Origin of the sequence: Nucisporomicrobium flavum (genome assembly GCF_016464385.1) — a bacterium.
Taxonomy (GTDB): domain Bacteria; phylum Actinomycetota; class Actinomycetes; order Mycobacteriales; family Micromonosporaceae; genus Actinoplanes; species Actinoplanes flavus_A.
On record NZ_JADMLH010000019.1, the window covers coordinates 1 to 114071 of the forward strand.

A 114071-nucleotide genomic window follows, 5' to 3' on the forward strand; every position below is an offset into this window, starting at 1 on the left:
GGCACGGCGCGGGGCGGGGCGGCGCGGGGCGGGGCGGCGCGGGGCGGCGCGGGGCGGGGCGGCGCGGGGCGGCGCGGGGCCGGGTGGGCGACGCGGGCCGAGCGTGCATGCGCGGCACGGCGCAGGCACGGCGGAACAGCCCGGCCGCGGCTGACACTGCCAAGCGCCGACCGCGCACCGGGGCAGCGGTGCCCACGGAGCCCCGAAGACCCCGGAGCCGGGGCCTCGGGGACCGCTCAGACGAGCCGGCGGTCCGCTGCCCAGCGGGAGAGCTCGTACCGGTTGGACATCTGCAACTTCCGCAGCACGTTCGACACGTGCGTCTCGACCGTCTTGATCGAGATGAAGAGCTCCTTGGCGATCTCCTTGTACGCGTACCCCCGGGCCAGCAGCCGCAGGACCTCGCGCTCGCGGTTGGTGAGCTGGTCGAGTTCCGGGTCGGCGACCGGGACGTCCGGGCGGGCCGCGAAGGCGTCGAGCACGAAGCCGGCGAGCCGGGGGCTGAAGACCGCGTCGCCGTCGGCCACGCGCTTGATCGCGGCGGCCAGCTCGTCCGGGGAGATGGTCTTGGTGACGTAGCCGCGGGCGCCGGCACGGATCAGGCCGATCACGTCCTCCGCGGCGTCGGACACCGACAGGGCCAGGAACTTGACCTGGGGGTGGCTGCGGCGCATGGCCTCCAGAACGGCGCGGCCGCCTCCGTCGGGCATGTGGACGTCGAGGAGCACCACGTCGGGCATGGTGGCGGCGATGCGGGAGACCGCTTCGGCGACGGAGCTGGCCTCCCCCACCACGTCGACGTGCGCGCCCAGCTCGGCGCGTACGCCGGCGCGGAACATGGCGTGGTCGTCCACGAGGAAGACGGTGAGGCGTCGGCCCTCGTCTGCGGTGGGTTCGGTCATCGTGCGTTCTCCTTTCCGGCGGTGACGCTCTCGCGCGAGGCGGGCAGCGTCAGGCGCACCTCGGTGCCGTCCCCCGGTGAACTGCGGATCACGGCCTTGCCGCCGTGCCGCTGCATGCGCCCGATGATCGAACCACGGACGCCGTGCCGGGTCTCGGCCACGGCGGTGAGGTCGAAGCCGGCGCCGCGGTCGCGGACGAAGACGCTGAGCTCCTCGTCCTCCACCTCGGCGTAGAGCGAGACGGTCTGGACGCCCGCGTGCCGGGCCGCGTTGACCAGGGCTTCCCGGGCGGCCGCGACGAGGGCGGCGACCCGTTCATCACACTGCGTGTCGCCCACGACGACGGTCTCGACGGAGATCGCGTACGTGTCCTCGACCTCGGCGGCGGCCTGCTCCAGCGCCGCCCCGAACCGCTCGGTCGGCGACGCGGCCGGCTTGTAGAGCCAGTTGCGCAGCGAGCGCTCCTGCCCCCGGGCGAGCCGCTGGACCTCCTTGATGTCGGTCGAGTTGCGCTGGATGAGGGCGAGCGTGTGCAGCACCTGGTCGTGGATCATGGCGGCCACCTCGGCGCGCTCCTGCTCGCGGATGCGGCCCTCGCGCTCGTTGCGCAGCTGGCTGAACGTCCGCCAGAGCAGCGGAGCCACCACCACGCCGACGCCGAGCAGGCCGACGAGGGCGAAAATCACCCCGTTGAGCACGATGACGAGGTTGTTCTTGGGGCCGTACACGGCGAAGACGCCGATGACGCCGACCGCGACCAGGACGCCGCCGCCGATGAAGCGGAACAGGAAGGAGCGGCGGTCGCTCTCCGCGACGACGGCGGCGAGCCAGGGCGCCTGGTTGTCGCCCCAGTGGCCGCGCCGGGTGGGGTCGGACTGGTGCCAGATCACGCCGGCGCCCACCGCAATGACGGCGACCAGCCAGCCGGCGGTGCCGGCCACGCCCTTGTCGTCGCCGAACAGCAGTCCCTCGAGCAGGATCACGCCGAGGCCGATCGCGCCGAACGGCAGCAGGAGCACCAGGTCGCGGCGGGGTTTCGGCTCTCCGGTGGGCACCTGCTGCGGCAGCACCGCCCAGAACACGGCATAGAGCAGAAGACCAAGACCGTTGAAGCCCAGGAGTACGACCAGAGCGACGCGCACCGCGGTCACGGGAATGCTGAGGTGACGCGCGATCCCGGAAGCGACCCCGGCGATGACACGGTGGTCGCGCGGCCGGTACAGGCGGCGCGTCGGCGAGGGTGCTGCGGTGGCGGTGATCGCTGTCCTCCTTCGTCACGCCGTACTCGTGGACCGGTTCGATCGTCACACGCCGCGGTGAGCGGGGGCTACGGGGAATGACCCCCAGGTATCCGTGTCCCCGATCTCAGGGTGGCATCAGGGTCGGCGCCTGAGGCGGGCCGGGTGCCCGTACCGCCAGTATCGAAGCCATGACCGACGAAGCTGCCCAGTCCCGCGGAGCTGCCGGGTCGTCGCAGGACGTTCCGGCACCTTCGGCCGTCCCGCCGGCGCCCCCGCAGGCGCCGGCCTCGGGCGAGGTCCCGCCGGCGTACGAGCCGCCCGCACCGGGCGCTCCGCCGGCCGACGACCCGCCGCCGCCCCCGCCGGGCGCCACCACACCCCCATCCGAAACCCCCTCGGGCAGCACGCCGCCCCCCGCTGGAAGCATGCCGCCTCCGCCGGGCAGCCCGCCGCCGTGGTTCGGCGCGCCCGACGGGCCCACGTTCTCCCGCGACAAGCTCATCCGCCCGGCCCGCGGCCGGTACATCGCCGGCGTCTGCGGCGCGATCGGCCGCGCCACCAACACCGACCCGGTGCTCTGGCGGGTGCTGCTGGCCGTCCTCGGCTTCTTCGGCGGCGTCGGGGTGCTGATCTACCTCGCCGGGTGGCTGCTGATCCCCGCCGAGGGTGACACGGCCTCCCCGATCGAGTCCCTGCTCGGCCGGGGCCGCTCGACCATGGCGCCGCTGTCCGTGGTGCTGCTCGGTGCCGCCGCGGCCCTGACGTTCGCCTTCATCGTCCGCGACGGCTTCCGCGCGACGCTGCTCGCCGCCGCGGTGCTGGTCGTCGGCGCGCTGGCCCTCAAGAAGTCGAACCGGGCCGGCGGTCCCGTGACCGCTGGGCCCGCTCCGGCCGACCCGTGGGCCGCCACCGCGACGTTTCCCGCTGCAGCACCGGCGCAGCCGGCCACGACGGCGCCGGCCCCCGCGGAGGCGCCGGCTGAGGAGCCCGCGACCGCGTTCACCGAGACGGCCGCCGCAGAACCGGCCGGCGAACCGGTGACCGCCCCGCTGCCGCCGATGCCCCCCATGCCCCCGATGCCGCCCTTCCCGACAAACACGTCCGCGCCACTGCCGCCGATTCCGCCGTCGTTCGCCCGGCCGACCGAGGGCTACCGGCCGCCGTTCGCGCCGCACGGGCCGTGGGCACAGGGGGCCGCGCAGCCGCCGTACGCTCCTCCGGCACCGCCGTCACCACCCAAGGCGCCGAAGCCGCCCCGCGAGCGTTCCAAGCTGGGCCGCATCACGTTCTCCCTGCTGGTGGTCGTGATGGGCGTCCTTGCGCTGTTCGACTCCGCCGGCGCGGACGTTCCGGTGTCGGGGTACTTCGCCGCCGCGCTGGCCACCATCGCGCTCGGGCTGGTCGTCGGCGCGTGGTTCGGCCGGGCCCGCGGGCTCATCTTCCTGGCCGTGCTCGCGACCTTCGGGCTGGCCGTCTCCAGCGGCGTCGAGCGCTTCGGCGGCGAGTTCGCCAACAGCTCGTACCGGCCGCAGAGCCTCGCCGCCGTGGCCGACCGCTACGACTTCTCGGTGGGCAACGCGACGCTGGACCTGCGCTCGGTCAATTTCGCCGGGCACGACCAGGCGGTCACCGTGGCGATGAAGTTCGGGCAGGTCAGGGTGCTCCTGCCGGCGAACGTCGACACCACGACCTCGCTGACCATGAACGACGGGCGGGCGCTGCTGTACGGCCGCGAGCTGACCGGCAACCTGAACGTGCAGGCGGTCTCCGATCTCGGCCCCGACGGCGAGGGCGGCGGCACGCTACGGCTGACCGTCGAGATGAACACGGGCAACGTGGAGGTGACCCGATGAGGCCGCACCGTACCGACGGCATCTCACTGAGCTTCGGCCTGATCTTCCTGCTGGTGGCGGCCTGGTGGGCGGTCGCTCAGGTGGTCACCGTACGGCTCCCCGCGCTGGGCTGGCTCGTCGCCGGCGTACTGATCCTCTTCGGCGCCCTGGGCCTGCTCGGCGCGATCCGGTCCGGCCGGCGCACCGAGGTCCCGGCGCCGGTGGCGGCGGAGGCCGAGGTGGAGGTGCCGGGCGACCTGCCGCCCGAGATGCACGCCGACATCGTCCGGGAGCTGCTGGAGAACCCGGCGGAGCGGGTCGACCTGCCGCCGGCGCCGCCGGCAGCCGCCGAGAAGCCCGACGCGTCGCGGCACCACGGGCAGCCGCGGCACCACGGGCACCAGGACTGAGCGACACAGCGCCGTCCGTCGGTCACACCAGCGGGTGGGACCGGCGGGCGGCGCAATATGCTCTTGCGCATGACGCCGTTTCCCTCCGTGTCCACCGCCCCCGTGACCGGCGTCGGCCCGCGCGCCGCACGCAGCCTCACGGCCGAGTTCGCCCGCCACAACGCGGCGACGACGGCCCTGGTGGTCGGCGCCGACCACTCCTCGGCCGTGGTGGCCGCGGCGGTCGAGGCGCTGCTGCCCGGCGACACGCTGACCCTGGTCGCGGGCGAGCGCAGCACCGCCGAGCTGCTGCGGGACCACATCACCGGCCTCGGCAGCTGGATCGCCGACCGGGTCCGGATCGTCGAGTCGCTGGCCGAGGCGGAGCCCGCCGACGTGGTGGTGCTCGGCGAGCCGCTGACCGGCACCGCCGAGGAGACCCGCGCGACGCTCGACGGCCTCAGCAAGTACCTGGCGGACGGCGCGGTCGTCTCGGTGGCCACGCCGGCGGTGCCCGGGCGTACGGGCGGGGCGGCCGCCGAGCTGTTCCGGCAGAGCGCCCTGTTCGGGGTGGGTTCCGACCTCGTCGCCCGCAACCAGCCTCCGCTGCGGATCCACCGGCTCCGGTTCAGCCCGGCGGACACCGCGAAGGCGGCCACGCTGGCCCCGGCGTACCGTCCCTCGAGCGTGCCGGTGACCCGCAGCATGCACATCGACTCGAACGGCGTCGCGGCGGCCGGCATCGCCCTCGGCCTGGCCGCGCTGGCCCGCTCGGCGCGCCCCAAGTCCCGGCTCTGGCTGCTGCCTGCCCTGCTGGCGGCGCCGGTGGCGGCATTCTTCCGGGACCCCGAGCGGGACGTGCCCACCGACCCGAACGCGGTCGTGGCGGCCAGCGACGGCCGGGTGCTCTCGGTCGAGCGGCTCACCGACGAGCGCCTGGGCGAGGGCGAGTTCCTGCGCATCGCGGTGTTCCTGTCGGTCCTCGACGTGCACGTCAACCGGATGCCGGTGGCCGGCCGGGTGACGGACTACTTCGTCATCGACGGCGGCTACGCGAACGCCATGACGGCGGCGGCGGAGCACAACGTGGCGGCGTACACGATCCTCGACACCGACCACGGCACGGTCGCGGTCGCCCAGCGGACCGGCCTGATCGCCCGCCGGATCGTGCAGCGCACGCCGGTCGGCTCGCTGGTCGCCCGCGGCGAGCGGATGGGCCTGATCCGCTTCGGTTCCCGCACCGACGTCTACCTCCCCGCCGACAAGGCCGACGCCACGGTCACGGTCGGCGAGACGGTCCGCGGCGGCACCTCGGTCATCGCGCGCTGGAAGTGAACGCGAAAGTGCCCACCCAGCGAGGCTGGGTGGGCACTTCTCGTCGATCGGGTCAGACGCCCCGGGTGCGCAGCCACATGACCGGGCCGCTGACCAGGTAGGTCCCGACGATCAGCACGAACGTGAGCCGGGCGTCGACCAGGGCACCCACGATCGGCAGGAGCCACAGCCACGGCGGCAACTTCACAATCCGGGCGAGCTTCGCGTACGGGAAGCTGGACACCATCGCGAACGCCAGCACGGCCACGCCGCCCAGCACCGCGATCCCCGGAAGCGGGAGCCCGATCAGCACGGTCACGGCGAGCACCGCCGCGGCCATGGTCGTGGGGACACCGGCGAAGAACTTGCCGTCCTTCGGCGAGACGTTGAAGCGGGCGAGCCGGATGGCCGCGCAGCCGGCGACGAGCATGCAGGCCACCGCGGCGGCCGCGGTGGGAACCGTGTGGGCCAGGGACGCGTACACGACGACCGGCGCGGCCAGGCCGAACGAGCACATGTCGGCCAGGGAGTCCATCTGGGCCCCGAACGGGCTGGACACCCCGAGCCGGCGCGCGAGGGCGCCGTCGAGCCCGTCGAACGCCACGCAGGCGATGAGGCAGGCCGCGGCGAACCGGGGCTCGCCCTGCATGGCCAGGAAGATGGCGAGCAGGCCCAGGGCCAGGCTCGCGAGGGTGCAGCCGTTGACGACGGCGAAGCTGATCCGGCGGCGTACGGTGCGCTCACCGGGGAGCAGGGCTCCGGAATCGGCCTCGACGACGACCGGCTGGGCCATGGCGACGGGGCCATGGCTGCCGGAGGTGGCCACTGTACGGCCACGCCCGGCGTACGGAGCGAGCTCCGTGCCGGTGTAGATCACCTCGGCCCGGGTGGCCGTGGCAGCGCGTCCGGCATCACCGGAACGGCGCCCCACTCGCACCAGCAGGGCCTGCCGGGCGAGACTTCCGCCGCGGCGCAGCCGGCCTGCCCAACGACGTCCGGCGGGACGGGGACTATCCGTCGTACGACGCCGGCGCCAAGGGGTTCTCGGCACGTGCTCCTCCATCTGGGGGTCGGTTAGCCCGCCGGCATCGGCCGTCGCGGGGTGCTGCCCATCGCCCGTACGTCTACGGACCGTAATTTAGGCGGGTTACACGATCGCACAGCCGGGCTCTCTTGGCGAGAGAGGAAATCGACCGTCGTGTGTAACAACGTCATGTGGAGTTTTCATCCTCCGTGGGGGCGAGGAGGCACGCTCACTACCTGGCCCTGTGACGAGTCTAACCGAGGTCGCGCAACCCGATCACCGATGACCACTTTCCTCCGCGTGCCGCCGGCCCCTCCCCGGCGACCGTCCGCAGCGCCGCGGCGGCAACATCGGTCAGTGGTAGCTCACGCACCGTGACCTTGTCGAACCACCCCACCGCCGCCGTCGAGCCGCCCGCTTCCTCCATCACCACTGGTTCTGTCGGCCGGTCGACGAAAACCCTGAACAGCACGCGCACGACGTGCCAATCCACCGGTACGCCCTCCGGGCCCAGCGCGGCGGGGTCGTGGCGGTGCGACGTACCGATCAGACCGGTCACCCGTCCGTGCTGCCCGGTCTCCTCGGCCAGCTCCCGGGCGAGCGCCACCTCGGGCAGCTCACCGTGATCGGTCCCCCCGCCGGGGAGGTGCCACATTCCGGCGCCCGGATAGCCCGGGGCGATCTCGGTCAGCAGAATTCGCCCATCCGGGTCGGTCACCACCCCGTACGCCCCGAAGCGCTGATTGGTGCGCACCGGCGGCTCGTCCGGATCGGCGGGCACGTCGGAGGGGGCCACGGGCAGCCCCAGCACGCCGGCGGTGAACGGCATCACCGGCACCTCGCCCGGCGTCACCCACGCGACGCGGTCCGTCGTACCGGAGGCCTCATCACGCAGGTCCCCGCCCACGACCTCGACGTCGTAGATGATCCGATCGGTGTGCTCCCACGTATCCGTCCCCGGAAGGCGGAAGACGTCGGAGGTGACGGAGTGCAGGCCGATGATGCGTACCCGGAGGCCGGTCTCCTCGGCGAACTCCCGCACGACGGTGTCGTCCGGGTCCTCACCCTGCTCGACACCGCCGCCGGGCAGCGTCCACAGGCCGGGGAACGCGGACAGGGCCGAGTTGTGGGCGAGCAGGACGCTGCCGGCGGCATCACGGCACAGGCCGTACGCGCCGATTCGTCTGACCTTCACACCGGCAAGGCTAGCCACCTCACATCAGGCCGGCCGCCTTGAGTGCCTCGGCGGTGACCTCGGTGACCTGGTCGTCCGGCAGCTCGCCGACCTCCCTGAGCGCCATCCAGCAGGCCTCGGACGTCGACCCGCCCACGTCCCCGACGGTCACGTCCGTCGGCGACTCGACGAAGACCCGGTAGAAGGCGCGTACGCCGTGCCAGTCGATCGGGTAGCCCTCGGGGCCGAGCGAGGCCGCGTCCCGATGGCTGGCGACGCCGAGAAGCTCCAGGAGGCGCCCCTGCTGGCCGGTCTCCTCGACCAGCTCGCGAATCAGGGCGGTGCCGGGCTGCTCGCCGTAGTCCGTGCCGCCGCCGGGCAGGTGCCAGCGCCCCTCCCCCGGATACCCCGGAGCGATGCGGGTCATCAGCAGACGATCAAAAGGATCGGTCGCAATCGCGTACGCGGCGAAGCGCTGCGCGCGGTGCAGCCCATCCGGTCCGGCGTACGCGTAGAACGACGGGAAGTCGGGCACTTCCTCGGGCCGCAGGTCCGCGGAGGCGGCCGGAAGCCCCAGGGCGGCGGCCGTGAACGGACGCAGCTTCAGCTCCTGAGCTTCCTCGAGGGTGTGCCACCGAGCCATGTCGGTCGGCTGCCCGACGCGGTCGATGAGGTTCCCGCCGCGGACGGACACCTCGTAGATCAGGCGGTCGGTGTGGATCGTGACGCCACGGTGCGGCAACGACCTCATGTCGGCCAGGACGTCGCGAAGGCCGGTGACGGCGACGGACAGGCCGGTCTCGGCGGCGGTCTCCCGTACGACGGTGTGGTTGGGATCCTCACCGTGGTCGACGGCGCCGCCGGGCAACGACCAGACGCCGGGCGTACCCGACCGGGTCGAGGCACGGACGAGAAGGACGCGACCTTCGGGGTCGGTCGCGACGGCATATGCCGCGATCCTGCGAAGCGGCTCCAGTGCGGGGGTCACGGGCGGCATCTTGCCCGGTTTATGTTAACTCCAGGAAACGTCTGTCGGATTCCTGACAGGGCGATAGCCCTCAGTAATCGCAGATCAGGGCGGTTCTGCGCACCGATCGCAGCAAGTATGTAACACACAGCAATGTGTCGTAACCCACCCGGTTGGGGTGCAGGGGACGGGCCGCCCTGACGGGACGAATCCGGCCGGGCGACGGAGTGGCTGCGGCCCGGACCGACCGCCGACGACCGCCGTTCACCGCCGCCGCTTTCCCGCCGACCGCGGCCCTCGTCGCCGCCCTCTTGTCGCCGCCCCTCTGTCGCCGCCCTCTTGTCGCCGCCCCTCTGTCGCCGCCCTCTTGTCGCCGCCCCTCTGTCGCCGCCGCTCCCCGCTGACGCCCCCGTTCGCCGTCGGCCCCGTCGCCGGCCGGGCCCGCCGCCGATCGCCATCGCTCACCGCAGACCGTCCGGGTGGCTTTCCGGGGCGGGTTTCGCGCGGTGCAGTGTCCGTACCCGGGGACGAATCAGGGTCGCTCTCCGGGCAGTCACCGAGGTCGGCGAGGCACCCCGGGGACGACCCTTGAGGCATGACTCAACCGACTGTCGCCCCGTACAAGCAACTTCGCCGCCCGCTCGACGACCGGATCGTGGCCGGGGTCTGCAGCGGCATCGGCCGGTACCTGTCCGTCGACCCGGTGCTGATCCGGGTCGGGTTCGCCGTCCTCACGGTGATGACCTGGGGGGTCGGGCTGCTCGCCTACCCGATCGCATGGTTCCTGATGCCGGAGGAGCCGGCGCCGGCCGGACCCGCCTGGCGCGACCCGGCCGACCCGTCGTGGGGTCAGCCTGCCGGGTACCCGGCCGGGCCGGCGTGGACGCAGCCCGCCGCCGGCCAGCCGGGCCCGACGAGCACGCCGCCGGCAGCCTGACACCTGCCAGGCGGTGTCCCGCCGGGAGGGTGGACGATGAGCGCCGCGCACGGGCGAAACCGGCCGGGCCGGCTGCGGAAAGCGGCCGATACGCCACGGTGAGCAGGCACGACGCGTGCGTGGTGGTCACGGTGGGCCCGGCACGACCGGCCGGCGTGGGACGGCGCCAGCCGCAGACCCGGCACGGCCTGGCCCGCACGGCCTGGCCGGCCCGGCCCGGCACGGCACGGCACGGCACGGCCAGCGCAGCGCAAGCCCGCACACCCAGCGCGAACCGCCCGGCACGACCCGCCCGGCGTAACGCGGCGCAAGCCCGCAGACCCAGCGCGGCCCGGCCAGCGCAGCCCGGCGCAAACCGCGGGCTCGACGCGACTCGGCGCAGCGCGAGCGGCGGCGCAAGCCCGCGGCGGATCGCAATCCTGGCGCGGCGGAACCGGAGCGCCGCCGAGGCGCGGCCGGGGCTCAGCCTGAGCGGGCCGGTGCGGCCGGGGCTCAGCCTGAGCGGGCCGGTGCGGCCGGGGCTCAGCCTGAGCGGGCCGGTACGGCCGGGGCTCAGCCTGAGCGGGCCGGTGGGGTTACTCCCACTCGATCGTGCCCGGGGGCTTGCTGGTTACGTCGAGGACGACTCGGTTGATTTCTCGGACCTCGTTGGTGATGCGGGTGGAGATTGTGGCGATCACGTCGTACGGGAGGCGGGACCAGTCGGCCGTCATGGCGTCTTCGCTGGAGACCGGGCGGAGGACGATCGGGTGGCCGTAGGTGCGGCCGTCGCCCTGGACGCCGACGCTGCGGACGTCCGCGAGGAGGACCACCGGGAACTGCCAGACGTCGCGGTCGAGGCCCGCCGCGGTGAGTTCTTCGCGGGCGATGAGGTCGGCTGCGCGGAGGATGTCGAGGCGTTCGCGGTCGACCGCGCCGATGATGCGGATGGCGAGGCCCGGGCCCGGGAACGGGTGGCGCTGGACGATCTCCTCGGGGAGGCCGAGCTCGGCGCCGAGGGCGCGTACCTCGTCCTTGAAGAGGGTGCGGAGCGGCTCGATCAGGGCGAACTGCAGGTCGTCCGGGAGGCCGCCGACGTTGTGGTGCGACTTGATGTTGGCAGTGCCCGTGCCACCGCCCGACTCGACCACATCCGGGTAGAGGGTGCCCTGGACGAGGAACTCGATGTGGCGCTCGGCGTCGAGCTCGCGGGCCGCCGCCTCGAAGGTACGGATGAACTCCCGGCCGATGATCTTGCGCTTCTGCTCGGGGTCGGTGACGCCGGCGAGGTGGCCTAGGAACTGGTCGGAGGCGTCGACCACCTTGAGCCGGATGCCGGTCGCCGCGACGTAGTCCTTCTCGACCTGCTCGGCCTCGCCCGCGCGCAGCAGGCCGTGGTCGACGAAGATGCAGGTCAGCTGGTCGCCGACCGCCTTGTGGACGAGCGCCGCCGCGACGGCCGAGTCGACGCCGCCGGACAGGCCGCAGATCACCTGCTTGTCGCCGACCTGCTCGCGGATCGCGGCGACCTGGTCCTCGATGATGTTCGTCGGGGTCCAGGTGGGCTCGATGCCCGCGATGTCGTACAGGAAGCGCTGCAGCATCTCCTGGCCCTGCTGGGTGTGCGCCACCTCGGGGTGGAACTGCACGCCGGCGCGGCGGGTGCCGAGGTCCTCGAACGCGGCGACGGGCGCGCCGGCCGAGGAGGCGGTCACCGAGAAGCCGGACGGCGCCTCCGTCACCGAGTCGCCGTGCGACATCCAGACGGGCAGGTCCGCGGGCAGTTCGCGCAGCAGCGTCCCGGCCTGGGAGGCGGGGGCGAGAAGGGTGCGCCCGTACTCCCGGGATCCGGTGTGCGCGACGGTGCCGCCGAGCGCCTGGGCCATGGCCTGGAAGCCGTAGCAGATGCCGAACACCGGCACGTCGTTGGCGAACAGCGACGGGTCGAGCACCGGGGCGCCGGGCTCGTACACACTGGACGGTCCGCCGGACAGGATGATCGCGGCCGGCTTCTTGGCGAGCATCTCCGCGACCGGCATCGAGTGCGGCACGATCTCGGAGTAGACCCGCGCCTCGCGGACCCGGCGGGCGATCAGCTGGGCGTACTGGGCGCCGAAGTCGACGACAAGGACCGGACGCGGTGTGCTCATGGCCCGCGAGTTTACCGGCGGGAGGGACGGCCCTCCCGGCCCGGGGCGGCAGCTGTGGACAACCGCACCGGAACCGGCGAGGGGACGTCAGCGGTACCAGGTGCGGGCGGGAGCGTACGAGACGTTGCCTGCACGGTCGTAGGCGCGGATCTGGACCTTGAGTTTGCTGCCGAACTTCCACGTCTGTACGGCGAAGGTGTGCGTGCTGCCCGCGTACCGTTGAATGATCTTGCCGTTGACCAGCAGTTCCATGCTCCGGATGCCGTTGCGGTCCGTGGCCTGGGCGCCCACGTAGCGGGTCTTGCGAATGTGGCGGGTGCCGCTGGCCGGGCCCGAGGTGATCCGGACCGCCGGTCCCCAGTTGTCGACGAGGACCTTGCGGGTGGCGGTCGCCACGTTGCCGCCACGGTCGTACGCGCGCAGCATGAGCGTCATCGTCCCGCCGCGGATCGCCGGCCGCCACGCGAGCGTGTACGGCGCCACCCGGTCGACGTTGACGACCACGCCGCCGGCGAGCAGTTCGACCTTGGCGATGCCGATGTCGTCGGTGGCCTTGGCGCTCACCTTGACCGTGCCGCGGACGAGAGCCGAGGCGGACGGCGACACGAACGACGTGGCCGGAGCGACCGCGTCGTCGGCGACCGGCAGCGACGCGAGGGCCGCCGCGGCGTTGACGCGGCCCGAGGAGGAGGCGACCCAGCCGCCCGTGATCTTGTCCGCCGACGTGGTGAGGGCGGACCGGATCGTCGCGGCGGTCGGGGTGGGCGTGGTCGAGGCCAGCAGCGCCGCGACGCCGGCCGCGAACGGCGTGGCGGACGACGTACCGCAGAACTGGGTGACGATGCCGTTCATGGACTGGGCCGGGTTGCAGCCCGGCGCCGCGAGATCCACCCAGCTGCTGCCGTAGTTCGACCACGAGTAGCGGGTGTCGGTGCTGGTGGAGGCGCCGACCGCGATCACCGACGGGATGGCCGCCGGGTAGTGCAGAGCGGAGCTGCCGTCGTTGCCCGCGGCCGCGAGGACGAGGACGCCCTTGCTACTGGCGTACGCGACGGCGTCCCGCAGCACCTGACTGTCCGAGTCGCCGCCCAGCGACAGGTTGATGATGTCGGCGCCCTTGTCCGCGGCCCAGCGGATCCCCTCGGCGATGTCGCTGTACGAGCCGACGCCGGACGAGTTGAGCACCTTCACCGGCAGGATCTTGCAGAACCAGCAGATGCCCGCGATCCCCACGCCGTTGTCGCCCGAGCCGGCGATGACGTCGGCGGTCGACGTGCCGTGTCCCTGGTCGTCGGTGGCGTTGCTGTCGTCGTTGACGAAGTCGTACCCGGGCAGGATCCGCCCGGAGAGGTCGGGGAGCGCCTTGACGCCGGTGTCGACCACGGCGACGACCACGCCGCCGCGGCCCCGGGTGGTGTCCCAGGCGTCGTCGACGCGGGTCCGGGTGACGCCCCACTGGGCGCCGTACGCGGGGTCGTTCGGGGTGGTGGCGATGGTGGCGAGGTGGTCCTGCTCGACGTACGCGACGGCGGGATCGGCGCGCAGCACGTCGGCGGCCTCGGTGGCCTGGCCGGCGGGTACGTCCACCGCGACCGCGCCGGTCAGCGGTTCGGCGGCGACGACGTCGACGCTCTTCTCCAGGTCCGCGACGACGCCGGCGCTGTCCCCGGCGCGCAGCCCCACGACGAGCGAGACCGGTTCGGCGTCGGCGGGAGAGGGAGCGGCGAGCACCGGCGAGGGGGCCAGCGCGATGCCACCGGCGATCAGACCGGCCGTCAGTGCACGCAGAATCATGCCTCCACGCTGGGCCGGGCGGGTGCCGGAACCCGGACCGTACGGGGAGCTATCGGGTAGCAGAAAGCCCCTGCCGGGAGCGCTCGGCAGGGGCTTTCGGTGCTGTTCAGGTCAGCGCTTGTACGTCCTCGTCGGCGCGGACTTGACGTTGCCGGCGTTGTCGGTCGCCCGGATCTGCACCTTCATGCCCGAGGCGTAGCTCGACGCCTTGAAGCTGAAGTTGTACGGCGACGTGGTGTCCGTGGCCTTCACCGAGCCGTTGATCAGCATCTCGACCCGCCGGACGCCGTTCGTGTCCGAGGCGGTGGCGGCCAGCTTCACCGTGCCGGAGACCGTGGCGCCGCTCGCCGGGCCGCTGGTGATCGTCACCGTCGGCGCGACGTTGTCCGCGATGATCGAGCGGGTGAAGATCGTACGGTTGCCGGCCTTGTCGTAGACCTTGATCTCGAGCTTGACCTTGCCGTTCTTGCCGGCCGTGTCGTACGTGAACTCGTACGGCGCGGTGCGGTCCTGGGCCTTGTAGACGCCGTCGGCGAACAGGTCGACGTTGCGCACGCCGGACCAGTTGTCGGCGATGCCGGTGGTCTTGACCGGGATCTTGCCGTGCACGCGCCAGCCCTCGCCCGGGGTAGACACGCCGGTGATGGTCGGTGCGGTGGTGTCGGTGCTGACGTTCAGCGCCTTGGCGGCGTCGAGCATGCCGTACTTGGCCCAGCCGTTGTCGGCGCCGATCGAGCGGGCCGAGGTGAGCAGCGACCGCTGCAGCGACCAGGCGGTGTAGTCGGGGTGCATGGTCTTGATGAGGCCGGCCGCGCCGGAGACCATCGGCGCCGCGAACGACGTGCCGGGCTCGCCGGTGTGGTAGTTCTCGTACCGGTCCATGCCGGTGACGATGCCCGGGGCCGCCATGTCGACCCAGCTGTCGCCGGACTTGTTGTAGCTGGAGAAGCTCGCCCGCTCGTCGGAGTTGCGGTCGGTGGCGCCGACGGCGACCACGTCCGGGTACGCCGCGGGGTACTGCTTGGTGGTCGCGTACTGCGTGTTGCCGGCGTTACCGGCGGCGGCGACGACGAGCACGCCCTTGAGGTTCGCGTACGAGACGGCGTCGGCGAGCACCTTGGTGTTCTCGGTGCCGCCCAGCGACATGTTGATGATCTTCGCGCCGTTGCTGGTCGCGTACACGATGCCCTTGGCGATGTTGCTGTCGTAGCCGGAGCCGTTCTTGTCCAGCACCTTGACCGGGAGGATCATGCAGCTCCAGCAGCCGCCTGCCATGCCCTTGCCGTTGTTGCCGCGGGCCGCGATGAGCGACGCGACAGTGGTGCCGTGACCGAAGTCGTCAGCGGTGTTGGTGTTGTTGCTGACGTAGTTGTAGCCGGCCAGCACCGCGCCGGACAGGTCGCCGACCTTTGCGACGCCGGTGTCCAGCACGGCGATCTTGACGGCGCTGCCCGTCGTCGTCTCCCAGGCCGCGGGAAGGTTCACCTGGTCGACCTCGGGCTGCAGCCCCGTCCCCTCGGTCCCCACGTACATCGGGTCGTTCGGGTGGACGTCGTACGCCTTGCGGACGCGGTCGACCTCGACGTACGCGACGTTCGGGTCGCTCTTGAGCGCCTCGACGACCCGCGACCGGCGCGCCTGCGAAACCTCGAGGGTCTGCGCGCGCAGCTCGGACATCGCCTGCTGCGCCGGACCCGAGGCGTCCACGGCACGGGCACCCATCGCCGAGACGGTACGCATGGGGGCGGCGGCGTCCGCGCCCTTCTTCAGGCCGACGACGAGCCGCACCGGCGCCGACGGCGTCTCGTCGGCCAGGGCCCAGGTCGAGATGCCGGCGGTAGCCGCGACGACCGTGGCCGCCAGTGCTCCGACGACGACGCGCCGTGAGACAAGCTTCATGTAGGACGTGCCTCCCCGTGTTCGACCGCCGCTTGAGCGAATCGCGGCGGTCAGCGTACGGCCGATCTTGTGTTTTTCAATGCCCCGTTCCACAACGCGAGATTTCATCCCATTGAGCAGGTTGTTGGTGTCGCTTACTGTTCCACCATGCGGAACAACAAGATCCTGTGGACGGCGGCCGCGGTCGTGGTCGTCCTCCTGGCCGGCGTGGGGATCGCCTTCGCGCTGCGTGCCGACTCGGACGGATCGGACATCACCGCAGCTCCGGCCCCCGCCGCGTCGTCCACGGCACCGGCGCCGTCGAGCGCTCCCCCGCCGCCCGGAGCCGACATCACCGGCCCGCTGGACCTGCTCCTGATCGGCGTCGACACCCGCGTCAGCATCCCGGACTGGCAGCCGCATGCCGACGCCATCATGCTGCTGCACGTCGACGAGGGACTCAAGAGCGGATATCTGTACTCGCTGCCGCGGGACCTCCGCGTCGACATCCCCGCGTACGCGAAGAACGGCTACGGCGGCGGGCGGCACAAGCTGACCGAGGCGATGTCGTACGGCTCGGAGCTCGCCGGGACGGACAAGGCGAACGTCTTCAACGGGTACGAGCTGCTGAGCCGGACGATCGCCGGGTACACCGGCATCAAGAAGTTCGACGCGGGCGCCATCCTGACGTTCAACGGCCTCAGCAAGCTGACCGACGCCCTCGGCGGCGTCACCATGACCATCGACCAGAAGGTCGTCTCGCACCACCGCAAGCCGGACGGCACCGCACGTCCCCTGCGCGCGGGCGGCGGCGACTACGTCGGCCCGCAGGCGACCTACCTCCCCGGGACGCGCACGCTCGTCGGCTGGCAGGCCATCGACTACGCCCGCCAGCGCTACGGGCTGCCGAACGGCGACTACGACCGGCAGCGCCACCAGCGGCAGCTCGTCAAGGCCCTGCTCACCAAGGCGGAGACCGCCGGCCTGGCGACCGACCAGGCCAAGCTCCGGTCGGTGCTGGGCGCGCTGGGGGACACGCTGGTGACGTCGGGGAGCCGGACACCGCTGGAGTACGCGTACGCGCTGCGGGACCTGAAGCCGTCCGGGCTGACGTTGGTGTCGCTGCCGGGGAGTTCGGTGTTCTCCGGAGGCGGCTACATCGGCGAGCAGTTGACGTCGACGGGGCGCGGCTTCGTGCGGGCGGTGGCGGCCGGGAACCCGCAGGCGTACCTGGCAAAGCACCCGGAGCTGCGCGCCAAGTAGGGCCGGGCGGGACGGCCGCGGCGCGGAAGCAGCGCGGCGGGACGGCCGCGGCGCGGGAGCGACCCGGCGGGACGGCTGCGGAGCGGGAGCGACCCGGCGGCCGGCGGCGGGTGGGTCGTCAGGGCCGCGGCGGGGCGGTCGTTCCGAACAACCAGGCCTCGAAGAAGTCGCCCAGGTCCTTGCCCGCGGCCGCCTCGGCGTCGCTGATGAAGGCGACCGTGGTCGCGTTGCCGTCGCTGTGGGACTGGGGCCAGGACCGCAGCAGCTTGAAGAACGCGGCGTCGCCGATCGTCGTGCGGAGGGCGTGCACAGTCATGGCGCCGCGCTGGTAGACGGCTTCGCCGAAGAGGCGCTCGGGGCCCGGGTCGCCGGTCGGGACCTTCCAGTCGAAGCCCTGGTAGACGCGGTCGAACGCCTGCTGGGCGGTCTGTTCGCCCTCGTGCTCCTGCCAGAGCCATTCGGCGTACGTGGCGAAGCCCTCGTTGAGCCAGATGTCCTGCCAGCGGTCGAGGCTGACGCTGTCGCCGTACCACTGGTGGGCCAGTTCGTGGGCGACGACCGTGGCGTTGGGCCGGGTGCGGAAGAAGACGTTGCCGTAGACCGGCCGTGACTGGGTCTCCAGCGCGTAGCCGACCCGGTTGTCGTCGATGACCACCCCGCCGTACGCGTCGAACGGGTACGGGCCGAACTGGGTGGCGAGGAAGTCGGCGACCTCCGTGGTGCGAGCCATGGCCTTGGCCGCCGGGCCGTCCGCGGGCAGGGACTCGGGGATGGCCGTCACGACCGGTTTGCCGTCGTGGGTGGAGGTCTGCACCCTGTACTGGCCGATGACGACCGTGGCGAGGTAGCTGGCCATCGGCTTCGACTCGGTCCACGTCCAGGTGGTCCAGCCGTCGGCGGTGGTGCGCCGGCCGGGCACGCCGTTGCCGATCGCCTCGACGCCCTCGGGCACGGTCATGGCCAGCGCGAACGTCGCCTTGTCGGAGGGGTGGTCGTTCACGGGGAACCAGGTGCTGGCCGACTCCGGCTGGCCCAGGGCGAACCCGCCGTCGGCCGTACGCAGCCAGCCGCCCACGCCGAGCGCCTCGTTGCTGAGCGGCTCGGGCTCGCCGCCGTACTCGACGACGACGGTGAACCGCTGCCCGCCGACGATGCCGGCCGCCGGGGTCACGATCAGTTCGTTCTTCTCCGCCTTCGCGGTGGCGGGCCGCCCGTCGATCGTCACCTTGCCGACGGTGAGGCCGGCGAGGTCGAGGTGGAAGCTGGAGAGGTCCTGCGTCGCCCCGGCCGTGATCGTGGCGGTGCCCTCGAGCCGCCCCTTGGCGGGGTCGTAGCGCAGCTTCAGGTCGTATCCCACGACGTCATAGCCGCCGTTGCCGTACGTCGGGAAGTAGGGATCCCCGGCCCCCTCGGCCCCCGGCGCAAAACTCGGCGCGACAGACGGCGACGCGGAGGCGGCCGGCTGGGGATCATCATCGCCCGTGCAGCCGGCCACGGCGACCAGCACGGCGACGACCACCGCCGCGATCCGAACCCGCATGCCCATTCCCCCATCGCCTGGACTGCGACTCTACGTCCGCGCCGGGCCCAGGCCGCCGGTTATCCACAGGGCGGGGTTTGCCCACTTACGCACAATGAAGGCCGAGGGCCAGCGGATGCTGGGCCCCCGGCCGGCCTCGGCGGGAGCGACGATCTGCGCCACCCACCGAGCTACGACATGGAGCTCTTGACCTTGATCTTGATCTACCGGTCGAGAACGAGCGACACCTTCTGGAACTCCTTGACGTCGCTGTAGCCGCACTTGGCCATCGCGCGCTTGAGGCCGCCGAAGAGGTTGAGCTGGCCGTCCGGGCGGTCCGCGGGGCCGTAGAGGATCTCCTCGAGGGTGCCGTCCGGCTCGCCCGCGATGCAGAAGCCGCCGCGGGGCAGGCTCGGGTGGCTGGCGGCCGAGTGCCACCAGGCGCCGCCGGCCGGGGCGCCCTCGGCGAGGGACAGCGGCTCGCCCAGCATGACCGCGTCGGCGCCGCAGCCGATCGCCTTGGCGATGTCGCCGGAGGTCTGGATGCCGCCGTCTGCGATGAGGTGCACGTAGCGGCCGCCGGTCTCGTCGAGGTAGTCCCGGCGGGCCGCCGCCGCATCGGCGATCGCGGTCGCCATCGGTACGCGGATGCCGAGAACCGTGTCCGTTGTGGACCACTCGTCGGCGCCGATGCCGACGATGACGCCGGCCGCCCCCGTGCGCATGAGGTGCAGCGCGGTCTTGTAGTCGGTGCAGCCGCCGACGATGACCGGCAGGTCGAGGTCGGCGATGAACTCCTTGAGGTTCAGCGGCTCGTCCGTGGTGGAGACGTGCTCGGCGCTGACCAGCGTGCCCTGGATGACGAGCAGGTCGACGCCCGCGTCGAGGATCACCGGGGCGAGCGCGAGGGTGTGCTGCGGCGAGACGCGGACGGCGACCGTGACGCCGCCCTCGCGGATCGCGCGGACCCGCTCGGCGATCAGTTCCGGCCGGATCGGCTCGGCGTAGACCTCCTGGAGGCGCTTCGTGGCGTCGGCCTCCTCGTCGAGCGAGGCCAGCTCCTCAAGGATCTTGGTGGGGTCCTCGTAGCGCGTCCAGAGCCCCTCGGCGTTGAGCACGCCCAGGCCGCCGAGGCGGCCCAGGGCGATCGCCGAGGCGGGGCTCATGGTCGCGTCCGACGGGTGCGCGACGCAGGGAATCCTGAACGGGTACGCGTCCACCTTCCAGTCCGTGGACACGTCGTCCACGTCCCGGGTACGGCGGCTCGGGACGATCGCGATGTCGTCCAGGTGGTACCCGCGCTGGGCCGTCTTGCCCAGACCGATCTCCACAACGTCACGCATGATTCAAGCCCCTTAGCGGGAGTGGTAGTTCGGAGCCTCGACCGTCATCTGGATGTCGTGCGGGTGGCTCTCCTTGAGACCTGCCGCGGTAATCCTGATGAGCTGACCCTTTTCCTGCAAGTCCGGGATCGTCTCGGCGCCCACGTAGCCCATCGCCGCGCGCAGGCCACCGATCAGCTGGTGCGCGACGCGCGACAGCGGACCACGGTAGGGCACCTGGCCCTCGACGCCCTCGGGGACCAGCTTGTCCTCGTTGACGTCCTGCTGGAAGTAGCGGTCCTTCGAATACGACTTCGCCTGGCCTCGGGACTGCATGGCGCCGAGCGACCCCATGCCGCGGTACTGCTTGAACTGCTTGCCGTTGATGAAGATCAGGTCGCCGGGGCTCTCCTCGGAGCCGGCCAGCAGCCCGCCCAGCATGACGGTGTCGGCACCCGCGACGATCGCCTTCGCGATGTCGCCGGAATACTGGATGCCGCCGTCGGCGATCACCGGGACGCCGGCGGGCCGGCACGCCCGGGCCGCCTCCATGACGGCGGTGATCTGCGGTACGCCCACGCCGGCGACGATCCGCGTGGTGCAGATGGCGCCCGGGCCCACCCCGACCTTGACCGCGTCGGCGCCGGCCTCGACCAGCGCCTTGGCTCCCGCGTACGTCGCGATGTTGCCGCCCACGATGTCCGTGGTGGTGTCCTTCTTGAGGCGCGCGACCATCTCCAGCACCGCGCGCTGGTGACCGTGCGCGGTGTCGACGATGACCACGTCCACGCCGGCGTCGATCAGGGCACGGGCCCGCTTGTACGCGTCGTCGCCCACCCCGACCGCGGCGGCGACCCGCAGCCGGCCCTGGGCGTCCTTGGCGGCGTTCGGATACTGCTCGCTCTTGGTGAAGTCCTTGACCGTGATCAGGCCGCGCAGGCGTCCCGAGTCGTCGACGAGCGGCAGCTTCTCGACCTTGTGCCGCTGCAGCAGCGCGAGCGCCTCCTCCTTGCCGACGCCGACCTCGGCGGTGATCAGCGGCGCCTTCGTCATGACGTCGCGCACCTTGATGCTGTCGTCGGTGACGAACCGCATGTCACGGTTGGTGACGATGCCCACGAGCACGCCGTCACCGTCGATCACCGGCACGCCGGAGATGCGGTAGCGCCCGCACAACTGGTCGACGTCGCGCAGGGTGTCGTCCGGGCTGCAGGTGACCGGGTTCGTGATCATCCCCGACTCGGAGCGCTTCACCAGGTCGACCTGGGACGCCTGGTCCTCGAGGGAGAGGTTGCGGTGCAGCACGCCGATGCCGCCCTGCCGGGCCATCGCGATCGCCATCCGCGCCTCGGTGACGGTGTCCATCGCACTGGACAGCAGCGGGATGGAGAGTTCGACGTTGCGGGTCATCCTGGTGATCGTGTTGACCCGGCTCGGCACGACGTCCGATTCGCCGGGCTGCAGGAGAACATCGTCGAACGTCAGACCGAGAGGAACCGTGCGCGCGGACTCAGTTTCCACAGATCATCCCTAGAGAAGAGGCGGAGTGTTACATCCTACTCATCGGCCAGGGCGTGCCCGAGGGGGCGGACAGCACGTGCGGGCCAGCACACAGTGCCGCTTGATGGGTACGGTAGACGCGTGCAAGAAGAGCCGATCGACCCGTTCAACGGTGACCCCGCCGACCCGGCCGCGGGACTCGACGACCTCACGGAGGACGCCGAGCAGGATCCGCTGACCGAGGCCGAGCGGCAGGACGTCCTCGAGGACCTGTCCGACCTGGAGATCTACCAGGCCTTGCTGAGCCCCACGGGGATCCGCGGGCTGGTCATAGAGTGCGAGGACTGCCACGAGCCGCACTACTTCGACTGGGATCTGCTGCGGGGCAACCTGCGGCATCTGCTGTCGAACGGCCGGCCGAGGGTGCACGAGCCGGCGTTCGACCCGGACCCCGACCACTACGTCACGTGGGAGTACGCCCGCGGGTATGCGGACGGTGTGCACGACACGCTGACGGAGGGTACGGACGACGACGCGTCGTCATCGTCGTCCTGACAGTCGTCGTACAGCTCACGGGCCGCCCCTGGAGGGCGGCCCGTTCGCTTCGAAGGGCTCGGCTGACGCCGGTCACGACCCACCCCGGCCGTGACAGGGGTCAGGCGACGAGACCGGCGCGGAAGCCCGCGGCCACCGCGTGCGCCCGGTCGCGGGCGCCCAGCTTGCGGAAGAGCCGGCGGGCGTGGGTCTTGACCGTGTCCTCGGACACGAACAGTTCCCGCCCGATCTCCGCGTTGCTCTTGCCGTCGGCCATGCCGCGCAGCACCTGCAGCTCCCGCTCGGTGAGGGTCAGGCGCCGACCGGCCGGAGCGGCCTCGCCGACCCGGCCGTCGTTGCCGGGCCACACCAGCGGCCGGCCCGTGACCGGGTCGATGTCGGGCCCGTCGCCACGCTGGGCGGGAACCATCGGGGAGTTCGGCAGCATCGCCGGGATACCCGCGGCGTTCGGGGTTCCGGCCATCGCCAGGCCGTCACGGTGCAGGCCACGCGCGGCGGCCGAGTTGTTGTTGCGCCCCGCCTGACCGACCGCGGCCGGCTGGGCGTTCGCTCCGTTGATCGGCATGCCCTGGGGGCGTACCGGGAGCAGCAGGAGCAGCAGTGCCTTGGCGACGACACTGACCAGGTCGTGCTCGACGCCGCGGATGACGCCGCGGGCGCCGGCGGCGACCGTGGCGGCGGCGACCCGGGGGTCTTCCGCGCCGAAGAGGACGACCTGCGCCTGCGGGGCGCGGGCGAGGACGCGCCGGGTGAAACCGACGCTGTCGGGACGGGTCACGGCGGTGTCGGCCAGAACGACCTCGGCCGGCCGCTCAGCCAGACGGATCATGGCCTCGGTCTCGCTGACCGCTGTCCGCACGACACCGGTCATCCCGAGCCGGGCCGCGGTCGACGCGACGGTCTGGGCCGCCAGTGGGGTACGGACGCACACGAGGACGGTACGCACAGTGATCCTCCTTCTCTCTCAGAGGAGATCACGCGAGGGCCGCAGCATTACGCGCTTTAGATGGAAAAAATGGGAAACATCGGAACGGTTTTCGGCACCGGTGAGATACGGCCGACGAAGACATCGACAACTCGTGTGTGATCCGGCGTTCGCCGGGGTACACGGGCGACAGGCCTGAGCCAGGCCCCTCATGAGAACACTCCGCGGTGCCGCGCGGGAGGAGGGTGTTGATGTCGAACGTTCGCAGACTGCCCGGGCCCATCGCCGACCTTTGGGATTGGCAGCGACTCGGCCTGTGCAGAGGGCGGGACAGCGCTCAGTTCTTCCACCCCGACGGCGAGCGCGGATCGTCCCGCAACCGCCGCGAGGCGAAGGCCAAGGCGATGTGCGGCGCCTGCCCGGTCCGGGCCGAATGCGCCGCCCATGCTCTGGCGGTCCGTGAGCCGTACGGCGTCTGGGGAGGCTTCAGCGAAGCGGAGCGGCTGCGGCTGCTCGCAGTCGGCTGGGAGGACCTTGCCGATCGCCATCACGGACGGGTCGACCTTGCCCGGCTCGAGGCCCGCCTCGGCCGGCCCCACAAGTCCACGGTGCCGGCACAGCGGCAGGCACCGGCAGCCTGACGCCGCCACAGACGCGGCACGACAACACACCTGACGGCGCGGCCTCCTGCGGGAAGCCGCGCCGGCGTCGTCGGCGGCTTGTCAGTCGCATCGGTGAACATGCAAGCCACCGTATGAGCGAACTTGCCCTTGACGTCGGACGAAGAGTGCGTCTTCCGCGTGACACGATTCCACCGCCCGGGGACCGTGGTCATAGCCGCCCGCGGATGCCATCCCGCGTTTGCCGGACAGCCGCGGTGGTGCCGGTCGGCCGGTTCGGATCCCTCTTCGTGACCTGCGCGGCCGTTGGCTCGAGACGGTACGACCGCAGCATGCGGCGGGCGTCGAGGGTCGGTGAGCGGCTGACGGCGGGTCAGGCGGGAAGCTGGACGAAAGCAGTCAGCTAGCACAGGGTTACGGAACGCGCAAGCCGCACGGCGCGGACATCGTGACGGGGTCGGGGTGGGTTGCGCTGTGCGGAAGGGCTGTCACGGCCCTGTTGGGGGGCGGGCGCGGCTCGCGGGCCGGCCGACGGGCAGGGCTTTCGCCGGAAGTCGCGCGCGGCGCGGGGCGAGCGCGCGGGGCGGGCGAGCGCGCGCCACGGGGCAAGCGCGCGGCGCGGGGCAAGCGCGCGCCACGGGGCAAGCGCGCGCCACGGGGCAAGCGCGCGGCGCGAGCGGCGCGTGCGCGGCAAGCGGCGCGTGCGGCGCAGGCACGGCGAAGCGCAAGCGGCCCGTGCGGCGCAGGCAGCGAGCAGCGCCAGTGCGGCGCAATCGGCGAGCGGCGCCAGCAGTCGGCGCGGCGCCAGCTAAGAGGCGGCGCAGGCGGCAAGCGCGGCGGAAACGGCAAGCGCGGCCCACGCCAAGGCGCGGCCCAAGCGGCGAGCGCGCCGCACGCAGCAGACGCCGCCGGAACCGGTCGAGGGTGGCAGGCTCAGCGCCGCTGGCCGGACACGTTCATCGGCTAGATCGGTGCGCGGCCGAACGCGAGCGCCCGGCGCCGAGGGGGCGGCGCGACCACGGCAGGCGCGAAAGCACCCGTGCGAGCACGGCAGCCGCTAAAGCAGCCCGTGCGAGCACGGCAGCCGCTAAAGCAGCCCGTGCGAGCACGGCGGGCGGGAAGGCGTCCCGCGCGAGCCCCCAGCGCGCGGCCGCTCGGCCGGCAGGCCCCACCACCGGCGACGGCCGGGAGGGAGGGCGGTGGTCAGTCGATGGAGATGCGGATCGAGTGCCAGCCTGTGGCGCCGTTCGGGGGTGGCGGGGCCGGGGTGCTGGGCTGGGTCTCGCCCTCGCTGTCGGTGGCCCGGACCTGGATGGTGTGGTCGCCCGGCGTGGCCTGCCATTCGTACGACCACTGGACCCACGTGTCGGCGGAGACAGCTGGTGCGAGCTTGGCCTTCTGCCACGGGTTCGCGTCGACCTGGATCTCGACGCGGGTGATGCCGCGGTGCTGGGCCCACGCGACGCCGCCGATCATCACGGGGCCCTGTTTGCGCTTGGCGCCGTTGCGGGGCGTGTCGATGCGGGACTCGGTCTTGATGGGACCCAGGGCCGACCAGCCGCGTGGGACCCAGTAGGCGTCGAAGTCGGCGAAGCGGGTCAGCTCGATCTCCGTGATCCATTTGCAGGCGGAGACGTAGCCGTACAGGCCGGGGACCACCATGCGGACCGGGAAGCCGTGGCCGACCGGGAGGGGTTCGCCGTTCATGCCGATCGCGAGCAGCGCGTCGCGGCCGTCGCGGAGGACGGAGGTGGGCGTGCCGCAGGTCCAGCCGTCGGCCGAGCGGGACACCGTCTGGTCGGCGTCGGGCAGGGGCTGGGCTTCCTCCAGCAGGTCCTTGACGGGGACGCCGAGCCACAACGCGTTTCCTATGAGGTCGCCGCCGACCTCGTTGGAGACGCAGGCGAGCGTGACGTAGCGGGACACCATGGGCCGCTGCAGCAGCTGCTCCCACGTCAGCGTGATGGGGTTGCGAACCATGCCGTGGATGCGCAGTTCCCACGTCGACGGGTCGATCTGCGGCGGGTACAGCGCGGTGTCGATGCGGTAGAAGTCCTTGTTCGAGGTCACGTACGCGGTGACGCCCGGGACCTGGGCACCCGCCGGAACCGTCGGTGCGGTCGCCACGGGCGGGGGTAGCACGACGGCGTTGCGGGCGGCGGTGACCGCGCGCCGGGACGTGAGGAAGCGGCCGCCGACGCCGCCCACCACCGCGATGCCCGCCGTGACGCCGAGGCCGATGAGGAAGCGGCGGCGGCTGTCGTCCGGGAACGGGGTGGAGGGACGGGTCTCCGCGATGGCGCCGCCCTCGCCGCCGACCGTCACGAGCGAGCGGGTCTCGGCCGGGGAGGCCGCGACGGCGAGCGTGACCAGGTAACGCAGCGCCACCATCGCGGCGACGCCGGCCGCGATGGACGGCAGGGCGGCGACGATCCCGGCGTCGTGGCGGGTCAGGGCCGCGGCCGTGCCGACGCCGGTGAACAGCACGACGCCGGCCAGGGCGAGGCTCCACGACCGGAGCGCGACGACGCCGACCGCTGCGGCGTAGAGCGCGAGCAGGATCATCGTGCCGGCGATGAGGGCGGTCTTGTCGTGCGTGCCGAAGACCGCGATGGCGGCGTCCTTGACGGTGCCCGGCACGGTGTCGACGACCACGCCGCCGACCGCGAGCAGCGGCGAGGAGAGCGGCCCGGTGACGACGGCGACGATCTCCGCGATGCCGAGCGCAACCGCCGCGGCCGCGATCCCGGCCAGCCCGGCCCGAACGGAAAGCTTCACGCCCCCAATCCTGCCCCGGCAGCGCGGGAACGCCTCTTACAAAGTCATGACGGTGGGGCCAGGGGCGGCAGCGCCGCCACGAGCGCGTCGAGCAGGGCCAGATCGCACCGCTCCGTCCGGGGCTCCGGCAGCTTCGGCACCCCCTCGACCGGCAGCTCCCAGATCACCCGTCCGGGCGACAAGCTCTCCAGCGCCGCGTACCACTGCTGCAGCGGCTCCCTCAGCTGCACGTGAGCGGCGAAATTGCGCCGGCGGCGGGTGTCGTCACCATCGCGACGGCGCTGCAGGGTGGCCGTGTCGGGCAGACCTACGAGTACGGCGTCAGCAAACCCCAGCCGCCCGGTCCGGAAGGCCTCCCGCGTGACGACGAGCTCGCGGTCGAAGCGGGACCGGGGTGCGAGCCCGAGCGCCGCCATCCCCCACGCGTAGTGCAGCTTCACAGGGTCGGTGTCGCAGTACGCGATCCCGTCGGCGCGTTCGTGCTCGAGTGCGGTCTCCCAGCGCTGGATGCCCGCCCGAACCCAGTGCCGGGCGAGCGCCATGGCGTCGACCGGTTCGCGGCCCGTCGGGGTGTGTTCGGGGACGTATCTGCCGACGTACCGGCGGCACCAGGAGGTCTTGCCGGCCGCGCTGGGCCCCTCCACGACGACGATCATCGGCGCACCTTTCCCCCGGAGCTTGCATCACACACGAGAAGGGCGCGCCGCGGAAGCGACGCGCCCTTGCCGGAACGGTACGGATCAGAAGCCCGGGCCGTGCTGGTGGCCGTGGCCGCCGTGGCTGTGGCCGTGGCCACCGCCCGCGTGGGCCTCCGGCTCGGCCGGCTTCTCGACCACGAGGCTCTCCGTGGTCAGCAGCAGCGCGGCGATCGACACAGCGTTGGAGACCGCGTTGCGGGTCACCTTGACCGGGTCGATGATGCCGGCGGCGGCGAGGTCGACGTACTCGTCGGTGGCCGCGTTGAGGCCGTGGCCCCAGCCGAGCTCGGCCACCTTGCCCACCACGACGTAGCCGTCGTGGCCGGCGTTCTGCGCGATCCAGCGCAGCGGCTCGACGAGCGCCTTGCGGACGATCGAGACGCCGATGGCCTCTTCGCCGGTGAGGCCGAGGTCGCCGTCGAGCGCGGACACGATCTGCGCCAGGGCGGCGCCGCCGCCGGGCACCGTGCCCTCCTCGACCGCGGCCTTGGTCGCCGCGATGGCGTCCTCGATGCGGTGCTTGCGCTCCTTCATCTCGACCTCGGTCGCGGCGCCGGCCTGGATGACGGCGATGCCGCCGGAGAGCTTGGCCAGCCGCTCGGAGAGCTTCTCGCGGTCCCAGTCGGAGTCCGAGGCCTCGATCTCCTTGCGGATCTGCGAGACGCGGTCCTCGATCTCGGACTTCTTGCCGCCGCCGTCGACGATGGTCGTGTTCTCCTTGTCGACCACGACGCGGCGCGCGGTGCCGAGCATGTCGACGGTGACCTGGTCGAGCTTGTAGCCGAGCTCGGGGGCGATGAGCTCGCCGCCCGTGGCGATGGCCATGTCCTGCAGCATCGCCTTGCGCCGGTCCCCGAAGCCGGGGGCCTTGACCGCGGCGACCTTGAAGGTCTTGCGCAGCGCGTTCACCACGAGGGTGGACAGGGCCTGGCCCTCGACGTCCTCGGCGATGATGAGCAGCGGCTTGCTGGTCTGCAGCACCTTCTCCAGCAGCGGGAGGAGCTCCTCGACGCTGGAGATCTTCTGGGTCGTGATGAGGATGTACGCGTCCTCGAGCACGGCCTCCTGCGCCTCGGCGTCGGTCACGAAGTTCGGGGAGATGAAGCCCTTGTCGAACTGCAGACCCTCGGTGACGACGAGCTCGGTGCTGAGCGCGGAGCCCTCTTCGACGGTGATGACGCCGTCGCGGCCGACCCGGTCCATCGCCTCGGCGATGAGCTCGCCGATCGTGGCGTCCTGGGCGGAGATGGTGGCGACGTTGGCGACCGACTTGTGGTCGGACACCTCGACCGCCTTGCCGAGCAGCGCCTTGGAGATGGCCTCGGCGGCCAGGTCCATGCCGCGCTTGAGCGCGATGGGGTTGGCGCCGGCGGTCACGTTGCGCAGGCCTTCGCGCACGAGGGCCTGGGCGAGCACGGTCGCGGTGGTGGTCCCGTCGCCGGCGACGTCGTTGGTCTTCGTCGCCACCTCCTTGACCAGCTGCGCGCCGAGGTTCTCGTACGGGTCCTTGAGGTCGATCTCCTTGGCGATGGTGACGCCGTCGTTGGTGATCGTGGGCGCGCCGAACTTCTTGTCCAGGACGACGTTGCGGCCGCGCGGGCCGAGGGTGACCTTGACCGTGTCGGCGAGCGTGTTGACGCCGTGCTCCAGCAGGTGCCGGGCGTCGTCAGAGAAACTGAGGATCTTCGCCATGTGTAGGTCCCTTCACGCACCACCGCCCTGACCCGAGGTGTGTCGGGCCAGGGCGGCAAGCACTGTCAGTAGGTCACTTCTCGATGACCGCGAGGACGTCGCGGGCGGAGAGCACCAGGTACTCCTCGCCGGCGTACTTGACCTCGGTGCCGCCGTACTTCGAGTAGAGGACCGTCTCGCCGACCTTGACGTCAACCGGGATGCGGTTGCCCTTGTCGTCGATGCGGCCCGGGCCCACAGCGAGGACGGTGCCCTCCTGCGGCTTCTCCTTGGCGGTGTCGGGGATCACGATGCCCGACGCCGTGGTCGTCTCAGCCTCGTTCGCCTGGACCACGATCCGGTCCTCGAGCGGCTTGATCGCAACCTTGGTCGCGGTAGTCACGGGCATACCCTCCTGGGTACAGGTTTCGCCGGCCTGCATCGGCCGATCTGATGCCTCATGCCACCGGGCGGGGCCGTCGTCGCGGGTGCCGGTCCGCCTGGCGCAAGCACGCGCCCCGGAGCGGGCCGCGCGCTGGCACCCTCGGGTTGAGAGTGCTAACCGGAGATTATGCCGGAACTAGCACTCCGTCAAGGAGAGTGCCAACACGGCAGAATGACCCGTCGTGGACCTGGAACTGCTCGCTGCCCTGCGTACCCCGGAAGGGTCGGCCGCCCTGGCCGCCGCGGCCGAGGTGGCCGGCGGTGATCCCCTCGCAGCGGCCTCGGCCCTGCGCTCGCGTGGCGTGCCCGCCCCGCTCGCCGCCGCCGCGCTGACCCAGACCGACCTGCGCAGACGTGCGGTGGGCAAGTTCGGCGCCGGCGCGGCGGCGATGTTCTTCACCCGGGCCGGCTTCGAGCAGGCGACCCGCGCGGTGGTCGCCGATCGCCGCGCCGCGCGGCTGCGCGCCGCGGGCGTCGCCAGCCTCGCCGATCTGGGGTGCGGGCTGGGCTCGGACGCCCTCGCCGCGGCCCGTCAGGGCATCCGGGTGTACGCGGTCGACGCGGACCCGTTGACCGCCGCGGTGGCCCGCGCCAACGCCGAGGCGGCCGGCCTCGCGGACCTCGTGACCGTGGAGTGCGCCGACGCGACGAGCGTCCGCGTGGAGCGGTTCGACGCGGTGTTCGCCGACCCGGCTCGCCGCCGCGCGGGGCGGGGACGGCTCATGGACCCCCAGGCATGGTCGCCGCCGTGGGACTTCATCGCCGCCCTGCCGCAACGGGTACCCCGGACCGTGCTGAAGCTCGCGCCCGGCATCGACCACGCGCTGCTGCCGCCGGGCGCCGAGGGTGAGTGGGTCAGCGTCGACGGCGACCTGGTCGAGGCGGCGTTCTGGTGCGGGCCGCTCGCCGAATTTGCTCGCCGGGCGAGCTTGGTGCCGTCGGGCGGGATGCTGCACGGCTCGGGCGTCGAGGCGGCGCCGGTGGGGCCGGTCGGGCGTTTCCTGTACGACCCGGATCCGGCCGTCGTCCGCTCGCACCTCGTCGCCGAGTTCGCGGCCGTGGTCGGCGGGCGCCTGGCGGACCCGGACATCGCGTACGTCCACACCGACGCGCCCGTGGACACCGCGTACGCGCGCCGCTTGGAGATCACCGACGTGATGCCGTTCTCGCTCAAGCGGCTGCGGGCCCTGCTGCGCGAGCGTGGCGTGGGCCGGCTCGAGATCCGCAAGCGGGGTTCCGCGCTGGAGCCCGAGCAGCTCCGCCGGGATCTCCGGCTCAACGGGAGCGCCGCGGCGTCTCTGGTGCTGACGCGGGTGGCTGGCGCGCCGACCGTCCTGCTGTGCCGTTAACCTCCGTGATCGTGGCTAAGAAGGCGGCCGGGACCCCGGCGACCGTACTGCTGTCGGCGCAGAAGGTGGCGCACGAGCTGCACCCGTACGACGTCTCGCCGGACGCGCCGAACTACGGGGCGCTGGTGGCCGAGGCGCTGGGCGTACCCCCGGAGTCGCTCTTCAAGACCCTGATCGCCGAGGTGGACGGCGCGCTGACCGTGGCCGTCGTACCGGTGACCGGGGAGCTGGATCTGAAGGCCCTGGCCGGTGCTGCCGGCGGCAAGCGGGCCGCGCTCGCCGACCGGGCGGCGGCGGAGCGCAGCAGCGGCTATGTCCGCGGCGGCATCAGCCCGCTCGGGCAGCGCAAGCGGCTCCCGACGGTGATCGACGACTCGGCGACCGGGCTGGACCGGATGTACGTCTCGGCGGGCCGCCGGGGCCTGCAGGTCTCGCTGGCGCCGACCGATCTGATCCGGCTGACGGACGCCACAACGGCTCGAATTCGGACATAGCTAGCGATACTTCCTGGCTCCCCGTGATCGTTACGCCACCGTTACGGGCAAAACGGATCTTTCTCCGGAGAACCGCCGATTTCGGGTCCAGATGTGACCTAGCGTCGCGGTGTGGAGCAACTTCCGCGACCGGCTCCCCGGGTCCGCGTGATCGCTGGACCGAGCCGGTCGTGCTGCACCGCGCGACGGGAAAGCGTTGCCCGACACACAAGAACCGCACCCGAGCGGCAATCCCCGTTACGCGCGCCAGGGAATCCGAGGCAAGATCCGGATTGATCCGAGAGGACACGAGGAATGCGTAAGGGAATGTTCGCTCTTGCCGCGGCGGGTCTGCTGGCCACCGGCAGCATGGCCGCCTGCGGCGGCGACAGTGGTGACGATGCCGGCAACAGCGGCACGAGCGGGTCGTCGATCGGCAAGGTGGGCGTGATCCTGCCCGACACCGCCAGCTCGCAGCGGTGGGGTTCGGACGACCCGAAGTTCCTGAAGGCGGCGTTCGACGCGGCCGGCGTCCAGGTCGACATCCAGAACGCGCAGGGCGACAAGAGCCAGTTCCAGACCATCGCCGACGGCATGATCTCCAGCGGCGTCAAGGTGCTCATGATCGTCAACCTGGACTCCGGTACCGGCAAGGCCGTGCTGGACAAGGCCAAGAGCGCCGGTGTCGCCACGATCGACTACGACCGGCTCACCCTCAACGGTGGCGCCCAGTACTACGTCAGCTTCGACAACGTCGCGGTCGGCAAGCTGCAGGGCGAGGGCCTGGTCAAGTGCCTGACCGACATGAAGGCGACCAAGCCGGTGGTGGCCGAGCTCAACGGCTCCCCCACCGACAACAACGCCACCCTGTTCAAGGAGGGCTACGACTCGGTCCTCAAGCCCAAGTACGACTCGGGCGACTACGTGAAGGGTCCGGACCAGTCCGTACCCGACTGGGACAACGCGCAGGCCGGCACGATCTTCGAGCAGATGCTGACCCAGAAGAAGGACATCAAGGGCGTGCTCGCGGCCAACGACGGCCTCGGCAACGCGGTCGTCTCGGTGCTCAAGAAGAACAAGCTGAACGGCAAGGTGCCGGTCACCGGCCAGGACGCCACCGTCCAGGGTCTGCAGAACATCCTCGCCGGCGACCAGTGCATGACGGTCTACAAGGCGATCAAGCAGGAGGCCGACGCCGCCGCCGACCTCGCCATCTCGCTCGCCAAGGGTGAGAAGAAGTCGGTCACCCAGAGCATCAAGGACCCGGAGTCGGGCCAGGACGTGCCCTCGGTGCTGCTCACCCCGAAGGCCATCTACAAGGAGAACGTCAAGGACGTCGTGGCGGACGGCTTCGTGACGAAGGATCAGCTGTGCACCGGCGACTTCGCCAAGCTCTGCACGGACAACGGGGTCAGCTGACCGCGGTAGGACGCTGAATCACCGGAGCCGCCCACGCCTGGCCGGGCGTGGGCGGCGCCGCATCGAGAAGGAGTATTCGTGGCCGCGACACCTCTTCTGGAGCTGCGCGGGATCGACAAGAGTTTCGGTCCCGTCCAGGTCCTGCACGACGTCGGACTCAGCGTCTACCCCGGCGAGGTCACCGCGCTCGTCGGCGACAACGGCGCCGGCAAGTCGACCCTGGTCAAGTGCGTCAGCGGGATCTACACCATGGACGCCGGCACGGTCACGTTCGACGGCAACCAGGTGGCGATCCACACCCCGCGCGACGCCGCGTCGCTGGGCATCGAGGTCGTCTACCAGGACCTCGCGCTCTGCGACAACCTCGACATCGTCCAGAACATGTTCCTCGGACGGGAGAAGGTACGCGGCATCGTCCTCGACGAGCCGACCATGGAACAGATGGCCGGCGACACCCTCGCCAGCCTCTCGGTGCGTACGGTGAAATCCCTGCGGCAGCTCGTGGCCAGCCTCTCCGGCGGCCAGCGGCAGACCGTGGCGATCGCCAAGGCCGTGCTCTGGAACAGCCGCGTGGTGATCCTCGACGAGCCCACCGCCGCCCTCGGCGTGGCCCAGACCGCCCAGGTCCTCGAGCTGGTCCGCCGCCTCGCCGACAACGGTCTCGGCGTGGTGCTCATCTCGCACAACATGAACGACGTGTTCGCCGTCTCCGACCGCATCGCCGCGCTCTACCTCGGCCGGATGGCGGCCCAGGTCAAGACCAGCGACGTCACGCACGCCCAGGTGGTCGAGCTGATCACGGCCGGCCGCAGCGGGAACCTCGGCCTGCCGCCCGAGAAGCCGGCCGCCGCCGGCTTCGCCGACCTCACGCCCCCGGGAGCCGACCTATGACAACCATGACCACGTCCAGTGGCCCGGTCCAGGTGGCCAAGCCGACGGTGGCCAGCCACCTGCACGACTACTGGGGCCGGGTACGCGGCGGCGACATCGGCAGCCTGCCCGCCATCCTGGGCCTCATCGTGCTCTGCCTGATCTTCGGCACCGCCCGCCCGACCTTCTTCAGCGCGGTCAACTTCGCCAACCTCTTCTCCCAGGGCGCGGCGGTCATCTTCATCGCGATGGGCCTGGTGTTCGTCCTGCTGCTGGGCGAGATCGACCTCTCGGCCGGCTTCGCCAGCGGCGTCTGCGGCGCGGTCATGGCGATCCTGCTCACCGACCACGGCTGGGACTGGTACAGCGCCATCCCGGTCTCCCTGGTGACCGGCCTGGTCATCGGCTTCGTGCTGGGTTTCCTGGTGTCGAAGGTCGGGATCCCGTCGTTCGTGGTCACGCTCGCCGCGTTCCTCGCCTTCCAGGGCATCCTCCTGGTGCTGCTCAGCGGCGGCAAGAACATCTCGATCCGTGACAAGTTCGTCCTTTCGCTCGCCAACGACAACATGTCGGTGGGGCTGAGCTGGGTGCTGGCGATCATCGCGATCGTCGGGTACGCCGCCGTGCAGTTCATGCGGCTGCGAGGGCGGGCCGCGCGCGGGCTGGTGACCGACCCGATGGGTATCGTGCTGGCACGGATCGCGGCGCTGGCCGTACTGCTGCTGGCGGCGGTCGCCGTGCTGACCCAGGAGCGCAGCATCAACCCGTTGATCATTTCGGTGAAGGGCGTACCGATCGTCGCCCCGATCATCGCGGTGGTGCTGATCGTCTGGACGTTCGTGCTGGGACGCACCACGTACGGCCGGCACGTCTACGCGGTCGGCGGCAACAAGGAGGCCGCGCGCCGGGCCGGCATCCCGGTCGACCGGATCCGCATCTCGGTGTTCGTGATCGGCTCGTTCATGGCCTCGATCGGCGGCATCGTCGCCGCCAGCCGGGCCAACTCGGTCGACCCGAACTCCGGCGGCAGCAACGTCCTGCTGTACGCGGTCGGTGCCGCGGTCATCGGCGGCACCAGCCTCTTCGGCGGCAAGGGCCGGGTGCTGGACGCGATCATCGGCGGCGCGGTCATCGCCGTGATCGACAACGGCATGGGCCTGATGGGGTACAGCGCCGGCACGAAGTTCGTGGTCACCGGCCTGATCCTGCTGCTCGCCGCCAGCGTCGACGCGCTCTCCCGCCGCAGGGCGGCCGCCACCGGAAACCGATGAGGGCGGGACCGAGCCAGGAAGAGGTACGCCGGCACAACCTGGGCACGTTGCTCCGTTATGTTCACGTTCATGGGGCTACGTCCCGCGCCGAACTCACCACCCGGCTCGGCCTCAACCGCAGCACCATCGGAGCGCTGACGGCGGACCTCACCGCCGCCGGGCTGGTCTCCGAGAAGACCCAACGCGACACCGGCCGGGCCGGGCGACCCTCACTGGTCGTCCGGCCCGAGTCGTCCAAGGTCTACGCGTACGCGCTCAACATCGAGGTCGACCGGCTGCGCGCGGCCCGGGTCGGGCTCGGCGGCATGATCCTGGACCGGCGGGAGGCGCCCCGGCCCCGCGGCATGCAGGTGGTCGACGCCGTCAAGCCGCTCGCCGGCTTCATCCACGAGCTGAACGACGTGCCGGACGGCTCCCGCTGCGTCGGCGTCGGACTCGCCATCGCCGGCATGGTGCGCCGCGCGGACGGCATGGTCCGCCTCGCGCCCACGATCGGCTGGAAGGACGAACCCGTCGGGGAAGCCCTCGTCGAGGAGATCGGCGACGTCGGCCCGGTGACCGTCGGCAACATCGCCGACGTGTCCGCGCTGGTCGAGCACAGCCGCGGCGCGGCGGCCGGGCGGGACAACGTCATCTACCTGTACGGCGACGTCGGCGTCGGCGCGGGCATCATCGCGGGCGGCCGGCCCATCACCGGCCACGGCGGCTACGGCGGCGAGGTGGGCCACATGGTGGTCAACCCGCGGGGCCGGCCGTGCAGCTGCGGTTCGCGTGGCTGCTGGGAGACCGAGATCGGCGAGTACCCGCTGCTCAGACTGGCCGGCCGGGGTGACCGCAGCGGCCGCGAAGCGGTGCTCGGCGTGGTCGAGGCGGCGATGCGCGGCGACTGGGTGGCCCAGCAGGCGGTCCGGCACGTCGGCGAATGGCTCGGCCTGGGCGTCGGCAACCTGGTCAACATCTTCAACCCGGAAGCGGTGATCTTCGGCGGTACGCTGCGCGACCTGTACCTGGTGGCGGCGGCGCAGATCCGCTCCAAGCTCACCGAGGTGGCGCTGCCGGCCTGCCGCGAGGACATCCGGCTGCGCACGCCCGAGCTGGGCCGGGACGCGGCGCTCATCGGGGCGGCGGAGCTCGCTTTCGAACGGCTGCTGGCGGATCCGCTGTTGTAAGGTGCGGCCGTGAGCATGCGTGCGTCCGACGAGGATCGGCAGCGGGTGATGGCCGCGCTCGAACGGCACACCGGCGCCGGCCGGCTGACGCTTGACGAGTTCACCGAACGGGTCGGGGTGGTGGCCGACGCCCGCACGCTGGACGAGCTCGCCGCCGTGGTCAGCGACCTGCCCGCGGAGCAGGCGGAAGAACGGCAGCAGCGCGAGTTCCTGCTGCTGCTCGCGGTCGCGATCGTCACGCTGGTTCTGCTGGGCGCGTTCTTGGCGCTGCGCTAGTCGTACCGACCGGTGGCGTGCCGTGCCACGACGCCCACAGGGCCGCGTACGAGCCACCCGCCGCGACCAGCTCGTCGTGCGAACCCAGCTCGGTGATCCGCCCGTCCTCCACCACCGCCACCCGGTCGGCGTCGTGGGCGGAGAACAGCCGGTGCGCGATCGCGACGACCGTACGCCCCTTCAGCACCGCCGCCAGCGACTGCTCCAGGTCCCGGGCGGCCCGCGGGTCCAGCATCGCCGTCGCCTCGTCGAGCACCAGCGTGTGCGGGTCGGCCAGCACCAGCCGGGCCAGCGCCACCTGCTGCGCCTGGGCGGCGGACAGGCTCACCCCGCCCGTGCCGACCACCGTGTCCAGCCCGTCGGGCAGCTGGTCCGCCCACTTCAGGGCGTGCACGGCGGCCAGCGCCTGCCGGACGTCGGCCGCGGAGGAGCCCGGCCGGACCATGGCGATGTTGTCGCGCAGCGTACCGATGAAGACGTGGTGTTCCTGGCTGACCAGGGCGACCTCGGAGCGCAGCCGGTCCAGGGGCAGCCCGGCCAGCGCGACCCCGCCGACGGTGATCGACCCGCGCCCGGGCGCGTGCACCCCGGCCAGCAGCCGGCCCAGCGTGGACTTGCCGGCGCCGGACGGCCCCACGATCGCCAGCCGCTCCCCCGGTGCGATGGTCAGCGAGATGCCGTGCAGCACCTCGCGCCCCGGCACGTACGAGAACCGCACGTCCCGGGCGACGATCGCCGCGCCGTCCGGGGTCTGCGACGTGGGCGCCCCCGTGCTGAACGAGACGCCGAGCAGCCGGGCGAGCGACGCGGCCCCCACCTGCAGCTCGTCGAGCCAGCCGAGGAACCGGTCGATGGGGTCGACGAGCATCTGCGCGTACAGCACGGCGGCGGTGACCTGGCCGAGCCCGACCCAGCCCTCCAGATAGAACCAGCCACCCAGCAGCAGCGTGCCGACCACGGGCAGCACATAGCCGACCTCGATCGACGGCATCCAGACCGTCCTGAGATACAGCGTGTACCGCTCGGCGGCCCAGGAGTTACGCAGGTCGTCGTCCGTACGCCCGATCCGCTGCCGCTGCCGGCGCAGGGCGTCCACGGTGCGCGCCCCCTCGACGGTCTCCGCGAGACCGTCGGTGACCTGCGAGTAAGCGGCGTTCTGCCGCAGGTAGCCGGCGGACGCGCGGCGCAGGTACCACCGCGTGGACCAGGTCAGCAGCGGCACGGCGAACAGCAGCGGGAGCGCGAGCAGCGGGCTGACCAGGATGAGAGCGCTCACCGCGAGGCAAGCCGTGATCAGGGCGATCAGCGTCTCGGGCACGGCGAACCGCAGGCACCTCGACAGCGCGTCGACGTCCCGCGACGTACGGGTCAGCAGGTCACCGGTGCCCGCCTTCTCCACCGTGGAGAGCGGAATCGTCAGCACCCGGTCGACGAACTCCTCCCGCAACTCGGCCAGCACCCGCTCCCCGAGCCGCGCCGACGCCAGGTACGCGAACCGCACCAGCACCGCCTGCGTGACGACGAAGACGGCGATGGTGATCGCGATGCGGTCGACCGTACCCACGCCCGCACCGTGCTGAATCGATTCGACAAGATCGCCGAACAGCCGCGGGCCGACCAGGCCCGCGATCGCGGCGACCGCATGCAGGACGACGGCGGTCAGCAGGGCGCGCGGATGCCGGCGGAACAGATCGCGGGCGTACCGGCGCACCTGGCGGTCATCCGCCACCGGGAGCGCGTTGCTCACTCGCGCAGCACCGTCCTCGCATAGGCGAAGCTGCTGTCCAGCAGCTCGCGATGGGTTCCCTCGGCGACCACGGTCCCGTCCTCGACGTAGACGACGTGGTCGGCGCGGTCCAGCACCAGCGGGCTGGTGGAGCAGACGACGGTGGTGCGACCGGCGCGGGCCGTCGCGAGCCGGTCGGCGATGCGGGCCTCGGTGTGCGCGTCCACCGCGCTGGTCGGCTCGACCAGCACGAGGATCTCCGGGTCGGCGACGAGCGCACGGACCAGCCGGAGCCGCTGCTGCTGACCACCGGAGAAGCTGCGGCCGCGCTCGGCGACCTCACTGTCCAGGCCGTCCGGCAGGGCCGCCACGACATCGGTCGCCGACGCGGCCTCCAGCGCCACCGCGACCCTGCCGGTCGCCTCCGGGTCCAGGTCGTCGCGCAGCGACCCCGAGAACAGCCGGGCGTCGTTGTCGGCCACGACGATCCGCGCCCGCACGGCCGCGGGGTCCAGGTCCTTCAGCGGTACGCCGCCCAGCGTCGTCCCCGCGCCCGAGGCGGTGTAGCGGCCGAGCCTGTCCGCGACGGCCACGGCGTCGGCGGGCACCGCGGCGGCGATGGCCGTGACCAGCCCCGGCCGCACGACCACACCGGACACCGGGTCGACCAGCTCACCGCGCTCGGGCATCGGCAGGGGCCGGGCGGGACCGGGGAGATCCGTACGCACCCGCAGCATCGACACGACCCGGCGGCTGGACACGTGCCCGCGGATCAGCTTGTCGATCGTCTCCGTGAGCTGGCGCAGCGGCGAGACGAGGAACGCCGCGTACCCGTAGAAGGAGACGAGCTGACCGACCGTGATCTTCCCGGAGATCGCGAACCGGGCACCGAGCCACGTGACCAGCACCAGGAACGTCCCCGGCAGCAGCACCTGCGCCGCATGGAGCAGCGCCTCCACCCGGGCGACGCGGACGCCCGCGGCGCGCAGCGTCTGGGACTCGGCGCGGTACCGCTGGGACATGACCGGCTCGCCGCCGACGCCCCGCAGCACCCGCAGGCCGCCGACCATGTCCGTGGCCCGGCCGGTGAGCCGCCCCTGCTGTTCCCGGTAGGCCTGCTGCCGGTGGTGCAGCGGCCGGATGAGCACGCTGACCACGGCCATCAGCAGCGGGATGCCCAGCACCACGACCAGGCCCAGCGGCACCGACGTGACCAGCAGGATCGTGGTGACGGTGACGACGGCGACGACCGAGCCGACCCCGCGCGCGGTGATGTCGACGGCGTTGCCGATGTGCGTGATGTCGGCCGTACCGATGGCGACGACCTCGCCCGCGTCCAGCCGCCGCGGCAGGGCCACCCCGAGCCACCCCGCCTGCCGGACGGCGACCTGCACCGTACGGTAGGCCGACGCCAGCCAGTTGTAGACGGCCCGGCGGTGGCGCAGCAGGCCGGCGCCGGCCTGCACGAGGCCCACGACGAACAGGACCATGCTCCAGATCAGCAGCTGGCCGCCGTCGTGGTGGGCCAGGCCGGCGTCGATGGCCTTGCCGATCACCGCGGGGGTGAAGGCCTGGCAGACCATCCACACGACGGCGAAGAAGACGGCGGCGCTGACGGATACCCACGCCTGCCGGACGAGCCACCCCAGGTAGCGGGTGGCGGACCGGTCGTCGGGGGAGCCCGGATCGGGTGGGGGCAGTTCACGCATCGCCCCTCGACGTTACGTAACGCTGCCGTCACGATCCAGAGTGTTATCTATCGACCGGAGTGAAATCCCACACGTGTGGCGAACGGGCCACCAGGTGTTGCGGCGGCGCGGGCAGCTCACCGGGGGTGTTCCGCCACTTGGAGATGACCACGATGCGCTGATCGGTGGAGGAGAAGACCTCGCTGGACACGTGGGAGGGCAGCACCTCCAGCTTGGGCAGTTCCCGGTCGCAGACCCAGCTGAGCAGCTCGTCGAAGCCGCCGCGCGAGGCGCGTACCTCCCACATCCGTGCGATCATGCGAGCTTCCTACCCCGCCACAGCGACCGAGGTCAATGACATCGCCGAATCCGCCGGCAGGTCCAGCCGGCTCGGGGCCACGCCGGCCGCGACCAGGTGCGAGCCCAGCGCCGCCACCATCGCGCCGTTGTCGGTGCACAGCTGCGGGCGCGGTACGCGTACCCGGATGCCCAGCTTGGCCGCACGCTCCTCGGCCAGCACCCGGAGCCGCGAGTTGGCGGCCACCCCGCCGCCGATGATCAGCGTCTCGACGCCGTGCTCCCGGCACGCGTCCAGCGCCTTCGCGGTCAGCACGTCGCAGACCGCCTCCTGGAACCCGGCGGCGACGTCGGCCACCGGCACCGGCTCACCGCTGCGCTCGCGGGCCTCCACCCAGCGCGCCACGGCGGTCTTCAACCCGGAGAACGAGAAGTCGAAGCGGTGGCGCAGCAGATCCTTCGGGGCGGTGAGGCCGCGGGGGAAGGCGATCGCACCCGGGTCGCCGTCACGCGCCGTACGGTCGATCACCGGCCCGCCGGGGAACCCCATGCCGAGCAGCCGGGCCACCTTGTCGAACGCCTCGCCGGCCGCGTCGTCGATCGTCGCGCCGAGCGGGGTCACGCCGGCGGTCAGATCGTCGACCAGCAGCAACGACGAGTGGCCGCCGGACACGAGCATCGCCACGGCGGGCTCCGGCAGCGGCCCGTGCTCCAGGGTGTCCACCGCGACGTGCGCCGCGAGGTGGTTCACCCCGTAGATCGGCTTGTCGGCTGCCAGCGCGTACCCCTTGGCGGCGGCGACCCCGACCAGGAGCGCGCCCGCGAGACCCGGGCCGGCCGTCACGGCGATCGCGTCGACGTCGGCGAGCGTGACGCCCGCCTCGTCGAGCGCCCGCTGCATGGTCGGGACGATCGCCTCCAGGTGGGCGCGGCTGGCGACCTCCGGCACGACCCCGCCGAACCGCGCATGCTGGTCGACGCTCGAAGCCAGCGCGTCGGCCAGCAGCGTGTGCCCGCGCACGATGCCGACGCCGGTCTCGTCGCAGGAGGTCTCGATCCCGAGGACCAGAGGCTCGTCAGGCATCGCGCATCATCACCAAGGCGTCCGTGTTGCTGGGCTGGTAGTAGCCGCGCCGGATCCCGACGGGCTCGAAATCGTACGTCGCGTACAGGTGCTGGGCCGGCGCGTTGTCCACAGCCACCTCCAGCAGCACCTTCCGGCCGCCGGCCCGCTCGAGCAACGTCTCCAGCAGCCGGCGCCCGATCCCCCGCTTCTGCGCGTCCCGCCGCACCGCGATGTTCTGCACCCACGACTCGGTGTCATCGGTCACGGAGAGACCCGCGTAGCCGAGCACCCCGCCGTCCTCCTCGGCGACCACGTAGAAATGCCGCTGGGCCAGCTCGTTCCAGAACATGGCCGCCGACCACTTCTCGGCGCCGAACAGGTCCTCCTCGAGAGGCAGCACCTCGGCGATGTGCCACCACCGGAACCGCACGATCTCCATCAGGGCAGCACGGGCTTCCGCTCGGTGGCCGCGACGGCATCGGGCCGGCGCAGATACAGCGGGGTCAGCGGGGCCGCGGCCGCCTTCGCCCGGATGTCGTCCGCCGCCAGCGCGATCAGCGCCTCCCCGGACGGATACAGCACCCGGTCGTCGATCGGCACGCCGAACACCTCGCTGTACTTCACAGCGCCCTCGCCCACGGCCCGGTCCGCGTCGACCCGCACGTCGGCGGGCTTCGCCACGTCCGGTGCTGTCACCCGTACACCGTCGAGATAGGTGGCGAAGTACACCTCCCGGCGCCGGGCGTCGGTCGCCACCAGCACCCGCCCGGGACCGGCGGCCCGGCCGATCGCATCCAGCGAGCAGATCCCGTACGCGGGAATGCCCAGCGCCTGCCCCATGCTCGCCGCCGTGGCCAGGCCCACCCGCAAGCCGGTGAAAGGTCCGGGGCCGGTGCCGGCCACGATCGCGCCGAGCTCCGCCGGACGCACCCCGGCGTCGGCAAGCACCCGCCCGATCTGCGGCGCGAGCAGCTCGCCGTGCGCCCGCGGGTCGACGGTCCGCCGTTCCCCCAGCCCTTTGAGACCGCCGTCGGTGACCTCGGCCAGCGCGGCGGTGACCGCGGGGGTCGCGGTGTCAAGAGCGAGAACGAGCACCACCAAACACTAGCCGCCGCGCAGTGAGGCGCTGCGAACCCTTCCCGCCCGATTGACCGCCGCCGACTCCCGACCGCCGCCGACTCCCGACCGCCGCCGACTCCCGACCGGCACCGACTCCCGACCGGCACCGACTCCCAGCCGTCACCGACTCCCGGCCGCCGCCGGCCGGCGGCTCGCTGGCGCGGGCTGACGTCAGGCGCGCGGGTCCCAGTCGATCAGCGGGCGGCCGGCGTCCGCGAGGGCCTTGTTGGTGGCGCTGAACATGCGGGCGCCGAGGAAGTCCTTGCCTCCGTTGAGCGGGCTCGGATGACCGGATTCGATCACCACGTGCGCCGGGTTGGTCACCAGGGCGGCCTTCTTGCGGGCGTACGAGCCCCAGAGCAGGAAGACCACCCGCTCGGCCCGCGCGTTCAGCGCCCGGATCGTGGCGTCGGTGAAGACCTCCCAGCCCCTGTTCTTGTGCGAGGCGGCAGCTCCCGCGCGGACGGTCAGCACCGCGTTGAGCAGCAGCACCCCCTGCCGCGCCCACCCGGTCAGGTCGCCGCTCGCCGGCGGGGCGACGCCGACGTCCGAGGCCAGCTCCTTGTAGACGTTACGCAGCGACGGCGGCACCCGGACGCCGTCGCGGACGCTGAAGCTCAGCCCGTGCGCCTGCCCCGGCCCGTGGTACGGGTCCTGCCCCAGCAGCAGCACCCGGGTCCGTTCCGGCGGGCACAGCCGGTACGCCGCGAACAGGTCCTCGACCGGCGGGTACACGGTGTGCCGGGCGTACTCGTCCGCCACGAACGCACCCAGCGCCTCCGTGGCAGCCGGGTCGAGGAGCGGGGTGAGCTCGGCGCGCCATTCCGGCGGGAGCAGCTCAAGCAGGTTCACAGGCGTCACAGTTTCTCGAGGCGGTCGGCCCAGTCGCCGCCGTACGGCAGCAGGTCCAGCACGCGGGTGTCGTCGTCGAGGCGGTCGATGCGGACCGCCAGGTATTCGTCGTTCAGCTGCTCGACAAGCCCGGCGCCCCACTCGACGACGGTGACCGCCTCCTCGGCGGACGCGTCCAGGTCGAGGTCGTCGATCTCGGCGCGCGGGTCGGCGGCGTCCCCCAGCCGGTACGCGTCCGCGTGCACCAGCGGCACCGTGCCACCCCGCGCCGGGTCGGGCCGGTGCACCCGGGCGATGACGAACGTCGGCGAGGTGATGTCGCCGAGCACCCCCAGCCCCCCGCCGATGCCCTGCACCAGCGCGGTCTTGCCGGCGCCGAGCGGGCCGGTGAGCAGCAACAGGTCGCCGGCGCGCAGCAGCCCGGCGAGGCGCCGGCCGAAGTCGCGCGTGTCGTCCACGGTGGCGAGCCGGATCCCGGTGGTCGTCACGAGACCTTCTTCAGGAAGGCGATCAGGGCCTCGTTGACCTCGTCGGCCTTCTCCAGCATCACCACGTGCCCGGTGTTCTCCACCTTCAGCAGCTCGGCCTCCGGGAGGTGCCGGAGGATCTCCTCCGAGTGGGTCACCGGCGTGAGGTAGTCCTTCGTGCCGACCACGACCAGCACCGGCACGCCCCGCAGCGCGGACAGCGCCGGGAAGCGGTTGTGCGTGTACAGCGTGCGCAGATACCGGGTGAGCGTCTCGACCGACGTCCGGGAGTTCATGTGCTCCACGAACGTGACCAACGACGGGCTGGGCCGGGCGTCGCCGAAGCCGTACCGGCGGGTGAGCAGCCAGGCGAGGTCCGACGAGGCGACCCGCGCCCGGTCGATCGAGGCACCGCCGATCCGGGCGGCGCCGCCCCACAGCGGGAAGAACGGCGCGCTGGCCCGGGCGACCAGGGACTGCACGCCGATCCTGGTTTTGTCGACCAGCCCGGCGGAGGTCGACATGAGCACCACGCCGGTGACCCGGTTGCCGAACCACTCCGGATACTGCTCGGCGAACGCCATGATCGTCATGCCGCCCATCGAGTGCCCGACCAGGATGATCTCGCCCTCGGGCACGGTCTCGTCCAGCACGGCGGCGAGCGACTTCCCGAGCGCGGCCAGGTCGTAGTCGCCGGACTCGAGGCGCCCGGACCGGCCGTGACCGGGCTGGTCGTAGAAGACGAGCCGGTATTCGCCCAGCTCCGTCAGCGCCTGCCGCTGGAAGTAGAACGTGCCCATGTCCAGTGCGAACCCGTGCACGAACACGACCGTCGGCTTGCCGGGCCGCTCCGGCTCCACGATCTCGACGTGCAGGTCGGTGCCGTCCGCGGCGGTCACGGTGAGCTCGCTGTCGTACGGCTGGTCGCCGAAGCCCTCGTCGGCGTACGGATCGCCGGGCGCGGCCTGTGACCGGCGCACCAGAGCCCGCTCGACGGCGAACGCGGTGGCCAGCCCGGCAGCGGCGACACCGATGACGGCGCCGGCGATGCCGACCTGCTTGGCCCGCCGGTGCGGACCCGACAGGACCGCCCGCGACGAGGACCGCCCGTGCGCCTTACCGTGACTCATCCGCCCTCCCCGGCGTTCCATCAGACCTGCCCGGAACCGTCGGCTCCTCGGGAGCCCGGATCGTCGCTCCCCCCGGAGCCCGGGACCGAACCGTCGTAGACCCGGGGGATCCGGGAGCCTCCGAACCGCGTCACGATCTCGTAGTTGATCGTCCCGATCGCGTCGGCCCAGTCGGTGGCCGTCGGCTCGCCGTGATCGCCCGGGCCGAAGAGCGTCGCCACGTCGCCGGCCGCCACCGGGTCGTCGCCGCAGTCCAGCACGAACTGGTCCATGCAGACCCGGCCGGCGATCGTCCGCACGGCGTCACCGAGCAGCACCGGCCCGACGTTGGACGCGTGCCGCGGCACCCCGTCGCCGTAGCCGAGCGGCACCAGCGCCAGCGTCGCCTCGCGTGACGTGTGGTACGCGTGCCCGTACGAGACGCCCTGGCCGGCCGGGACGCGCTTGGTCTGGGTGATCCGGGCGCGGGCGGTCATCGCCGGGCGCAGGCGGACCGGCGGCGGACCGGGCAACGGGCAGAGACCGTAGATGGCCACGCCGGGACGCACCAGGTCGTAGTGCGCGTCGGGCCGGGTGAGGGTGGCCGCCGAGTTGGCGATGTGCCGGTAGCGCGGCTCGATGCCGTAACGCTCGGCGGTGGCCAGCCCTTCGGCGAAGACGGCGAGCTGATGGTCGATCGTCTCGTGACCGGGGGCGTCCGCGTACACGAAGTGGCTCCAGATGCCGACCACCTCGAGCTCGCCGTCGGCCTGGGCCTTGGCCGCGGCCTCGAGCAACGCCGGCCAGTCGGCCGGGGTGGCGCCGCCGCGGGCCAGCCCGGTGTCGAGCTTGAGGTGCGCGCGCACCGGACGCTGGGCACGGCGGGCGGCGGTGACCAGCTCGCCGAGCTGGCCGAGGCTGCCCGCGTTGAGGTCCACGCCGGCCTCGGCACCCTCGTGCAGCGGCATCCCGGGCGCGTTCAGCCAGGCCAGCACGGGAACGGTCAGCCCGGCCCGGCGCAGCGTCAGGGCCTCGTCGAGGGTGGCCACCCCCAGCCACGTCGCGCCACCGGCGAGCGCCGCGCGGGCGGCCGGCAGCATGCCGTGCCCGTACCCGTCCGCCTTGACGACCGCCATGATCTCAGCGGTCGTGCCGGCGCGCAGCGTCGCCACATTGTCCCGGATCGCGTCCAGATCGATCCGGACCTCGGCCTGCCACATGCCCCTCAGCCTACTGACCGCCTGTGACAGAACCGCCGTCACAGCAGGTCGGCGAGGACGGGCCGCAGCGCCGCGGCGACGTCCGCCGACGTCGCCGGACCGTCGAGGCCGGCGCGGCGCCCGGCGAGGCCGTGCACGTACGCGGCAGCCACGGCCGCCCGTTCCGCCGGCAGCCCCGCGGCGAGCAACGAACCCAGCAGCCCCGCCAGCACGTCACCGGAACCGGCTGTCGCGAGGTGGGCGCTCCCCGTCGGATTGGCCCACACCTCGCCGCTCGGGGTCGCCACGATGGTCCGGTCGCCCTTGAGCAGCACGACCGCGTTGATCCACGCGGCCAGGCGGCAGGCGGCCCCGGCCCGGTCCGCGCCGGGCGCCTCACCCGCGAGCCGGGCGAATTCGCGGTCGTGCGGCGTGATCACCAGGGGCGCGTCGCGTCGCAGGTCGGCCGCGTGCTGCCCGTCGACGAGCAGGGTCAGCGCGTCGGCGTCCAGCAGGACGGGCAGCGAGGTGGCGAGGACGCTGCGGAGTTCCGTACGGGCGTCGTCGCTGGTCCCGAGCCCGGACCCGCACACCCACGCCTGCACCCGTCCAGCGTCGGCCACGCGTTTGACCGCAACCACCGACGGGTGCTGGCGGACGACCTCCTGATCGGCGGTGCCCGCGTAGCGGACCATGCCGGTGGGCCCGGCGAGCGCCCCGGAGACCGACAGCAGCGCGGCGCCCGGGTACGTGGCCGAGCCCGTGGCCACCCCGACCACACCGCGCGTGTACTTGTCGGAGGCGACGTTCGGGCGCGGCCACCACGAGGCGACGTCGGCCGCGTCGGGCACGCGTACCGCCGGAGAAGGGTGCAGCGTCGCGCCCAGCCCGATGTCCACCAGGTCGACGTAACCCGCCAGGGCCGCGGCGGGACCGAGCACATGCGCCGGCTTGAGGCACCCGAAGGTGACCGTGACATCGGCGTGCACCGCGTCGCCGGGCACGTCTCCGGTGTCGACCGCGACGCCGCTGGGCACATCCACGGCCACGACAGGGGTACGCGCGCCCGCACGGTTGCGCACCTGCGGCAGCGCGCCGACCAGCGCGGCCGCCGCGGGCCGCAACCCGCCGCTCGCGCCGATGCCCACGATGCCGTCCACCACCAGGTCGGCGCGGGCGGGCAGGTCGACGACCGTACGCCCGCCGGCCCGCCGCAGCGCGTCCAGACCCGCCGCGTGCACGTGGTCGGGTTGCATCACAATCGCCTGCACTCCCGCCCCGCGCGCGGCCAGGCGGGCACCCGCGTAGAGCGCGTCACCACCGTTGTCGCCGCTGCCGACCAGCAGGACGACCGTCGCGCCGTACACCCCGCCGGTCTCCTGCAGCAGCAGCGCGCACCGACGGGCCAGACCGGCGGCGGCGCGCTGCATCAGGGTGCCGTCCGGCAGAGCCGCCATCAGCGCCTTCTCGGCCGACCGTACGTCGCTCACCCGCCATGCCTGCCGCATTCGCAATCCCGCCTTTGCGTGATTTCAGGCCTCGGCGACGACCATGGCCGAGGCGATGCCGCCGTCGTGGGACAGCGACAGGTGCCACCGGTGGATGCCACGCTCGGCGGCCACCGCGGCGACCGTACCGGAGACGGTCAGCCAGGGACGCCCGTCCGGATCCGAGACGATCTCGCAGTCGTGCCAGCGCAGCCCGGCAGGCGCGCCGAGAGCCTTCGCGACGGCCTCCTTCGCGGCGAACCGGGCGGCCAGCGACTCCGCCGAGCGCGGGTTTCCGGACGTCGTCATCCGCTCCCCGTCGGTGAAGAGCCGGTCGCCCAGCAGCGGCGTCCGGTCCAGCGCACGGGCGAACCGCTCGACCAGCACCACGTCGATCCCGACAGAGACGATCACACGCCCAACCCTAGCGAAACCCGTTGTCCACAGCCCGGCGTCATCCACAGGCCGGCCCGTTGTCCACAGGCCGGGTCTTTCATCCACAGGCCGGTCCCGCCGACGGCCGGGTTTCCCTAACGTCGTCGCCCCGAGTCCTTCACCTTCCGGAGGTTGCCCATGACGCCCGATCTCGAGATCGACGCCGAGGCCGCACGCCGCTGGGCCGCGGCGCTGCACGACGCGGGCGGCCGCCTGCATGCCGGCCCGATGCCGCCGGCCCCGGGCCCACGATGGTCCAGCACCGATGCGGGTACGGCCGCAGTCGCAGCGGCGCGCCGCTTCCTGATGGCGCTGACCGACGACATCATCGCCACGGGCCGAGCTGTCGTCACGACGGTCGACGACTACGAGACCACCGACGATCGCGCCGCAGCCCGGCTCCGGCGGATCAAATGACAACGCTCGGGGCGACCGACCGGGGTCCGGGCTCGGTGGGGCTCGCCTCCGCAGCCCACGGGCCGGAGGCGGGTGCGCATACGGCGACCGACCCGGGTCCGGGATCAGCGGGGCTCACCCACACCGCCCATGGGCCGGGCTCGGCTGCGCTCGCGGCGACCAATCCCGGTGGGTGGCGGGATGCGGCCGGTGATTGGCGGGCCTGGGCAGCGACGGCGGGTCGCTGGGTGGCGGAGCTGCGCACCTGCGCGGCCGGCCTGCGCACTGCCTGGAGGGGCGCCGCCGCGGACGCCCTCGCCGCCCGGATCGGCGGCCTGCTGCGCCGGCTCGACCTGTTCCGGCTCGGCTGCTGGGCCGCTGATCAGGCCCTCAGCGAGTTCGCCGCCGCGATAGCGCGGGCGAAGCCGGGCAGCGACGTTGCGGCCGCCACCGGCGCCGACCAGGCGACAGCCCGGATCCTGGACGGGCTGTTCGAGACGGCCGCGTGCCCACCGGGCGGCGATCCGCCCGCCTGCACCGCCGGTCCCGCCGAGGTGGCCCGCTGGTGGGCCGCCCTGTCCCCGGCCCAGCAAGAGTGGATGTGCGCGGCTCGGCCCGGCTGGGTCGGCTCTTTGGACGGCGTGCCGGCCGCCGCCCGTGACCGCGCCAACCGCCTGGTGATCGACGGCCTGCCGCTCGAGGGCGCACTGCCCGGCCGGCTCGCCGACGGGGACGGCCCGCGGGCGTACCTGCTCGAGGTCGATCCGGCGGGCGACGGGCGGGCGGTGGTCGCGCTCGGCGACCCGGACCGGGCCACCGGCATCGTCACGCAGGTGCCGGGCATGACCGCCGACCTCGCGTCGTACGGCGGCGAACTGGCCCGCGCCGAGCGGATCGCGGTCCGGGCGGCCGAGCTGGCACCCGAGCGGTCGACAAGCGCGATCATGTGGCTCGGCTACGACGCTCCGGACTTCCTCGGCGAGGCGGCCGGCCGGTCCTCCGCGAACTCGGGCGCCCCGGCGTTACGCCGGTTCCAGGCCGGCCTGCGCGCCAGCCACGAGGGCAGGCCGGCCCGGCAGACCGTCGTCGGGCACAGTTACGGCTCGCTCGTGGTCGGCACCGCCGCGGCCGAGCCCGGCTTCGACGCCGACAGCCTCGTCTTCGTCGGCTCCCCGGGCGTCGGCGTGGATTCCGCCAAGGACCTGCACGCACCGCCCGGTGAGGTGTGGGCGTCCACCTCGCGCTCCGACGTCATCCAGTACGCGGCCGTCTCGCCGAGGAGCATCGTGGAGGACCTCGTCGCCAGTCAGGCCCGGCCGGCCGGGGCGTTGCTCGCCTTCGGCCGGCCGGAGAACGACCTGTACTTCGGCACCAACCCGGCCGACCCGTCGTTCGGGGCCCGCCGCTTCGTCAGCAGTCCCGGGGGCGGGCACCTCGGCTACTGGGACGAGGGCGGACCGGCACTCGACGCGCTCGCCGGCATCGCGTTGGGGAGGGGCGATGTCACTCCACGGTGACGGACTTGGCCAGGTTGCGCGGCTGGTCGACGTCGTGGCCCCGGGCCGCCGCGATCTCGCACGCCAGGATCTGCAGCGGCACGGTGGTCATCAGCGGCGCCAGCAGGGTGGGCGTACGCGGCACGGGGATCAGGTGATCGGCGTACGCGGCCACGGCGTCGTCGCCCTCCTCGGCGATGACGATCGTGCGGGCGCCCCGGGCGCGGACCTCCTGGATGTTCGAGACGACCTTGTCGCGCAGCACGCCACGGCCGGCCGGCGAAGGTACGACGCAGACGACCGGCGTGCCCTCGTCGATGAGCGCGATCGGGCCGTGCTTCAGCTCGCCGGCCGCGAAGCCCTCGGCGTGCATGTACGCGAGCTCCTTGAGCTTCAACGCGCCCTCGAGCGCCACCGGGAAGCCGACGTGGCGGCCGATGAACAGCACCGTCGACGCCGTCTTGAGGTCCCGTGCGAGCGCACGCACGTCCTCCATCTGGTTGAGCAGCGTCCGCAGGTCGTCCGGGGTGCGCTGGAGGCGGGACACCACGGCGGCGACCTCGTCGGCGTACATGACGCCGCGGATCTGCGCGAGGTGCAGGCCGATCAGGTAGCAGGCGACCAGCTGGGTGAGGAACGCCTTGGTCGAGGCCACCGCGATCTCCGGCCCGCCGTGGGTGTAGAGCACCGCGTCGGACTCGCGCGGGATCGTGGAGCCGTTGGTGTTGCAGATGGCGAGCACGCGCGCCTTCTGCTCCTTGGCGTGCCGCAGCGCCATCAGCGTGTCCATCGTCTCGCCGGACTGGCTGATCGCGATCACCAGCGTCGACCGGTCCAGCACCGGGTCGCGGTAGCGGAACTCGCTGGCGAGCTCCACCTCGCACGGGATGCGGGTCCAGTGCTCGATGGCGTATTTGGCGACCATGCCGGAGTGGTACGCCGTACCGCACGCGATGATGAAGACCTTGTCGACGTCGCGCAGGTCCTGGTCGGTCAGGCGCACCTCGTCGAGGACGATCTCGCCGCGCTCGGAGAGACGGCCGAGCAGGGTGTCCGCGATGGCCTGCGGCTGCTCCGCGATCTCCTTGAGCATGAAGTAGTCGTAGCCGCCCTTCTCCGCGGCCGAGGCGTCCCAGTCGATGTGGAACTCCTTGCCCGTGGCGGACGCGCCGGCGAAGTCGGTGATCTCGATGGCGCCCGGCGTGATCAGCACGACCTGGTCCTGCCCGAGCTCGATCGCCTCGCGGGTGTGCTCGATGAACGCGGACACGTCGCTGGCGAGGAAATTCTCCCCGTCTCCCCGCCCGACGACCAGCGGCGAGTTGCGGCGGGCGGCCACCACGGCGTCCGGCACGTCGACGTCGATCGCCAGCAGCGTGAAGGCGCCCTCGAGCCGCCGTACGGCCCAGCGCATGCCCTCGGCGAGCAGCTGCGGGCCCTCGACGTCGCCGGCCTCCCGCAGCGCGCGGATCTCGGCGGCGAGCAGGTGCGCCGCGCACTCGGTGTCGGTGTCGCTGACGAACTCGACGCCGGTGGCCTCGAGCTCGGCGCGCAGCCGGGAGAAGTTCTCGATGATGCCGTTGTGGATCACCGCCACCCGCCCGTCCCCGGACAGGTGCGGGTGCGCGTTGCGGTCCGTCGGCCCGCCGTGGGTGGCCCACCGCGTGTGCCCGATGGCGGTCGAGCCGGTGGCGATCCCGTCGCCCACCCGCTCCGCCAGCGCCTTCTCGAGGTTGGCCAGCTTGCCCGCCCGCTTCTCCGTCAGGACGGCGGCGCCGTCGATGACCGCGACACCGGCGGAGTCATAGCCGCGGTACTCCAACCGGCGGAGCCCGTCCAGAACGATCTGCAGTGCCGGCCGATTGCCGACGTATCCCACGATCCCACACATGTGGGGCAGCGTAGCGGACTATCGCTCACGACTGCTGCGCAAGAAGCATACTTTCGCGCATCGTACGTGAGCGAAAGGGCCGTTCGGCCGGGTGGAGGCCACCTCCCGGCCAGGTCACGGGCGTATGCGACACGACCGGGTGATCCGTCTCTGGCGGCGAAGGCGTACCGTCGGGCCGACGCCTCCCCGGGAGACACCATTGAGTTACCCACCGCCACCGGACCCCACGCGCCCGCTCCCGCCCGAGGAGCCCGCCTCGGGGCAGCCCTGGTCCGCGCAGTCGGGCGACCCGCTCGCGGCGCAGCCCCCGCAGCCGCCGGCCACCCCGCAGTTCCAGCCCGGGTACGCGCCCCTGCCCACGGCCGACAGCCAGACAAGCGCCCCGCCGGACGGCTACCCGCCGACGTCGCAGTTCCCGGCCGTGCAGGACGCCTATCCCCCACCGCCGGGCAGCTACGGCACCCAGCCGCCGGGAGGCTACGACTCGTCCCAGCCCAGCTACGGCACGCCGTCCCAGCCCGGTTACGGCACGCCGCCGCCGGCCGGCTACGGGCCGCCTCAGCCCGGTTACGGCAGCGAGCAGCCGAGTTACGGTCCGCCCGGGTACGGACCACCGCCGGGATACGGCGCCCCGCCGCCCCGGCCGCCGAAGCGCAGCAACACGCCGCTGGTGGCCGTACTGATCGCGGTCACGCTCCTGCTCTGTGCGGGCGGCGTGACCTCCGCGGTGCTGCTGGTCAACCGGGCCACCGACAAGGCCAAGGAGGCCATCGACTCGCTGCCCACCGCGGTGCCGACCGAGGACGTGCCGGACCTTCCCGACGACCTCCCCACCGATCTGCCGACGCTGCCCACCCTCCCGACGGACCTGCCGACCGGCATCCCGAACGCCCCGGGCAAGGGCGCCGCGATGAAGGTCGAGTACGAGATCACCGGCGACGGGCCGGTCGAGATCGTCTACATGGAGGAGCTGGGCAAGGATCCCAAGCGGGTCCGCAACGCCTCCCTGCCGTGGCGCAAGAAGGTGACGCTGCACGGCGCGGCGCTGATCTCCGTCGTGGCGGTGCGTGGCAGCACCACGGAGGGCACGATCTCCTGCCGGGCCACGGTCGACGGGAAAGAGGTCGCCCAGAAGACCAGGACGGGCACCTTCATCACGACCAGCTGCAGCAAGGTGTTCTTCTAGCGGAGCCACGTAGGCTGGCGGGCGTGACGTCGTCGATCTCGGCGGACCCGCTCGTCGGCCGCATGCGCCCGTTCGGCACCACCATCTTCACCGAGATGTCCGCGCTGGCCGCGCGGACCGGCTCGGTGAACCTGGGGCAGGGCTTCCCCGACACCGACGGCCCGCCGGAGATGCTCGCCGCCGCCGCGGAGGCCCTGCGCTCCGGCGCCAACCAGTACCCTCCGCTGCCCGGCATCCCGGCGCTGCGCCGAGCGATCGCCGCCCACGAGGAACGCTTCTGGGGGCTGGGCCGCGACCCGGACACCGAGGTCGTGGTCACCGCCGGCGCCACCGAGGCCGTCGCCGCCGCGATCCTCGCGCTGTGTGAGGCCGGGGACGAGGTGGTGTGCTTCGAGCCGTACTACGACTCGTACGCGGCGTCCATCGCCCTCGCCGGCGCGGTCCGACGCCCGGTGACGCTGCGGCCGGGTTCCGACGGGCGCTACGGCCTCGACGAGGGCGAGCTGCGCGCCGCGTTCGGGCCGCGGACCCGCATGGTCCTGCTGAACTCGCCGCACAATCCCACCGGCAAGGTCTTCACCACGGACGAACTCGCGCTCATCGCGCGGCTCTGCCAGGAGCATGACGTGTACGCCGTGACCGACGAGGTCTACGAGCATCTCGTGTTCACCGACGCCGCCACGCCGCACGTACCGCTGGCGTCCCTGCCGGGCATGCGGGAGCGCACCTTGCGCATCTCGTCGGCCGGCAAGACGTTCTCGTGCACGGGCTGGAAGGTCGGCTGGGCGACCGGCCCCGCGCACCTCGTCTCGGCGGTGACGCGGGTGAAGCAGTTCCTCACGTTCGTCAACGCGGGCCCGTTGCAGCCGGCCGTCGCCGTGGCGCTCGCCCTGCCGGACTCGTACTTCGCGACGTTCCGCGACGGGCTCCAGGCACGCCGGGACCGGCTGGTGTCGGGGCTGACCGCTGCCGGCTTCGCCGTCCTGCCGTCGGAGGGCACGTACTTCGTCACCGCCGACATCACGCCGCTGGGCGGGACGGACGGGGTCGCGTTCTGCCGTACGCTCCCGGAGCGCTGCGGCGTGGTGGCCGTGCCGACGCAGGTCTTCTACGACCACCAGGAGTACGGGCGCCACCTCATCCGCTTCGCCTTCTGCAAGCGCGAGGACGTCATCGACGAGGCCGCCCGCCGCCTGAGCACCCTGGCCTGAGGGAAAGCGGGCCCGGCCCGGCGCGCCGAAGCGGAAGCGCCCCGGCCTAGACCGCCGAAGCGGAAGCGGCCCGGCCCGGCGCGCCGAAGCGCCCCGGCCCGGCAGGCCGGGGCGCACACCTCGATCAGGCGGGGCTGGCCGCCCGCACCTCGTCGGCGACGCGCTCAGCGACCGTACGGGCCTGCTCCTCGGTCTCGGCCTCGACCATGACCCGGACCAGGTGTTCCGTGCCGGACGGGCGCAGCAGCACCCGGCCCGTCTCGCCCAGCTCGTTCTCGGCCAGCGCCACCGCCGCCTGGACGGTCGGGGCCTGCGCGCCCGCCTCGCGGTCCTTCACCGGCACGTTGATCAGCACCTGCGGGAGCTTGTGCACCACCGCGGCCAGGTCGGCCAGGGACTTGCCGGTGGCGGCGATCGTGGCCATCAGGTGCAGGCCGGTGAGGACGCCGTCGCCGGTCGTGGCGTACGCCGGCATCACGATGTGGCCGCTCTGCTCGCCCCCGAGGGCGTAGCGGTTGGCGGCGAGCTCCTCCAGCACGTACCGGTCGCCGACCTTGGTCTCGACCAGCCGGATGCCGGCCTGCTTCATCGCGAGCCGCAGGCCCAGGTTGCTCATCACCGTCGCCACCAGCGTGCCGTCGGTGAGCGTGCCCGCGTCCCGCATGGCCAGGGCCAGGATCGCCATGATCTGGTCGCCGTCGACGACGTCGCCGGCGGCGGTGACCGCCAGGCACCGGTCCGCGTCACCGTCGTGGGCCAGCCCGAGATCGGCGCCCTCGCGGAGGACCGTCTCGCGGACCGCCTCGAGGTGGGTGGAACCGCAGTTGTCGTTGATGTTGAGCCCGTCCGGCTCGGCGTGGATGGCGATGACCTCCGCGCCGGCCTGCTCGTACGCGGACGGGCCGACGTCGCTGGCCGCGCCGTTCGCACAGTCGACGACCACCTTGATGCCGGTGAGGCTGTGCGGTGTCGAGCCCACGAGGTGCTTCACGTAGTGCTCGGCGCCGTCGAGGAGGTCGTGGACGCGGCCGACGCCGGCGCCGGTGGGCCGCCCGACCAGCCCGTGCCCGTCGGCGACCGCCGCCTCGATCCGCTGTTCGAGCTCGTCGGGAAGTTTGAGGCCGCCGGGGGCGAACAGCTTGATGCCGTTGTCGGGCATCGGGTTGTGCGAGGCCGACAGCATGACGCCGAGGTCTGCCTGTGCCTGCCCCACGAGGTACGCCACGGCCGGCGTGGGCAGCACACCGACCCGTACGACGTTGGCCCCGGCACTGGTCAGCCCCGCGACGACCGCGGCCTCCAGCATCTCGCCGCTGGCCCGCGGGTCACGGCCCACGATGGCGAGCGGCTGATGGCTCCGATCGCTCTCGATGAGGACCCGGGCGGCCGCTACCGCGACCGAGAGGGCCAGTTCCGGCGTGAGGAGGTCGCCGTTGGCGAGCCCGCGTACGCCGTCCGTGCCGAAGAGTCGCCCCATGGAGCCGTTCCTTTCGCCGGTCCTGTCCCTGTCCAGTAAAGGCGGACCGGTGCGTTGTTCGGGGAAGGAAACGGGAAACGGCCGGGCGCGCCTCCAGCGAAGGGGCGCACCCGGCCGTCCCGGTCAGACGTGGTGCAAGGCGAGCGCTGCGATCAGCGCTTCGAGTACTGCGGAGCCTTACGGGCCTTCTTGAGGCCGTACTTCTTGCTTTCCTTGACCCGCGCGTCACGGGTGAGGAAGCCGGCCTTCTTGAGCGCCGGGCGGTCGTCGCCGTCGTTCGCGATGAGCGCGCGGGCGATGCCGAGGCGCAGGGCGCCGGCCTGGCCGGTGATGCCGCCGCCGCGGAGGTTGGCGATCACGTCGAACTGCTCGGCCTTCTCGGCGGTGCTCAGCGGCTCGCGGATGAGCTGCTGGTGCACCTTGCTCGGGAAGTAGGCCTCGAGGTCGCGGCCGTTGCAGGTGATCTTGCCGGTGCCGGGGATGAGACGCACCCGGACGATGGCCTCCTTGCGGCGGCCCACGGTCTGGATCGGACGGTCACCCGGGCGCGGCGCGCGCACGGCCGGCGCGGGCGCCTCGACGACCACCACGGTCTCCGCGGGGGTCTCCTCCGCGGGCGCCTCGACGGTCTCGACGACCTCGGGCTCGACGATGTCGGACATGCTGTTTCCTTCGCCCGCGCTCACTGCGCGATCTGCTTGATTTCGAACGGCACCGGCTGCTGAGCGGCGTGCGGGTGCTCGGCGCCGGGGTAGACCTTCAGCTTCTTGAGGATCTGGCGGGCGAGCTTGTTGTGCGGGAGCATGCCCTTGACGGCCAGCTCCACCGCGTGCTCGGGCCGCTTGGTGAGCAGCTCCTCGTAGCCGACCTGCTTGAGGCCACCCGGGTAGCCCGAGTGCCGGTAGGCGACCTTGGTCTGCCGCTTGTTGCCGGTCAGCGCGACCTTGCCCGCGTTGATGATCACCACGAAGTCGCCGGTGTCGACGTGCGGGGCGAACGTCGGCTTGTGCTTCCCACGCAGGAGGGTGGCGGCGTGGGTGGCCAGGCGGCCCAGAACGACGTCAGAAGCGTCGATAATGTGCCACTGACGCTCGATCTCACCCGGCTTCGGGCTGTACGTACGCACAGAATTACCTTGTCTCGTCGTCGGTCTGGGGGCGCGCGCTGGTCGTGAGAGCACGAACCTCAAGCGTACCCGAGAGGGAACGCTCGCAGCTGTCGCACAACAGCAGGCAACAATACCCGCCAGCGCGGCGCACGGTCAAAACGGGCTGCGTATGGAACGTCAGTGGCCCGTCAAGGCCGACGGACCGCACAACTTACCGGGCCCAGGATAGGCCGTGACCCATGGCACGCCGACAGCGGGTGACGTGATTCCACCCACGATGGGGACCCGCGGGCATGAATGCCTCTTAGCAGGCTCGAAACATACGGGACGCAGGGCCGAAATTCCCCACCGGCACGCTTCGGTCATGGCAAGCGGTGCGGCCCCGGCGACGCGGCCCGGACGGACGTCCGGAGACGCGCGCCACCGCACGGCCGGCCCAGGTGCGGCCCCGGCGAGCAGGCTCGGACGGAACTCCGGCGACGCTCACCGCCGCACCGGACAGGAACCACCGCCAGGGTTGAGGACGGACCTGGCGGTGCCCGCCGGAACGGGTGACCGCTCCGGCGAAGAAGAGTCGCGGCGTGCGCCGGCCGGAGGTACGGCGGAGAACGTAGGCGTGACATGGGAGCGGGTCGACGCTGAGGACGGCGTGCTCCGGGCGTGCCCTTCGGTGGACCGGCCGGCCACGCCGCGGCTCGAACAACCGTCCGACAACCTGCGCACGGGCGTCGGATGACGGAACGCACGGGGGGCACGCGCAAATCCGTGATCGCGGCGTCGGCGCTCACGGAGCCGACGGCGTCGCTGGCCGGGTACACGATCGGGGTGACCTCGGACCGGCGCCGCGACGAGCTGGCCGGCCTGCTGGAGCACCGCGGCGCCCGGGTCGTGATCGCACCGGCCCTGCGCATCGTGCCGATCGCGGACGACGCGGAGCTGCGCGCCGCGACCCGCCACTGTCTGGCGACGCCACCCGACATCGTGCTGGTCAACACCGGCATCGGGATGCGGGGCTGGATGGAGGCCGCCGAGGGCTGGGGGCTGGCGGAGGCGCTGCGGGGGGTCCTCTCGGGCGCCTACCTGGTGGCCAGGGGGCCCAAAGCGAGGGCGGCGGTCCGCTCCGCAGGCCTGCAGGACCAGTGGTCCCCCGAGGGTGAGGGCTACGAGGAGGTCGTCGACCACCTGACCGCCCGCGGCCTGGCCGGGCTGACCGTGGCGACGCAGCTGCACGGCGAGAGCCAGCCGGAGTACACCGAGGCGCTGCAGGCTGCCGGTGCACGGGTGATCGAGGTGCCGGTGTACCGCTGGGCGCCACCGATCGACCCCGCGCCGCTGCATCGCCTGGTGGATCTCATCGCGGGCCGGCTCGTGGACGCGGTCACGTTCACCTCGGCACCCGCCGTCGCGGCCCTGCTGCGCGCCGCCGGCCCCAGCACCGAGCCGCTGCTGGAGGCGCTGCGCCACCACGTGCTCGCGGCGTGCGTCGGGCCGGTGACCGCGGCTCCGCTGCGCAGGCACGACGTTCCGGTGGTCGCGCCCGCGAGGGCACGCCTGGGCGCACTGGTACGCACCATCGTCGACGAGCTGCCGAAGCGGGCGATGAGCCTCGAGGTGGCCGGCCATACGCTGACGTTGCGGGGCCACGCGGCGATCGTGGACGGCAACCTGAAACCCCTGGCCCCCGCGCCGATGGCGGTGCTGCGAGCGCTCGCCGCCGCGCCGGGGCGGGTGCTGTCCCGGGCGGCGCTGCTGCGGACGCTCCCGCGCGGCGCGGACGAGCACGCGGTGGAGATGGCCGTGGCGCGGCTCCGGGCCGGCCTGGGCGCCCCGGGCGTGATCCAGACCGTGGTGAAGCGCGGGTACCGCCTGCCCACCTGACCCCGCCCGCGGGGGCGGCCTCAGGTGGGCGGACGTCCGCTATCCGACCGGGGTCGGAAAGCCGCGTTCCTGCTCGGCCACCAGCGTGCGCATGGCATGCTCGACGACGCCGACCAGCACCTGCTTGACGGAGTCGCGGTTCCGGGCGTCGCACATGATCAGCGGCACCTGCGGCGCGATGGCCAGCGCCTCGCGTACCTCCTCCGGCTCGTACCGCGGCGCGCCGTCGAAGCAGTTCAGCGCGACGAGGTACGGCAGGTGACGGTTCTCGAAATAGTCGAGCGGCGCGAAGGCGTCGGAGATCCGACGGGTGTCCACCAGGACCGCGGCACCCACGGCTCCCCGGATCAGCTCGTCCCACATGAACCAGAAACGGGTCTGGCCCGGGGTACCGAACAGGTACAGGATCAGGTCGTCGGCCATGGTGATGCGACCGAAGTCCATCGCCACCGTGGTCGTCTCCTTGCCCGGCACCTTGGACGCGTCGTCGATGCCCTGTCCCGCCGAGGTCATCACGGCCTCGGTGGTCAGCGGCTCGATCTCGGAGACCGCGCCCACGAGCGTGGTCTTTCCCACGCCGAAGCCACCAGCGACGACGATCTTCGCGGAGGTGATCTCCTTGGGTTGCGCCCCCGCCCGCTCAGAGCTTGCGAAGTCCACTCAACACCCTTTCCAGCAGATCCATCCGCTCCGTGAACCCTTCCTTGGGAGCGGCGCTGTGCAGCGACAGCATCCCGTCGGCGACCATGTCGGCGACGAGTACCCGGGCGACACCCAGCGGGAGCCGGCTGTAGGCCGCGATCTCGGCCAGCGACTGCGCCCGTGGCTCGCACAGCACGGCTATGCGGTACTTGTCGTGCCCGGCGAACCGGGCTTCCTGAACGGCGGCCTGGCTGGCGACCAGGACCGCCTCGATGGGAATGTCCCGGCGCGGCTCCGTCCGGCCGCGGGTGACCGCATACGGTCGGACCAGGTTGCCGCGGGGGTCGTGCGGCTGTCCCATCGAACGGTCACCTCCTTCGCGAGCTGGACGTAGGGACGTGCGGGATCCTTGCTAGACCTGGTGGGCGACGGCCTCACGCGGCGCCGGCACCAGGGCGGCGCCGACCCGCTCGACGAGCAGCGCCATCTCGTAGCCGACCTGGCCCACGTCACAGCTGCGGGCGGCCAGGACGGCCATCGACGATCCGTCGCTGATGGACATCAGGAAGAGGTATCCGCTGTCCATCTCGATGATCGTCTGTTGCACCGCGCCCGCGTTGAACATGCGGGAGGCGCCGTCGGTCAGGCTGACCACGCCGGAGGTGATCGCGGCGAGCTGGTCGGCACGGTCCGCGGGCAGATCCCGCGACGAGGCCAGCAGCAGGCCGTCGGCGGAGACCGCGACCACGTGCGCGATCCCGGCCACGCTGTCGGCGAAGTTGCTGAGCAGCCAGCCCATGTCCTGCATGGTGGGGGGCCTGGTCACTGTCCGTTCTCCTTCGGAGCAGGGGCGCCCTCGGCAGCTTCCTCACTGCCGGCTGTACGCCCTCGTTGCACGCCTCGGTGGTACGCGGAGAGGAGCCCGCGCACCTCATCCGGGCTGCGCCGTTTCTGGTTTCGGGGAGCGGTCTGCACGCCGCCGGGCACGAGCTGTGCCTGGGGCGTCCGCTTGGGCAGCCCGGAGCGGGTGGTGTCGCTGACGGTGGGTGCCGCCGCCGCCATCGCCCGCTGCCATCCTTCGTCGGCCGCGGTGCGCCAGGCGTCCTCGGCCGACCTGCGAGGCCGGGGTACTGACTGGTTACCGCCGTCCGGACCGGCGTCAGCCGGCCGCGAACCATTCTGCCCCGCCGTGTCGGAACCGGCGGCGACCGGAGCCGGGGACGCCGGAGCGGCGGGGACCGCGGGCGACACCGGGGCGGGCGGAGCCGTGACGGGCCGGGCGGCCGGGGCGGTCGTCCGGGGTGCCGCGCTCGCGGTCTGCGGTGCGGCGGTCGTGGTCGTGGTGCCGGCCGGGGACGACTGGTTCGGCGGCGGCGCGTAGCCCGCGGTCGGCATGCCCCACTCCTCCGTGATCGGCCCGTCGTGACCCTTGAACCAGCTCTGTTGCATCTGCAGGAAGATCGGCGCCGCTTCCGGCCGCTCCTCCTGCTGCGCCGCGGGAGGCGGGGGCGGTGGCGGCATCGCGGCGAGCGCGGCGCCCCAGCCGTTGGGCTCGGGACTCACGGGCCGGTGCGGTGCCGTCGGGGTCACCGGCCGCGACACCTGGGTGTCGGCCGCCGAGCCCTGCATCGTCGGGTACGCCATCGTCGGCGAGCCGGCCACCCCCGAGTCGTACGCCGAGGTCCCCGCCGGCACCGGGTCGACCGGCTGCGTCACCCGGGTGGGCAGCGGCGGACGCTCGTCGGCGCCGCGCTTGGGCAGCGCGGGCCGGTTCGGGGTCGGGAAGCCGTCCCCCTGCTGCGGCCGCTGCGACGGCTGCACCGGAAGCTGAGGGTGGCTCGGGATGTCGGGCTGCCGCGGCGGCGCGGAGATCGTCGGCGGAGCGCTCCGGTCCGCGGCGGGGAAGCTGTCGGAGCGGTGCTGCCACGGCTCGGGCGCGATCGCCGGCAGGGTGGCTGTCGCCGCGCTGCCCCGGCCCAGCGGCATCGGGTCGTTCCAGCCGCCGGGCGTCGGCTCGAGCTGTCGGTTGCCGCGCGAGGGCGGGTCCAGCGGCCGGTTGTTCGGCAGCACCACGATGTGGTTCGGCAGGATCACCTGGGCGACCGTGCCGCCCTCGATGTTGGCGCGCAGCTCGACGCGGATGCCGTACCGGTTGGCGAGCCGGCTCACGACGGCGAGACCCATCAGGCGGAACGCGGCCACGTCGACGTCGGGCGTCTCGGCGAGGCGCCGGTTCAGGCTGTCCATCTGTTCCTCGGACATCCCGAGCCCGCGGTCCTCGACCTGGATCACCACGTAGTCGCGGATCCGGCGGCCGTCCGCCACCACCACGGTGTTCGGCGGCGAGAAGCGGGTCGCGTTGTCGAGCAGCTCGGCGACGAGGCGTACCACGTCGTTGACGGCGACGGCGCTGATCGCGATGTCGGTGTCGACCGTGCCGAACTCGATGCGGTTGTACAGCTCGACCTCGGACTGAGCGGCGCGCAGCGCGTCGACCACCAGGGCGTCCTCGCGGCGCGGGGCGCTGGAGTCGGCGCCGGCGAGGACCAGCAGGTTCTCGTCGTTGCGGCGCATCCGGGTGGCGAGGTGGTCCAGCTCGAAGAGCTGGGCGAGCCGCTTGGGGTCCTCCTCGCCGCGCTCGATCTGGTCGAGCTCGCCGATCATCCGGTCGACCAGGCTCTGCGAGCGCCGGGCCAGGTTGAGGAACATCGCCGAGACGCTGGTCCGCAGGGCGGCCTGCTCGGCGGCGATGCGGACCGCCTCGCGGTGGACCACGTTGAACGCCTGCGCCACCTGGCCGACCTCGTCGCGGTTGCTGAGCCGGATCGGGTCGCGCACCTGGCGCACGATGTCGTCGGCGCCGCCCTCGCCCAGGTTGCGGACGTCGCGCAGCCGGGCGACGGCGTCGGGCAGGTCGCGGTTGGCCACCGCCAGGGCGCCCTCCCGCAGCCGGCGGAGGGAGAGGTTGAGCGAGCGGGCGAGCAGCACGGCCAGGGCCACAGCGATGATCAGCGTGAGCAGCACCAGGGCGGCCTCGATGGCGGCCTGCCGGGTCACCGAGGCGCTCTCGTCGCTCGCCTGCCGCAACGCCTGGCTCTCGAGCCGTTGCTCGGCCCAGCGCATCAGGTCGACCACCGAGCCCATCGACTGGGTGATGTCCTGCGGCGGCACCGCGCTGCCCCGGGTGAGGCGCAGCGCGACCTGGTCGGCCAGGTTCACCGCGTCGCCGGTGACGGTGTTCTCGACGAGCGCCTGCTGCTCGGGGGTGGCCACCAGGGCGAAGCCCTCGAGCGCCTCCTGCTGGCTGGTCTGCGTCGCGGTGAAGACGGACAGCTGCTCGTCGCTGACGTCGCCGGCGATGCGGGCGGCGTACGCGACCGCTTCCTGCTCCGCCGTGCCCGCCTTGGCCCGGGAGAACGCCGAGACCGCGCGGAGGCTGTCGGCGACCTTGCCGGCGCCGGCGTACTGGCTGAGCACCTCGCCGTACCCGACGAGGTCGGTGATGACGACGCCGTAGCGCAGCACGGCCTCGGACACGGCGATCTGGTCGCGGTCCGTGATCTTCTTGCGGGTCGCGTCCATCGTGCGCAGGTGGTCGTCGATCCGGGCGAGCCGGTCCTCCACGGCCGGCGGCGGCTCGTCGAGCGCCCGCCGGTCCGTCGTGTACCTCTGGATCCGCTGATCACTCTGGGCGATGACGGCGTTGTAACCGTCCGGCTTCGAGCCGGGGGTCGCGAGGTACTCGGCGGCCGCCATCCGCTCCTTGTGCAGGTACTGCGTCAGCTCCGACACGTCGGTGGAGAGCCGGGTCAGGTCCTCCACCTGGCTCGCGTCGAGGGCGCGGCCGCCGACGTCGATCAGCCGTACGGTGGCCAGGGCGAGCACGGCCAGCAGCGGCACGAAGAGGATCATGGCCAGCTTCGAGCGGATGCGGGCGTCCCGCAGCCGCGGCAACCGGCCGCGGCGCTCGCGGGTTCCAGCGCCGCCATCCCTGCCGCCGTCGTCACTGCCTGCGGCAGGATCGGCGGCGGAGCCCGCGGGATAGGTCGAGGCCTGGGTCGAAGAACCGGTGCTCACGACATCTCCTCGCTGATCTTCCCCGCATCTCTTCGCCCGCCCGATCGCCGGCGCCCGGGCCCAGCCGTTGGCTGCGGCAAGGCTGGTGCCGCACGCGGCACGGCCGCGATTTCATCAGAGTCGGCAACCCTTTGGGAAGCCCGAGACATCCCGGAAACAGGGCTCACGCGCACCCGGCGATCACCCGAAGGGGTCGACAATCGACGGTGAGTAGGCGTTGACGTGGGCGAATGTAACCGTAACGACGGTCTGTGTCGACACAGTGACGCATGTCCATCAAGATTCCAACCACTATGTGGGATGCCTGTCCCGCGCCCCTGTCGAGGGCACGGCTTGACCACGACTCTTCACGTTGGCAAGGTTTGGCGCGATTGGACGGACGGACTGTCCGTGTTCACGCGGTCCACTCCGGACAACGTTGCGTTCTGCGGGACACCTCATGTCCCGGCACCGCCCTCGAGGAGGCACCCCCAGTGAGGCTCCCCCGTCGCCTGACGGCGTCCGTCGCCGCATCGGCGCTCGTCGTCACCGCCCTCGCGGCCTGCGACTCCGACAGCGAGGCGAGCGGCAAGACCGACGTCGTGATCGGCGCCGACCTGGCCTCCGGCTCCGCCGTGGACGCCGCGTACGCCCGCGCCCTGCAGTTGCGCGTCGAGCAGGTGAACGCGTCCGGACAGCTCGGCAACTACAACCTCGTCCTGCGCATCCAGGACAACAAAGCCGACCCCACGTCCTCGCTGCGCAACATCAGCACCATGGGCGACGACGCGTCGGTGGCCGCGATCGTCTCCGGTGTCTGCAGCGAGTGCGCAGTGGCCGCAGCGAAGACGATCAACGACAAGCGGGTGCCGACCATCGCGCTCGCGCCCGCCGACGAGATCAGCACGCCGGTGGAGAGCCGGCGCTACCTGTTCAAGCTCGGCCCGAACGCAGCCGACAGCGCGGCGGCGCTCACCGCGGAGCTCGTGCGTACGAACACCAAGTCGGTGGCACTGCTCTACTCCGACGACCTGTACGGCAAGGGCGGCCGCAGCCACATGGTCAAGGACCTCGCCAAGGCGAACATCGAGGTGACGAACCAGCTGCCGGTGAAGCCGACCGCCACGGACGTCACCCAGACGGTGGGCACGCTGACCGACACCGAGCCGGACGCGCTGGTGGTCTGGACCGGTGCGGACCAGGCGACGCTCGCCGCCACCAGCGCCAAGGTGGCCAAGTACAAGGGCCGGGTGTACTTCGACGCGGCCGCCGCGGGGGACCTGTTCCTCCCGCAGGAGGCCGCCGCGGCGACGAACAACACGACGATGGTGTTCACCCAGATCCTCGCGATCGACGACGTGATCGCCACGACGCCGGCCAAGGCCGCCCGCAAGCAGTGGTTCCGCGACTACACCTCGCGCTATGGCAGCTACTCGGGCGCCGCGTCGTTCGGCGCCGACGCGATCTCGCTCATCGCCGACGCCGTGGCCAAGGCCGGCACGAACCGGCAGCGGATCCGCGACATCCTGGAGACCTCGCAGACCGACGGCCTCTCCGGCCCGATCCGCCTGACGCCCGACAACCACTCCGGCCTGATGCCGCAGGCGCTCACGCTCCTGGTCGCCCGCAGCGGTCGCTGGCGTCTGCTCAGCTGAGGCTCCGTCGCAGACACGAAAGGCGCCGGTCCGTGCGGGACCGGCGCCTTTTCGGGTACGCGGGTCAGCGCGCCGAGGTCGTCGCCCGCACCCACGGGAGCGCGAGCCGCTCCACCAGCACGAGCACGTAGTACAGCACGATACTGATCACGGCCAGGAGAGTGATCGCGGCGAACGCCGTCGCGGTGTCACCCTGGCCGCTGGTCTGCACGATGATCATGCCGAGGCCGGTCTCGCCGTACTGCATCTCGCCGACCACGACGCCGATCACCGCGAGCGGCATCCCGACCTTGAGGCCGACGAAGATCTGCGGCAGCGCGGCGGGCAGCCGCACCCGCAGGAACGTCTGCAGCCGCGAGGCGTCCATCGACCGGACCAGCTCCGCGAGATCCGCCGGGGTGCTGGTCAGCCCGGTCGCCGTGGACAGCACGATCGGGAAGAAGCAGACCATGAACGCCATCGCGAGGATCGGGGTCTGCCCGTACCCGAACCAGATCAGCATGAGCGGCGCGAGCGCCACCTTCGGCACGGCGTTGAAGGCGACCAGCAGCGGCGAGAACATCCGCTCGACCGGCCGCCACGCCGCGATCGCCAGGCCGATCAGCGCGCCCACCAGCACGGACAGGGCGAAGCCGAGGACCGTCGAGTACGTCGTGTGCCAGGCCTCGGTCAGCAGGACCTGGCGGTAGCGGTTGAAGCCGTCGAGCACCTCGGGCGGCGCGGGCAGCACCACCACGTTCATGTCGAAGGCGACGGTGACGATCCACCAGGCGGCGATCGCCACCACGAGGCCGAGGAGCGGCCACAGCACGGCCGAGACGGTACGCCGCGGCGCCGGTCCCGCCGGATCCGCCGCCGCCGGGGCGGAAGCGGTCGCCAGGTCAGTCATGTCTCATCGTTTCCTCGCAAGGCGTCGCGGGGCACCCGGCCGGGCGCCCCGCGACGGCAGCCGGATAAGGCGTGAGGCAAGAGGGCGAACGAGTTGTCCAGCTCGGGGGTGAGCCCGGCCGGGATCTGACCGGAGCCCTGCAGGATCGCGATGCTGCGCGCGACCCGCTGGTTGTCCAGCGCGCCGACGGGCACGCCGGAGGCCTCGGAGCGCACGAACGGCGCCATCAGCGTCAGCTCGGCCGCGGCGGACTTGGGGTCGGCCGTCGCGACGTACTTCTTGAGGATGGTGCCGGCCTCCTCCGGGTTGGTGATCGAGTCCTGCAGACCCTTGAGCAGGGCGCCGGTGAACTTCTTCACCTTCTCCGGGTTGTCCTTGGCGTACTGGCTGGAGGTGATCAGCACGTTGCCGTAGAGGTCCTGCAGGTAGTCGCTGTACGGCAGCAGCACCGCGGTCTTGCCCTTGGCGATGTTCTCGATGGTGGGCTTACCGACCACGAACTGCCCGATGCCGTCCACCTGGTGCTGCGCCAGCGTGCCGAAGAGCGTCTGCGGGTTGCCGTTCTGGAACTTGACCTTGGTCGCGTCCACGTTGGCCAGCTTCGCGTACGTGGGGAACAGGTTCCGCACGACGGAGCCGGGGGTGTCCGCGAGGGTCTTGCCCTCCAGGTCCTTGGGCGCGCTGATCCCGTAGCCCTCCAGCGACATGATCGCCGCCATCGTGCGCTGCTGGACCGCCGCGACCGCGGTGAAGCCGGTCAGCTTGGGCGCGCCGCCGGCGCCACCCGCGGCGAGCAGGCCGCCGGTGAGGTCGATCGGCGTGAACTGGGCCTGGCCGCCGACGATCGACTTCACGTTCTCGCCGGAACCGTTGCCGGGCTTGATCTCGACGTCGAAGCCGGCGTCCTTGAAGTAGCCCTTCTCCTTCGCCACGTATGCGTAACTGTCGCGGCCGAAGTTGCCGAACGACGTCAGATAGGTGACCTTCTCCAGCGTCTGCGAACCGCCGGAAGCGCTCTTGTCGTCCGCGTCGTCGCTGCAACCGGCTGCGGCGGCGAGCGTCGTGGCCAGCGCGGCGGCCACGAGCGTACGGGTGAATGTCCTTCTGTGCACCGGATTCCTTCCCAACCGAGGGGGTGTTGAGGCGGTCGGCGCCGCCGGCGGAGGGTGCCGTGACGCCGCGTGGTGTTGTGGTGAACTCGCCGCGTAAGCGTAGGGGACCTGAAGCTGATCATCGATGACAGGTATGTCTCAGAAACCCTTGTGGACAGGCTGGTCGCTCGGACGGCTACAGTGGGCGGCGCATCGATCCGACTCCATCGGGAGCACACGCAGATGATCCGGCTCAGCGGCGTTTCCCGGACGTTCGCGGGACGTTCCGGCACCGTGGAAGCGCTCCGGGAGATCGAACTGGACGTCGCCGAGGGTGAGTTCGTCGCGGTGCTCGGCCGCTCTGGCTGCGGAAAGTCCACTTTGCTGCGCATGATCGCCGGGCTGCTCCCGGCGACCTCGGGCGAGGTACGGGTTTCAGGCGACCGGGTGACGAAGCCGCGGCGTGACATCGCGATGATGTTCCAGAAACCGGCGCTGCTCCCGTGGCGGACCGTCCTCGACAACGTGCTGCTGCCGGTGCAGATCTTCGGCTGGCGCAAGGCGGCCCACCGCGAGCGCGCGCACGAGCTGCTGGCGATGACGGGCCTGTCCGGTTTCGAGAAGCGGCTCCCGCACGAGCTCTCCGGCGGCATGCAGCAGCGGGTCGCGCTGTGCCGCTCGCTGATCGCCAACCCGCGCGTGATGCTCATGGACGAGCCGTTCTCCGCGCTGGACGCCCTGACCCGCGAGGAGCTGTCCGGCGAGCTGCAGCGTGTGCACATGGAGCTGAACACGACCATCGTCTTCGTCACCCATTCGATCGACGAGGCGGTGCTGCTGGCCGACCGGGTCGTGGTGCTCAGCCCGCGCCCGGGCCGGATCCGCGAGGTGCTCGAAGTCAAGATCCCGCGGCCCCGCACGCTGGGCCGCGGCGCGCACCTCGAGGACGTCGCCCGGTGCAGCGCCGAACTGCACGAACTGCTCATGGCTTAGGACACCCGCATGCGCGTCAGCCTGTTCACCGAGCCGCACCGCGGCGCCACGTACGACGACCAGCTCCGGCTGGCGCGGCACGCGGAGGACGCCGGTTTCGAGGGCTACTTCCGAGCCGACCACTACCAGTCGATGGGTGCGGACCCGGGCCTGCCCGGCCCCACCGACGCCTGGCTCACCCTGGCCGGCCTCGCCCGCGAGACGTCCCGCATCCGGCTCGGGACGCTGGTCAACTCGGCCACGTTCCGGCTCCCCGGCCCGCTGGCCATCATGGTGGCGCAGGTCGACGCGATGAGCGGCGGCCGGATCGAGCTGGGCATGGGCGCGGGCTGGCTGGAGCGCGAACACACCTCGTACGGCATCCCGTTCCCGCCGCTGGGCGAGCGCTTCGACCGGCTGGCCGAGCAGCTCGCGATCGTGACCGGGCTGTGGGCCACGCCGGACGGCGCGACGTTCTCGTTCGACGGCAAGCACTACCGCCTGCTCGACGCGCCCGCGCTGCCCAAGCCGGTGCAGCGCCCCGGCCCACCGGTGATCGTGGGCGGCCGGGGACCGAAGCGGACGCCGGAGCTGGCCGCCCGCTTCGCGGACGAGTTCAACATGCCGTTCAAGTCGGTCGCCGAGACGACGGAAGCCTTCGATCGGGTACGCCGGGCCTGCGAGACGTACGCGCGCCCCGCCGACCGTCCCCTGACGCTGTCCGCGGGCATCGTGGTGGCCCTGGGCCGCACCGACGAGGAAGCCCGCCGCCGCGCCGCGCCCCTGCACGTGCCGAGCGCCCTGCCGCCGGAGGACCCGGTGGAGGGTTCCCCCGACGCGCTCGTGCAGCGCATCGGCGAGATGGCGCAGGCCGGCGCCACCCGGGTGCACCTGCGGATCATCGACATGTCCGACCTCGACCACCTGGACCTGATCGCCGACCGGGTCCTGCCACAGGTAGGAGCGCTGTGACCGACCAGGAGCTGGGACCCGTCGGGCAGGAGATCCTGCTCGAGAACGACAAGGTGCGCGTCTGGCACATCTCGCTGCAGCCCGGCGAGTCGCAGCCGCTGCACCACCACGGGCTGCCGTACGTCGTGGTCGCCGTCCAGGGCGCGAAGAACGTCATCCACACCGCGGACGGCGACCGGATCGACGTGGTCGAGGAGACCGGCAGCATCGTCTTCCGGGAGCCCGGCCAGACTCACATGCTGACCAACGACGGTGACACTGTGTATATCGGCCGGATCGTCGAGCTGAAGTCCGCCTAACCGGAATTTTGGCAAGCCTTAAGAAGCGGCCTTCCGACTGGCGGGCGGCCCGGACCATTCCGTAACGTGCCCGCCATGGCATTTCGGACGTGGGCCAAGCTGTTGTTCGCCACTCTCGGCGTGGGCGCGCTGGCGGGGGCGAGCCAGCTGGGGCTGGCGTACGGCCTCGGCATCGTGCGCCTGACCCGCGTCCTGGACGTGACGGCGCGTGATCAGTGGACCGCGCAACTGGCCTGGGCCGCCTGGATCCCCATGGTGGCCGCGGTCGCCGGCGCACTCGCCGGCGCGCACCTGCTGCGCCGCTGGTCCCCGGGCTTCCGGGCCGGGGTGGGCACCGAGATCGCGCTGGCGTTCGCCGCGGCCATCGGAGCGGCAGTCGTCGTCCCGCTCACCATGCAGCCGGCCCGCACCGCACAGGTGGCCGGAGTGAACCCGGTCGTGGTCATCGCCATCTGCGCGGGCCTGGGCGCGCTGATCGGCATCTTCGCCGCCTGGGGCGCCGTCGCACAGGTGGTGGCCCGATGGAGCCTGATCGCCACGGGCGCCGCGATCTGGACGGTGGCGCTGGTGTCGGTGTCCCCGTCGCTGGCACCGGGTGAGGCGCTGCCCGCCGTACGCCTGGGAGTCTTCGACGCCGGCTTCCTGGCCCCCGCGGTGACCCAGCGGACGGCCCTGGCCACCATGCCGGCCCTGGCCCTCCTCCTCGGCGCGATCCTCGGCTGGGCGGCCCGCCGCCGCGACCTGCCGACGCTGACCATCGCGCTGGCCGGCATGCCCGGCCCGGCCCTGCTCACGATCGCCTACCTGATCGCGGGCCCCGGCTCGGGCGACGCCCGCTACCAGGTCGTGCCGTACTGGGCAGCCATGACGGCGACCGGAGCGGGAGTCCTCGGCTCGGTCCTGGCGGCGGTCCTGCGCCGCTCCCCCGCCCCGGACGACCCGGAGGACGCCCCCACCGAGGACCGCCCGCCGCTGCCCAAACGCGTCGAACAGCCGGCATCTGCGATCGCCGCAGCGGCCGCCCCCACTCCGCCGCCGCCCGCCACCCCGGCATCCGCCACCCCGGCAGCGACTCCCTCAGCGGCACCGGCCCCCTCCCCGTCCGCCGCGCCGGCCTCCGCGCCGGCCCGGCCTCCGGCTTCCTCACCGGCGGCAGCGCCGACCCGCCCGCCTGCGGGAGCGCCGTCTCGCCCGACGGCCGAGCCCAAGACCGACCCCCAGCTGCGCACATCGGACACGGCGGTCTTCGACACCACGGGTACGCCGGAACCGAAACGCCCCAAAGCCCGCCGCTCCAGCGTGGCCGACGCCTTCACCGGCCGTACCGGCGAGTTCCCGACCCGCCGCCCGGCCGCCCCCACGGCGACCGGCCGCAGCGTCCCCCTCGGCGAGTACGCCTCCCCGGACCCGGCCCCCTTCGACGCCTTCGCCCGCGCCAAGGACAACCCAGGCGCCGGCAGCGCTTCACAGGCGGCCCCCCACCGCCCGGCCACCGGCAGCCACGCCCGGCCAGACACGCAGTCGCCAGCGCCGAAGCCGTACGTGCCGGAGCCCGCGACCCGCCCCATCCCCCCGGAGGCCCTCCAGTCACCGACGGCGGAACAGCCCCGCTCGGTCCCCGGCCGGCTGGGCCGCAGCCTGCGCCCGTTCGCCCGGGGCCGAGCCGCCGAGCCGCTCACCCCGGAACCCACCATGGTCAGCGCGCCGCTCCCCCAACCCCAGCCGGTCACCCCGCCGCTGTCCGTCACCCCGGCGCCGAAGCACGCCGACGTCCCGCAGCAGGCACCGGCCCCGCAAGGCACGGCTCCGCAAGGCCCTGCCGCGGAAGGCCCGGCGGCGGGAAGCGGCCGCGGTCGCTTCGGCCTGCGCCGGCGCAAGGACGAGGACTACGTCGACTGGGTGAGCGGCCTCGGCGGCTGAGCCCCCGCCCCAGGCCGGCGCCGTCGAACCAGGGCGCCGGCGGTGCAGGCGAGGATGTGCCAGGCGGGCCCAAGCGGCGTGCGGCACCGCTTCCAGCTGCCCACCCTCCGGCCTTCGCACGCGCTGCCCACCTGCCGGCCCCTCGCACGCGCTGCCCACCTGCCGGCCCCTCGCACGCGCTGCCCACCTGCCGGCCCCTCGCACGCGGACCCTGTCCCGGGCGGCCACCGCGCCGAGCGGATTCTCAAGCGAATCCCCAGCAAGCGCCCCCCAACGCATAGCCGAACGCCGATGGAATGATCCGTAGCGGATGTACCGCCGCGCCCTCACCCGCCGGAGGATGAGCGCACGGCCCGGCACGACGGGCCCCGACGCTACGGAGTCCGCATGTCCGCTGACACCCCGGTACCCCGCCCGTCCCGCCTGCGCCGCCTGCTCTCGGCGGTGGCGATCGTCTTCGCGCTCACCGGCGGCACGCTCGTCGCCCCCGCCGTGGTCGCGCCGGAGCACACCGCCGCCGCCGAGGCGTCGGTCTATTCCAGCTGCACGATGGCGCGCTGCACCGACGCGCGTACCGCCCGGTCGGGCTGGAGTCAGCTCGGCTGGCCGACGAGCGCCGGCTGGTACACGTGGCCGTACGGCCAGTACAACTACACCGGCGGCACGTTCCAGAACCGCGAACGCCAGTTGCCGACGAACGCCACCTACAACGAGTACGACGTGTACCCCCGCTCACGTGGCGCGGCGCGGGACGCGTACCGGATCGTGGTGAACCGGTCCACGAAGGAGACCTGGTTCACCCCCGACCACTACGTCAACTTCTACAAACTCTAGGAACCCGGCTCGCCGCCCGGCCGCCGAAGCAGCCGGGCGGCAAGCAGCCGGGCGACAGGAAAGCCCGGCGGCACGAAGCCAGGACGGGCCCGGCCGGCAGACGAACGGCCGGCCGGCCCCCGTCAAGCAGTCGTGACCGGCAGGTACACCCGACCACCCGAGTTCAGGAACTCGTCGCTCTTGTCCTTCATCCCCTGCGCCGCGTACTCCTTCAGCTCCTGGGTGATCTTCATCGAGCAGAACTTCGGCCCGCACATCGAGCAGAAGTGCGCCGTCTTGGCGGGCGCGGCGGGCAGCGTCGCGTCGTGGTACGCCCGCGCCGTCTCCGGGTCCAGCGCCAGGTTGAACTGGTCCTCCCAGCGGAACTCGAACCGTGCCTTGGACAGCGCGTCGTCCCAGGCCTGCGCCCCCGGATGCCCCTTGGCCAGGTCCGCGGCGTGCGCAGCGATCTTGTACGCGATCACCCCCGCCTTCACGTCGTCCCGGTCCGGCAGCCCGAGGTGTTCCTTGGGCGTGACGTAGCAGAGCATCGCGGTGCCGAACATGCCGATCATCGCGGCGCCGATGGCCGAGGTGATGTGGTCGTACGCCGGCGCGATGTCGGTGGTCAGCGGCCCGAGCGTGTAGAACGGCGCCCCCGAGCACAGCTCCTGCTGCAGGTCGACGTTCTCCTTGATCTTGTGCATGGGCACGTGCCCCGGCCCTTCGATCATCACCTGCACGCCGTGCTCCCACGCGACGTGCGTGAGCTCGCCCAGCGTGCGCAGCTCGGCGAACTGCGCTTCGTCGTTGGCGTCCGCGATGGACCCGGGGCGCAGGCCGTCGCCCAGCGAGAACGTCACGTCGTACCGGGCGAGGATCTCGCAGAGCTCGGCGAAGTTCTCGTAGAGGAAGTTCTCCCGGTGGTGCGCGAGGCACCAGGCCGCCATGATCGAGCCGCCGCGCGACACGATGCCGGTGACCCGGTTGACCGCGAGCGGCACGTACGGCAGCAGCACCCCCGCGTGCACGGTCATGTAGTCGACACCCTGCTCGGCCTGCTCGATCACCGTCTCGCGGAAGACCTCCCAGGACAGCTTCACCGGGTCCCCGTCGACCTTCTCCAGCGCCTGGTAGATCGGGACCGTACCGATCGGGACGGCCGAGTTCCGGATGATCGCCTCGCGCGTCTCGTGGATGCGCTTGCCGGTGGACAGGTCCATGACGGTGTCCGCACCCCAGCGGGTGGCCCAGGTCAGCTTGTCGACCTCCTCGGCGATCGAGGACGTGACCGCGGACGTACCGATGTTGGCGTTGACCTTCACCAGGAAGCGCGAACCGATGATCATCGGCTCGGTCTCGGGGTGGTTGACGTTGGCCGGCAGCACGGCCCGGCCGGCGGCGATCTCGTCGCGCACGACGGACGCGTCGACGCCCTCGCGGATCGCCACGAACTCCATCTCGTCGGTGATGATCCCGGCCCGCGCGTACGCGAGCTGGGTCGGACGATCCCCGGCGAGCGGCGTGCCCCCACCGGCGACCGGCGCGACATCACCCCGGGCGGCGATCCACGGCCCGCGCAGCGGCGGCAGCCCTACCTCCGGATCGCTGCCGGGACCGGACGTGTCGTAGAGCCGGACGGGCGGGTTGTCCCCGGTCAGCTCGACCTCGGCGAACGGCACCCGCAGGTCCGGACGGGAGCCCTCGACGTACACCTTGCGCCTCATGTTTCCTCCCCAATCGTGATGAACCGGGCATGACAAGGCCGCGAGGGATCACGGCCCGACAGCAATAGCCCTCAGGCGAAGTGGTGCAGCGGCCCGGGACCGGCCCCGAGCTTCCAATCGCGGCCGCCGGCCAGCGCCCGCGCGACGTAGGACTTGGCGGCCCGGACCGCGCCCGCGACGTCGTCGCCCAGGGCGAGCCGGGCCGCGATCGCGGACGAGAACGTGCAACCCGAACCGTGATTGTTGGCGGTCAGCACGGGTTCACCGCGCAACGTCTCGCTGCGCCCGCCCGCGTGCAGCAGGTCGATCGCCAGCTCGCTGCCGGTGACCACGACCGCCTCGGGCCCGCGCGCGGCCAGGTCGGCCGCTGCCCGGGCCATCTCCTCGGCCGTCTCGACCCGGCCACCGGTCAGGGCGCCGGCTTCGTGCCGGTTCGGCGTCAGAACCCGGGGGTACGGGATCAGTGGCTCGACAGAAGCAACACCGGACAGCTCGCTGCCGGAGGTGGCGACGAGCACCGGATCCACCACCAGGTTCGGCAGCTCGGCGGCCCGCGCGGCGATCACCTCGGCAACGGCGGGATCCCCCACCATCCCGACCTTGACGGCCGCCACCTCGAAGTCGGAGAGCACGGCGTCGAGCTGTGCCGCCACGATCTCCGCCGGAATCGAATGGATCGCGGTGACCCCCCGCGTGTTCTGGGCCGTCACCGCGGTGATCACCGAGACTCCGTACGCCCCCAGCGCCGCAAACGTCTTGAGGTCGGCCTGGATCCCCGCCCCACCCCCGGAATCCGACCCGGCGATGGTCAGCACCACCACCGGAGTCATGCCGCCACCGCCTCGGCCAGCGCCCGAATGACCTTCTCCGGCTCCTCGGCCCGCATCACCGCACCCATCACAGCCACCCCCGCAGCTCCCGCCTCGACACACTCCCGCGCCCGCGACGGCGAATCGACACCGCCGAGCGCGAGCCACGTCCGTTTCCCCGCCAGCCGCGCCGCCCCGGCCGGCCCCAGCGCAGGGCCGTACCCGGGCTTCGACGCGCTGGCGTAGACCGGCGACACCGTCACGTAGTCCTCATCGGACAGTTCCTCGAACCCGTGCCACGATCGTCCCACCAGTTCGACGCCGTTCGGCCGGTTATCCACAGACGACAGATGGACCGCTCCGCCCCCCAACGGATCCGGGCCCGCGATGATGAGACGTCCGGGCGGCACGACGGTCCTCACCTCTGAGGCGAGGGCGTATCTGTCCCCGTACGAAAGATCCTTCTCGCGGAGCACGACCCACGACGCGCCGCCGCGGACCGCCGCCCGGACCACCTCGACGAGCGGCCCGGCGGCGAGCCGGCGATCGGTGAGCACGACGACGCCGGACGGGCTCACCATGCCGGCATGCCGTCGTCCGATGTGGAGGCGAGCGCGTGATAGCGCTTCGGGATGCGTCCTGCTCCGGCCGCGAGCCGCCCGGCCTCCACGGCGTGCCGCATCGCCGCCGCCATCCGCGCGGGGTCCTCGGCCCGGGTGACCGCTGAGGCGATCAGCACCCCGTCGCAGCCCAGTTCCATGGCGAGGGCCGCGTCCGAGGCGGTGCCGATGCCCGCGTCCAGGATCACCGGCACGTCGACGCTGTCGCGGATCAGCCGGATGTGGTGCGGATTGCTGATGCCGAGCCCCGAGCCGATCGGCGCGCCCGCGGGCATCACCGCCGCGCACCCGGCGTCGGCCAGCCGGCGGGCGAGGATCGGATCGTCGCTGGTGTACGGCAGCACCCGGAACCCGTCGTCCACCAGCCGCTCCGCCGCCCGCAGCAGCTCGACGCCGTCGGGGAGCAGCGTCCGCTCGTCCCCGATGACCTCGAGCTTGATCAGGTCGGTCTCGAACGCGTCCCGGGCGAGCTGCGCGGCCTTGACGGCGTCCGCGGCGGTGTAGCACCCGGCCGTGTTCGGCAGCACGCGCATGCCCAGCCGGTCCAGCAGCGGCAGCAGGCCCGGCCCGGCCGCGTCCACCCGGCGCAGCGCGACGGTGACCATCTCGGTGCCGGACGCCACGATCGCCGCCTCGAGCGCGGCCAGGCTCTCCGCCCCGCCGGTGCCGAGGATCAGCCGCGATTCCCCGAAGAGCTCCGCCATGTCAGCCGCCCTGCGCCGCGGTCAGGACCTCGACCCGGTCACCCTCGGCCAGCCGCGCGCCGGGCCAGGCCGACCGGGGTACGACCTCCCCGTTGACCGCGACCGCGACCCCGCGCCTCGCCTCGGTGACCGCGGCGACGAGCCGCTCCACGGTGCTGCCGGCCTCGACCGTACGGCCGGCGCCGTTCACAGTGACCCTCAAGCGAACCTCCCGGGGCTGAACGCTGCGAGCAACGGATCGACCCGGCCCACGACCAGGCCGGCGATGAGATCGGCGGTGACCGGGGTGAGCAGCACCCCGTTGCGGTGATGCCCGGCGGCCACGACGAGGTCGGGTCCGAGCCGCCCGAGCACGGGCGCGTTGTCCGGTGTGGACGGACGGTGCCGGACGACGGTCTCGGTCAGCTCGAACTCGGCCAGCTCCGGCACGAGGTCGGTGGCCGAGCGCAGCAGTTCCAGCACCGATCCGGCGGTCACGGTGAAGTCGGCCCGTTCCTCCTGGGTCGCGCCCACGACCACCTCGCCGTCCGAGCGGGGCACCAGGTAGACGTGCCGGCCGTCCACGTACCCGTTGACGACGTGCCGCAGCACTCCCGGCTCCCCCCGCAGGCGCAGCACCAACCCTTTCACCGGGCGTACGGGCAACCCGGTCAGCTCCGCGGTCCCCAGCCCGGCCGCCACGACGACCGGCCCTTCGGGGAGCGACGCCACCCGCCGGCTCGTCACCGCGGCACCGAGCACGGCACGCAGCGCGGCGACGACCCGCCGGGGATCGACCTGCCAGTCGTCGGGAAGGAACGCCCCGCCCCGCACCCGTGGCGACAGCGCCGGCTCCAGCGCCCGCAGCTCGCTCGGCGGCAACGGCTGCACTTTGAGATCCCGCAGCTCCCGGTACGCCCACAGCCGCCGAGCCTCGGCGAGGTCGTCCCCGGTCAGCGCCACATCGACCGCGCCCGTGGCGTCGAAGCGCAGGTCGTGCCCGGCCTCCTGGGACAGCTCCGCAGCGAAGGCGGGCCAGCGGCGAGCCGACTCCAGCATCAGCTCCTGCAGTGGCTCCTGGCCGAACGCGGTCTCCCCGGCGGGAGCGATCATCCCGGCGGCGGCGTACCAGGCGCCCTCGTCGCCGCCGCTGTCGAGCACGGTCACCGACAGTCCATGGTGGACGAGCCGCCAGGCCACGGAGAGCCCGATGATCCCGCCCCCGACCACGGTCACGTGGCTCATGAGAGCGCCTTCAGCAGCCGCTCGGTCACCTCGAAGGGATCGGCGGCGTTGGCGACCGCGCCCACCACGGCCACTCCGGCGGCCCCGGCCCGGCGCAGCTCACCGGCGTTGTCCGCGGTCACGCCGCCGATGGCGACGATCGGTACGCCCGGCACCGAGGCCGCCACCGAGCCGATCTTCGCCACCCCGAGCGGCGCCGGCAGCCCCGGCTTGGTCACGGTCTCGAAGGCGGGCCCCACCCCGAGGTACGACGCCCCGTCAGCGACGGCGGCCCGGGCGGCGGACTCGTCCCGGCATGTCCCGCCGAGCACCGCCACCGGGCCGAGGACCTTGCGCGCGGCGGCCACGGGCAGGTCCTCCGCGCCGACGTGGGCGCCGTCCGCGCCGACCGCCAGCGCCACGTGCAGCCGGTCGTTGACCAGGCACAACACCCCGGCCGGACGGCACACGTCGACGATCGCCGCCGCCAGCTCGTACGCGGCCCGGTCGGTGACGTCGTCCTCGACCCGGACCTGCACCGCCAGCCGGTCGGACGCGCCGAGGCGGCCCGCGGCGGCCACGGCGGCGGTGACGACGGCGACGGCGTCACGCCCGGGGCGTGCATCGGTGATGAGGTGCAGACGCGGGAAAGCAGGGTCCACAACGCACTCCTCCCTGCGCCGGCATGACCCGGATCAGGTTCGACGGTCGGGGGCCGCGACAGCCCCCCTCTCAGCCCGGTGCACCGGACTCCCGTGGGGTTGGTTCCGCCGCCGACACTAACGCCGTGCCGCGGTCCGCGTAAAGCCCCTCAGCGCACGTCCCACACCGGCTCGGAGGTCTCCACGACCTCGCCGTCGCCCTGGAAGAGCACGAACCGATCGAATCCGCGCGTGAACCAGCGGTCGTGGGTGACGGCGATCACCGTGCCCTCGAAGGCCTTCAGCCCTTCCTCGAGCGCTTCCGCCGAGGCGAGGTCGAGGTTGTCGGTCGGCTCGTCGAGCAGCAGCACGGTCGCCCCGGACAACTCGAGCAGCAGCACCAGGAACCGGGCCTGCTGTCCACCGGAGAGCGTGCCGAAGCGCTGATCACCCTGCGCCGCGAGCTCGTACCGGTTGAGCGCCTTCATCGCGCCGGCCCGGTCCATCCCGGACCGGTGGTCGTCACCGCGCCAGAGGATCTCCACGAGCGTACGGTCGAGCAGCTCCGGCCGGTCGTGCGTTTGCGAGAAGTGCCCGGGCCGCACCCGCGCGCCGAGCCGGGCCGTGCCGTTGTGCGCGACGTGCGCCAGCGGTGCCCCGTCCACCGGCTTGTTGTCCACGTCCGGGGCCGTGCCGCCGGCCGCGAGCAGCCGCAGGAAGTGCGACTTTCCCGTGCCGTTCGCGCCGAGCACCGCGACCCTGTCCCCGTACCAGATCTCCAGGTTGAAGGGGAAGGTCAGGTCTTCCAGCTCCAGGCCCGTGCAGACCACGGCCCGTTTTCCCGTACGCCCACCGCGCAGGTTCATCCGCAGCGACTGTTCCTTCGGCGGCAGCGGCGGCGGACCGGCCTCCTCGAACTTGCGGAGCCGCGTCTGAGCCGCCTGATAGCGCGAGGCCAGCCCGTCGTTGTACGCCGCCTTGTTCTTCAGCGTGAAGACGAGCTCCTTGAGCTTCTCGTGCTCCTCGTCCCAGCGCCGCCGCAGCTCCAGCAGCCGCTCGTGGCGGTTCGACCGGGCCTCGTGCCAGGACGCGAAACCGCCGGGATGGGTCCACGCGCTGCCGCCCTCCACGGCCACGACCCGGGTGGCGGTCTGTGCCAGCAGCTCCCGATCGTGCGAGACGTACAGCACGGACTTGGACGATTCCTGCAGCCGCGCCTCCAGCCACCGCTTGCCGGGCACGTCCAGGAAGTTGTCCGGCTCATCGAGCAGCAGCACCTCGTCGCCGCCGCGCAGCAGCAGGTCGAGCGCGAAGCGCTTCTGCTGTCCACCGGAGAGCGTGCGCACCGGTCGCGACTTCACCTCGTCCCACGGCTTGCCGAGGATAGCGACGGCCACGGTGTCGAACAGCACCTCGGCGTCGTACCCGCCGGCCTCGCCCCACCCGGCCAGCGCGGTGGCGAACCGCATCTGCGCCTTCTCGGAGCCGGGCGCCTCCCGCAGCGCCGCGTCGGCCGCGCCCACCGCGTCGGCCGCGGCCCGCAACGGGGGCGCGACCAGGGACAGAGCAAGATTCTCGAGGGTACGGTCGTCGCCGATCATCCCGATGAACTGCCGCATGACCCCCAGCCCACCGGCCCGGGCGACGGTCCCCACGGGTACGGCGAGATCCCCGGCGACCATCCGCAACAGGGTGGTCTTCCCGGCGCCGTTCGGCCCGACGAGCGCCACCTTCGCCCCCTCCCCCACCCGGAAGGAGACGTCGGAGAACAGTTCCCGCCCGTCCGGCAGCACGAACGCGACCCCGGAGACATCCACGTAACCCACGCGGCCATCCTCCCCGAGGAAGCGACGCAGGTCAGTCGGTTTTTCCGCCGGTGCCCCGGGTGATCCGCAGCACCCGGAAGCCGCGCTGGCTCGCGACCCGGTCCACGTCCCACCCCAGCGACGTCAGCCACCCGTGCAGCGAGTCGCCGCCGAGGTTGCGGTTGATGACCACCCACGCCACCCCGCCCGGGGCGAGCCGCTCCAGCCAGCGCCGCATCAGCACCTGCAGCTCCGCCTTGCCGACGTGCGTGGGCGGGTTGCTCCAGATCTGGTCGAACGTGACGTCCGCGGGCACGTCGTCGGGGCCGTACACGTGGACCCGGTCCGCCAGGTCCAGCGCGGCCGCGTTCTCCACGGTGAGATCACGGGCCCGGGAGTTGACGTCGATCGCGTACACGGTCGCGGCCGGCGCCTCGCTGGCCAGCACGCAGGTGATGGGGCCGTACCCGCAGCCGAGGTCGAGCAGGGTCCCCGTCGTCGCGGTGGTGGGCAGCTCGGCCTTGCGCAGCAGGACGGCGGTGCCGGGGTCCAGCCGCCCGGCGGAGAACACCCCGCGCGCCACCACCAGGTCGTAAGCCCGCCCCGCCGCCGTGAACTCGATGCGCCCCCGGCTCTCCAGGGTGGCCGGCTCGGCAGTGAAGTAATGGTCCGCAGTCACCCCGTCAGTGTCCCGCGTACGCCCCGCCCGCTGACACCGGGATGCCGCACAACGAGCGGTGGCGCGCCCGGGTGCCGCACATTCTGTGCGTCCACCGATTCACGTGCGCTCCTACCGTGTGCTGCATGTTCCGCCCCCCTCACCCCCGCTCCGCCCACCGCGCGAACCAGGGAAGCGGACTCGCCACCCTCACCCTGCCCGGCCTGTCCCGTACGCCCCCGGCGCAGCACCGCCGTCCCTCGATCCCTGCCCAGCGCCGCCGCTCGGCCGGCACCTCTCCGCCGGTCCCGTACCAGCCCACCCCGCATCGCCGAGCCGCCGCCGGCCTCACGGACCTGCTGACGCTCCGCTTCGAGACCGCCCTGACCGGCCTCTCGCGCTGCGTGGGGACCGCGCTTCGGCCGGCGCCCGTACGCCCCGTCCGGCCGGCGCCCTCGCGCACCCTCCGCCACGGCCCTCAGGAGCCCGGCGAGGCGCTGCACTTCCTGCTGAGCGGCCTCGGCGCGCTCATCATCCTGTCGATCATCACGGTGAGCGTCTTCTTCGTCATCGCCGAGGAGCAGCGCGGCCCCGTCGGCGAGACCTCGGCGGCGCTGGCCGCACCGGCGTCGATCAGCTCCCGCCGGGTCGACGCCACCCCGCTCACCGGCCCGGAGGTCTTCCCCGGCCCGCGGATCATCCCGGCCGGCGCCGCACCGTACGAGGTGACGGCGAGCAAGGCGGAGGACGACTGCGGGCTGGGCGCCACCGGCGATCTCAGCGCCGTGCTCGCCGAGAACGGCTGCTCCCAGCTCGTCCGGGCCCGCCTGACCGCCCCGTACGGCGGCTACCAGGTGACCGCCGGCGTCTTCAACCTGGCGGACGAGGTGGCGGCGGCGCAGGCCAGCGAGCGCGCGGGAAGCCTGGTCGAGGCCGGTACGGGCACCTTCGCGTCGCTGATCCCGGTCGACGCCGGTTCCGGCGTACCGCCGCTGGGCCAGGTCAACTGGCACGCACGGGGGCACTACCTGCTCTACTGCGTGATCTCCCGCCCGGACGGCGCGCTGGTGGCCGACGACGACCCGTACGCCGCCCGCATCACCGCCGACCTGATCGAGCGTCACCTCGCCGGCCAGGTCATAGCCCGGCGCGCCGCACGGTCCTGATTCAGGCGCGCAGGCGGCGCGTCGCGTCGGCGCGCTCGGCGTACTCGCTCTCGTCGGGATAGCCGACCGCCACGAGGGTCAGGCCGTGCGCCGGCGCCACGGTCACCTCGCTGGACCGTTCCCGCAGCGTCAGCAGTTTCGCCGGCCAGCCCGGGTCGCGGCGCCCGTCGCCCACGGTCAGCATCGCGCCGACCAGGCTGCGGACCATCGCCTGGCAGAACGCGTCGGCCTGCACGGTCGCCACGGCGATCCCGTCCGGGTCGCGGCGCCACTCCAGCCGGGTGATGGCCCGCACGGTGGTCGCGTGCTCCTTGCGTTTGCAGTACGCGGCGAAGTCGTGCAGCCCGACGAGCCCGGCCGCGGCCTCGTTGAGCCGTCCCAGGTCCAGCGGGCGCACCCAGCCGAGGGTGTCGTGGCGGCGCAGCGGCTCGGGCCCGAAGACGGTGTCGGTGACCCGGTACTCGTACCGCCGGAACGTCGCGGAGAACCGGGCGTCGAAGGTGGACGGCACCGGCGTCACGGCCCGTACGCGCGCATCCGGCGGCATCAGCGCGGCGAGCCGGCGGAGCAACGACTCCGACAACGTCTCCCACACGGGCGCCGGCAGGTCGATGTGGCACACCTGCCCGGTGGCGTGCACCCCCGCGTCCGTACGCCCCGCCACGGTCAGCCCGAGCGGCACGTCGGCACCCACGAGCCGGGCCAGCGCCTCGGTCAGCACCCCGGCCACCGTACGGCGAGCCGGCTGAGCAGCCCATCCCGAGAAGTCCCCGCCGTCGTACGAGACGTCGAGGCGAAGTCGAGTCGTGTCTGTCACCGCAGTCCTGCCCCTTGAAAGACGAAACGGCCCGGCACCCCGCGAGGGGTACCGGGCCGCAGCTGCCTGAATCAGGCCTTGGCGTCGTCGGTGTCTTCGCCCTCGGCCTGGTCGCCCGGGCCCTCGGCGCCCTTGTCGCCGGACGCGTTCACCGGCGGCTCGGCGTCCTGGTCGGCGGCGGTCTCGGCCGGGGTGTCGGCCTTCGCCGGCGCCTCGTCCTCGCGGGCCAGCGCCTCGACCTTGTCCTGCTGCTTGGCTGCGCGGGCGGCCTTCTTGGCCGGCGCCGTGGTGGCCGCGACCTGCAGCTCCTCGACCAGCTCGATGACGGCCATGGGAGCGGCGTCACCCTTGCGGATGCCGGTCTTGGTGATCCGGGTGTAGCCACCCGGACGGTTGGTGTAGCGCGGCGCGATCTGCTCGAACAGGGCGTACACGACGTCCTTGTCCTTGACGACCGTGAGCACCCGGCGGCGGGCGTGCAGGTCACCGCGCTTGGCCTTGGTGATCAGCTGCTCCGCCAGGGGGCGCAGCCGGCGCGCCTTGGTCTCGGTCGTCTTGATCTTCCCGTGCCGGAAGAGCTCCGTGGCCAGGTTGGCCAGCAGCAGCTTCTCGTGCGCCGGGCTGCCGCCGAGGCGGGGACCCTTGGTGGGCGTGGGCATTTCTTGCTCCTAGTTCAGGCGGCCGAGGTGGTCAGAGCTGCTCGGTCTCGCGGTAGTCGTCGGTGTCGTAGTCCACGTCGCCGAACGAGTCGACCACGTGCGCCGGGTCGAAGGACGGCGCGCTGTCCTTGAGGCCCAGGCCCATTCCGGCGAGCTTCATCTTGACCTCGTCGATCGACTTCTGACCGAAATTCCTTATATCCAGAAGGTCGGCCTCCGTCCGCCCGATCAGTTCGCCGACGGTGTTGATGCCCTCGCGCTTGAGGCAGTTGTACGACCGGACGGTGAGGTCCAGCTCCTCGATCGGCAGGGCGAGGTCGGCGGCCAGCTGGGCGTCCTGCGGCGACGGGCCGATGTCGATGCCCTCGGCGGTCTCGTCCAGCTCGCGGCAGAGACCGAACAGCTCGACGAGCGTCGAACCGGCGGACGCCAGCGCGGTACGGGGCGAGATGGACGCCTTCGACTCGACGTCGATGATCAGGCGGTCGAAGTCGGTACGCTGCTCGACTCGGGTCGCCTCGACGCGGTAGGTGACCTTCATGACCGGCGAGTAGATCGAGTCGACCGGGATCCGGCCGATCTCGGCGCCGGCGCTCTTGTTCTGCGCCGCCGTGACGTAGCCACGGCCCCGCTCGACGGTGAGCTCCATGTCGAGCCGGCCCTTGCTGTTCAGGGTGGCCAGCTTCAGGTCGGGGTTGTGCACGGACACGCCGGCCGGGGGCTGGATGTCACCGGCGGTGACGTCGCCCGGGCCCTGCTTGCGCAGGTACATGCTGACCGGCTCGTCGTGCTCGGAGCTGACGGTGAGCTCCTTGACGTTCATGACGAGCTCGACCACGTCCTCCTTGACACCGGGGATCGTGGTGAACTCGTGCAGCACGCCGTCGATCTTGATGCTGGTCACCGCCGCGCCCGGGATGGACGACAGCAGCGTACGCCGCAGCGAGTTGCCGAGGGTGTAGCCGAAGCCCGGCTCCAGGGGCTCGATGGTGAACCGGGAGCGGGTCTCGCTGAGCGACTCTTCCGAGAGGCTCGGGCGCTGGCTGATGAGCACGCGTTTCTTCTTTCTGTCGGGGCACCCGCTATTTGATGCCCGTCCTCATGAACTACCCCGGGCGCCTCCGCGTGGAGGCGCCCGGGCAGAGCGCTACTTGGAGTAGAGCTCGACGATCAGCTGCTCCTGGACCTGCGTGTCGATGACGGCGCGGGCCGGGAGGGTGTGGATCAGGATCTTCATGTCGCTGGGGATCGGCTCCAGCCACGCCGGGGTCGGACGCGAACCGGCCTGGGCCTGCGCGACGACGAAGGGGGTCATCTCCTTCGACTTCTCGCGGACCTGGACGATGTCGTGCTCCTTGACCCGGTACGACGGGATGTCGACCTTCACGCCGTTGACCAGGAAGTGGCCGTGCTTGACCAGCTGCCGGGCCATGTCGCGGGACGCGGCGTAGCCGGCCCGGTAGACGACGTTGTCGAGACGCGACTCGAGGATCTGCAGCAGCACCTCACCGGTCTTGCCGGGCTTGGTGACAGCCTCCTCGTAGTAACCGCGGAACTGCTTCTCGAGCACGCCGTACGTACGACGGGCCTTCTGCTTCTCGCGGTGCTGGAGCAGGTACTCGGTCTCCTTGGTCCGGCCGCGGCCGTGCTGCCCGGGCGGGAACGGCCGGGACTCGAACGGGCACTTCGGACCATCGCACTTGCTGCCCTTGAGGAACAGCTTCATCTTCTCGCGGCGGCAACGCTTGCAGTCCGCACCTGTGTAACGAGCCATTACTTCTGTCTCTCCCTCAGACCCGGCGACGCTTCGGCGGACGGCAACCGTTGTGCGGCTGCGGCGTGACGTCGGAGATCTGCCCGACCTCGAGGCCGGCGGCCTGCAGCGAACGGATAGCGGTCTCCCGGCCGGAGCCGGGGCCCTTGACGAACACGTCGACCTTGCGCATGCCGTGCTCCATCGCCCGGCGCGCGGCGGCCTCGGCGGCCAGCTGCGCGGCGAACGGGGTCGACTTGCGCGAGCCCTTGAAGCCCACCTGGCCGGACGAGGCCCAGGAGATGACCGCACCGGTCGGGTCGGTGATCGACACGATGGTGTTGTTGAAGGTGCTCTTGATGTGCGCCTGCCCGTGGGCGACGTTCTTGCGTTCCTTGCGCCGGACCTTCTTGACTGCGGCCCCAGCGCGTGCCTTCGGTGGCATAAGTCTTCTGCGCTCCTATTACTTCCGACCGGGCTTCTTCTTACCGGCGACCGTGCGCTTCGGACCCTTGCGGGTACGAGCGTTCGTCCGCGTGCGCTGGCCCCGGACGGGGAGCCCACGACGGTGGCGGATGCCGGCGTAGCAGCCGATCTCAACCTTGCGGCGGATGTCCGCAGCGACCTCGCGGCGCAGGTCGCCTTCTACCTTGAAGTTGCCCTCGATGTAGTCGCGGAGCTGGACCAGCTCCTCGTCTGTGAGGTCCTTGGCGCGCTTGTTCAGGTCAATGCCGGTGGCGGTGAGCGCCTCCACGGCGCGGGTGCGACCGACCCCGTAGATGTAGGTGAGCGCGATCTCCATCCGCTTCTCGCGGGGAAGATCGACGCCGACGAGTCGAGCCATAAGTGGGCGTACTCCTCAGGTGTCTCACGGAGGTCTGTGCCCGTTCCCACCCCGCCTGCCCTGGCGGGCCCCGGCCTCCGACCGGGGGTGAAGCCACGCGTCAGCGAAGGTTCGCGACGGCGGCTGGGACGAGCTCGTTCAGTGGTGCGGATCTGACAGTGCCCTGGGGCGGAATCAGCCCTGGCGCTGCTTGTGACGCGCGTCGGTCTTGCAGATGACCATGACGCGCCCGTGCCGCCGGATGACCCGGCAGTTGTTGCAGATCCGCTTGACGCTCGGCTTGACCTTCACGGTTTGCCTTAACTCTCAGTCAGACGGGATGTGGATCCCCGTGACCCGGTTACTTGTAGCGGTAGACGATGCGCCCACGGGTCAGGTCGTACGGCGAAAGCTCGACGACGACTCTGTCCTCGGGAAGGATGCGGATGTAGTGCTGTCGCATCTTGCCCGAGATGTGCGCGAGCACCTTGTGACCATTGGCGAGCTCGACGCGGAACATGGCGTTCGGCAGGGGCTCGATCACACGGCCTTCGATCTCGATGGCTCCGTCTTTCTTAGGCATGTCCTCCGCTACCTGACATCGGGTTCTTGGGGCAGGCTCACAACGTTCATCGCAACCCGCGAGGGGCCGGACCAGCCGCGGCTCCGGACACCACCAGAAGCGCTTGGTGGACACGCCGGAGTGGACGCTGTGCGCCAGCAAGCCAGTGTACGCGCGTGCATGCATCGACACCAAACCGAGCCCCCCGCAACCCGGGGTCGGGTGTGTCGGCATACCGGAGAACCGGACACGACGGTCGATTCAGCCGGTTTTCTTCGCTTTTTTAGGCTTCGCCGGCCCCGGTTCCGCCGACGGCAGTTCGCCCCGAGCGGCGGCCCTGCGCTCCCGCTTCCGCGACCTGGCCCGTTGCTTCCGGGCCCTCTTCTCCGCCCGCCTGCGCGGTTCACCATTGGTCAGCCCGGCCACAGTCGTCAGCACGAGCAGGAGGCCCCACGGCACTGCCACCCACACCGGCCAGAAGTAGAGCAGCTCACCGCCGGCCAGCGACGAGATCGCCCAGATCGCCGAGGTGATCCCCACCACGGGGATCCAGGAGCCCCACACCTCGGCCAGCCAGCGCCGAGTCAGCTCCGCGTCGGAAGCGGTGACGAGCGCCTCTCCGGCCGGGCTCCGCGGCGCGGGCACGGCGGCCGCCGGCAGATCGCTCAGCAACCCGCCCAGGTCGCCGTAGGTCTTGGCCGCGTACGTCCGCTGCAGCCGCTCGTCGTACTCGTGCAGGTCCAGCCTGCCCTCCGCGAGCGCGACGCGCAGCTGCTCGGCGACGGCCTGCCGATCGGCGTCCCCCGCCCGCATCTCGTCACGCCCCATGCACCCCAGGATGCCAGCGCCGCGCCGCTGCCGGAATCCCCGCGGCTGTCGGCCTGGTTACCGGTCGCGGCCGGTCATCCGCCGGATGAGGCCGAAGACCAACGGGATGAGCATCCAGCCCGGCCAGAAGTAGATCCAATCGCCGGAAGCCATGCTCGACAGCGCCCAGACGATCACGCAGACCAGCACCACGCCGCCGTAGGAGGCCAGCCACGGCGGCCCACCCGGCCGGCGCATCTCGCCCACCTCGGGTCCTGCGCCGGCTCCGGCCTCCGCGGCCGCCCGCGGCGCCTGCGGCACCACCTGGGCGCGCTGCGCGGGCACGGTGCCGGGCAGGTCGGTGGTCAGGGCATCGAGATCACCGTACGTCTTCGCCGCGTACGTCCGCTGCAGCCGCTCGTCGTACTCGTGGAGCTCCAGGCGTCCCTCGTCGAGCGCGGCCTTCAGCCGATCGGCGACCGCCTGGCGCTCGGCGTCGCCCGCACGCATCTGCTCGTCGCTCATCGATGCGGACTTTACTCGGCGAGCGAGTCAACCGCGGGCTGCCGGGACGTGACGAGGTCACCGAGCCGGGCCCGGCCACCGTCGCGGGCCGTGGTGACCCACACGCCGTCCTCGAGCAGCGCCATCGTGTGCTCCACGTGCGCGGCCATCGAGCCGTCCCGGGTGATGACGGTCCAGCCGTCGGAGAGCTCCTGCGTACGCGGGGAGCCCATGGTGATCATCGGCTCGATGGCCAGCGCCATGCCGGGCACCAGACGGGGACCCTTGCCGGGCTTGCCGTGGTTCAGCACGTGCGGGTCCTGGTGCATCTCCGTGCCGATGCCGTGGCCGCCGTACCCGTCGACGATGCCGTAGCGGCCACCCTTGCGGACAGCCTTCTCCACGTTGAAGGAGATGTCGGTGAGCCGGCCGCGGCCGTTGGCGGCGCCGCGCGCGGCGGCGGCGATGCCGGCCCACATCGCGTCCTCGGCCACCTCGGCCATGCGCAGCAGGGCCGGGTCGGTCTCCCCCACGCCGACCGTGATCGCGGAGTCGCCGTGCCAGCCGTCGAGGATCGCCCCGCAGTCCAGCGACAGGAGGTCGCCCTCCTTGAGCACCTGCGCGGACGACGGGATGCCGTGCACGACCTGCTCGTTGACCGACGCGCAGATCGACGCCGGGAAGCCGTGGTAGCCCTTGAACGACGGGATCGCGCCGGCGTCCCGGATGACCCGCTCGGCGATCGCGTCGAGGTCGGCCGTGGAGACGCCGGGCGCCACCGCTTCGCGCATCGCGTCGAGCGCGGCGGCCACGACGAGTCCCGCGCCGCGCATGAGCTCGATCTGTTCGGGGGTCTTCAGCTGGATGTCCAGCTGCTGACGGCGCATCTCAGCCTCCGTACGACCGCAGCGCGTCGATCGCCCGCACCGTGACGTCCTCGACCGGCCCGGTCGCGTCGATCCCGACGAGCTTGCCCTGCGCGCCGTAGAAGTCGACGAGCGGCGCGGTCTTGTCCGCGTACTCGACGAGCCGGTTGGCGATGGTCTCGGCCCGGTCGTCGTCGCGCTGGAACAGCTCGGAGCCGCACCGGTCGCAGATGTTGTCCTTGCTGGTCGGGTCGAACTCGACGTGCCAGATCTTGCCGCAGCCGCGGCAGGTCCGCCGCCCGGAGAGGCGGCGGATGACCTCGTCGTCGTCGACCACGAGCTCCATCACGAGGTCCAGCGCGGTGCCGAGGTCGGCGAGCAGCTTGTCCAGCGCGGAGGCCTGCGGGACGGTCCTCGGGAAACCGTCCAGCAGGAACCCGTCGCCGGCGTCCGGCTCAGCGAGCCGGTCGCGGACCATGTTGATGGTCACCTCGTCCGGGACGAGGTTGCCCGCGTCCATGTACCGCTTGGCCTCGAGCCCGAGGGGCGTGCCCTGCGAGACGTTGGCCCGGAAGATGTCACCGGTCGAGATCTTCGGTACGGCGAGATGGGCGGCGATGAACTCAGCCTGGGTCCCCTTGCCGGCCCCCGGAGGGCCCACCAGTACCAGCCGCACCTACATCGCCTCGCTTCGGTGAGAACGAGCTCCGCAAACCGCAGACGCGAGAGCCCCCCGGCTCCGCGCCCCCACTACCGGAGGAACCCTTCGTAGTTGCGCTGCATCAGCTGGCTCTCGATCTGCTTCACGGTCTCCAGCCCCACGCCGACCATGATCAGAACCGCGGTACCACCGAACGGGAAGTTCTGGTACTGCTTCTGATTGAGCCAGATGAAGAAGAAGTTCGGCAGCACCGAGATCAGGCCGAGGTAGAGCGCGCCCGGCAGGGTGATCCGGCTGAGGATGAAGTCCAGGTAGTCGGCGGTCGGCTTACCGGGCCGGATACCCGGTACGAAACCACCGTACTTCTTCATGTTGTCGGCGACCTCGGTCGGGTTGAACGTGATCGAGACGTAGAAGTACGTGAAGAAGATGATCAGCAGGAAGTACGTGACGATGTAGATCCAGCTCGTCGGGTCGGCGAGGTTGTTCTGGATCCACTGCTGGTAACCCTTGAGGTTGTTGCGGTCGAAGAACTGCAGGTACAGCTGCGGCAGGTAGAGCAGCGACGACGCGAAGATCACCGGCACGACGCCGGCCTGGTTGACCTTCAGCGGGATGTACGTCGAGGTGCCGCCGTACATGCGCCGGCCGATCATGCGCTTCGCGTACTGCACCGGGATGCGGCGCTGGGCCTGCTCGATGAAGACGACCGCGCAGATGACCAGCAGCACCAGGGCGATGACGAGCCAGAACTTGCCCCAGCCGTTGCTCTCCTTGATCGTCCAGCCCTCGCCGGGGAGGCGGGCGGCGATCGAGGTGAAGATCAGGACGGACATGCCGTTGCCGACGCCGCGGTCGGTGATGAGCTCGCCCAGCCACATGACCACGCCCGTGCCGGCGGTCATCGTGATGACCAGCATCGAGAGCGTCAGCCAGTCCGGGATCCCGGTGCCCTTGGGGATGATCGCGAAGTTCGACTGGTCCTGCGGGCAGGCGCCGGCGAAGAGCTGGCCGGAGCGGGCCAGCGCGACGAACGCCGAGGACTGCAGCACCGCGAGGCCCAGGGTCAGGTAGCGGGTGTACTGCGTGATCTTCGCCTGGCCCGACTGGCCCTCCCGGCGGAGCTGCTCCAGGCGGGGGATCACCACGGTGAGCAGCTGCAGGATGATCGACGCCGTGATGTACGGCATGATGCCGAGCGCGAAGACCGACAGCTGGAGCAGCGCGCCGCCGGAGAACAGGTTCAGCAGGTTCAGGACCCCGCCGCCGGCGTTCGAGCTGTTCACTGCGTCGAGGCAGTTCTGCACATTGGTGTAGGACACGCCCGGGCTGGGCAAGGTGGCGCCGAGCCGGTAGACCGCGATGATCGCTACTGTGAACAGCAGTTTCTTGCGCAGGTCAGGCGTCCGGAACGCACTCAGAAAGGCGGAGAGCAACTTCTTCCTCCTGCGCGAGGTGACCGCCTGGACCGGCGGATGGGGGTAGGCATCGGTCCGGACGACCGATATACCTGGCTGGGAACGGACTTTAACAGCCTGACGTGCCTGCCGTGAGGCACGGTCGCCGCTTGTGCAACACCCGGGGACGAAGAGCTATGCCGCGGCTGGGGGAACTATTCCGCCCGACCCGGTGAAAGACCAGGTCAGACGCCAGAACGGGGATGCCGGCCCGGGGCATCTGTGCGATACCTCGGGCCTGCATCCCCGGCAAGCCTCACAGCTCGGTGGCGGAACCACCGGCGGCTGCGATCTTCTCCTTGGCCGACTCGCTGAACGCGTGCGCCGAAACCTGCAGCGACACGCTACCCAGCTCGCCGGAACCGAGGACCTTCACCGGCTGGCCACGACGGACCGCGCCGGCCTCGGCCAGCTCGAGCGGGCCGACCTCGCCGCCGTTCGGGAACAGCTCGGCGAGCCGGTCCAGGTTCACGACCTGAAAGACGACCTTGTTCTTGTTCTTGAAGCCCTTGAGCTTCGGCAGGCGCATGTGGATGGGCATCTGCCCACCCTCGAAGCTCGCCGGAGTGTTCTTGCGGGCTCCCGTACCCTTGGTGCCCCGACCGGCGGTCTTGCCCTTGGAGCCCTCACCGCGACCCACACGGGTCTTGGCGGTCTTCGCTCCGGGCGCCGGGCGCAGGTGGTGGACCTTGATCGCCATTACTCGACCTCCTCGACACTGACGAGGTGGCTCACGGCGAAGATCATGCCCCGAATCTCGGGGCGGTCCTCCTTGACCACCACATCGTTGATCCGCTTCAGGCCCAGCGACCGCAGGGAGTCCCGCTGGTTCTGCTTACGGCCGATCTCGGACCGGATCTGGGTGACCTTCAAGCGTGCCATCAGCGCACCGCCGCTTCCGCACGCGCAGCCAGCATGGCCGCGGGCGCGACGTCCTCGACGGGCAGACCACGACGGCTCGCGACCTGCTCCGGCGATTCGAGGCCCTTGAGAGCGGCCACGGTCGCGTGCACGATGTTGATCGGGTTGGACGAGCCGAGGCTCTTGCTCAGCACGTCGTGGATGCCCGCGCACTCGAGCACGGCACGCACCGGCCCACCGGCGATGACACCGGTACCGGCGGATGCCGGCTTGAGCAGGACGACACCCGCGGCGGCCTCGCCGGTGATCGGGTGCGGGATCGTCGCACCGATCCGCGGCACCTTGAAGAAGTGCTTCTTGGCCTCCTCGACACCCTTGGCGATGGCCGCGGGCACCTCCTTGGCCTTCCCGTATCCGATGCCGACGGTGCCGTCACCGTCGCCGACGATCACCAGGGCGGTGAAGCTGAAGCGACGACCACCCTTGACGACCTTCGCGACACGGTTGATCGCTACGACCCGCTCCAGGTGGGGGGTCTTCTCGACGGGCGCGTTACCGCGGCCGCCCTCACGGCGGTTGTCGCGGCGGCCGCCTTCGTTGTTACCGCCGGACCCGCCGCCACGGCGCTGCTGACCAGGCATTGGTCTTCCTTCCTAGAACTCGAGTCCGGCTTCGCGGGCGGCGTCGGCAAGCGCGGCGATACGCCCCGCGTACTTGTTGCCACCGCGGTCGAAGACGACCTTGGACACGCCCGCGGCCTTGGCCCGCTCGGCGAGGAGAGCGCCGACCTTGCCGGCCAGAGCGCTCTTGTCACCCTCGGTACCCCGCAGGGAGGCGTCGAGCGTGGAGGCGGAGACGAGCGTGTGGCCCTTGAGGTCGTCCACGATCTGCGCGGTGATGTGCCGCGTGGAACGGGTGACGACCAGGCGCGGACGCTCGGCGGTGCCGCGGACGTTCTTGCGGACCCGGAAGTGCCGACGCGCCTTCCCGACGGCGCGCTTGGCGGCGACACCGCCGCCATTGCGGCGCTTGAGCAGCGTGGCGGTCACTTCTTACCTGCCTTTCCAGCCTTGCGGCGGATGACCTCGCCCTGGTACTTGACGCCCTTGCCCTTGTAGGGCTCCGGCGGGCGGATCTTCCGGATGTTCGCGGCGACCTCGCCGACGAGCTGCTTGTCGATACCGGCGACGGTGAACTGCGTCGGCTTCTCCACCGAGAAGGTGATGCCGGCCGGCGCGGGCACGTTGACCGGGTGCGAGAAGCCCAGGGCGAACTCGAGGTCCTTGCCCTTGGCGGTCACGCGGTAACCGGTGCCGTTGATCTCCAGGGTCTTCTTGTAGCCCTCGGTGACGCCGACGATCATGTTGGCGACCAGGGTACGCGAGAGGCCGTGCAGCTCCTTGGCCTTGCGGTCGTCGTTGGGGCGGTTGACCGACAGCTCGCCGTTCTCCGCCTTCTCGACCGTGATCGGCTCGGCGACGGTGTGGCTGAGCTCGCCCTTGGGGCCCTTGACCTTGACGGTCTGGCCCGTGATGGTGACGTCGACGCCGGCCGGGACCGGGATCGACTTACGTCCGATTCGCGACATGTCTAAGTCTCCGTTACCAGACGAAGGCGAGGACTTCCCCGCCAACGCTCCGCTTGCGGGCCTGCCGGTCGGTCAGGAGGCCCTGGGACGTCGAGATGATCGCGACGCCCAGGCCGCCGAGCACACGCGGGAGCTCGTCGGACTTGGCGTACACCCGCAGACCGGGCTTGGACACGCGCTTGATGCCGGCGAGGCTGCGCTCGCGGTTCTGGCCGTACTTGAGCTCAACGACCAGACGCCTGCCGACAGCGCCTTCCTCGGGCTCCTCGGCCGACCAGGAGGCGATGTAGCCCTCCGCCTTGAGGACCTCGGCGATGTTCGCCTTGATCTTCGAGAAGGGCATGGTCACCTTGTCGTGGTACGCCTGGTTGGCGTTACGCAGACGCGTGAGCATGTCTGCGATCGGGTCCGTCATCGTCATGGGTATTCGTCAACCTTTCTCGCCGGGGTTCCCCGTTGGGGCCTACGGCGAAGCGGTGCTACTAAGTCGGGGTTACCAGGAGGCCTTGGACACACCGGGGAGCTCGCCGCGGTGGGCCATCTCCCGGATGCAGACCCGGCAGAGGCCGAACTTGCGGTAGACCGAGTGCGGCCGGCCACAACGCTGGCAACGGGTGTACGCCCGGACAGCGAACTTCGGCTTCGCGGCAGCCTTCAGGATCAGGGCCTTCTTCGCCATGCTCAGTTCTCCTTGAACGGGAAGCCCAGGAGCTTGAGCAGCTGCCGGCCCTCCTCGTCGGTCTTGGCGGTGGTCACCACCGTGATGTCCATGCCCCGCGTGCGATCGATCCGGTCCTGGTCGATCTCGTGGAACACCGACTGCTCGGTCAGACCGAACGTGTAGTTGCCGTGCCCGTCGAGCTTGCGCCCGTCGAGGCCGCGGAAGTCACGGATACGGGGCAGCGCGATCGACAGCAGCCGGTCCACGAACTCCCACATCCGGTCGTTGCGCAGGGTCACCTTCGCGCCGATCGGCATGCCCTCACGCAGCTTGAACTGCGCGATGGACTTGGTCGCCCGCCGCACCAGCGGCTTCTGACCGGTGATGGTGGTCAGGTCCCGCACGGCGCCGTCGATCAGCTTGGCGTCCCGGGCGGCCTCGCCGACACCCATGTTCACGACGACCTTGACCAGGCCGGGAACCTGCATCGGGTTGCCGTACTTGAACTGCTCCTGAAGCGCGGCGATAACCTCGCTGCGGTACTTCTGCTTCAGCCGGGGCAGGGTCTTGGGCTCAGTAGCGGCAGTCATCACAGGTCCTTACCGGTGCTACGCGCGATACGGACCTTCTGGCCGTTGTCGTCGACGCGGTAACCGACGCGGGTCGGCTTGCCCTGGTCGTCCACGATCTGCACGTTCGAGATGTGGATCGGGGCTTCCTGCGTGACGATGCCGCCGGTCTTCGAACCGCGCTGCGTCGTACGGATGCGCTCGTGCTTCTTGATGCGGTTGACGCCCTCGACGAGGACCTTGTCCTGCCGCGGGAAGGCCGCAATGACCTTGCCCTTGGCACCCTTGTCCTTACCGGCGATGACGACGACCGTGTCGCCCTTCTTGATCTTCACGGTCAGAGCACCTCCGGCGCCAAGCTGATGATCTTCATGAACCGCTTGTCGCGCAGCTCGCGGCCGACCGGGCCGAAGATACGCGTACCGCGGGGGTCTCCGCCGTCCTTGATGATGACGGCGGCGTTCTCGTCGAAGCGGATGTACGAGCCGTCGGGACGGCGCTTCTCCTTGGCGGTGCGGACGATGACCGCCTTGACGACGTCGCCCTTCTTCACACCGGCACCCGGGATGGCGTCCTTGACCGTGGCCACGATGACGTCGCCGATGCTCGCGTAGCGGCGACCGGAGCCGCCCAGTACGCGGATGCACAGAATCTCCCGGGCACCCGTGTTGTCGGCGACGCGCAGTCGCGACTCCTGCTGGATCACGTCTGTCTCCTATGTCTGCCAGTTCTCCGAGAGAGGCTCCCGAAGCTTGGCGGAACGAATGGGCGGCTGGGCCGGCTCCTGCCGGCCCAGCGCACTCACTTGGCCTTTTCGAGGATCTCCACGACGCGCCACCGCTTGGTGGCGGACAGCGGACGGGTCTCCATCATCAGGACCCGGTCGCCGATGCCGCACGCGTTCTGCTCGTCGTGCACCTTGAGCTTGCGGGTACGACGGAGAACCTTGCCGTAGAGGGCGTGCTTGACGCGGTCCTCAACCTCGACGACGACGGTCTTGTCCATCTTGTCGCTGACCACCAGGCCCTCGCGCACCTTGCGCTGAGCCCGGGGGGCAGCAGCAGCGTTCTCACTCATGCTGTCACCTCACTCGGCGCGGCCGAGAGCCCCAGCTCACGTTCACGCATGATCGTGTAGATCCTCGCGATGTCCTTGCGGACCACCTGCAGTCGACGGTGATTGTCGAGCTGCCCGGTCGCGCCCTGCACGCGAAGGTTGAACAGCTCCGCCTTCGCCTCCCGCAGCCGCGAGACCAGCTCCTCTTCGGAGAGCTCGCGCAGCTCGGCCGGCTTAACGCCCGCTGCCATCAGCTTTCACCCACTTCGCGCGTCACGATGCGGCACTTCATCGGGAGCTTGTGGATCGCGCGTCGCATCGCTTCGCGCGCGATCGTCTCGTTCGGGAACGACATCTCGAAGAGAATGCGTCCCGGCTTGACGTTCGCCACCCACCACTCCGGGGAGCCCTTGCCGGAACCCATGCGGGTCTCAGCGGGCTTCTTGGTCAGCGCCTGGTCCGGGAAGATCGAGATCCAGACCTTACCGCCACGCTTGATGTGACGGGTCATGGCGATACGGGCCGACTCGATCTGCCGGTTGGTCACGTACGCCGGCTCCAGGGCCTGGATACCGAACTCACCGAAGACCACGCGGTTGCCGCCCTTGGACGCGCCGTGGCGGTCCGGGTGGTGCGGCTTGCGGAAGCCCTTCGGGGGCTTACGCGGCATCAGCATGTGTCAGCCCTCCTGCTGCGTTTCGGCCGCAGCCGGAGCAGCGGCGGTGTCGGTCGGCTCGGCCGGCGCGGAAGCGGCCTGGGCCTGCGCGGCCCGGCCCGCCTCGGTGCCACCCGCGGTCGTCCCGGACGAACCGGAACGGCCCCGGCGCGGACGCTCGGGACGGTCGCCACGGTCACGGCGCGGACGCGCGGGCGCCTCGGGGGCAACCTCGCGACCCGGCACGGCGTCGCCCTTGTAGATCCAGACCTTCACGCCGATGCGGCCGAACGTCGTACGGGCCTCGAAGAAGCCGTACTCGATGTTGGCGCGCAGCGTGTGCAGCGGAACGCGACCCTCGCGGTAGAACTCCGTACGGCTCATCTCCGCGCCACCGAGGCGGCCGGAGACCTGCACGCGGATGCCCTTGCAGACCGGGTTCTTCATGGCCGACTGCATCGCCTTGCGCATGGCACGGCGGAAGCTGACGCGGCTGGACAGCTGCTCGGCGACGCCCTGCGCGACGAGCTGCGCGTCCGACTCGGGGCTCTTCACCTCGAGGATGTTCAGCTGGACCTGCTTGCCGGTGAGCTTCTCGAGCTCGCCGCGGATCCGGTCGGCCTCCGCGCCCTTACGGCCGATGACGATGCCCGGCCGGGCGGTGTGGATGTCGACGCGGACCCGGTCACGGGTGCGCTCGATGTCCACCTTGGAGATGCCGGCGCGCTCCAGGCCCTTGGACATCATGCGGCGGATCTTGACGTCCTCGCCGATGTAGTCCTTGTAGAGCTTGTCCGCGAACCAGCGGCTCTTCCAGTCGGTGGAGATGCCGAGCCGGAACCCGGTGGGGTGAACTTTCTGACCCATTACTCGGCACCTTCCGTGCTCTGGGACTCGGCCGGCTTGGCCTCGGCGGCCGGAGCCGCCTTCTTGGCCGGCGCGGCCTTCTTCGCGGCGGCCTTGCGGGCCGGCGTGGCGACCTGAACGGCCTCCACCGCGACGGTGATGTGACAGGTGCGCTTGCGGATCCGGTACGCCCGGCCCTGCGCCCGCGGCCGGAACCGCTTCAGCGTCGGACCCTCGTCGACGAACGCCTCGCTGACCAGGAGCGCGTCCGGGTCGAGCCGCTCGTTGTTCTCGGCGTTCGCGATCGCGCTGGCGAGCACCTTGTAGACCTGCTCACTCGCAGCCTGCGGCGCGAACTGCAGGACCGTGAGAGCCTCCTTCGCGGGCAGACCGCGGACGAGGTTGATCACACGGCGCGCCTTGTTCGGCGAGATGCGCACGTGGCGCGCAACCGCCCGCGCGCCCGGAAGCGCCGGAGCGTCGCCCTTGACTGGCATCGCTGTAACCCCTTGTTCTTATCCGTGGACTGCTTAGCGACGACGGCTCTTGCGGTCGTCCTTCTCGTGACCCTTGAACGTACGGGTCAGAGCGAACTCGCCGAGCTTGTGCCCGACCATGGCCTCGGTGATGAACACCGGGACGTGCTTGCGCCCGTCGTGCACGGCGATCGTGTGCCCGAGCATGTCGGGAATGATCGTCGAGCGCCGAGACCAGGTCTTGATGACGTTCTTCGAGTTCTTCTCGTTCTGGACTTCCACCTTCTTGATCAGGTGGTCGTCGACGAACGGGCCCTTCTTCAGGCTGCGAGGCATCTTTTAACTCCCGTTACCCGCGCTTGCGGGTGGCGTAGCGGCGGCGAACGATCAGCTTGTCGCTCTCCTGGCCCTTGCGGCGGGTACGGCCCTCGGGCTTACCAGCCGGGTTGACCGGGTGGCGACCACCGGAGGTCTTACCCTCACCACCACCGTGCGGGTGGTCGATCGGGTTCATGGCGACACCACGGACGGTCGGGCGCTTGCCCTTCCACCGCATGCGGCCGGCCTTGCCCCAGTTGATGTTCGACTGCTCGGCGTTGCCGATCTCGCCGACGGTCGCGCGGCACCGGATGTCGACGCGACGGATCTCACCGGAGGGCATACGCAGCGTGGCGTACGCGCCCTCACGGCCCAGGAGCTGGATGCCGACGCCGGCCGAACGAGCCAGCTTGGCGCCACCGCCGGGACGAAGCTCCACACCGTGGACCGTCGTACCGACCGGGATGTTGCGCAGGGGCAGGTTGTTGCCCGGCTTGATGTCCGCGCCCACGCCCGACTCGACGCGGTCACCCTGCTTGAGGTCCTTCGGCGCGAGGATGTAGCGCTTCTCGCCGTCGGCGTAGTGCAGGAGTGCGATACGCGAAGTGCGGTTGGGGTCGTACTCGATGTGAGCGACCTTGGCCGGCACGCCGTCCTTGTCGTTGCGCCGGAAGTCGATCAGCCGGTACTGCCGCTTGTGACCGCCGCCCTGGTGCCGCGTGGTGATGCGACCGTGGACGTTGCGGCCACCCTTCTTGGGCAGCGGAACCAGCAGAGACTTCTCCGGCGTCGACCGGGTGATCTCAGCGAAGTCGGCGACGCTGGAGCCGCGACGGCCCGGCGTGGTCGGCTTGTACTTACGGATAGCCATGATTCACAAACCCCTTAGCTGACCGGGCCGCCGAAGGCCTCGATACGGTCACCGTCAGCCAGCTTCACCATGGCGCGCTTGGTCGCCTTGCGCTGCCCGAAGCCGGTGCGGGTGCGCTTGCGCTTGCCCTCGCGGTTCGCGGTGTTCACCGTCAGCACGCGGACGTCGAAGATCTGCTGGATCGCGATCTTGATCTGGGTCTTGTTCGCGTCCGGGTGGACGAGGAACGTGTACCAGTTCTGGTCGAGAACGCTGTAGCTCTTCTCGGAGACCACGGGCGCGACGATGATGTCGCGCGGGTCGGCGATCGTGCTCACTTGTTCCCCTCCTCGGAGGTCTCAGCCGGAACGCCGAGGAACTCCTCGAGCGCTTCCTTGGTGAAGACGACCTCGTCCGCGACAAGCACGTCGTACGTGTTGAGCTGACCGGCCTCGATGAGGTGCACGGTCGCCTCGTTACGCAGCGACAGCCAGTTCTTCTCGTCGTAGCTGCCCAGGACAACCAGGACCTTGGTCGACTCGGTCGCCTTGCGCAGCGTGGCGATGGCGGCCTTCGTGGACGGCTTCTCGCCGGCGACGAACGCCTCCACCACGTGCACGCGGCCTTCGCGGGCCCGGTCGGAGAGGGCGCCACGCAGAGCGGCAGCCTTCATCTTCTTCGGGGTCCGCTGGCTGTAGTCGCGCGGCACGGGACCGTGCACGACGCCACCACCGGTGAACTGCGGGGCGCGGATCGAGCCCTGACGGGCGCGGCCGGTGCCCTTCTGCTTGTACGGCTTCTTGCCGCCGCCGGCGACCTCACCGCGGGTCTTCGCCTTGTGCGTACCCTGCCGCGCGGCCGCGAGCTGGGCGACGACGACCTGGTGCATCAGCGGGATGTTCGCCTGCACGTCGAAGATGTCGTCGGGCAGCTCGACGGAGCCGGCCTTCGTGCCCTCGGCGTTGATCACGTCAACCGAGCTCACTTGGCACCACCCTTCTTCTTCGCCGCCGTACGGACCAGGATCAGCGCGCCCTTGGGGCCGGGAACGGCACCCTTGATCAGCAGCAGGTTGTTGTCGGTGTCGACGGCCTGCACCGTGAGGTTCTGCACGGTGAAGCGCTTGCTACCCATGCGGCCGGCCATCCGGGTGCCCTTGAAGACACGCGCGGGGGTCGCGCAGGCGCCGATCGAGCCCGGCGAGCGGTGCTTGCGCTCGACACCGTGGCTCGACTTGAGGCCGTGGAAGCCGTGCCGCTTCATGACGCCGGCGTAGCCCTTGCCCTTGGTCTTACCGGTGACGTCGATCGGCGTACCGACCGCGAACGCCTCGACGGTGACCTCCTGGCCGAGCTCGTACTCACCGGCGTCGGTGGTCCGCAGCTCGACGATGTGGCGGCGCGGCGACACGCTGGCCTTGGCGAAGTGGCCGCTCTCCGGCTTGTTCACCTTGCGCGGGTCGATCTGGCCGTACGCCAGCTGCACGGCGGCGTAGCCGTCCGTCTCGGCGCTGCGGACCTGGGTCACGACGCACGGGCCGGCCTGCACCACGGTTACCGGGACGACCTTGTTGTTGTCCCAGACCTGGGTCATGCCGAGCTTGGCGCCCAGGATGCCCTTCACTTGCCTGTCCATTGTCCGGATCCCTACAGCTTGATCTCGATGTCGACGCCAGCCGGCAGGTCGAGGCGCATGAGCGAGTCGACCGTCTTCGGAGTCGGGTCGATGATGTCGATCAGACGCTTGTGCGTGCGCATCTCGAAGTGCTCGCGCGAGTCCTTGTACTTGTGCGGCGAACGGATCACGCAGAAACGGTTGATCTCCGTGGGCAGCGGCACCGGGCCAGCAACCTGCGCCCCGGTCCGCGTCACCGTCTCGACGATCTTCCGCGCCGAGGAGTCGACGACCTCGTGGTCATAGGCCTTGAGCCGGATGCGGATCTTCTGTCCCGCCATGGTGGCTTCTGTTTCCTTCTCTCGATGCCGCTACGTGCGAAGGCGGTGGCCCTCGCATGCCCGCAGGACCGTTGATCCTGCGTTGTCCGACCCCCGCGGTCGGGCGTGTCGCGCTCTGGAACCAGGCTCCGCCCCAAGGATCTGGAGCGATCATGCCCGTGGAGCAGCTCCCGGAGGACTACCCCATCCGTCGGGATCGGGGCGGCCGGCGGCTCTAACACACGCCGGACACCGGGCGAGGGTGGTTGGCTGCCAGAACAGCAAAGGCAGCCAACCACCCTGCGCGGACGCAACCTGACTAGTATGCCGCATCGAAAGCGGCAACGCTAATCGGGGTCACCATTGAGGGGTTGTTCACCGTGGTGAACGTCCTCGGTCAGACGTTGATCTTCGTGACCGTTCCGGCGCCGACGGTGCGGCCACCCTCGCGGATCGCGAACTTCAGGCCCTGCTCCATGGCGATCGGCTGGATCAGCTTGACCGACATGGTGGTGGAGTCGCCCGGCATGACCATCTCGGTGCCCTCGGGCAGCGTGACGACGCCGGTGACGTCCGTGGTGCGGAAGTAGAACTGCGGGCGGTAGTTCTGGAAGAACGGCGTGTGACGGCCGCCCTCCTCCTTCGAGAGGATGTAGACCTGGCCCTCGAACTCCGTGTGCGGAGTGCTGGTGCCGGGCTTCACGACGACCATGCCGCGCTCGACGTCCTCGCGCTTGATACCACGCAGCAGGAGGCCGACGTTCTCGCCCGCGCGGGCCTCGTCGAGCAGCTTGCGGAACATCTCGATGCCGGTGCAGACGGTCTTCGTCGACTTCTCGCGGATGCCGACGATCTCGACCTCCTCGTTCGGCTTGAGGATGCCACGCTCGGCGCGACCGGTGACGACCGTGCCACGACCGGTGATCGTGAAGACGTCCTCGATCGGCATGAGGAACGGCTTGTCGGTCTCACGCTCGGGCTGCGGGATCGCGGTGTCGACCGCGTTCATCAGCTCCATGAGCTTGCCGGTCCACTCCGCGTCGCCCTCGAGCGCCTTGAGCGCCGAGACGCGCACGACGGGAACGTCGTCGCCCGGGAACTCGTAGGTGCTCAGCAGCTCGCGGACCTCGAGCTCGACGAGCTCCAGGAGCTCCTCGTCCTCGACCATGTCGCTCTTGTTCAGCGCGACGACGATGTACGGAACGCCGACCTGGCGGGCCAGGAGCACGTGCTCCTTGGTCTGCGGCATCGGGCCGTCGGTCGCCGCCACCACCAGGATCGCGCCGTCCATCTGCGCGGCACCGGTGATCATGTTCTTGATGTAGTCGGCGTGGCCGGGGCAGTCCACGTGCGCGTAGTGCCGCGCCGCGGTCTGGTACTCGACGTGCGCGATCGAGATCGTGATGCCGCGGGCCTTCTCCTCCGGCGCCTTGTCGATCTCGTCGAACGGGGTGTACGGGTTCAGGTCCGGGTATTCGTCGTGCAGGACCTTCGTGATGGCCGCAGTCAGCGTCGTCTTACCGTGGTCGATGTGACCAATGGTGCCGATGTTGACGTGCGGCTTAGTCCGCTCGAACTTCGCCTTCGCCACTGGTGTCCTCCTGTGGACTGTGGTTTCTTTTCTCGCCCGGCACGCCGATAAGGCGATTAGGACTCTGTCGACTGCTTGTGCGCGTGCGGTCCTCGACGGACCGCACGCGCCTCAACGCATCAGGCGCCGGTGGCCTTAGCGATGATCTCCTTCGCCACGCCCTGCGGCACCTCGGCGTAGGAGTCGAACTGCATGCTGTAGCTCGCCCGGCCGGCAGTCTTCGACCGCAGGTCGCCGACGTAGCCGAACATCTCCGACAGCGGCACCAGCGCCTTGACGACTCGGGCGCCGGAGCGCTCCTCCATCGACTGGATGATGCCACGGCGGGAGTTGAGGTCGCCGATGACGTCGCCCATGTTGTCCTCGGGCGTGGTCACCTCGACGGACATCATCGGCTCGAGCAGCGCGGGGTCAGCCTTGCGGGCCGCTTCCTTCATCGCCATGGAGCCGGCGATCTTGAACGCCATCTCGGACGAGTCGACCTCGTGGTACTGACCGTCGACCAGCGTGAACTTGACGCCGACCAGCGGGTACCCGGCGAGGACGCCGTACTGGAGGGAGTCCTGCGCGCCCGCGTCCACCGAGGGGATGAACTCCTTGGGGATACGACCGCCGGTCACCGCGTTGACGAACTCGTATGTGGGACCGTCCGCTCCGAGCGACAGCGGCTCGACGGTGACGACGACCTTCGCGTACTGGCCCGAACCACCGGTCTGCTTCTTGTGGACGAACGTGAGCTTCTCCACGGTGCCGCGGATCGTCTCACGGTAGGCCACCTGCGGCTTACCGATGTTGGCCTCGACGTTGAACTCGCGGCGCATGCGGTCCACCAGGATGTCCAGGTGGAGCTCGCCCATGCCGGCGATGATCGTCTGGCCGGTCTCCTCGTCGTTGAAGACGCGGAAGGTCGGGTCCTCCTCGGCCAGGCGCTGGATCGCGGTGCCCAGCTTCTCCTGGTCCGACTTGGTCTTCGGCTCGATGGCGACCTGGATGACCGGCTCCGGGAAGGTCATCGACTCCAGGATGACCGGGTTGGCCGGGTCGCTGAGCGTGTCACCGGTGGTGGTCTGCTTCAGACCCTGGACGGCGATGATGTCGCCGGCCTGCGCGGTGGCGCGCTCCTCACGCTTGTTCGCGTGCATCTGGTAGATCTTGCCGATCCGCTCCTTGCGGTCCTTGGTGGAGTTGACCACCTGGGAACCGGACTCGAGCGTGCCGGAGTAGACCCGCACGTACGTGAGCTTGCCGAGGTGCTTGTCGGTCTGGATCTTGAAGGCCAGGGCCGAGAAGGGCTCGTCGTTGGAGGGCTTGCGCTGCAGCGGCGTCTCGCCGTCCGTCGCGGTGCCCTCGATGGCCGGGATGTCCAGCGGCGACGGCAGGAAGTCGACCACGGCGTCGAGCATGGGCTGCACGCCCTTGTTCTTGAACGCCGAGCCGCACAGCACCGGGTTGGCCTTGCTGGCGATCGTGGCGCGCCGGATGGCGGCCTTGATCTCGTCCTGCGACAGCTCCTCGCCCTCGAGGTACTTCTCCATGACCGCGTCGTCGACGTCGGCCAGGGTCTCGATGAGCTTCTCGCGCCACTCGGTCGCGGAGTCGAGCAGGTCGGCCGGGATCTCCTCGACCGCGTAGTCCTCGCCCTTGGCGGTCTCGCCGCGCCAGGTGAGCGCGCGCATGCCGATCAGGTCGACGACGCCGATGTGGTCTCCTTCGAGACCGATCGGGATCTGCAGGACGAGCGGCGTGGCGTTCAGCCGGTCGATCATCATCTGCACGCAGCGGAAGAAGTCCGCGCCGGTCCGGTCGAGCTTGTTGACGAAGCACATCCGGGGGACGTGGTACTTGTCCGCCTGACGCCAGACGTTCTCGGTCTGCGGCTCCACGCCGGCGACACCGTCGTAGACGGCGACCGCACCGTCGAGCACGCGCAGCGACCGCTCGACCTCGACCGTGAAGTCGACGTGGCCGGGCGTGTCGATGATCTGGATCGTGTAGCCCTTCCACTCGCACTTCGTGGCGGCGGAGGTGATGGTGATGCCGCGTTCCTGTTCCTGCTCCATCCAGTCCATGACGGCCGCGCCCTCGTGGACTTCACCGATCTTGTACGTGATGCCGGTGTAGAACAGGATGCGCTCGGTCGTCGTGGTCTTACCAGCGTCGATGTGCGCCATGATGCCGATGTTGCGTACCTTGGCGAGCGCGTCTGCGGCAGCCACTGCAATCCCTACTCTTCGTCGTCGTATCGACTGTGTTCCGCGGGATGTCGCGGAGAACCGGAGCGACCGGCGTCCCGGCCCGGTGGGTACCGGGCCGGCAACGGGGGTCTTACCAGCGGTAGTGCGCGAAGGCCTTGTTGGACTCCGCCATCTTGTGGGTGTCCTCACGCCGCTTGACGGCGGCGCCGAGGCCGTTGCTGGCGTCGAGCAGCTCGTTCTGCAGCCGCTCGATCATGGTCTTCTCGCGGCGGGCCTTGGAGTACTGGACCAGCCAGCGCAGACCGAGGGTGGTCTGACGCGGCGTACGGACCTCGACCGGAACCTGGTAGGTCGCGCCACCGACACGGCGGCTGCGGACCTCGAGGGTCGGCTTGACGTTGTCCATCGCTCGCTTGAGGGTCACCACGGGGTCGGTGCCGCTCTTCTCACGGCAGCCCTCGAGGGCGCCGTAGACGATCCGCTCGGCGAGCTGACGCTTGCCGCCGATCAGGATCTTGTTCACCAGCTGGGTGACCAGCGGGGAGTTGTATACCGGGTCCGGAACCACCGGGTGGCGCGGAGCGGGGCCCTTACGCGGCATGTCAGCTCTTCTCCTTCTTCGCGCCGTAACGGCTGCGGGCCTGCTTGCGGTTGCGGACACCCTGGGTGTCCAGCGAACCGCGGACGATCTTGTAGCGGACGCCCGGGAGGTCCTTCACACGGCCGCCGCGCACGAGCACGATCGAGTGCTCCTGCAGGTTGTGGCCGACGCCCGGGATGTACGCCGTCACCTCGATCTGGCTGCTCAGCTTCACACGAGCGACCTTGCGCAGCGCAGAGTTGGGCTTCTTGGGGGTGGTGGTGTACACGCGCGTGCACACGCCGCGCCGCTGAGGACTTCCCTTCAGCGCCGGCGTCTTGGTCTTACTCGTCTTCGCCTGGCGGCCCTTTCGGACCAGCTGCTGGATCGTGGGCACCGGGTTTCTCCGCTCCCTTCGGCCGCCCTTCAGCGGCCGCACCGTCTTCGTTTCTGCCTTATGTGCAAGCCATCCGGAGGGTTGGCCCGCACCCGCGGTCGGGCGTGTCGTCCGGCTCACGGTCCCGCCGCACGCTCTCGCGTGCAACGAGTCTTGTCTTTGTCGGGCTTCAGCCCGTCGTGCTCGCCCCGTCATCACTTACAGACTCGGGCGCACGCACGAGTTGCCCGGGCTAGCCCGGGCACGAGGGGAAAGAGTACCCACCACAGGCACGCAGGTCAAAACGAACGCCGTTTGACCAGCCAGCCTGACGATGGACATCTCCGCATACCAAGTGTACCGGGTGCTCCGGCGCGACAAAGCCGAGGTGCCCGTTTCCCGCACCACACGGCATCACGACGACTGCAACACCCATACCAACAGCAGCGTGAGCGCCGCGATTCCCACGCCGGCACCACCGCACGAGATACCCGCGATGGCCACGCCGCGGCCGGTGAAACGTACGCGGCCCGCCTGGCCGGAGCGCTTGATCTGGCGTTGGGCGATCAGCCCGACCGCGATCGCGCCACCGCCCGCCAGCCCGCCCAGGAGCGCGAAGGCTCCCGCCACGATGCCTCCCCAGCCCTGGGCCGAGCCGGCGACGCCGAAGCACAGCACGAGGGTGGCGACCAGGATGGAGGCGATGCCGGCGATGAGCGAGCCGATGGCCTGCCCGGACGTGATCGGCGCAACACGCAGCTGGACCAGGCCGAACTGCGTGCCCGGGACCGGCTCGACCCGCTCCGGGGTCCACGCCTCCCCCGGCCTGGGGAGCATCACGGCCGGCGGCTGCGGCTGTCCCGGCCACGAACCTGGCTGCTGTGTCACGGACCGTCCCTCTCGCCGCGTACGCCTGAACGTCGAGCATGTCACCCGATGGAGGTCCGCCGCAGCCCGAGGGCCCCGCGCCGGGGATCAGTCGGTCGAGGAGTCGAAGTCCTGGCCGCCCGGGGCGGCTGCCAGGTGCAGCAGGCCGGCGATGGTGGCGACGACCAGGGCGGTCAGCGCGAGGACGATGCCCGCCCAGGCCAGCCACCGGCCGCGGCGCACCCACTTGCCGCCGGTCAGGTAGCCGGCTGCGGCGTACTGCTCGCGGCTCACCTGACGGGCGAGCAGCAACGCGACCGTGGCGGGAATCACGCCTCCCACGAACGCACCGGTCAGGAACGCCACCAGCCCGAGCGCGAAGACGGCGCGGGCCTTGGTGGACGGCGCCGGCTCCGGATCCATCGGATGGCGGGTGGGCGCGCTGCTGGCGGCGGGGAGCGTCACGACTCCATTCTAGAAACGGCGCAGGGCGCCCGCGCGATGCGCGAGCGCCCTGGCGATGAAGCAGACCGTCAGCGGTACGACCCGAAGTCGAAGTCGTCCAGCGGTACGGCCTGGCCGCTGGCCGGCCCGAAGCCGTAGTCGGTCTCGGGGTACCCGGTCATCGAGTACACCTTGGCCTTGGCCTCCTCGGTCGGCTCGACCCGGATGTTGCGGTACTTGCTGATGCCCGTACCGGCCGGGATGAGCTTACCGATGATGACGTTCTCCTTGAGGCCGACGAGCGAGTCGCTGCGCGAGTTGATCGCCGCGTCGGTGAGCACCCGGGTGGTCTCCTGGAAGGAGGCCGCCGAGAGCCAGGAGTCGGTCGCCAGCGAGGCCTTGGTGATACCCATGAGCACCGGACGACCGGCGGCGGGCTCGCCACCCTCGCTGACGAGCCGGCGGTTCTCCGACTCGAACAGCGCACGGTCGACCAGCACACCCGGGAGGAACTCCGAGGCGCCGCTGTCGATGACCGTCACCCGCTTGAGCATCTGGCGGATGATGATCTCGATGTGCTTGTCGTGGATGAGCACACCCTGCGAGCGGTAGACCTCCTGGACCTCCTGGGTCAGGTGGACCTGCACCGCCCGCGGACCCATGATGCGCAGCAGCTCGTGCGGATCGATGGTGCCCTCGGTGAGCTTCTCGCCGACGCCGACGTGGTCGCCGTCGTGGAACCGCAGCTTGACGCGCTTCGAGATCTTGTCGTACACGATCTCGTCGCTGCCGTCGTCCGGCACCACGATGATCTTCCGCGAGCGCTCGCCGTCCTCGATCCGCACGCGGCCCGGGGTGTCGGCGATGGGCGCCTTGCCCTTGGGTACGCGGGCCTCGAAGATCTCCTGCACACGCGGCAGACCCTGGGTGATGTCCTCACCCGCGACACCACCGGTGTGGAAGGTACGCATCGTCAGCTGCGTACCCGGCTCACCGATGGACTGGGCGGCGATGATGCCGACCGCCTCGCCGATGTCGACCGACTTGCCGGTCGGCAGCGACCGGCCGTAGCAGGCCGCGCAGACGCCCAGCTTCGACTCGCACGTCAGGACGCTGCGCACCCGGACGTTCTCCACCCCGGCGGCGACGAGCTTGTCCACCAGGATCGAGTTGAGGTCGTCGCCACGGGAGACGACGAGGCTGCCGTCCGGGCCCGTGATGTCGTCCGCCAGCGTGCGGGCGTGCACGCCGGTCTCCGCGTGCGTGTGCACGACCAGGGTGCCGTCCGGCTCCCGCTCGCCCACCTGCATCGGGATCGCGCGGTCGGTGCCGCAGTCCTCCTCGCGGATGATGACGTCCTGCGAGACGTCCACCAGGCGCCGGGTCAGGTAACCCGAGTCGGCGGTACGCAGCGCGGTGTCGGCCAGACCCTTACGGGCACCGTGCGTGGAGATGAAGTACTCCAGCACGGTCAGACCCTCGCGGTACGACGACGTGATCGGCCGCGGGATGATCTCGCCCTTGGGGTTGGCCACCAGACCACGGATCGCGGCGATCTGCCGGAGCTGGAGGAGGTTACCGCGGGCGCCGGAGTTGATCATGACCCAGAGCGGGTTCTCCTGCGGCAGCGCCGTCTCCATCTCCTTCGAGATGTCCTTGGTCGCGTTGGTCCAGATGTCGATGAGCTCGCCGCGACGTTCCTCGGCGGTCATCAGACCCCGCTGGTACTGCTTGTCGATGCGGTCCGCCTCGCCCTGGTAGCGGGCGATGATCTCCGGCTTGCGCGGGGGACCGATGACGTCGCCCATGCCGATCGTCACACCGGACCAGGTGGCCCAGTGGAAGCCGGCCTCCTTGAGCGCGTCCAGGGTCGCGGCCAGGGCGACCTTGGGGAAGCGCTCGGCGAGGTCGTTGACGATCGCGGAGAGCTGACCCTTGCGGATCTCGTAGTTGACGTAGCGGTAGCCCGGCGGCAGCGTCTCGTTGAAGAGCACCCGTCCCAGGGTGGTCTCCACGACCAGCTTGTCGCCCGACTCCCAGCCTTCCGGCCGCTCCCACGCGGCCTGGCCGGCGCCGTTGTCGACCTCGAGCACCTCGGGCAGGCGGATCTTCACGAGCGCCTGCAGGTGCAGCTCGCCGTTGTCGAACGCCATCCGGGCCTCGGCGTCCGAGCTGAACGTCCGGCCCTCACCCTTCGCACCCTTGGTGTAGTGCGTCAGGTAGTAGAGCCCGATGACCATGTCCTGGGTAGGCATGGTGACCGGCTTGCCGTCGGCGGGCTTGAGGATGTTGTTCGACGAGAGCATCAGGATCCGGGCCTCGGCCTGGGCCTCGGCCGACAGCGGCACGTGCACCGCCATCTGGTCACCGTCGAAGTCGGCGTTGAACGCCGTACAGACGAGCGGGTGGATCTGGATCGCCTTGCCCTCGACCAGCTGCGGCTCGAAGGCCTGGATGCCCAGGCGGTGCAGCGTCGGCGCGCGGTTCAGCAGCACCGGGTGCTCGCTGATGACCTCTTCGAGGACGTCCCACACGACCGGGCGCTGCCGCTCGACCATGCGCTTGGCCGACTTGATGTTCTGCGCGTGGTTCAGGTCCACCAGGCGCTTCATCACGAACGGCTTGAACAGCTCCAGCGCCATCTGCTTCGGCAGGCCGCACTGGTGCAGCTTCAGCCGAGGGCCGACGACGATGACGGAACGACCGGAGTAGTCGACGCGCTTGCCCAGCAGGTTCTGCCGGAACCGGCCCTGCTTGCCCTTGAGCATGTCGGACAGCGACTTCAGCGGGCGGTTACCCGGGCCGGTGACCGGCCGGCCGCGGCGGCCGTTGTCGAACAGCGCGTCGACGGCCTCCTGCAGCATCCGCTTCTCGTTGTTGACGATGATCTCGGGCGCGCCCAGGTCGATCAGGCGCTTGAGCCGATTGTTGCGGTTGATGACCCGGCGGTACAGGTCGTTCAGGTCGCTGGTGGCGAAGCGGCCACCGTCGAGCTGCACCATCGGGCGCAGGTCCGGCGGGATGACCGGTACGCAGTCCAGCACCATGCCCAGCGGCGAGTTGCGGGTGTTCAGGAACGCGGCGACGACCTTGAGCCGCTTGAGCGCCCGGATCTTCCGCTGGCCCTTGCCCGTACGGATGATCTCCCGCAGGTTCTCGGCCTCGGCGTCCAGGTCCATGTTCTCGAGCAGCGCCTTGATGGCCTCGGCACCCATGCCACCGGTGAAGTACTCACCGAAGCGGTCCCGCAGCTCGCGGTAGAGCAGCTCGTCGGTGACCAGCTGCTTGGAGTCGAGCTTGCGGAAGGTGTCGAGCACCTCGTCGAGCCGGTCGATCTCGCGCTGCGCCTTGTCACGGATCTGGCGCATCTCGCGCTCGCCGGCCTCCTTGACCTTGCGGCGCACGTCGGCCTTGGCACCCTCGGCCTCGAGCTCGGCGAGGTCCTGCTCCAGCTTGGCGGCCCGCTTCTCGATCTCCGAGTCGCGGCCGTTCTCCGACTGACGCTTCTCGGCGAAGATCTCGTTCTCGATGGTGGACATGTCGCGGTGACGCGCCTCGGCGTCCACGCTCGTGATCACGTACGAGGCGAAGTAGATGATCTTCTCGAGGTCCTTGGGCGCCAGGTCGAGCAGGTAGCCCAGCCGGCTCGGCACACCCTTGAAGTACCAGATGTGCGTGACCGACGCGGCCAGCTCGATGTGACCCATGCGCTCACGGCGGACCTTGGACCGGGTCACCTCGACGCCGCAGCGCTCACAGATGATGCCCTTGAACCGGACCCGCTTGTACTTGCCGCAGTAGCACTCCCAGTCCCGCTGAGGACCGAAGATCTTCTCGCAGAAGAGTCCGTCCTTCTCGGGCTTGAGCGTGCGGTAGTTGATCGTCTCGGGCTTCTTGACCTCGCCGTGCGACCACTGACGGATGTCGTCCGCGGTCGCCAGGCCGATGCGCAACTCGTCGAAGAAGTTGACGTCGAGCACTTGGACTATCCCTCGTGTTTCGTTGCTCGGATAAATTCCAGGCCGGCGGGGGTGTCCCCGGTGGTTTCAGACCGCCGGGGACACCCTCCGTCAGATCTCTTCGACGCTGCTGACGCCCTCGTTCGGGCGGCGGGACAGGTCGATGCCGAGTTCTTCCGCGGCCCGGAAGACCTCGTCGTCGGTCTCGCGCATCTCCAGGGCCACGCCGTCGCTGGAGAGCACCTCGACGTTGAGGCACAGCGACTGCAGCTCCTTGAGCAGCACCTTGAACGACTCCGGGATTCCCGGCTCCGGGATGTTCTCGCCCTTGACGATGGCCTCGTAGACCTTCACGCGGCCAAGGACGTCGTCGGACTTGATGGTGAGCAGCTCCTGCAGCGCGTACGCCGCGCCGTAGGCCTGCATCGCCCAGCACTCCATCTCGCCGAACCGCTGGCCACCGAACTGCGCCTTACCACCCAGCGGCTGCTGCGTGATCATCGAGTACGGGCCGGTCGACCGAGCGTGGATCTTGTCGTCGACCAGGTGGTTCAGCTTCAGGATGTACACGTACCCGACGGAGATCGGGTCCGGCAGCGGCTCGCCGGAGCGGCCGTCGAACAGCTGCGCCTTGCCGTCGCCGTTGACCAGCCGGTTGCCGTCGCGGTTGACGAGCGTCGACTCGAGGAGGCCCTTGATCTCCTCCTCCTGGGCGCCGTCGAAGACCGGGGTCGCGACGTTCGAGTCCGCGGGGGACTCGTGCGCCTCGATGGCCCGCAGCTGACGCTTCCAGTCGGCGTCGTCGCCCTCGACCTCCCAGCCCGTCTTGGCGATCCACCCGAGGTGGGTCTCCAGGACCTGGCCGATGTTCATACGCGAGGGCACACCGAGCGGGTTCAGCACGATGTCGACCGGGGTGCCGTCCTCCAGGAACGGCATGTCCTCGATCGGCAGGATCTTCGAGATGACGCCCTTGTTGCCGTGCCGGCCGGCGAGCTTGTCACCGTCCTGGATCTTGCGCTTCTGGGCGACGTACACGCGGACCAGCTCGTTCACGCCCGGGGGCAGCTCGTCGCCGTCCTCGCGCGAGAAGGTGCGTACGCCGATGACCGTGCCGGTCTCGCCGTGCGGAACCTTCAGCGAGGTGTCGCGCACCTCGCGCGCCTTCTCACCGAAGATCGCGCGGAGCAGCCGCTCCTCGGGGGTCAGCTCGGTCTCGCCCTTGGGCGTGACCTTGCCGACCAGGATGTCGCCGGGCACGACCTCGGCACCGATCCGGATGATGCCGCGCTCGTCCAGGTCGGCGAGCATTTCCTCGCTGACGTTGGGGATGTCGCGGGTGATCTCTTCCGGGCCGAGCTTGGTGTCGCGGGCGTCGACCTCGTGCTCCTCGATGTGGATCGAGGTGAGGACGTCCTGCTGCACGAGGCGCTGCGACAGGATGATCGCGTCCTCGTAGTTGTGGCCCTCCCAGCACATGAACGCGACGAGCAGGTTGCGGCCGAGGGCCATCTCCCCCTCGTCGGTGCACGGACCGTCGGCGATGACCTGGCCGGCCTCGACCCGGTCGCCCTCGAAGACGACGGGCTTCTGGTTGACGCAGGAGCCGGCGTTGCTGCGACGGAACTTGTGCAGCAGGTACGTGCGGCGGTGGCCGTCGTCCTGGTGAACCGTCACGTAGTCGGCGCACAGGTCCTCGACCACACCGCCGACCTCGGCCACGACCACGTCGCCGGCGTCGACGGCGGCACGGTACTCCATGCCGGTGCCGACCAGCGGCGCCTCCGCCTTGACCAGCGGTACGGCCTGACGCTGCATGTTCGCGCCCATGAGCGCGCGGTTGGCGTCGTCGTGCTCGAGGAACGGGATCATCGCGGTGGCGACCGAGGTCATCTGCCGCGGCGAGACGTCCATGTAGTCGACGTCGGTGCCGGGCACGTAGTCGACCTCACCGCCCTTCCGGCGGACCAGGACGCGATCCTCGGCGAAGGTGTTGTCGCTCGAGAGCGCGGCGTTCGCCTGCGCCTTGATGAACCGGTCTTCCTCGTCCGCGGTGAGGTAGTGGACCTCGTCGGTGACGCGGCCGTTCTCCACCTTGCGGTACGGGGTCTCCACGAAACCGAACGGGTTCACCCGCGCGAACGTCGAGAGGGCACCGATCAGGCCGATGTTCGGGCCTTCCGGGGTCTCGATCGGGCACATCCGGCCATAGTGGGACGGGTGCACGTCACGGACCTCGAAGCCCGCCCGCTCGCGGGACAGACCACCCGGGCCGAGCGCGCTCAGCCGGCGCCGGTGGGTCAGACCCGCCAGCGGGTTGGTCTGGTCCATGAACTGCGACAGCTGCGAGGTGCCGAAGAACTCCTTGATCGCCGCCACCACCGGGCGGATGTTGATCAGGGTCTGCGGCGTGATGGCCTCGACGTCCTGCGTGGTCATGCGCTCGCGGACGACGCGCTCCATGCGGGACAGGCCGACGCGGACCTGGTTCTGGATCAGCTCGCCCACCGTACGCAGGCGCCGGTTGCCGAAGTGGTCGATGTCGTCGGCCTCGTAGCCCTCCTCACCGGCGTGCAGCCGGCAGAGGTACTCCACGGTGCGGACGACGTCTTCCTCGGTGAGGGTGCCGCGGTCGATCGGTACGTCGATCTCGAGCTTCTTGTTGAACTTGTAACGGCCGACCTTGGCGACGTCGTACCTCTTCGGGTTGAAGAAGAGGTTGTCGAGCAGGGTCTGCGCGTTCTCCCGCGTCGGGGGCTCGCCAGGGCGGAGCTTGCGGTAGATGTCGAGCAGGGCCTCGTCCTGCCCGGCGATGTGGTCCTTCTCGAGCGTCGTCATGAGCAGCTCGGACCAGCCGAACCGCTCCCGGATCTGGTCCGCCGACCAACCGATCGCCTTGAGCAGGACGGTGACGGCCTGCCGGCGCTTACGGTCGATGCGGACACCGACGGTGTCGCGCTTGTCGATGTCGAACTCGAGCCAGGCGCCCCGGCTCGGGATGACCTTGACACTGGAGAGGTCACGGTCGGAGGTCTTGTCCGGCTCCTTCGTGAAGTACACGCCCGGCGAGCGGACGAGCTGACTCACCACGACGCGCTCGGTGCCGTTGATGACGAACGTCCCCTTGGGGGTCATCATCGGGAAGTCACCCATGAACACGGTCTGGCTCTTGATCTCGCCAGTCGTGTTGTTGGTGAACTCCGCGGTCACGAACAGCGGTGCGCAGTAGGTCAGGTCCTTCTCCTTGCACTCCTCGATCGAGGCCTTGACCTCGTCGAAGCGCGGGGAGGAGAAGGACAGCGACATTGTGCCGGAGAAGTCCTCAATGGGACTGATCTCTTCGAGGATCTCTGCGAGGCCCGACTGGGCATGCGGATCGTCCGTCGAACGGGCCTGCCACGCCTCATTGCCTACCAGCCAGTCGAAGGACTCCGTCTGGAGGGCGAGGAGGTTGGGGACCTCAAGTTGCTCGGTGATCCTGCCGAACGAGATACGGCGGGGAGCGTAAGCGCTCGACGTACGGCTGGTCTTCGCAGGGCGGGAAGCTGCCAAGATGCGTCCTTCCGAGGACCGGTGCTGCTGATGCGGCTGTCTGCGCTACGGACTGCCGGGCACTCCAATGAACCCCCAGGAAATCATCCGGATGGATGTTCCTGCAGGGCTCAAGGCAGAAGGCAGCGCAAACTAGCAGTGTAGCCGCTCGGCTAACCGCTGTCCAGCCCACACCGGAGGGGGCCTGCGGAACGTGTCCCCGCGGCCCCTGACCTGCGCTTTCTCGGTCAGTGCCTCGTGCGGGGCCGCTCGGAACGCGGCGAAACTCCCTCGGGTGCCGGTCTGCGGGGAACCTGGCAGAAGCAGGTATACCCACAGGGCGGCTGTCGCAAGCGCGGAAACTTGCTGATGTCAGCGTGCCTGTCAGCGGACACACAGTCAAGGGTTGCGCCGCGGGTCGGTCCTGTGCCGTCGGCCGCCGGACGCGGCATAGAGACCTTAACGCAGGAAAAGAAGCGGTTAGCGGCTTTCGTCCGTCAACCTTCCGACCTCTCGCCGCCACCTTGCTGACCTGGGCTTTTAGGGCTCGGTCGGCCGCCTGCCCGCCGATCCGGGCCGGAAAAGCCGCGCAGGCGGGGGCTCCGGAGAGCCCCCGCCTGCGGCGAGGAAAAGCGATGAAGCGTCAGGTCACTTGAGGGTGACCTTGGCGCCCTCACCCTCGAGCTTGGCCTTGGCCTCCTCGGCCTTCTCCTTGTTGACGCCCTCGAGGATCGCCTTCGGGGCGCTCTCGACGGTGTCCTTGGCCTCCTTGAGGCCCAGGCCGGTCAGCTCACGCACGACCTTGATGACCTGGATCTTCTTGCCACCGTCCGACTCGAGGACGACGTCGAAGGAGTCCTTCTCGGCCTCGGCCGGGGCAGCGTCGCCGCCACCCGGGACGGCAGCCGCAACGGCGACCGGCGCCGCGGCGGTGACCTCGAAGACCTCTTCGAACTGCTTCACGAACTCGGACAGCTCGATCAGCGTCATCTCCTTGAACGCGTCGAGCAGCTCGTCGGTGCTGAGCTTCGCCATGTCTGGCAACCTTTCGTTGTAACTGAAGATGTAAGTCGAACTCCGCGCGGGCCTGTGTCAGGCCGCGGCGGAACCGTCCTGCGCGCGCTTGTCCTGCAGAGCAGCCGCCAGACGTGCGACCTGGGCGAGCGGGGCCTGGAACGTGCCCGCGGCCTTGGTCAGGTTGCCCTTCATGGCGCCGGCCAGCTTGGCCAGCAGCACCTCGCGAGGCTCGAGGTCGGCGATCTTGCCAACCTCCTCGGCCGAGATGGCCTTGCCCTCGAAGACGCCGCCCTTGATCACCAGGGCCGGGTTGGTGCGGGCGAAGGCCCGAAGGCCCTTGGCCGCCTCGACCGGG

The 114071-nt window shown here is 71.0% G+C and carries 117 protein-coding genes and 1 riboswitch (1 of these 118 running past the window's edge); of the genes, 26 read left to right on the forward strand and 91 right to left on the reverse strand.

The features are described 5' to 3' along the window. Positions 1–236 precede the first annotated feature (236 nt). On the reverse strand, positions 237–902 hold the full coding sequence (locus IT780_RS32990; protein ID WP_199515759.1) for a response regulator: 666 nt from the start codon (positions 900–902) through the stop codon (positions 237–239). Beyond that, the gene (locus tag IT780_RS32995; protein ID WP_199515888.1) at positions 899–2125 is read right to left on the reverse strand and encodes an ATP-binding protein; all 1227 of its coding nucleotides are present in this window, start codon (positions 2123–2125) and stop codon (positions 899–901) included. Before IT780_RS32995 ends, IT780_RS32990 begins: the two co-directional genes overlap by 4 nt. Before the next feature lie 443 nt (positions 2126–2568). Here IT780_RS32995 and IT780_RS33000 point away from each other — a divergent pair, with 443 nt between their 5' ends. The 3 genes from IT780_RS33000 to IT780_RS33010 all read left to right on the forward strand — a co-directional run bounded on the left by IT780_RS33000 (position 2569) and on the right by IT780_RS33010 (position 5699). Further along, the gene (locus IT780_RS33000) at positions 2569–3996 is read left to right on the forward strand and encodes a PspC domain-containing protein (protein WP_233413917.1); all 1428 of its coding nucleotides are present in this window, start codon (positions 2569–2571) and stop codon (positions 3994–3996) included. Then, on the forward strand, positions 3993–4385 hold the full coding sequence (locus tag IT780_RS42315; protein WP_233413912.1) for a phage holin family protein: 393 nt from the start codon (positions 3993–3995) through the stop codon (positions 4383–4385). The genes IT780_RS33000 and IT780_RS42315 overlap by 4 nt, the downstream gene beginning before the upstream one ends. A 69-nt stretch (positions 4386–4454) precedes the next feature. Further along, the gene (locus IT780_RS33010) at positions 4455–5699 is read left to right on the forward strand and encodes a phosphatidylserine decarboxylase (RefSeq protein WP_199515761.1); all 1245 of its coding nucleotides are present in this window, start codon (positions 4455–4457) and stop codon (positions 5697–5699) included. A 52-nt stretch (positions 5700–5751) separates the two neighbouring features. Here the strand turns inward: IT780_RS33010 and IT780_RS33015 are convergent, their stop codons facing one another. From IT780_RS33015 to IT780_RS33025, 3 genes are all read right to left on the reverse strand, one after another. Further along, positions 5752–6729, reverse strand: coding sequence for a CDP-alcohol phosphatidyltransferase family protein (locus tag IT780_RS33015; RefSeq protein ID WP_372443857.1), 978 nt, complete (start codon positions 6727–6729; stop codon positions 5752–5754). Positions 6730–6955: 226 nt separating this feature from the next. Continuing rightward, positions 6956–7897, reverse strand: a complete 942-nt coding sequence (locus tag IT780_RS33020) for an NUDIX domain-containing protein (protein ID WP_199515762.1) — start codon at positions 7895–7897, stop codon at positions 6956–6958. A gap of 19 nt (positions 7898–7916) precedes the next feature. Further along, a complete protein-coding gene (locus IT780_RS33025) occupies positions 7917–8864 on the reverse strand; it encodes an NUDIX hydrolase (RefSeq protein WP_199515763.1) in 948 nt (315 codons plus the stop codon). A gap of 574 nt (positions 8865–9438) precedes the next feature. Here IT780_RS33025 and IT780_RS33030 point away from each other — a divergent pair. After that, complete coding sequence (locus IT780_RS33030; protein ID WP_199515764.1) at positions 9439–9780, forward strand: PspC domain-containing protein; 342 nt, start codon at positions 9439–9441, stop codon at positions 9778–9780. 575 nt (positions 9781–10355) lie between these two features. Here the strand turns inward: IT780_RS33030 and guaA are convergent. The 3 genes from guaA to IT780_RS33045 all read right to left on the reverse strand — a co-directional run bounded on the left by guaA (position 10356) and on the right by IT780_RS33045 (position 15602). Next, positions 10356–11909 (reverse strand): glutamine-hydrolyzing GMP synthase, encoded by a 1554-nt coding sequence (gene guaA / locus IT780_RS33035; protein ID WP_199515765.1) that lies wholly within the window; start codon positions 11907–11909, stop codon positions 10356–10358. Between the two features lie 87 nt (positions 11910–11996). Continuing rightward, on the reverse strand, positions 11997–13703 hold the full coding sequence (locus IT780_RS33040; protein ID WP_199515766.1) for a S8 family serine peptidase: 1707 nt from the start codon (positions 13701–13703) through the stop codon (positions 11997–11999). A 111-nt stretch (positions 13704–13814) separates the two neighbouring features. Beyond that, positions 13815–15602, reverse strand: a complete 1788-nt coding sequence (locus IT780_RS33045; RefSeq protein ID WP_199515767.1) for a S8 family serine peptidase — start codon at positions 15600–15602, stop codon at positions 13815–13817. Positions 15603–15749: 147 nt separating this feature from the next. Here IT780_RS33045 and IT780_RS33050 point away from each other — a divergent pair, with 147 nt between their 5' ends. Beyond that, positions 15750–16844: an LCP family protein gene (locus IT780_RS33050; RefSeq protein WP_199515768.1), complete on the forward strand. Its 1095-nt coding sequence runs from the start codon at positions 15750–15752 to the stop codon at positions 16842–16844. Between the two features lie 118 nt (positions 16845–16962). Here IT780_RS33050 and IT780_RS33055 read toward each other — a convergent pair whose 3' ends face one another. The 3 genes from IT780_RS33055 to guaB all read right to left on the reverse strand — a co-directional run bounded on the left by IT780_RS33055 (position 16963) and on the right by guaB (position 21206). Continuing rightward, positions 16963–18384, reverse strand: a complete 1422-nt coding sequence (locus tag IT780_RS33055) for a M1 family metallopeptidase (protein ID WP_199515769.1) — start codon at positions 18382–18384, stop codon at positions 16963–16965. Between the two features lie 203 nt (positions 18385–18587). Beyond that, positions 18588–19706, reverse strand: a complete 1119-nt coding sequence (locus IT780_RS33060) for a GuaB3 family IMP dehydrogenase-related protein (RefSeq protein WP_199515770.1) — start codon at positions 19704–19706, stop codon at positions 18588–18590. A gap of 12 nt (positions 19707–19718) precedes the next feature. Further along, positions 19719–21206, reverse strand: a complete 1488-nt coding sequence (gene guaB, locus IT780_RS33065) for an IMP dehydrogenase (RefSeq protein WP_199515771.1) — start codon at positions 21204–21206, stop codon at positions 19719–19721. Positions 21207–21326: 120 nt separating this feature from the next. Here guaB and IT780_RS33070 point away from each other — a divergent pair, with 120 nt between their 5' ends. After that, positions 21327–21740 (forward strand): DUF5319 domain-containing protein, encoded by a 414-nt coding sequence (locus IT780_RS33070; RefSeq protein WP_199515772.1) that lies wholly within the window; start codon positions 21327–21329, stop codon positions 21738–21740. 100 nt (positions 21741–21840) lie between these two features. Here the strand turns inward: IT780_RS33070 and IT780_RS33075 are convergent, their stop codons facing one another. Then, the gene (locus tag IT780_RS33075) at positions 21841–22686 is read right to left on the reverse strand and encodes a response regulator transcription factor (RefSeq protein WP_199515773.1); all 846 of its coding nucleotides are present in this window, start codon (positions 22684–22686) and stop codon (positions 21841–21843) included. A gap of 230 nt (positions 22687–22916) precedes the next feature. Between IT780_RS33075 and IT780_RS33080 the strand changes: the two genes are divergently transcribed. Next, positions 22917–23306, forward strand: a complete 390-nt coding sequence (locus IT780_RS33080; RefSeq protein WP_189205310.1) for a WhiB family transcriptional regulator — start codon at positions 22917–22919, stop codon at positions 23304–23306. Positions 23307–24488: 1182 nt separating this feature from the next. Here the strand turns inward: IT780_RS33080 and IT780_RS33085 are convergent. From IT780_RS33085 to groES, 4 genes are all read right to left on the reverse strand, one after another. Then, entirely contained in the window at positions 24489–26063 is a 1575-nt protein-coding gene (locus IT780_RS33085; RefSeq protein ID WP_199515774.1) for a molybdopterin-dependent oxidoreductase, read from the reverse strand. Positions 26064–26107: 44 nt separating this feature from the next. Continuing rightward, positions 26108–26719: a hypothetical protein gene (locus IT780_RS33090; RefSeq protein WP_199515775.1), complete on the reverse strand. Its 612-nt coding sequence runs from the start codon at positions 26717–26719 to the stop codon at positions 26108–26110. Between the two features lie 84 nt (positions 26720–26803). After that, the gene (groL, locus tag IT780_RS33095; RefSeq protein ID WP_199515776.1) at positions 26804–28453 is read right to left on the reverse strand and encodes a chaperonin GroEL; all 1650 of its coding nucleotides are present in this window, start codon (positions 28451–28453) and stop codon (positions 26804–26806) included. A gap of 73 nt (positions 28454–28526) precedes the next feature. Beyond that, positions 28527–28835 (reverse strand): co-chaperone GroES, encoded by a 309-nt coding sequence (gene groES, locus IT780_RS33100; RefSeq protein ID WP_015619077.1) that lies wholly within the window; start codon positions 28833–28835, stop codon positions 28527–28529. A 223-nt stretch (positions 28836–29058) separates the two neighbouring features. On the opposite strand from groES, the gene IT780_RS33105 reads away from it, so the two are divergent. From IT780_RS33105 to IT780_RS33135, 7 genes are all read left to right on the forward strand, one after another. Beyond that, entirely contained in the window at positions 29059–30225 is a 1167-nt protein-coding gene (locus IT780_RS33105; RefSeq protein WP_199515777.1) for a class I SAM-dependent methyltransferase, read from the forward strand. Between the two features lie 11 nt (positions 30226–30236). Continuing rightward, positions 30237–30719, forward strand: coding sequence for a Cys-tRNA(Pro) deacylase (gene ybaK, locus IT780_RS33110; protein ID WP_199515778.1), 483 nt, complete (start codon positions 30237–30239; stop codon positions 30717–30719). Between the two features lie 294 nt (positions 30720–31013). Further along, a complete protein-coding gene (locus IT780_RS33115; protein ID WP_199515779.1) occupies positions 31014–32117 on the forward strand; it encodes a sugar ABC transporter substrate-binding protein in 1104 nt (367 codons plus the stop codon). Positions 32118–32195: 78 nt separating this feature from the next. Continuing rightward, positions 32196–33008: an ATP-binding cassette domain-containing protein gene (locus tag IT780_RS33120; protein ID WP_199515780.1), complete on the forward strand. Its 813-nt coding sequence runs from the start codon at positions 32196–32198 to the stop codon at positions 33006–33008. A 5-nt stretch (positions 33009–33013) separates the two neighbouring features. Further along, entirely contained in the window at positions 33014–34258 is a 1245-nt protein-coding gene (locus tag IT780_RS33125; protein WP_372443859.1) for a sugar ABC transporter permease, read from the forward strand. Then, positions 34255–35427 carry an ROK family transcriptional regulator gene (locus IT780_RS33130; RefSeq protein WP_199515782.1) on the forward strand — a complete coding sequence of 391 codons (1173 nt, stop codon included), beginning with the start codon at positions 34255–34257 and terminating at the stop codon, positions 35425–35427. Before IT780_RS33125 ends, IT780_RS33130 begins: the two co-directional genes overlap by 4 nt. Positions 35428–35442: 15 nt before the next feature. Next, complete coding sequence (locus tag IT780_RS33135; protein WP_199515890.1) at positions 35443–35703, forward strand: DUF1707 SHOCT-like domain-containing protein; 261 nt, start codon at positions 35443–35445, stop codon at positions 35701–35703. Here the strand turns inward: IT780_RS33135 and IT780_RS33140 are convergent. From IT780_RS33140 to IT780_RS33195, 12 genes are all read right to left on the reverse strand, one after another. Next, positions 35663–37450, reverse strand: a complete 1788-nt coding sequence (locus IT780_RS33140; RefSeq protein ID WP_199515783.1) for an ABC transporter ATP-binding protein — start codon at positions 37448–37450, stop codon at positions 35663–35665. The genes IT780_RS33135 and IT780_RS33140 overlap by 41 nt on opposite strands. Continuing rightward, entirely contained in the window at positions 37447–39138 is a 1692-nt protein-coding gene (locus tag IT780_RS33145; protein WP_199515784.1) for an ABC transporter ATP-binding protein, read from the reverse strand. The genes IT780_RS33140 and IT780_RS33145 overlap by 4 nt, the downstream gene beginning before the upstream one ends. Before the next feature lie 43 nt (positions 39139–39181). Continuing rightward, positions 39182–39436, reverse strand: a complete 255-nt coding sequence (locus IT780_RS33150; protein ID WP_199515785.1) for a hypothetical protein — start codon at positions 39434–39436, stop codon at positions 39182–39184. Between the two features lie 9 nt (positions 39437–39445). After that, on the reverse strand, positions 39446–40498 hold the full coding sequence (tsaD, locus tag IT780_RS33155; protein WP_199515786.1) for a tRNA (adenosine(37)-N6)-threonylcarbamoyltransferase complex transferase subunit TsaD: 1053 nt from the start codon (positions 40496–40498) through the stop codon (positions 39446–39448). Next, entirely contained in the window at positions 40491–40919 is a 429-nt protein-coding gene (gene rimI / locus IT780_RS33160) for a ribosomal protein S18-alanine N-acetyltransferase (RefSeq protein WP_199515787.1), read from the reverse strand. Before rimI ends, tsaD begins: the two co-directional genes overlap by 8 nt. Continuing rightward, positions 40919–41575 (reverse strand): tRNA (adenosine(37)-N6)-threonylcarbamoyltransferase complex dimerization subunit type 1 TsaB, encoded by a 657-nt coding sequence (tsaB, locus tag IT780_RS33165; RefSeq protein ID WP_199515788.1) that lies wholly within the window; start codon positions 41573–41575, stop codon positions 40919–40921. Before tsaB ends, rimI begins: the two co-directional genes overlap by 1 nt. 195 nt (positions 41576–41770) lie before the next feature. Beyond that, the gene (gene ung / locus IT780_RS33170) at positions 41771–42451 is read right to left on the reverse strand and encodes a uracil-DNA glycosylase (RefSeq protein WP_199515789.1); all 681 of its coding nucleotides are present in this window, start codon (positions 42449–42451) and stop codon (positions 41771–41773) included. Between the two features lie 5 nt (positions 42452–42456). Beyond that, positions 42457–42939 carry a tRNA (adenosine(37)-N6)-threonylcarbamoyltransferase complex ATPase subunit type 1 TsaE gene (gene tsaE / locus IT780_RS33175; protein ID WP_199515790.1) on the reverse strand — a complete coding sequence of 161 codons (483 nt, stop codon included), beginning with the start codon at positions 42937–42939 and terminating at the stop codon, positions 42457–42459. Next, on the reverse strand, positions 42936–44048 hold the full coding sequence (locus tag IT780_RS33180) for an alpha/beta fold hydrolase (protein ID WP_199515791.1): 1113 nt from the start codon (positions 44046–44048) through the stop codon (positions 42936–42938). Before IT780_RS33180 ends, tsaE begins: the two co-directional genes overlap by 4 nt. 20 nt (positions 44049–44068) lie before the next feature. Continuing rightward, on the reverse strand, positions 44069–45247 hold the full coding sequence (gene alr / locus IT780_RS33185) for an alanine racemase (protein ID WP_199515792.1): 1179 nt from the start codon (positions 45245–45247) through the stop codon (positions 44069–44071). A gap of 38 nt (positions 45248–45285) precedes the next feature. Continuing rightward, positions 45286–46734, reverse strand: coding sequence for an NAD(P)H-hydrate dehydratase (locus tag IT780_RS33190; protein WP_199515793.1), 1449 nt, complete (start codon positions 46732–46734; stop codon positions 45286–45288). A 24-nt stretch (positions 46735–46758) separates the two neighbouring features. Continuing rightward, positions 46759–47127 (reverse strand): holo-ACP synthase, encoded by a 369-nt coding sequence (locus IT780_RS33195; RefSeq protein ID WP_199515794.1) that lies wholly within the window; start codon positions 47125–47127, stop codon positions 46759–46761. 159 nt (positions 47128–47286) lie between these two features. Between IT780_RS33195 and IT780_RS33200 the strand changes: the two genes are divergently transcribed. Together IT780_RS33200 and IT780_RS33205 are read left to right on the forward strand one after the other, a co-directional pair. After that, the gene (locus IT780_RS33200) at positions 47287–47565 is read left to right on the forward strand and encodes a hypothetical protein (RefSeq protein ID WP_199515795.1); all 279 of its coding nucleotides are present in this window, start codon (positions 47287–47289) and stop codon (positions 47563–47565) included. Positions 47566–47792: 227 nt separating this feature from the next. After that, positions 47793–49061 (forward strand): alpha/beta hydrolase, encoded by a 1269-nt coding sequence (locus tag IT780_RS33205; protein WP_307831508.1) that lies wholly within the window; start codon positions 47793–47795, stop codon positions 49059–49061. Here IT780_RS33205 and glmS read toward each other — a convergent pair. After that, the gene (gene glmS, locus IT780_RS33210; protein WP_199515797.1) at positions 49048–50931 is read right to left on the reverse strand and encodes a glutamine--fructose-6-phosphate transaminase (isomerizing); all 1884 of its coding nucleotides are present in this window, start codon (positions 50929–50931) and stop codon (positions 49048–49050) included. The genes IT780_RS33205 and glmS overlap by 14 nt on opposite strands. A 199-nt stretch (positions 50932–51130) precedes the next feature. On the opposite strand from glmS, the gene IT780_RS33215 reads away from it, so the two are divergent. Further along, positions 51131–52117 (forward strand): MmpS family transport accessory protein, encoded by a 987-nt coding sequence (locus tag IT780_RS33215; protein ID WP_199515798.1) that lies wholly within the window; start codon positions 51131–51133, stop codon positions 52115–52117. Between the two features lie 35 nt (positions 52118–52152). Next, a complete protein-coding gene (locus IT780_RS33220) occupies positions 52153–53328 on the forward strand; it encodes a pyridoxal phosphate-dependent aminotransferase (protein ID WP_199515891.1) in 1176 nt (391 codons plus the stop codon). Positions 53329–53452: 124 nt separating this feature from the next. Here the strand turns inward: IT780_RS33220 and glmM are convergent, their stop codons facing one another. The 3 genes from glmM to rplM form a co-directional block, all read right to left on the reverse strand. Next, on the reverse strand, positions 53453–54805 hold the full coding sequence (glmM, locus tag IT780_RS33225) for a phosphoglucosamine mutase (protein WP_199515799.1): 1353 nt from the start codon (positions 54803–54805) through the stop codon (positions 53453–53455). Positions 54806–54957: 152 nt separating this feature from the next. Then, positions 54958–55467 carry a 30S ribosomal protein S9 gene (gene rpsI, locus IT780_RS33230; RefSeq protein WP_233413915.1) on the reverse strand — a complete coding sequence of 170 codons (510 nt, stop codon included), beginning with the start codon at positions 55465–55467 and terminating at the stop codon, positions 54958–54960. 20 nt (positions 55468–55487) lie between these two features. Beyond that, positions 55488–55931 (reverse strand): 50S ribosomal protein L13, encoded by a 444-nt coding sequence (gene rplM / locus IT780_RS33235; protein ID WP_199515800.1) that lies wholly within the window; start codon positions 55929–55931, stop codon positions 55488–55490. A gap of 714 nt (positions 55932–56645) precedes the next feature. Here rplM and IT780_RS33240 point away from each other — a divergent pair. After that, complete coding sequence (locus IT780_RS33240; RefSeq protein WP_199515801.1) at positions 56646–57791, forward strand: uroporphyrinogen-III synthase; 1146 nt, start codon at positions 56646–56648, stop codon at positions 57789–57791. A gap of 39 nt (positions 57792–57830) precedes the next feature. Here the strand turns inward: IT780_RS33240 and IT780_RS33245 are convergent, their stop codons facing one another. Genes IT780_RS33245 through IT780_RS33260 form a run of 4 tightly spaced genes read right to left on the reverse strand, consistent with a single transcriptional unit; the run spans position 57831 to position 62387 of the window. After that, a complete protein-coding gene (locus tag IT780_RS33245; RefSeq protein ID WP_199515802.1) occupies positions 57831–58451 on the reverse strand; it encodes a GTP-binding protein in 621 nt (206 codons plus the stop codon). After that, positions 58432–58794 (reverse strand): DUF742 domain-containing protein, encoded by a 363-nt coding sequence (locus IT780_RS33250; protein WP_199515803.1) that lies wholly within the window; start codon positions 58792–58794, stop codon positions 58432–58434. Before IT780_RS33250 ends, IT780_RS33245 begins: the two co-directional genes overlap by 20 nt. A 51-nt stretch (positions 58795–58845) precedes the next feature. Beyond that, the gene (locus tag IT780_RS33255; protein WP_199515804.1) at positions 58846–59259 is read right to left on the reverse strand and encodes a roadblock/LC7 domain-containing protein; all 414 of its coding nucleotides are present in this window, start codon (positions 59257–59259) and stop codon (positions 58846–58848) included. Beyond that, positions 59256–62387, reverse strand: coding sequence for a sensor histidine kinase (locus IT780_RS33260; protein ID WP_233413932.1), 3132 nt, complete (start codon positions 62385–62387; stop codon positions 59256–59258). Before IT780_RS33260 ends, IT780_RS33255 begins: the two co-directional genes overlap by 4 nt. A gap of 596 nt (positions 62388–62983) precedes the next feature. Here IT780_RS33260 and IT780_RS33265 point away from each other — a divergent pair. Continuing rightward, positions 62984–64144 (forward strand): ABC transporter substrate-binding protein, encoded by a 1161-nt coding sequence (locus tag IT780_RS33265; RefSeq protein ID WP_307831509.1) that lies wholly within the window; start codon positions 62984–62986, stop codon positions 64142–64144. A 64-nt stretch (positions 64145–64208) separates the two neighbouring features. Here the strand turns inward: IT780_RS33265 and IT780_RS33270 are convergent, their stop codons facing one another. Further along, positions 64209–65033, reverse strand: a complete 825-nt coding sequence (locus tag IT780_RS33270; protein WP_199515805.1) for an ABC transporter permease — start codon at positions 65031–65033, stop codon at positions 64209–64211. Next, positions 65030–66145, reverse strand: coding sequence for an ABC transporter substrate-binding protein (locus IT780_RS33275; RefSeq protein WP_199515806.1), 1116 nt, complete (start codon positions 66143–66145; stop codon positions 65030–65032). The genes IT780_RS33270 and IT780_RS33275 overlap by 4 nt, the downstream gene beginning before the upstream one ends. 222 nt (positions 66146–66367) lie before the next feature. Here IT780_RS33275 and IT780_RS33280 point away from each other — a divergent pair, with 222 nt between their 5' ends. The 5 genes from IT780_RS33280 (at position 66368) to IT780_RS33300 (ending at position 71121) form a co-directional block, all read left to right on the forward strand. Further along, the gene (locus IT780_RS33280; protein ID WP_199515807.1) at positions 66368–67117 is read left to right on the forward strand and encodes an ABC transporter ATP-binding protein; all 750 of its coding nucleotides are present in this window, start codon (positions 66368–66370) and stop codon (positions 67115–67117) included. Between the two features lie 9 nt (positions 67118–67126). Then, positions 67127–68068: an LLM class F420-dependent oxidoreductase gene (locus IT780_RS33285; RefSeq protein ID WP_199515808.1), complete on the forward strand. Its 942-nt coding sequence runs from the start codon at positions 67127–67129 to the stop codon at positions 68066–68068. Further along, positions 68065–68367, forward strand: a complete 303-nt coding sequence (locus IT780_RS33290; RefSeq protein ID WP_199515809.1) for a cupin domain-containing protein — start codon at positions 68065–68067, stop codon at positions 68365–68367. The genes IT780_RS33285 and IT780_RS33290 overlap by 4 nt, the downstream gene beginning before the upstream one ends. Before the next feature lie 75 nt (positions 68368–68442). Further along, entirely contained in the window at positions 68443–70287 is a 1845-nt protein-coding gene (locus IT780_RS33295) for a hypothetical protein (RefSeq protein ID WP_199515810.1), read from the forward strand. A gap of 387 nt (positions 70288–70674) precedes the next feature. Beyond that, complete coding sequence (locus IT780_RS33300; RefSeq protein WP_199515811.1) at positions 70675–71121, forward strand: ribonuclease domain-containing protein; 447 nt, start codon at positions 70675–70677, stop codon at positions 71119–71121. Between the two features lie 122 nt (positions 71122–71243). Here IT780_RS33300 and thiC read toward each other — a convergent pair whose 3' ends face one another. The 9 genes from thiC to IT780_RS33345 all read right to left on the reverse strand — a co-directional run bounded on the left by thiC (position 71244) and on the right by IT780_RS33345 (position 79288). Next, complete coding sequence (gene thiC / locus IT780_RS33305; protein ID WP_199515812.1) at positions 71244–72827, reverse strand: phosphomethylpyrimidine synthase ThiC; 1584 nt, start codon at positions 72825–72827, stop codon at positions 71244–71246. Positions 72828–72898: 71 nt separating this feature from the next. Continuing rightward, on the reverse strand, positions 72899–73657 hold the full coding sequence (gene thiD, locus IT780_RS33310; protein WP_199515813.1) for a bifunctional hydroxymethylpyrimidine kinase/phosphomethylpyrimidine kinase: 759 nt from the start codon (positions 73655–73657) through the stop codon (positions 72899–72901). After that, complete coding sequence (locus tag IT780_RS33315) at positions 73654–74217, reverse strand: thiamine phosphate synthase (RefSeq protein ID WP_199515814.1); 564 nt, start codon at positions 74215–74217, stop codon at positions 73654–73656. Before IT780_RS33315 ends, thiD begins: the two co-directional genes overlap by 4 nt. Next, positions 74211–74960, reverse strand: a complete 750-nt coding sequence (locus tag IT780_RS33320; protein ID WP_199515815.1) for a thiazole synthase — start codon at positions 74958–74960, stop codon at positions 74211–74213. Before IT780_RS33320 ends, IT780_RS33315 begins: the two co-directional genes overlap by 7 nt. 1 nt (position 74961) lies before the next feature. Further along, positions 74962–75162, reverse strand: a complete 201-nt coding sequence (thiS, locus tag IT780_RS33325; protein WP_199515816.1) for a sulfur carrier protein ThiS — start codon at positions 75160–75162, stop codon at positions 74962–74964. Then, complete coding sequence (gene thiO, locus IT780_RS33330; RefSeq protein WP_199515817.1) at positions 75159–76184, reverse strand: glycine oxidase ThiO; 1026 nt, start codon at positions 76182–76184, stop codon at positions 75159–75161. The genes thiS and thiO overlap by 4 nt, the downstream gene beginning before the upstream one ends. After that, entirely contained in the window at positions 76181–76804 is a 624-nt protein-coding gene (thiE, locus tag IT780_RS33335) for a thiamine phosphate synthase (protein ID WP_233413936.1), read from the reverse strand. Before thiE ends, thiO begins: the two co-directional genes overlap by 4 nt. A gap of 14 nt (positions 76805–76818) precedes the next feature. Continuing rightward, positions 76819–76930, reverse strand: a riboswitch (TPP riboswitch). A gap of 44 nt (positions 76931–76974) precedes the next feature. Continuing rightward, a complete protein-coding gene (locus tag IT780_RS33340; protein WP_199515819.1) occupies positions 76975–78630 on the reverse strand; it encodes an ABC-F family ATP-binding cassette domain-containing protein in 1656 nt (551 codons plus the stop codon). A gap of 31 nt (positions 78631–78661) precedes the next feature. Further along, entirely contained in the window at positions 78662–79288 is a 627-nt protein-coding gene (locus tag IT780_RS33345; protein WP_199515820.1) for a class I SAM-dependent methyltransferase, read from the reverse strand. Between the two features lie 125 nt (positions 79289–79413). Between IT780_RS33345 and IT780_RS33350 the strand changes: the two genes are divergently transcribed. Continuing rightward, the gene (locus IT780_RS33350; protein WP_199515821.1) at positions 79414–80433 is read left to right on the forward strand and encodes a hypothetical protein; all 1020 of its coding nucleotides are present in this window, start codon (positions 79414–79416) and stop codon (positions 80431–80433) included. A 1-nt stretch (position 80434) separates the two neighbouring features. Here IT780_RS33350 and truA read toward each other — a convergent pair whose 3' ends face one another. From truA to rplJ, 44 genes are all read right to left on the reverse strand, one after another. Further along, entirely contained in the window at positions 80435–81250 is an 816-nt protein-coding gene (gene truA / locus IT780_RS33355) for a tRNA pseudouridine(38-40) synthase TruA (protein WP_199515822.1), read from the reverse strand. 71 nt (positions 81251–81321) lie between these two features. Beyond that, positions 81322–81909, reverse strand: coding sequence for a 50S ribosomal protein L17 (gene rplQ, locus IT780_RS33360; RefSeq protein ID WP_199515823.1), 588 nt, complete (start codon positions 81907–81909; stop codon positions 81322–81324). Between the two features lie 31 nt (positions 81910–81940). Continuing rightward, positions 81941–82963, reverse strand: a complete 1023-nt coding sequence (locus tag IT780_RS33365) for a DNA-directed RNA polymerase subunit alpha (protein ID WP_023358222.1) — start codon at positions 82961–82963, stop codon at positions 81941–81943. Between the two features lie 93 nt (positions 82964–83056). Next, positions 83057–83683 (reverse strand): 30S ribosomal protein S4, encoded by a 627-nt coding sequence (gene rpsD / locus IT780_RS33370; protein ID WP_199515824.1) that lies wholly within the window; start codon positions 83681–83683, stop codon positions 83057–83059. Between the two features lie 16 nt (positions 83684–83699). After that, a complete protein-coding gene (rpsK, locus tag IT780_RS33375) occupies positions 83700–84107 on the reverse strand; it encodes a 30S ribosomal protein S11 (RefSeq protein WP_014440747.1) in 408 nt (135 codons plus the stop codon). A gap of 18 nt (positions 84108–84125) precedes the next feature. Then, positions 84126–84506 carry a 30S ribosomal protein S13 gene (gene rpsM, locus IT780_RS33380; RefSeq protein WP_199515825.1) on the reverse strand — a complete coding sequence of 127 codons (381 nt, stop codon included), beginning with the start codon at positions 84504–84506 and terminating at the stop codon, positions 84126–84128. 174 nt (positions 84507–84680) lie between these two features. Further along, positions 84681–84797, reverse strand: a complete 117-nt coding sequence (gene rpmJ / locus IT780_RS33385) for a 50S ribosomal protein L36 (RefSeq protein ID WP_015619018.1) — start codon at positions 84795–84797, stop codon at positions 84681–84683. A gap of 49 nt (positions 84798–84846) precedes the next feature. Continuing rightward, positions 84847–85068, reverse strand: coding sequence for a translation initiation factor IF-1 (gene infA, locus IT780_RS33390; protein WP_007073013.1), 222 nt, complete (start codon positions 85066–85068; stop codon positions 84847–84849). A 240-nt stretch (positions 85069–85308) separates the two neighbouring features. After that, positions 85309–85860 (reverse strand): DUF1707 SHOCT-like domain-containing protein, encoded by a 552-nt coding sequence (locus tag IT780_RS33395; protein WP_199515895.1) that lies wholly within the window; start codon positions 85858–85860, stop codon positions 85309–85311. A gap of 72 nt (positions 85861–85932) precedes the next feature. After that, positions 85933–86379: a DUF1707 SHOCT-like domain-containing protein gene (locus IT780_RS33400; protein WP_199515826.1), complete on the reverse strand. Its 447-nt coding sequence runs from the start codon at positions 86377–86379 to the stop codon at positions 85933–85935. An 11-nt stretch (positions 86380–86390) separates the two neighbouring features. Beyond that, positions 86391–87245 carry a type I methionyl aminopeptidase gene (gene map / locus IT780_RS33405; RefSeq protein ID WP_199515827.1) on the reverse strand — a complete coding sequence of 285 codons (855 nt, stop codon included), beginning with the start codon at positions 87243–87245 and terminating at the stop codon, positions 86391–86393. 1 nt (position 87246) lies between these two features. Continuing rightward, positions 87247–87900 (reverse strand): adenylate kinase, encoded by a 654-nt coding sequence (locus IT780_RS33410; RefSeq protein ID WP_199515828.1) that lies wholly within the window; start codon positions 87898–87900, stop codon positions 87247–87249. Between the two features lie 74 nt (positions 87901–87974). Next, positions 87975–89321, reverse strand: a complete 1347-nt coding sequence (gene secY / locus IT780_RS33415) for a preprotein translocase subunit SecY (protein WP_199515829.1) — start codon at positions 89319–89321, stop codon at positions 87975–87977. A gap of 277 nt (positions 89322–89598) precedes the next feature. Next, the gene (rplO, locus tag IT780_RS33420; protein ID WP_199515830.1) at positions 89599–90042 is read right to left on the reverse strand and encodes a 50S ribosomal protein L15; all 444 of its coding nucleotides are present in this window, start codon (positions 90040–90042) and stop codon (positions 89599–89601) included. After that, positions 90042–90224 (reverse strand): 50S ribosomal protein L30, encoded by a 183-nt coding sequence (gene rpmD / locus IT780_RS33425; protein WP_071803333.1) that lies wholly within the window; start codon positions 90222–90224, stop codon positions 90042–90044. The genes rplO and rpmD overlap by 1 nt, the downstream gene beginning before the upstream one ends. Beyond that, positions 90224–90844 carry a 30S ribosomal protein S5 gene (rpsE, locus tag IT780_RS33430; RefSeq protein ID WP_199515831.1) on the reverse strand — a complete coding sequence of 207 codons (621 nt, stop codon included), beginning with the start codon at positions 90842–90844 and terminating at the stop codon, positions 90224–90226. Before rpsE ends, rpmD begins: the two co-directional genes overlap by 1 nt. Positions 90845–90856: 12 nt before the next feature. Then, positions 90857–91252, reverse strand: a complete 396-nt coding sequence (gene rplR, locus IT780_RS33435; protein WP_443678594.1) for a 50S ribosomal protein L18 — start codon at positions 91250–91252, stop codon at positions 90857–90859. Next, on the reverse strand, positions 91249–91791 hold the full coding sequence (rplF, locus tag IT780_RS33440; RefSeq protein WP_199515832.1) for a 50S ribosomal protein L6: 543 nt from the start codon (positions 91789–91791) through the stop codon (positions 91249–91251). Before rplF ends, rplR begins: the two co-directional genes overlap by 4 nt. A gap of 13 nt (positions 91792–91804) precedes the next feature. Beyond that, positions 91805–92212, reverse strand: coding sequence for a 30S ribosomal protein S8 (gene rpsH, locus IT780_RS33445; RefSeq protein WP_071803329.1), 408 nt, complete (start codon positions 92210–92212; stop codon positions 91805–91807). Positions 92213–92284: 72 nt separating this feature from the next. Then, positions 92285–92470: a type Z 30S ribosomal protein S14 gene (locus IT780_RS33450; protein WP_106130632.1), complete on the reverse strand. Its 186-nt coding sequence runs from the start codon at positions 92468–92470 to the stop codon at positions 92285–92287. 2 nt (positions 92471–92472) lie between these two features. Continuing rightward, positions 92473–93042, reverse strand: a complete 570-nt coding sequence (gene rplE / locus IT780_RS33455) for a 50S ribosomal protein L5 (protein ID WP_199515833.1) — start codon at positions 93040–93042, stop codon at positions 92473–92475. After that, positions 93042–93362: a 50S ribosomal protein L24 gene (rplX, locus tag IT780_RS33460; RefSeq protein WP_199515897.1), complete on the reverse strand. Its 321-nt coding sequence runs from the start codon at positions 93360–93362 to the stop codon at positions 93042–93044. Before rplX ends, rplE begins: the two co-directional genes overlap by 1 nt. After that, the gene (gene rplN / locus IT780_RS33465; protein WP_015619002.1) at positions 93359–93727 is read right to left on the reverse strand and encodes a 50S ribosomal protein L14; all 369 of its coding nucleotides are present in this window, start codon (positions 93725–93727) and stop codon (positions 93359–93361) included. Before rplN ends, rplX begins: the two co-directional genes overlap by 4 nt. Positions 93728–93822: 95 nt before the next feature. Beyond that, positions 93823–94098 (reverse strand): 30S ribosomal protein S17, encoded by a 276-nt coding sequence (gene rpsQ, locus IT780_RS33470; protein ID WP_071803326.1) that lies wholly within the window; start codon positions 94096–94098, stop codon positions 93823–93825. After that, on the reverse strand, positions 94095–94328 hold the full coding sequence (gene rpmC / locus IT780_RS33475; protein ID WP_015619000.1) for a 50S ribosomal protein L29: 234 nt from the start codon (positions 94326–94328) through the stop codon (positions 94095–94097). The genes rpsQ and rpmC overlap by 4 nt, the downstream gene beginning before the upstream one ends. After that, entirely contained in the window at positions 94328–94753 is a 426-nt protein-coding gene (gene rplP / locus IT780_RS33480; protein ID WP_015618999.1) for a 50S ribosomal protein L16, read from the reverse strand. Before rplP ends, rpmC begins: the two co-directional genes overlap by 1 nt. A gap of 3 nt (positions 94754–94756) precedes the next feature. Beyond that, on the reverse strand, positions 94757–95599 hold the full coding sequence (rpsC, locus tag IT780_RS33485; protein ID WP_199515834.1) for a 30S ribosomal protein S3: 843 nt from the start codon (positions 95597–95599) through the stop codon (positions 94757–94759). Next, positions 95599–96075: a 50S ribosomal protein L22 gene (gene rplV, locus IT780_RS33490; RefSeq protein ID WP_199515835.1), complete on the reverse strand. Its 477-nt coding sequence runs from the start codon at positions 96073–96075 to the stop codon at positions 95599–95601. Before rplV ends, rpsC begins: the two co-directional genes overlap by 1 nt. A gap of 33 nt (positions 96076–96108) precedes the next feature. Continuing rightward, positions 96109–96390: a 30S ribosomal protein S19 gene (gene rpsS / locus IT780_RS33495; protein WP_014440726.1), complete on the reverse strand. Its 282-nt coding sequence runs from the start codon at positions 96388–96390 to the stop codon at positions 96109–96111. Positions 96391–96403: 13 nt separating this feature from the next. After that, positions 96404–97243, reverse strand: a complete 840-nt coding sequence (gene rplB, locus IT780_RS33500) for a 50S ribosomal protein L2 (RefSeq protein WP_067495870.1) — start codon at positions 97241–97243, stop codon at positions 96404–96406. A 14-nt stretch (positions 97244–97257) separates the two neighbouring features. Beyond that, positions 97258–97560, reverse strand: a complete 303-nt coding sequence (gene rplW / locus IT780_RS33505; protein ID WP_199515836.1) for a 50S ribosomal protein L23 — start codon at positions 97558–97560, stop codon at positions 97258–97260. After that, entirely contained in the window at positions 97557–98207 is a 651-nt protein-coding gene (gene rplD, locus IT780_RS33510) for a 50S ribosomal protein L4 (protein WP_199515837.1), read from the reverse strand. Before rplD ends, rplW begins: the two co-directional genes overlap by 4 nt. Beyond that, positions 98204–98857 carry a 50S ribosomal protein L3 gene (gene rplC, locus IT780_RS33515; protein WP_199515838.1) on the reverse strand — a complete coding sequence of 218 codons (654 nt, stop codon included), beginning with the start codon at positions 98855–98857 and terminating at the stop codon, positions 98204–98206. Before rplC ends, rplD begins: the two co-directional genes overlap by 4 nt. Before the next feature lie 11 nt (positions 98858–98868). Beyond that, positions 98869–99177 (reverse strand): 30S ribosomal protein S10, encoded by a 309-nt coding sequence (gene rpsJ / locus IT780_RS33520; protein WP_007073037.1) that lies wholly within the window; start codon positions 99175–99177, stop codon positions 98869–98871. A gap of 376 nt (positions 99178–99553) precedes the next feature. Next, positions 99554–100747, reverse strand: a complete 1194-nt coding sequence (gene tuf, locus IT780_RS33525) for an elongation factor Tu (protein WP_199515839.1) — start codon at positions 100745–100747, stop codon at positions 99554–99556. A 119-nt stretch (positions 100748–100866) separates the two neighbouring features. Then, positions 100867–102963 (reverse strand): elongation factor G, encoded by a 2097-nt coding sequence (gene fusA, locus IT780_RS33530; protein ID WP_307831510.1) that lies wholly within the window; start codon positions 102961–102963, stop codon positions 100867–100869. 109 nt (positions 102964–103072) lie between these two features. Then, the gene (gene rpsG, locus IT780_RS33535; protein ID WP_199515840.1) at positions 103073–103543 is read right to left on the reverse strand and encodes a 30S ribosomal protein S7; all 471 of its coding nucleotides are present in this window, start codon (positions 103541–103543) and stop codon (positions 103073–103075) included. 1 nt (position 103544) lies between these two features. After that, positions 103545–103919: a 30S ribosomal protein S12 gene (gene rpsL, locus IT780_RS33540; protein WP_014440718.1), complete on the reverse strand. Its 375-nt coding sequence runs from the start codon at positions 103917–103919 to the stop codon at positions 103545–103547. A 393-nt stretch (positions 103920–104312) separates the two neighbouring features. Then, on the reverse strand, positions 104313–104786 hold the full coding sequence (locus IT780_RS33545) for a hypothetical protein (RefSeq protein WP_307831511.1): 474 nt from the start codon (positions 104784–104786) through the stop codon (positions 104313–104315). An 87-nt stretch (positions 104787–104873) separates the two neighbouring features. Continuing rightward, the gene (locus IT780_RS33550) at positions 104874–105188 is read right to left on the reverse strand and encodes a hypothetical protein (RefSeq protein ID WP_199515900.1); all 315 of its coding nucleotides are present in this window, start codon (positions 105186–105188) and stop codon (positions 104874–104876) included. 110 nt (positions 105189–105298) lie between these two features. After that, positions 105299–109189 carry a DNA-directed RNA polymerase subunit beta' gene (locus IT780_RS33555; protein ID WP_199515841.1) on the reverse strand — a complete coding sequence of 1297 codons (3891 nt, stop codon included), beginning with the start codon at positions 109187–109189 and terminating at the stop codon, positions 105299–105301. 90 nt (positions 109190–109279) lie between these two features. Next, entirely contained in the window at positions 109280–112720 is a 3441-nt protein-coding gene (gene rpoB, locus IT780_RS33560) for a DNA-directed RNA polymerase subunit beta (protein ID WP_199515842.1), read from the reverse strand. Between the two features lie 627 nt (positions 112721–113347). Then, a complete protein-coding gene (gene rplL, locus IT780_RS33565) occupies positions 113348–113734 on the reverse strand; it encodes a 50S ribosomal protein L7/L12 (protein ID WP_199515843.1) in 387 nt (128 codons plus the stop codon). 57 nt (positions 113735–113791) lie between these two features. Then, on the reverse strand, positions 113792–114071 hold the 3' portion of the coding sequence (gene rplJ / locus IT780_RS33570) for a 50S ribosomal protein L10 (protein WP_199515844.1). 266 nt of this gene lie beyond the right edge of the window; the window shows 280 of its 546 coding nt (coding positions 267–546); the start codon falls outside the window, past its right edge — the gene reads right to left on this strand; its stop codon occupies positions 113792–113794.

Coding starts and splice junctions, on each gene's coding strand:
- rpsS (WP_014440726.1), bottom strand. CDS start 96,390: ATGCCTCGCAGCCTGAAGAAGGGCCCGTTCGTCGACGACCACCTGATC.
- IT780_RS33350 (WP_199515821.1), top strand. CDS start 79,414: ATGTTCCGCCCCCCTCACCCCCGCTCCGCCCACCGCGCGAACCAGGGA.
- rpsD (WP_199515824.1), bottom strand. CDS start 83,683: ATGGCTCGTTACACAGGTGCGGACTGCAAGCGTTGCCGCCGCGAGAAG.
- IT780_RS33050 (WP_199515768.1), top strand. CDS start 15,750: ATGCGGAACAACAAGATCCTGTGGACGGCGGCCGCGGTCGTGGTCGTC.
- IT780_RS33285 (WP_199515808.1), top strand. CDS start 67,127: ATGCGCGTCAGCCTGTTCACCGAGCCGCACCGCGGCGCCACGTACGAC.
- IT780_RS33145 (WP_199515784.1), bottom strand. CDS start 39,138: ATGCGTGAACTGCCCCCACCCGATCCGGGCTCCCCCGACGACCGGTCC.
- rplV (WP_199515835.1), bottom strand. CDS start 96,075: ATGCCAGTCAAGGGCGACGCTCCGGCGCTTCCGGGCGCGCGGGCGGTT.
- IT780_RS33250 (WP_199515803.1), bottom strand. CDS start 58,794: ATGGGACAGCCGCACGACCCCCGCGGCAACCTGGTCCGACCGTATGCG.
- rplC (WP_199515838.1), bottom strand. CDS start 98,857: ATGGACAGGCAAGTGAAGGGCATCCTGGGCGCCAAGCTCGGCATGACC.
- IT780_RS33280 (WP_199515807.1), top strand. CDS start 66,368: ATGATCCGGCTCAGCGGCGTTTCCCGGACGTTCGCGGGACGTTCCGGC.
- rplP (WP_015618999.1), bottom strand. CDS start 94,753: ATGCTGATGCCGCGTAAGCCCCCGAAGGGCTTCCGCAAGCCGCACCAC.
- IT780_RS33550 (WP_199515900.1), bottom strand. CDS start 105,188: ATGGATCCGGAGCCGGCGCCGTCCACCAAGGCCCGCGCCGTCTTCGCG.
- IT780_RS33130 (WP_199515782.1), top strand. CDS start 34,255: ATGAGGGCGGGACCGAGCCAGGAAGAGGTACGCCGGCACAACCTGGGC.
- IT780_RS33180 (WP_199515791.1), bottom strand. CDS start 44,048: ATGAGTCACGGTAAGGCGCACGGGCGGTCCTCGTCGCGGGCGGTCCTG.
- glmS (WP_199515797.1), bottom strand. CDS start 50,931: ATGTGTGGGATCGTGGGATACGTCGGCAATCGGCCGGCACTGCAGATC.
- alr (WP_199515792.1), bottom strand. CDS start 45,247: ATGTGGCAGGCCGAGGTCCGGATCGATCTGGACGCGATCCGGGACAAT.
- IT780_RS33055 (WP_199515769.1), bottom strand. CDS start 18,384: ATGCGGGTTCGGATCGCGGCGGTGGTCGTCGCCGTGCTGGTCGCCGTG.
- IT780_RS33040 (WP_199515766.1), bottom strand. CDS start 13,703: ATGATTCTGCGTGCACTGACGGCCGGTCTGATCGCCGGTGGCATCGCG.
- rpsH (WP_071803329.1), bottom strand. CDS start 92,212: ATGACGATGACGGACCCGATCGCAGACATGCTCACGCGTCTGCGTAAC.
- rpsM (WP_199515825.1), bottom strand. CDS start 84,506: ATGGCTCGACTCGTCGGCGTCGATCTTCCCCGCGAGAAGCGGATGGAG.
- IT780_RS33060 (WP_199515770.1), bottom strand. CDS start 19,706: ATGCGTGACGTTGTGGAGATCGGTCTGGGCAAGACGGCCCAGCGCGGG.
- map (WP_199515827.1), bottom strand. CDS start 87,245: ATGCGCCGTCAGCAGCTGGACATCCAGCTGAAGACCCCCGAACAGATC.
- IT780_RS33190 (WP_199515793.1), bottom strand. CDS start 46,734: ATGCGGCAGGCATGGCGGGTGAGCGACGTACGGTCGGCCGAGAAGGCG.
- rplL (WP_199515843.1), bottom strand. CDS start 113,734: ATGGCGAAGCTCAGCACCGACGAGCTGCTCGACGCGTTCAAGGAGATG.
- IT780_RS33150 (WP_199515785.1), bottom strand. CDS start 39,436: ATGATCGCACGGATGTGGGAGGTACGCGCCTCGCGCGGCGGCTTCGAC.
- IT780_RS33000 (WP_233413917.1), top strand. CDS start 2,569: ATGCCGCCTCCGCCGGGCAGCCCGCCGCCGTGGTTCGGCGCGCCCGAC.
- rpsG (WP_199515840.1), bottom strand. CDS start 103,543: ATGCCGCGTAAGGGCCCCGCTCCGCGCCACCCGGTGGTTCCGGACCCG.
- IT780_RS33320 (WP_199515815.1), bottom strand. CDS start 74,960: ATGGCGGAGCTCTTCGGGGAATCGCGGCTGATCCTCGGCACCGGCGGG.
- IT780_RS33300 (WP_199515811.1), top strand. CDS start 70,675: ATGTCCGCTGACACCCCGGTACCCCGCCCGTCCCGCCTGCGCCGCCTG.
- rpsC (WP_199515834.1), bottom strand. CDS start 95,599: ATGGGTCAGAAAGTTCACCCCACCGGGTTCCGGCTCGGCATCTCCACC.
- guaA (WP_199515765.1), bottom strand. CDS start 11,909: ATGAGCACACCGCGTCCGGTCCTTGTCGTCGACTTCGGCGCCCAGTAC.
- groL (WP_199515776.1), bottom strand. CDS start 28,453: ATGGCGAAGATCCTCAGTTTCTCTGACGACGCCCGGCACCTGCTGGAG.
- IT780_RS33395 (WP_199515895.1), bottom strand. CDS start 85,860: ATGCGGGCGGGGGACGCCGATCGGCAGGCCGTCGCCGAGCAGCTGCGC.
- IT780_RS33240 (WP_199515801.1), top strand. CDS start 56,646: ATGACGGAACGCACGGGGGGCACGCGCAAATCCGTGATCGCGGCGTCG.
- rplO (WP_199515830.1), bottom strand. CDS start 90,042: ATGGCGATCAAGGTCCACCACCTGCGCCCGGCGCCCGGAGCGAAGACC.
- IT780_RS33125 (WP_372443859.1), top strand. CDS start 33,014: ATGACCACGTCCAGTGGCCCGGTCCAGGTGGCCAAGCCGACGGTGGCC.
- rplQ (WP_199515823.1), bottom strand. CDS start 81,909: ATGCCCACGCCCACCAAGGGTCCCCGCCTCGGCGGCAGCCCGGCGCAC.
- rpsK (WP_014440747.1), bottom strand. CDS start 84,107: ATGCCACCGAAGGCACGCGCTGGGGCCGCAGTCAAGAAGGTCCGGCGC.
- IT780_RS32990 (WP_199515759.1), bottom strand. CDS start 902: ATGACCGAACCCACCGCAGACGAGGGCCGACGCCTCACCGTCTTCCTC.
- rplE (WP_199515833.1), bottom strand. CDS start 93,042: ATGACTGCCGCTACTGAGCCCAAGACCCTGCCCCGGCTGAAGCAGAAG.
- IT780_RS42315 (WP_233413912.1), top strand. CDS start 3,993: ATGAGGCCGCACCGTACCGACGGCATCTCACTGAGCTTCGGCCTGATC.
- IT780_RS33080 (WP_189205310.1), top strand. CDS start 22,917: ATGTCGAACGTTCGCAGACTGCCCGGGCCCATCGCCGACCTTTGGGAT.
- rpsE (WP_199515831.1), bottom strand. CDS start 90,844: ATGCCTGGTCAGCAGCGCCGTGGCGGCGGGTCCGGCGGTAACAACGAA.
- IT780_RS33200 (WP_199515795.1), top strand. CDS start 47,287: ATGACGCCCGATCTCGAGATCGACGCCGAGGCCGCACGCCGCTGGGCC.
- rpsQ (WP_071803326.1), bottom strand. CDS start 94,098: ATGAGTGAGAACGCTGCTGCTGCCCCCCGGGCTCAGCGCAAGGTGCGC.
- rpmD (WP_071803333.1), bottom strand. CDS start 90,224: ATGGCACGCTTGAAGGTCACCCAGATCCGGTCCGAGATCGGCCGTAAG.
- rpmC (WP_015619000.1), bottom strand. CDS start 94,328: ATGGCAGCGGGCGTTAAGCCGGCCGAGCTGCGCGAGCTCTCCGAAGAG.
- IT780_RS33400 (WP_199515826.1), bottom strand. CDS start 86,379: ATGAGCGACGAGCAGATGCGTGCGGGCGACGCCGAGCGCCAGGCGGTC.
- IT780_RS33010 (WP_199515761.1), top strand. CDS start 4,455: ATGACGCCGTTTCCCTCCGTGTCCACCGCCCCCGTGACCGGCGTCGGC.
- thiO (WP_199515817.1), bottom strand. CDS start 76,184: ATGAGCCACGTGACCGTGGTCGGGGGCGGGATCATCGGGCTCTCCGTG.
- IT780_RS33030 (WP_199515764.1), top strand. CDS start 9,439: ATGACTCAACCGACTGTCGCCCCGTACAAGCAACTTCGCCGCCCGCTC.
- IT780_RS33315 (WP_199515814.1), bottom strand. CDS start 74,217: ATGGTGAGCCCGTCCGGCGTCGTCGTGCTCACCGATCGCCGGCTCGCC.
- infA (WP_007073013.1), bottom strand. CDS start 85,068: ATGCCTAAGAAAGACGGAGCCATCGAGATCGAAGGCCGTGTGATCGAG.
- thiC (WP_199515812.1), bottom strand. CDS start 72,827: ATGAGGCGCAAGGTGTACGTCGAGGGCTCCCGTCCGGACCTGCGGGTG.
- tsaD (WP_199515786.1), bottom strand. CDS start 40,498: ATGCCTGACGAGCCTCTGGTCCTCGGGATCGAGACCTCCTGCGACGAG.
- IT780_RS33450 (WP_106130632.1), bottom strand. CDS start 92,470: ATGGCGAAGAAGGCCCTGATCCTGAAGGCTGCCGCGAAGCCGAAGTTC.
- rpsJ (WP_007073037.1), bottom strand. CDS start 99,177: ATGGCGGGACAGAAGATCCGCATCCGGCTCAAGGCCTATGACCACGAG.
- rimI (WP_199515787.1), bottom strand. CDS start 40,919: ATGGAGATCGTGCGGTTCCGGTGGTGGCACATCGCCGAGGTGCTGCCT.
- rplF (WP_199515832.1), bottom strand. CDS start 91,791: ATGTCGCGAATCGGACGTAAGTCGATCCCGGTCCCGGCCGGCGTCGAC.
- IT780_RS33115 (WP_199515779.1), top strand. CDS start 31,014: ATGCGTAAGGGAATGTTCGCTCTTGCCGCGGCGGGTCTGCTGGCCACC.
- IT780_RS33295 (WP_199515810.1), top strand. CDS start 68,443: ATGGCATTTCGGACGTGGGCCAAGCTGTTGTTCGCCACTCTCGGCGTG.
- IT780_RS33270 (WP_199515805.1), bottom strand. CDS start 65,033: ATGACTGACCTGGCGACCGCTTCCGCCCCGGCGGCGGCGGATCCGGCG.
- thiD (WP_199515813.1), bottom strand. CDS start 73,657: ATGACTCCGGTGGTGGTGCTGACCATCGCCGGGTCGGATTCCGGGGGT.
- glmM (WP_199515799.1), bottom strand. CDS start 54,805: ATGGGGCGACTCTTCGGCACGGACGGCGTACGCGGGCTCGCCAACGGC.
- rpsI (WP_233413915.1), bottom strand. CDS start 55,467: ATGTCCGACATCGTCGAGCCCGAGGTCGTCGAGACCGTCGAGGCGCCC.
- rplB (WP_067495870.1), bottom strand. CDS start 97,243: ATGGCTATCCGTAAGTACAAGCCGACCACGCCGGGCCGTCGCGGCTCC.
- IT780_RS33090 (WP_199515775.1), bottom strand. CDS start 26,719: ATGATCGTCGTCGTGGAGGGGCCCAGCGCGGCCGGCAAGACCTCCTGG.
- IT780_RS33135 (WP_199515890.1), top strand. CDS start 35,443: ATGCGTGCGTCCGACGAGGATCGGCAGCGGGTGATGGCCGCGCTCGAA.
- IT780_RS33045 (WP_199515767.1), bottom strand. CDS start 15,602: ATGAAGCTTGTCTCACGGCGCGTCGTCGTCGGAGCACTGGCGGCCACG.